Source organism: Brevibacillus sp. BD137, assembly GCF_041644655.1.
Classification (GTDB): Bacteria; Bacillota; Bacilli; order Brevibacillales; family Brevibacillaceae; genus Brevibacillus; species Brevibacillus brevis_D.
On sequence record NZ_JAOTNO010000011.1, the window covers coordinates 1 to 112,759 of the forward strand.

121 protein-coding genes, 3 pseudogenes and 2 riboswitches (1 of these 126 cut by a window edge) are annotated in these 112,759 nt (G+C 46.8%); of the genes and pseudogenes, 66 read left to right on the forward strand and 58 right to left on the reverse strand.

The genetic code is table 11. The annotated features are described in order from the left end of the window. Positions 1-535: 535 nt before the first annotated feature. Complete coding sequence (locus ODZ53_RS21085; RefSeq protein WP_372679798.1) at positions 536-919, reverse strand: winged helix-turn-helix transcriptional regulator; 384 nt, start codon at positions 917-919, stop codon at positions 536-538. Between the two features lie 202 nt (positions 920-1,121). Here ODZ53_RS21085 and ODZ53_RS21090 point away from each other — a divergent pair, with 202 nt between their 5' ends. Continuing rightward, positions 1,122-1,940, forward strand: a complete 819-nt coding sequence (locus ODZ53_RS21090) for an alpha/beta hydrolase family protein (RefSeq protein WP_372679800.1) — start codon at positions 1,122-1,124, stop codon at positions 1,938-1,940. 26 nt (positions 1,941-1,966) lie between these two features. Here the strand turns inward: ODZ53_RS21090 and ODZ53_RS21095 are convergent, their stop codons facing one another. After that, entirely contained in the window at positions 1,967-2,437 is a 471-nt protein-coding gene (locus tag ODZ53_RS21095) for a low molecular weight protein-tyrosine-phosphatase (RefSeq protein ID WP_064202359.1), read from the reverse strand. Between the two features lie 68 nt (positions 2,438-2,505). Here ODZ53_RS21095 and atoS point away from each other — a divergent pair, with 68 nt between their 5' ends. The 6 genes from atoS to ODZ53_RS21125 all read left to right on the forward strand — a co-directional run bounded on the left by atoS (position 2,506) and on the right by ODZ53_RS21125 (position 9,340). Further along, positions 2,506-4,329, forward strand: coding sequence for a two-component system sensor histidine kinase AtoS (atoS, locus tag ODZ53_RS21100; protein ID WP_372679803.1), 1,824 nt, complete (start codon positions 2,506-2,508; stop codon positions 4,327-4,329). Continuing rightward, positions 4,329-5,732, forward strand: a complete 1,404-nt coding sequence (locus ODZ53_RS21105) for a sigma-54-dependent transcriptional regulator (RefSeq protein ID WP_372679805.1) — start codon at positions 4,329-4,331, stop codon at positions 5,730-5,732. Before atoS ends, ODZ53_RS21105 begins: the two co-directional genes overlap by 1 nt. A 165-nt stretch (positions 5,733-5,897) precedes the next feature. Beyond that, entirely contained in the window at positions 5,898-7,220 is a 1,323-nt protein-coding gene (locus ODZ53_RS21110) for a short-chain fatty acid transporter (RefSeq protein ID WP_372679807.1), read from the forward strand. Positions 7,221-7,300: 80 nt separating this feature from the next. Continuing rightward, a riboswitch (guanidine-I (ykkC/yxkD leader) is annotated at positions 7,301-7,404 on the forward strand. Positions 7,405-7,544: 140 nt separating this feature from the next. Next, on the forward strand, positions 7,545-7,898 hold the full coding sequence (locus tag ODZ53_RS21115; RefSeq protein ID WP_064202356.1) for a DMT family transporter: 354 nt from the start codon (positions 7,545-7,547) through the stop codon (positions 7,896-7,898). Continuing rightward, entirely contained in the window at positions 7,895-8,209 is a 315-nt protein-coding gene (locus tag ODZ53_RS21120; RefSeq protein WP_016738882.1) for a DMT family transporter, read from the forward strand. Before ODZ53_RS21115 ends, ODZ53_RS21120 begins: the two co-directional genes overlap by 4 nt. Positions 8,210-8,362: 153 nt before the next feature. After that, positions 8,363-9,340 (forward strand): cation diffusion facilitator family transporter, encoded by a 978-nt coding sequence (locus ODZ53_RS21125; protein WP_064202355.1) that lies wholly within the window; start codon positions 8,363-8,365, stop codon positions 9,338-9,340. A gap of 68 nt (positions 9,341-9,408) precedes the next feature. Here ODZ53_RS21125 and ODZ53_RS21130 read toward each other — a convergent pair whose 3' ends face one another. The 5 genes from ODZ53_RS21130 to ODZ53_RS21150 form a co-directional block, all read right to left on the reverse strand. Then, on the reverse strand, positions 9,409-10,746 hold the full coding sequence (locus ODZ53_RS21130; protein WP_372679810.1) for a hemolysin family protein: 1,338 nt from the start codon (positions 10,744-10,746) through the stop codon (positions 9,409-9,411). 216 nt (positions 10,747-10,962) lie between these two features. Next, positions 10,963-12,075, reverse strand: coding sequence for a site-2 protease family protein (locus ODZ53_RS21135; protein ID WP_372679812.1), 1,113 nt, complete (start codon positions 12,073-12,075; stop codon positions 10,963-10,965). Between the two features lie 67 nt (positions 12,076-12,142). Next, positions 12,143-12,445, reverse strand: coding sequence for an iron-sulfur cluster biosynthesis family protein (locus ODZ53_RS21140; RefSeq protein ID WP_016738886.1), 303 nt, complete (start codon positions 12,443-12,445; stop codon positions 12,143-12,145). Positions 12,446-12,588: 143 nt separating this feature from the next. Continuing rightward, positions 12,589-12,945, reverse strand: a complete 357-nt coding sequence (locus ODZ53_RS21145) for a DUF3905 domain-containing protein (protein WP_199927578.1) — start codon at positions 12,943-12,945, stop codon at positions 12,589-12,591. A gap of 111 nt (positions 12,946-13,056) precedes the next feature. Continuing rightward, positions 13,057-13,236: a hypothetical protein gene (locus ODZ53_RS21150; protein WP_106654141.1), complete on the reverse strand. Its 180-nt coding sequence runs from the start codon at positions 13,234-13,236 to the stop codon at positions 13,057-13,059. 400 nt (positions 13,237-13,636) lie between these two features. On the opposite strand from ODZ53_RS21150, the gene ODZ53_RS21155 reads away from it, so the two are divergent. Further along, on the forward strand, positions 13,637-14,095 hold the full coding sequence (locus tag ODZ53_RS21155) for a hypothetical protein (protein ID WP_372680084.1): 459 nt from the start codon (positions 13,637-13,639) through the stop codon (positions 14,093-14,095). A 313-nt stretch (positions 14,096-14,408) separates the two neighbouring features. On the opposite strand, the gene sspK is transcribed toward ODZ53_RS21155, so the two are convergent. Then, positions 14,409-14,540, reverse strand: a complete 132-nt coding sequence (gene sspK, locus ODZ53_RS21160) for a small acid-soluble spore protein K (protein WP_007724732.1) — start codon at positions 14,538-14,540, stop codon at positions 14,409-14,411. A 97-nt stretch (positions 14,541-14,637) separates the two neighbouring features. Here sspK and ODZ53_RS21165 point away from each other — a divergent pair, with 97 nt between their 5' ends. From ODZ53_RS21165 to ODZ53_RS21175, 3 genes are read left to right on the forward strand one after another with little or no spacing between them, the layout of a single operon-like run. Then, complete coding sequence (locus tag ODZ53_RS21165) at positions 14,638-14,910, forward strand: DUF3886 domain-containing protein (RefSeq protein WP_372679815.1); 273 nt, start codon at positions 14,638-14,640, stop codon at positions 14,908-14,910. Further along, entirely contained in the window at positions 14,910-15,056 is a 147-nt protein-coding gene (locus ODZ53_RS21170; RefSeq protein WP_007724729.1) for a hypothetical protein, read from the forward strand. Before ODZ53_RS21165 ends, ODZ53_RS21170 begins: the two co-directional genes overlap by 1 nt. A gap of 48 nt (positions 15,057-15,104) precedes the next feature. Continuing rightward, the gene (locus ODZ53_RS21175; RefSeq protein WP_007724726.1) at positions 15,105-15,281 is read left to right on the forward strand and encodes a hypothetical protein; all 177 of its coding nucleotides are present in this window, start codon (positions 15,105-15,107) and stop codon (positions 15,279-15,281) included. 77 nt (positions 15,282-15,358) lie between these two features. On the opposite strand, the gene ODZ53_RS21180 is transcribed toward ODZ53_RS21175, so the two are convergent. The 3 genes from ODZ53_RS21180 to ODZ53_RS21190 are packed head-to-tail and all read right to left on the reverse strand — an operon-like array spanning position 15,359 to position 18,566. Then, positions 15,359-16,546 carry an ABC transporter permease gene (locus tag ODZ53_RS21180; protein WP_016738889.1) on the reverse strand — a complete coding sequence of 396 codons (1,188 nt, stop codon included), beginning with the start codon at positions 16,544-16,546 and terminating at the stop codon, positions 15,359-15,361. Beyond that, on the reverse strand, positions 16,543-17,262 hold the full coding sequence (locus ODZ53_RS21185) for an ABC transporter ATP-binding protein (protein ID WP_007724719.1): 720 nt from the start codon (positions 17,260-17,262) through the stop codon (positions 16,543-16,545). Before ODZ53_RS21185 ends, ODZ53_RS21180 begins: the two co-directional genes overlap by 4 nt. A 26-nt stretch (positions 17,263-17,288) precedes the next feature. Then, on the reverse strand, positions 17,289-18,566 hold the full coding sequence (locus ODZ53_RS21190) for an efflux RND transporter periplasmic adaptor subunit (protein ID WP_372679819.1): 1,278 nt from the start codon (positions 18,564-18,566) through the stop codon (positions 17,289-17,291). 210 nt (positions 18,567-18,776) lie between these two features. On the opposite strand from ODZ53_RS21190, the pseudogene ODZ53_RS21195 reads away from it, so the two are divergent. The 10 genes and pseudogenes from ODZ53_RS21195 to ODZ53_RS21240 all read left to right on the forward strand — a co-directional run. Further along, a pseudogene (locus ODZ53_RS21195) lies at positions 18,777-20,126 on the forward strand (glucose-6-phosphate isomerase); the annotation flags it as partial. Between the two features lie 15 nt (positions 20,127-20,141). Continuing rightward, positions 20,142-20,366 (forward strand): excisionase family DNA-binding protein, encoded by a 225-nt coding sequence (locus ODZ53_RS21200; RefSeq protein ID WP_306299208.1) that lies wholly within the window; start codon positions 20,142-20,144, stop codon positions 20,364-20,366. A gap of 64 nt (positions 20,367-20,430) precedes the next feature. Next, positions 20,431-20,547, forward strand: a riboswitch (TPP riboswitch). A 632-nt stretch (positions 20,548-21,179) separates the two neighbouring features. Beyond that, positions 21,180-22,283: a glycine oxidase ThiO gene (thiO, locus tag ODZ53_RS21205; RefSeq protein WP_372679821.1), complete on the forward strand. Its 1,104-nt coding sequence runs from the start codon at positions 21,180-21,182 to the stop codon at positions 22,281-22,283. An 88-nt stretch (positions 22,284-22,371) separates the two neighbouring features. Then, positions 22,372-23,178 carry an LSm family protein gene (locus ODZ53_RS21210; protein WP_372679823.1) on the forward strand — a complete coding sequence of 269 codons (807 nt, stop codon included), beginning with the start codon at positions 22,372-22,374 and terminating at the stop codon, positions 23,176-23,178. A 150-nt stretch (positions 23,179-23,328) separates the two neighbouring features. Further along, positions 23,329-23,727: a YugN-like family protein gene (locus tag ODZ53_RS21215; RefSeq protein WP_012684629.1), complete on the forward strand. Its 399-nt coding sequence runs from the start codon at positions 23,329-23,331 to the stop codon at positions 23,725-23,727. A 95-nt stretch (positions 23,728-23,822) separates the two neighbouring features. Further along, positions 23,823-24,272 (forward strand): NUDIX domain-containing protein, encoded by a 450-nt coding sequence (locus ODZ53_RS21220; RefSeq protein ID WP_064202343.1) that lies wholly within the window; start codon positions 23,823-23,825, stop codon positions 24,270-24,272. Positions 24,273-24,374: 102 nt separating this feature from the next. Beyond that, entirely contained in the window at positions 24,375-25,172 is a 798-nt protein-coding gene (locus ODZ53_RS21225) for an NAD kinase (protein ID WP_016738898.1), read from the forward strand. Positions 25,173-25,197: 25 nt separating this feature from the next. Beyond that, positions 25,198-25,935, forward strand: coding sequence for an MOSC domain-containing protein (locus ODZ53_RS21230; protein WP_142498240.1), 738 nt, complete (start codon positions 25,198-25,200; stop codon positions 25,933-25,935). Further along, entirely contained in the window at positions 25,932-26,420 is a 489-nt protein-coding gene (locus ODZ53_RS21235) for a YbaK/EbsC family protein (protein WP_012684633.1), read from the forward strand. Before ODZ53_RS21230 ends, ODZ53_RS21235 begins: the two co-directional genes overlap by 4 nt. Further along, positions 26,417-26,980, forward strand: coding sequence for a hypothetical protein (locus tag ODZ53_RS21240; protein WP_372679827.1), 564 nt, complete (start codon positions 26,417-26,419; stop codon positions 26,978-26,980). The genes ODZ53_RS21235 and ODZ53_RS21240 overlap by 4 nt, the downstream gene beginning before the upstream one ends. A gap of 69 nt (positions 26,981-27,049) precedes the next feature. On the opposite strand, the gene ODZ53_RS21245 is transcribed toward ODZ53_RS21240, so the two are convergent. From ODZ53_RS21245 to ODZ53_RS21285, 9 genes are all read right to left on the reverse strand, one after another. Continuing rightward, positions 27,050-28,303, reverse strand: coding sequence for an MDR family MFS transporter (locus tag ODZ53_RS21245; RefSeq protein WP_372679829.1), 1,254 nt, complete (start codon positions 28,301-28,303; stop codon positions 27,050-27,052). 225 nt (positions 28,304-28,528) lie between these two features. After that, positions 28,529-29,020: a GNAT family N-acetyltransferase gene (locus ODZ53_RS21250; protein ID WP_372679831.1), complete on the reverse strand. Its 492-nt coding sequence runs from the start codon at positions 29,018-29,020 to the stop codon at positions 28,529-28,531. Between the two features lie 54 nt (positions 29,021-29,074). Further along, entirely contained in the window at positions 29,075-29,782 is a 708-nt protein-coding gene (locus ODZ53_RS21255) for an exonuclease domain-containing protein (RefSeq protein WP_372679833.1), read from the reverse strand. 11 nt (positions 29,783-29,793) lie between these two features. Continuing rightward, positions 29,794-30,807 carry a DUF294 nucleotidyltransferase-like domain-containing protein gene (locus ODZ53_RS21260; protein ID WP_372680087.1) on the reverse strand — a complete coding sequence of 338 codons (1,014 nt, stop codon included), beginning with the start codon at positions 30,805-30,807 and terminating at the stop codon, positions 29,794-29,796. A gap of 49 nt (positions 30,808-30,856) precedes the next feature. Continuing rightward, positions 30,857-32,191, reverse strand: coding sequence for an ammonium transporter (locus tag ODZ53_RS21265; protein WP_372679835.1), 1,335 nt, complete (start codon positions 32,189-32,191; stop codon positions 30,857-30,859). Between the two features lie 124 nt (positions 32,192-32,315). Then, positions 32,316-33,554 carry an MFS transporter gene (locus ODZ53_RS21270; RefSeq protein ID WP_372679837.1) on the reverse strand — a complete coding sequence of 413 codons (1,239 nt, stop codon included), beginning with the start codon at positions 33,552-33,554 and terminating at the stop codon, positions 32,316-32,318. Positions 33,555-33,633: 79 nt separating this feature from the next. Beyond that, positions 33,634-34,809 carry an MFS transporter gene (locus ODZ53_RS21275; protein WP_372679839.1) on the reverse strand — a complete coding sequence of 392 codons (1,176 nt, stop codon included), beginning with the start codon at positions 34,807-34,809 and terminating at the stop codon, positions 33,634-33,636. A 76-nt stretch (positions 34,810-34,885) separates the two neighbouring features. After that, positions 34,886-35,176: an ArsR/SmtB family transcription factor gene (locus tag ODZ53_RS21280; protein WP_087342861.1), complete on the reverse strand. Its 291-nt coding sequence runs from the start codon at positions 35,174-35,176 to the stop codon at positions 34,886-34,888. A gap of 49 nt (positions 35,177-35,225) precedes the next feature. After that, positions 35,226-35,384, reverse strand: a complete 159-nt coding sequence (locus ODZ53_RS21285) for a hypothetical protein (protein WP_372679841.1) — start codon at positions 35,382-35,384, stop codon at positions 35,226-35,228. 134 nt (positions 35,385-35,518) lie between these two features. On the opposite strand from ODZ53_RS21285, the gene ODZ53_RS21290 reads away from it, so the two are divergent. Together ODZ53_RS21290 and ODZ53_RS21295 are read left to right on the forward strand one after the other, a co-directional pair. Beyond that, positions 35,519-35,878 (forward strand): toprim domain-containing protein, encoded by a 360-nt coding sequence (locus ODZ53_RS21290; protein ID WP_372679843.1) that lies wholly within the window; start codon positions 35,519-35,521, stop codon positions 35,876-35,878. A 64-nt stretch (positions 35,879-35,942) separates the two neighbouring features. Next, entirely contained in the window at positions 35,943-36,149 is a 207-nt protein-coding gene (locus ODZ53_RS21295) for a hypothetical protein (protein ID WP_012684645.1), read from the forward strand. A gap of 33 nt (positions 36,150-36,182) precedes the next feature. Here the strand turns inward: ODZ53_RS21295 and ODZ53_RS21300 are convergent, their stop codons facing one another. Next, positions 36,183-36,962, reverse strand: a complete 780-nt coding sequence (locus ODZ53_RS21300) for an undecaprenyl-diphosphate phosphatase (RefSeq protein WP_064202330.1) — start codon at positions 36,960-36,962, stop codon at positions 36,183-36,185. Positions 36,963-37,152: 190 nt separating this feature from the next. Between ODZ53_RS21300 and ODZ53_RS21305 the strand changes: the two genes are divergently transcribed. Next, complete coding sequence (locus tag ODZ53_RS21305; protein WP_041749254.1) at positions 37,153-38,073, forward strand: CvfB family protein; 921 nt, start codon at positions 37,153-37,155, stop codon at positions 38,071-38,073. 75 nt (positions 38,074-38,148) lie between these two features. On the opposite strand, the gene ODZ53_RS21310 is transcribed toward ODZ53_RS21305, so the two are convergent. Genes ODZ53_RS21310 through ODZ53_RS21320 form a run of 3 tightly spaced genes read right to left on the reverse strand, consistent with a single transcriptional unit; the run spans position 38,149 to position 41,644 of the window. Continuing rightward, entirely contained in the window at positions 38,149-40,095 is a 1,947-nt protein-coding gene (locus ODZ53_RS21310; RefSeq protein ID WP_372679846.1) for a TRAP transporter permease, read from the reverse strand. Between the two features lies 1 nt (position 40,096). Next, on the reverse strand, positions 40,097-40,630 hold the full coding sequence (locus ODZ53_RS21315; RefSeq protein WP_372679848.1) for a DUF1850 domain-containing protein: 534 nt from the start codon (positions 40,628-40,630) through the stop codon (positions 40,097-40,099). A gap of 6 nt (positions 40,631-40,636) precedes the next feature. Beyond that, positions 40,637-41,644, reverse strand: a complete 1,008-nt coding sequence (locus ODZ53_RS21320; RefSeq protein WP_372679850.1) for a TAXI family TRAP transporter solute-binding subunit — start codon at positions 41,642-41,644, stop codon at positions 40,637-40,639. A gap of 166 nt (positions 41,645-41,810) precedes the next feature. Here ODZ53_RS21320 and ODZ53_RS21325 point away from each other — a divergent pair, with 166 nt between their 5' ends. The 3 genes from ODZ53_RS21325 to ODZ53_RS21335 all read left to right on the forward strand — a co-directional run bounded on the left by ODZ53_RS21325 (position 41,811) and on the right by ODZ53_RS21335 (position 45,215). Next, entirely contained in the window at positions 41,811-43,094 is a 1,284-nt protein-coding gene (locus tag ODZ53_RS21325; RefSeq protein ID WP_372679852.1) for an ATP-binding protein, read from the forward strand. Between the two features lie 4 nt (positions 43,095-43,098). Continuing rightward, positions 43,099-44,037, forward strand: a complete 939-nt coding sequence (locus tag ODZ53_RS21330; protein WP_372679854.1) for a response regulator — start codon at positions 43,099-43,101, stop codon at positions 44,035-44,037. A 122-nt stretch (positions 44,038-44,159) separates the two neighbouring features. Continuing rightward, a complete protein-coding gene (locus ODZ53_RS21335) occupies positions 44,160-45,215 on the forward strand; it encodes a tetraprenyl-beta-curcumene synthase family protein (RefSeq protein ID WP_012684653.1) in 1,056 nt (351 codons plus the stop codon). An 11-nt stretch (positions 45,216-45,226) separates the two neighbouring features. Here ODZ53_RS21335 and ODZ53_RS21340 read toward each other — a convergent pair whose 3' ends face one another. Continuing rightward, positions 45,227-45,400, reverse strand: a complete 174-nt coding sequence (locus tag ODZ53_RS21340; protein ID WP_007722723.1) for a YlaF family protein — start codon at positions 45,398-45,400, stop codon at positions 45,227-45,229. A 119-nt stretch (positions 45,401-45,519) separates the two neighbouring features. Here ODZ53_RS21340 and ODZ53_RS21345 point away from each other — a divergent pair, with 119 nt between their 5' ends. Further along, on the forward strand, positions 45,520-46,140 hold the full coding sequence (locus ODZ53_RS21345; RefSeq protein ID WP_199927459.1) for a PilZ domain-containing protein: 621 nt from the start codon (positions 45,520-45,522) through the stop codon (positions 46,138-46,140). 345 nt (positions 46,141-46,485) lie between these two features. Then, positions 46,486-47,757, forward strand: a complete 1,272-nt coding sequence (locus ODZ53_RS21350; RefSeq protein ID WP_372679857.1) for a PQQ-dependent sugar dehydrogenase — start codon at positions 46,486-46,488, stop codon at positions 47,755-47,757. Here the strand turns inward: ODZ53_RS21350 and ODZ53_RS21355 are convergent. The 3 genes from ODZ53_RS21355 to ODZ53_RS21365 are packed head-to-tail and all read right to left on the reverse strand — an operon-like array spanning position 47,729 to position 51,903. Further along, complete coding sequence (locus tag ODZ53_RS21355; RefSeq protein ID WP_372679859.1) at positions 47,729-48,985, reverse strand: MFS transporter; 1,257 nt, start codon at positions 48,983-48,985, stop codon at positions 47,729-47,731. The two genes, ODZ53_RS21350 and ODZ53_RS21355, sit on opposite strands and share 29 nt — an antisense overlap. A gap of 57 nt (positions 48,986-49,042) precedes the next feature. After that, positions 49,043-50,182 (reverse strand): winged helix-turn-helix domain-containing protein, encoded by a 1,140-nt coding sequence (locus ODZ53_RS21360; protein ID WP_372679861.1) that lies wholly within the window; start codon positions 50,180-50,182, stop codon positions 49,043-49,045. Beyond that, the gene (locus ODZ53_RS21365; protein WP_372679863.1) at positions 50,173-51,903 is read right to left on the reverse strand and encodes a sigma-54 interaction domain-containing protein; all 1,731 of its coding nucleotides are present in this window, start codon (positions 51,901-51,903) and stop codon (positions 50,173-50,175) included. The genes ODZ53_RS21360 and ODZ53_RS21365 overlap by 10 nt, the downstream gene beginning before the upstream one ends. A 200-nt stretch (positions 51,904-52,103) precedes the next feature. Here ODZ53_RS21365 and ODZ53_RS21370 point away from each other — a divergent pair, with 200 nt between their 5' ends. From ODZ53_RS21370 to ODZ53_RS21400, 7 genes are all read left to right on the forward strand, one after another. Further along, positions 52,104-53,024 carry a proline dehydrogenase family protein gene (locus ODZ53_RS21370; RefSeq protein ID WP_016738921.1) on the forward strand — a complete coding sequence of 307 codons (921 nt, stop codon included), beginning with the start codon at positions 52,104-52,106 and terminating at the stop codon, positions 53,022-53,024. Positions 53,025-53,098: 74 nt separating this feature from the next. After that, positions 53,099-54,028, forward strand: a complete 930-nt coding sequence (locus tag ODZ53_RS21375; RefSeq protein ID WP_199927464.1) for a DNA-3-methyladenine glycosylase family protein — start codon at positions 53,099-53,101, stop codon at positions 54,026-54,028. A 119-nt stretch (positions 54,029-54,147) separates the two neighbouring features. Beyond that, entirely contained in the window at positions 54,148-55,482 is a 1,335-nt protein-coding gene (gene brnQ / locus ODZ53_RS21380; RefSeq protein WP_372679866.1) for a branched-chain amino acid transport system II carrier protein, read from the forward strand. Between the two features lie 194 nt (positions 55,483-55,676). Continuing rightward, positions 55,677-56,375 carry a response regulator transcription factor gene (locus ODZ53_RS21385; protein ID WP_064202315.1) on the forward strand — a complete coding sequence of 233 codons (699 nt, stop codon included), beginning with the start codon at positions 55,677-55,679 and terminating at the stop codon, positions 56,373-56,375. Beyond that, on the forward strand, positions 56,375-57,811 hold the full coding sequence (locus ODZ53_RS21390) for a sensor histidine kinase (RefSeq protein WP_372679868.1): 1,437 nt from the start codon (positions 56,375-56,377) through the stop codon (positions 57,809-57,811). Before ODZ53_RS21385 ends, ODZ53_RS21390 begins: the two co-directional genes overlap by 1 nt. Positions 57,812-57,981: 170 nt before the next feature. After that, the gene (locus ODZ53_RS21395; protein WP_372679870.1) at positions 57,982-58,353 is read left to right on the forward strand and encodes a hypothetical protein; all 372 of its coding nucleotides are present in this window, start codon (positions 57,982-57,984) and stop codon (positions 58,351-58,353) included. 431 nt (positions 58,354-58,784) lie between these two features. Continuing rightward, a complete protein-coding gene (locus tag ODZ53_RS21400) occupies positions 58,785-59,804 on the forward strand; it encodes a S66 family peptidase (RefSeq protein ID WP_372679872.1) in 1,020 nt (339 codons plus the stop codon). A gap of 62 nt (positions 59,805-59,866) precedes the next feature. On the opposite strand, the gene ODZ53_RS21405 is transcribed toward ODZ53_RS21400, so the two are convergent. From ODZ53_RS21405 to ODZ53_RS21415, 3 genes are all read right to left on the reverse strand, one after another. After that, the gene (locus tag ODZ53_RS21405) at positions 59,867-60,814 is read right to left on the reverse strand and encodes a DMT family transporter (RefSeq protein WP_372679874.1); all 948 of its coding nucleotides are present in this window, start codon (positions 60,812-60,814) and stop codon (positions 59,867-59,869) included. A gap of 146 nt (positions 60,815-60,960) precedes the next feature. Next, positions 60,961-61,479, reverse strand: a complete 519-nt coding sequence (locus ODZ53_RS21410) for a GNAT family N-acetyltransferase (RefSeq protein WP_372679876.1) — start codon at positions 61,477-61,479, stop codon at positions 60,961-60,963. Further along, positions 61,476-61,931, reverse strand: coding sequence for a DinB family protein (locus tag ODZ53_RS21415; RefSeq protein WP_372679878.1), 456 nt, complete (start codon positions 61,929-61,931; stop codon positions 61,476-61,478). The genes ODZ53_RS21410 and ODZ53_RS21415 overlap by 4 nt, the downstream gene beginning before the upstream one ends. Before the next feature lie 140 nt (positions 61,932-62,071). Here ODZ53_RS21415 and ODZ53_RS21420 point away from each other — a divergent pair, with 140 nt between their 5' ends. Continuing rightward, positions 62,072-62,497, forward strand: a complete 426-nt coding sequence (locus tag ODZ53_RS21420; RefSeq protein ID WP_372679880.1) for an acyl-CoA thioesterase — start codon at positions 62,072-62,074, stop codon at positions 62,495-62,497. A gap of 15 nt (positions 62,498-62,512) precedes the next feature. Here the strand turns inward: ODZ53_RS21420 and ODZ53_RS21425 are convergent, their stop codons facing one another. Further along, the gene (locus ODZ53_RS21425; protein WP_372679882.1) at positions 62,513-62,713 is read right to left on the reverse strand and encodes a hypothetical protein; all 201 of its coding nucleotides are present in this window, start codon (positions 62,711-62,713) and stop codon (positions 62,513-62,515) included. Between the two features lie 92 nt (positions 62,714-62,805). On the opposite strand from ODZ53_RS21425, the gene ODZ53_RS21430 reads away from it, so the two are divergent. Beyond that, positions 62,806-63,510, forward strand: a complete 705-nt coding sequence (locus ODZ53_RS21430) for an HAD family hydrolase (RefSeq protein WP_372679884.1) — start codon at positions 62,806-62,808, stop codon at positions 63,508-63,510. 293 nt (positions 63,511-63,803) lie between these two features. Here the strand turns inward: ODZ53_RS21430 and ODZ53_RS21435 are convergent, their stop codons facing one another. The 3 genes from ODZ53_RS21435 to ODZ53_RS21445 are packed head-to-tail and all read right to left on the reverse strand — an operon-like array spanning position 63,804 to position 65,594. Next, the gene (locus ODZ53_RS21435) at positions 63,804-64,001 is read right to left on the reverse strand and encodes a hypothetical protein (RefSeq protein WP_064202308.1); all 198 of its coding nucleotides are present in this window, start codon (positions 63,999-64,001) and stop codon (positions 63,804-63,806) included. After that, positions 63,991-64,911, reverse strand: coding sequence for an ABC transporter ATP-binding protein (locus ODZ53_RS21440; protein WP_372679886.1), 921 nt, complete (start codon positions 64,909-64,911; stop codon positions 63,991-63,993). Before ODZ53_RS21440 ends, ODZ53_RS21435 begins: the two co-directional genes overlap by 11 nt. Next, positions 64,911-65,594 carry an ABC transporter permease gene (locus ODZ53_RS21445; RefSeq protein ID WP_372679888.1) on the reverse strand — a complete coding sequence of 228 codons (684 nt, stop codon included), beginning with the start codon at positions 65,592-65,594 and terminating at the stop codon, positions 64,911-64,913. The genes ODZ53_RS21440 and ODZ53_RS21445 overlap by 1 nt, the downstream gene beginning before the upstream one ends. Positions 65,595-65,732: 138 nt before the next feature. Here ODZ53_RS21445 and ODZ53_RS21450 point away from each other — a divergent pair, with 138 nt between their 5' ends. Then, positions 65,733-66,449, forward strand: coding sequence for a response regulator transcription factor (locus tag ODZ53_RS21450; protein ID WP_372679890.1), 717 nt, complete (start codon positions 65,733-65,735; stop codon positions 66,447-66,449). Then, on the forward strand, positions 66,446-68,185 hold the full coding sequence (locus tag ODZ53_RS21455; RefSeq protein WP_372679892.1) for a sensor histidine kinase: 1,740 nt from the start codon (positions 66,446-66,448) through the stop codon (positions 68,183-68,185). The genes ODZ53_RS21450 and ODZ53_RS21455 overlap by 4 nt, the downstream gene beginning before the upstream one ends. Positions 68,186-68,237: 52 nt before the next feature. On the opposite strand, the gene ODZ53_RS21460 is transcribed toward ODZ53_RS21455, so the two are convergent. Both ODZ53_RS21460 and ODZ53_RS21465 read right to left on the reverse strand, forming a co-directional pair. Then, the gene (locus ODZ53_RS21460) at positions 68,238-68,732 is read right to left on the reverse strand and encodes a GNAT family N-acetyltransferase (RefSeq protein ID WP_372679894.1); all 495 of its coding nucleotides are present in this window, start codon (positions 68,730-68,732) and stop codon (positions 68,238-68,240) included. Positions 68,733-69,082: 350 nt separating this feature from the next. Next, positions 69,083-69,964 (reverse strand): YitT family protein, encoded by an 882-nt coding sequence (locus tag ODZ53_RS21465; protein WP_372679896.1) that lies wholly within the window; start codon positions 69,962-69,964, stop codon positions 69,083-69,085. Positions 69,965-70,205: 241 nt separating this feature from the next. Between ODZ53_RS21465 and ODZ53_RS21470 the strand changes: the two genes are divergently transcribed. Next, positions 70,206-70,694, forward strand: coding sequence for an SRPBCC family protein (locus tag ODZ53_RS21470; RefSeq protein ID WP_372679898.1), 489 nt, complete (start codon positions 70,206-70,208; stop codon positions 70,692-70,694). A gap of 89 nt (positions 70,695-70,783) precedes the next feature. Further along, positions 70,784-71,428, forward strand: coding sequence for a DUF2625 domain-containing protein (locus tag ODZ53_RS21475; protein WP_372679900.1), 645 nt, complete (start codon positions 70,784-70,786; stop codon positions 71,426-71,428). Between the two features lie 37 nt (positions 71,429-71,465). Here the strand turns inward: ODZ53_RS21475 and eutH are convergent, their stop codons facing one another. The 3 genes from eutH to ODZ53_RS21490 form a co-directional block, all read right to left on the reverse strand. After that, complete coding sequence (gene eutH / locus ODZ53_RS21480; protein ID WP_012684681.1) at positions 71,466-72,737, reverse strand: ethanolamine utilization protein EutH; 1,272 nt, start codon at positions 72,735-72,737, stop codon at positions 71,466-71,468. Between the two features lie 375 nt (positions 72,738-73,112). After that, positions 73,113-73,313 carry a cold-shock protein gene (locus tag ODZ53_RS21485; protein ID WP_007725380.1) on the reverse strand — a complete coding sequence of 67 codons (201 nt, stop codon included), beginning with the start codon at positions 73,311-73,313 and terminating at the stop codon, positions 73,113-73,115. Positions 73,314-73,559: 246 nt separating this feature from the next. Further along, positions 73,560-74,159: a nitroreductase family protein gene (locus tag ODZ53_RS21490; RefSeq protein WP_016738944.1), complete on the reverse strand. Its 600-nt coding sequence runs from the start codon at positions 74,157-74,159 to the stop codon at positions 73,560-73,562. Between the two features lie 207 nt (positions 74,160-74,366). On the opposite strand from ODZ53_RS21490, the gene ODZ53_RS21495 reads away from it, so the two are divergent. Next, entirely contained in the window at positions 74,367-74,729 is a 363-nt protein-coding gene (locus ODZ53_RS21495; RefSeq protein WP_012684683.1) for a VOC family protein, read from the forward strand. A 52-nt stretch (positions 74,730-74,781) separates the two neighbouring features. Here ODZ53_RS21495 and ODZ53_RS21500 read toward each other — a convergent pair whose 3' ends face one another. Then, positions 74,782-75,567 carry a class I SAM-dependent methyltransferase gene (locus ODZ53_RS21500; protein ID WP_372679903.1) on the reverse strand — a complete coding sequence of 262 codons (786 nt, stop codon included), beginning with the start codon at positions 75,565-75,567 and terminating at the stop codon, positions 74,782-74,784. Between the two features lie 149 nt (positions 75,568-75,716). Between ODZ53_RS21500 and ODZ53_RS21505 the strand changes: the two genes are divergently transcribed. Together ODZ53_RS21505 and ODZ53_RS21510 are read left to right on the forward strand one after the other, a co-directional pair. Continuing rightward, complete coding sequence (locus ODZ53_RS21505) at positions 75,717-76,379, forward strand: futalosine hydrolase (protein WP_372679905.1); 663 nt, start codon at positions 75,717-75,719, stop codon at positions 76,377-76,379. After that, positions 76,376-77,221 (forward strand): 1,4-dihydroxy-6-naphtoate synthase, encoded by an 846-nt coding sequence (locus tag ODZ53_RS21510; RefSeq protein WP_372679907.1) that lies wholly within the window; start codon positions 76,376-76,378, stop codon positions 77,219-77,221. The genes ODZ53_RS21505 and ODZ53_RS21510 overlap by 4 nt, the downstream gene beginning before the upstream one ends. Positions 77,222-77,283: 62 nt before the next feature. Here the strand turns inward: ODZ53_RS21510 and ODZ53_RS21515 are convergent, their stop codons facing one another. After that, positions 77,284-77,820 carry a superoxide dismutase family protein gene (locus ODZ53_RS21515; protein WP_372679909.1) on the reverse strand — a complete coding sequence of 179 codons (537 nt, stop codon included), beginning with the start codon at positions 77,818-77,820 and terminating at the stop codon, positions 77,284-77,286. 63 nt (positions 77,821-77,883) lie between these two features. Further along, entirely contained in the window at positions 77,884-78,717 is an 834-nt protein-coding gene (locus ODZ53_RS21520; protein ID WP_372679911.1) for a GNAT family N-acetyltransferase, read from the reverse strand. Positions 78,718-78,875: 158 nt separating this feature from the next. Between ODZ53_RS21520 and ODZ53_RS21525 the strand changes: the two genes are divergently transcribed. The 6 genes from ODZ53_RS21525 to ODZ53_RS21550 all read left to right on the forward strand — a co-directional run bounded on the left by ODZ53_RS21525 (position 78,876) and on the right by ODZ53_RS21550 (position 85,349). Then, complete coding sequence (locus ODZ53_RS21525; protein ID WP_087342463.1) at positions 78,876-79,553, forward strand: response regulator transcription factor; 678 nt, start codon at positions 78,876-78,878, stop codon at positions 79,551-79,553. Next, a complete protein-coding gene (locus ODZ53_RS21530; RefSeq protein WP_372679913.1) occupies positions 79,550-80,953 on the forward strand; it encodes a sensor histidine kinase in 1,404 nt (467 codons plus the stop codon). The genes ODZ53_RS21525 and ODZ53_RS21530 overlap by 4 nt, the downstream gene beginning before the upstream one ends. Before the next feature lie 150 nt (positions 80,954-81,103). After that, positions 81,104-82,192 (forward strand): Fe(3+) ABC transporter substrate-binding protein, encoded by a 1,089-nt coding sequence (locus ODZ53_RS21535; protein ID WP_372679915.1) that lies wholly within the window; start codon positions 81,104-81,106, stop codon positions 82,190-82,192. A 2-nt stretch (positions 82,193-82,194) separates the two neighbouring features. Beyond that, the gene (locus ODZ53_RS21540) at positions 82,195-83,850 is read left to right on the forward strand and encodes an ABC transporter permease (protein WP_372679917.1); all 1,656 of its coding nucleotides are present in this window, start codon (positions 82,195-82,197) and stop codon (positions 83,848-83,850) included. Then, entirely contained in the window at positions 83,847-84,488 is a 642-nt protein-coding gene (locus ODZ53_RS21545; RefSeq protein ID WP_142498280.1) for an ABC transporter ATP-binding protein, read from the forward strand. The genes ODZ53_RS21540 and ODZ53_RS21545 overlap by 4 nt, the downstream gene beginning before the upstream one ends. Before the next feature lie 135 nt (positions 84,489-84,623). Next, entirely contained in the window at positions 84,624-85,349 is a 726-nt protein-coding gene (locus tag ODZ53_RS21550) for a DsbA family oxidoreductase (protein WP_142498281.1), read from the forward strand. Between the two features lie 116 nt (positions 85,350-85,465). Here the strand turns inward: ODZ53_RS21550 and ODZ53_RS21555 are convergent, their stop codons facing one another. Further along, positions 85,466-85,798 carry a hypothetical protein gene (locus ODZ53_RS21555; RefSeq protein ID WP_199927494.1) on the reverse strand — a complete coding sequence of 111 codons (333 nt, stop codon included), beginning with the start codon at positions 85,796-85,798 and terminating at the stop codon, positions 85,466-85,468. Positions 85,799-86,119: 321 nt separating this feature from the next. Between ODZ53_RS21555 and ODZ53_RS21560 the strand changes: the two genes are divergently transcribed. The 3 genes from ODZ53_RS21560 to ODZ53_RS21570 are packed head-to-tail and all read left to right on the forward strand — an operon-like array spanning position 86,120 to position 89,748. Next, the gene (locus ODZ53_RS21560; protein ID WP_372679920.1) at positions 86,120-87,646 is read left to right on the forward strand and encodes a YcdB/YcdC domain-containing protein; all 1,527 of its coding nucleotides are present in this window, start codon (positions 86,120-86,122) and stop codon (positions 87,644-87,646) included. Then, positions 87,621-88,202 carry an RNA polymerase sigma factor gene (locus ODZ53_RS21565; RefSeq protein ID WP_372679922.1) on the forward strand — a complete coding sequence of 194 codons (582 nt, stop codon included), beginning with the start codon at positions 87,621-87,623 and terminating at the stop codon, positions 88,200-88,202. The genes ODZ53_RS21560 and ODZ53_RS21565 overlap by 26 nt, the downstream gene beginning before the upstream one ends. Then, the gene (locus ODZ53_RS21570) at positions 88,186-89,748 is read left to right on the forward strand and encodes a YcdB/YcdC domain-containing protein (protein WP_372679924.1); all 1,563 of its coding nucleotides are present in this window, start codon (positions 88,186-88,188) and stop codon (positions 89,746-89,748) included. The genes ODZ53_RS21565 and ODZ53_RS21570 overlap by 17 nt, the downstream gene beginning before the upstream one ends. Positions 89,749-89,798: 50 nt before the next feature. Here ODZ53_RS21570 and ODZ53_RS21575 read toward each other — a convergent pair whose 3' ends face one another. Continuing rightward, positions 89,799-90,737: a Gfo/Idh/MocA family protein gene (locus tag ODZ53_RS21575; RefSeq protein WP_372679926.1), complete on the reverse strand. Its 939-nt coding sequence runs from the start codon at positions 90,735-90,737 to the stop codon at positions 89,799-89,801. 115 nt (positions 90,738-90,852) lie between these two features. On the opposite strand from ODZ53_RS21575, the gene ODZ53_RS21580 reads away from it, so the two are divergent. Then, positions 90,853-91,809, forward strand: a complete 957-nt coding sequence (locus ODZ53_RS21580; protein ID WP_064203009.1) for a helix-turn-helix transcriptional regulator — start codon at positions 90,853-90,855, stop codon at positions 91,807-91,809. Positions 91,810-92,461: 652 nt separating this feature from the next. Here the strand turns inward: ODZ53_RS21580 and ODZ53_RS21585 are convergent. Continuing rightward, positions 92,462-93,238: pseudogene (locus ODZ53_RS21585) on the reverse strand (aminoglycoside adenylyltransferase domain-containing protein); the annotation flags it as partial. A gap of 354 nt (positions 93,239-93,592) precedes the next feature. On the opposite strand from ODZ53_RS21585, the gene ODZ53_RS21590 reads away from it, so the two are divergent. Then, complete coding sequence (locus ODZ53_RS21590) at positions 93,593-94,519, forward strand: GNAT family N-acetyltransferase (protein WP_372679928.1); 927 nt, start codon at positions 93,593-93,595, stop codon at positions 94,517-94,519. Positions 94,520-94,685: 166 nt separating this feature from the next. Then, positions 94,686-95,429, forward strand: coding sequence for a suppressor of fused domain protein (locus tag ODZ53_RS21595; protein WP_041749266.1), 744 nt, complete (start codon positions 94,686-94,688; stop codon positions 95,427-95,429). A gap of 193 nt (positions 95,430-95,622) precedes the next feature. Here ODZ53_RS21595 and ODZ53_RS21600 read toward each other — a convergent pair whose 3' ends face one another. The 8 genes from ODZ53_RS21600 to ODZ53_RS21635 form a co-directional block, all read right to left on the reverse strand. Further along, a complete protein-coding gene (locus tag ODZ53_RS21600) occupies positions 95,623-96,702 on the reverse strand; it encodes a hypothetical protein (protein ID WP_372679931.1) in 1,080 nt (359 codons plus the stop codon). Further along, positions 96,689-97,219 (reverse strand): RNA polymerase sigma factor, encoded by a 531-nt coding sequence (locus ODZ53_RS21605; protein WP_012684706.1) that lies wholly within the window; start codon positions 97,217-97,219, stop codon positions 96,689-96,691. The genes ODZ53_RS21600 and ODZ53_RS21605 overlap by 14 nt, the downstream gene beginning before the upstream one ends. 478 nt (positions 97,220-97,697) lie before the next feature. Then, entirely contained in the window at positions 97,698-98,099 is a 402-nt protein-coding gene (locus ODZ53_RS21610) for a hypothetical protein (RefSeq protein WP_372679933.1), read from the reverse strand. 276 nt (positions 98,100-98,375) lie between these two features. Further along, positions 98,376-99,176 (reverse strand): TatD family hydrolase, encoded by an 801-nt coding sequence (locus tag ODZ53_RS21615; protein WP_372679935.1) that lies wholly within the window; start codon positions 99,174-99,176, stop codon positions 98,376-98,378. A gap of 148 nt (positions 99,177-99,324) precedes the next feature. Further along, the gene (locus ODZ53_RS21620; RefSeq protein ID WP_372679937.1) at positions 99,325-99,717 is read right to left on the reverse strand and encodes a DUF1259 domain-containing protein; all 393 of its coding nucleotides are present in this window, start codon (positions 99,715-99,717) and stop codon (positions 99,325-99,327) included. A gap of 122 nt (positions 99,718-99,839) precedes the next feature. Next, the gene (locus ODZ53_RS21625; RefSeq protein ID WP_372680089.1) at positions 99,840-102,164 is read right to left on the reverse strand and encodes an ABC transporter permease; all 2,325 of its coding nucleotides are present in this window, start codon (positions 102,162-102,164) and stop codon (positions 99,840-99,842) included. A 2-nt stretch (positions 102,165-102,166) separates the two neighbouring features. Further along, positions 102,167-102,871, reverse strand: coding sequence for an ABC transporter ATP-binding protein (locus ODZ53_RS21630; protein ID WP_372679939.1), 705 nt, complete (start codon positions 102,869-102,871; stop codon positions 102,167-102,169). A 123-nt stretch (positions 102,872-102,994) separates the two neighbouring features. Continuing rightward, positions 102,995-103,702 (reverse strand): DNA alkylation repair protein, encoded by a 708-nt coding sequence (locus ODZ53_RS21635; protein ID WP_372679941.1) that lies wholly within the window; start codon positions 103,700-103,702, stop codon positions 102,995-102,997. A gap of 152 nt (positions 103,703-103,854) precedes the next feature. Here ODZ53_RS21635 and ODZ53_RS21640 point away from each other — a divergent pair, with 152 nt between their 5' ends. The 4 genes from ODZ53_RS21640 (at position 103,855) to ODZ53_RS21655 (ending at position 106,492) form a co-directional block, all read left to right on the forward strand. After that, positions 103,855-104,664 carry a TrmB family transcriptional regulator gene (locus ODZ53_RS21640; protein WP_012684714.1) on the forward strand — a complete coding sequence of 270 codons (810 nt, stop codon included), beginning with the start codon at positions 103,855-103,857 and terminating at the stop codon, positions 104,662-104,664. An 82-nt stretch (positions 104,665-104,746) separates the two neighbouring features. Continuing rightward, entirely contained in the window at positions 104,747-105,481 is a 735-nt protein-coding gene (locus tag ODZ53_RS21645) for an AzlC family ABC transporter permease (RefSeq protein ID WP_372679943.1), read from the forward strand. Beyond that, positions 105,472-105,804, forward strand: a complete 333-nt coding sequence (locus ODZ53_RS21650) for an AzlD domain-containing protein (RefSeq protein ID WP_173605791.1) — start codon at positions 105,472-105,474, stop codon at positions 105,802-105,804. The genes ODZ53_RS21645 and ODZ53_RS21650 overlap by 10 nt, the downstream gene beginning before the upstream one ends. A 106-nt stretch (positions 105,805-105,910) precedes the next feature. Continuing rightward, complete coding sequence (locus tag ODZ53_RS21655; RefSeq protein ID WP_372679945.1) at positions 105,911-106,492, forward strand: type 1 glutamine amidotransferase family protein; 582 nt, start codon at positions 105,911-105,913, stop codon at positions 106,490-106,492. A gap of 81 nt (positions 106,493-106,573) precedes the next feature. Here ODZ53_RS21655 and ODZ53_RS21660 read toward each other — a convergent pair whose 3' ends face one another. Then, the gene (locus ODZ53_RS21660) at positions 106,574-107,143 is read right to left on the reverse strand and encodes an SF0329 family protein (RefSeq protein ID WP_372679947.1); all 570 of its coding nucleotides are present in this window, start codon (positions 107,141-107,143) and stop codon (positions 106,574-106,576) included. 56 nt (positions 107,144-107,199) lie between these two features. Continuing rightward, positions 107,200-107,481: pseudogene (locus ODZ53_RS21665) on the reverse strand (hypothetical protein); the annotation flags it as partial. A 264-nt stretch (positions 107,482-107,745) separates the two neighbouring features. Between ODZ53_RS21665 and ODZ53_RS21670 the strand changes: the two are divergent. The 4 genes from ODZ53_RS21670 (at position 107,746) to ODZ53_RS29425 (ending at position 109,726) form a co-directional block, all read left to right on the forward strand. Next, the gene (locus ODZ53_RS21670; RefSeq protein ID WP_372679949.1) at positions 107,746-108,276 is read left to right on the forward strand and encodes a GNAT family N-acetyltransferase; all 531 of its coding nucleotides are present in this window, start codon (positions 107,746-107,748) and stop codon (positions 108,274-108,276) included. Between the two features lie 499 nt (positions 108,277-108,775). Then, a complete protein-coding gene (locus ODZ53_RS21680; RefSeq protein ID WP_372679951.1) occupies positions 108,776-109,186 on the forward strand; it encodes a YjdF family protein in 411 nt (136 codons plus the stop codon). 166 nt (positions 109,187-109,352) lie between these two features. Next, a complete protein-coding gene (locus tag ODZ53_RS21685) occupies positions 109,353-109,622 on the forward strand; it encodes a hypothetical protein (RefSeq protein WP_372679953.1) in 270 nt (89 codons plus the stop codon). Continuing rightward, complete coding sequence (locus tag ODZ53_RS29425; protein WP_483862221.1) at positions 109,619-109,726, forward strand: hypothetical protein; 108 nt, start codon at positions 109,619-109,621, stop codon at positions 109,724-109,726. Before ODZ53_RS21685 ends, ODZ53_RS29425 begins: the two co-directional genes overlap by 4 nt. 152 nt (positions 109,727-109,878) lie before the next feature. Here ODZ53_RS29425 and rlmD read toward each other — a convergent pair whose 3' ends face one another. Beyond that, complete coding sequence (gene rlmD, locus ODZ53_RS21690) at positions 109,879-111,261, reverse strand: 23S rRNA (uracil(1939)-C(5))-methyltransferase RlmD (protein WP_372679955.1); 1,383 nt, start codon at positions 111,259-111,261, stop codon at positions 109,879-109,881. Positions 111,262-111,433: 172 nt separating this feature from the next. Between rlmD and ODZ53_RS21695 the strand changes: the two genes are divergently transcribed. Beyond that, entirely contained in the window at positions 111,434-111,775 is a 342-nt protein-coding gene (locus ODZ53_RS21695) for a hypothetical protein (RefSeq protein WP_007721585.1), read from the forward strand. A gap of 95 nt (positions 111,776-111,870) precedes the next feature. On the opposite strand, the gene ODZ53_RS21700 is transcribed toward ODZ53_RS21695, so the two are convergent. Next, on the reverse strand, positions 111,871-112,759 hold the 3' portion of the coding sequence (locus ODZ53_RS21700; RefSeq protein WP_372679957.1) for an eCIS core domain-containing protein. 449 nt of this gene lie beyond the right edge of the window; 889 of the gene's 1,338 nt are visible here — the last part of the coding sequence; its start codon lies off the right edge, out of view; it ends in the stop codon at positions 111,871-111,873.

Genomic DNA, 112,759 nt, shown 5'->3' on the forward strand with positions numbered 1-112,759 from the left:
TTATAGTTTATAGTAGCTGTAGTGGTAGGGAAGAAGCCCATTTCCAGTCTACGCTTCGGCCTACGCCCCGCAAGGGGTTAGGCTGTCCGCTCCGAAATAAATGTCGGGAGCGCTTCAAAAGTAGAGTTTCGAAGATGTACTCTCAGAGGTTGAAGCTGAAAACCCCCGCCATTCATTTCGGAGCTTGGTAGGGCTCCAGAGGCGCTAGGACTGGAAATGTGCTTCTTCCCAAGTAGCTAGTGTTTACTTCTTGAAAGCAGCATTCAAGAGGTCTATTTCTTTTTATTAAAAGAAGGTGGAATCCCGAACAGTTCGCAGAGGAAACAGGAGAAATAAGCGAAGATCTTTGGACACACCTACCGAGGCGCAGTGAAAAAAAGAGAAACTGCCTTTAGCGTCCACCTCTGAGAAGTCTCCTGGATCATCGACTTTGGACGCGGTTTCGCTTTTTTTCACGGAGCCGGGCACCCCCTGCTCCCGGGCAGGTGTTCCAAGAATCTGAGCGTTTTCTCCTGTTTCCTCCCCACCACAGCAGCTAGTCAGAGGACGACTCCCCCAATTCCAGCTTCAACTGCCCCATCCGCATTTCGCCCCATTCATACATCATTTCTACTATAGGCAATAAAGTCATACCCAACTCCGTCATGGAATACTCCACCCGCGGGGGAATCTCCGGGTATACTTCCCGGTGAACAATTCCGTCTTCGATTAGCTCTTTTAACTGATTCGTCAGCATTTTATGAGTGATTTTTGGGAACAGCCGTTGCAGCTCACTGAAGCGATGCGGGCCTTCTACCCCTAAATGCCACAGGATTACGACTTTCCATTTTCCGCTGAACATAGACAAGGTCAGCTCCTTGGAACAGGTGAAATCACCGTTTTTGATTTTTTCCAAGGTTTCTTTCCGCAAATCGGACATAGTTTTCTCCTCACAATTCTATCTTCGGTGCAACAGCTCTAGCAAAGCAAGCACACTTATGTTGGCCACGTTTCCCTCCATCATAAACCGTACGGGATGATTTTTCATTGAGTTTTCCGGTTCATCTTGACAGCGTTCATGAAAATGAAGATAATAAAAATAATAACTAAGTAAACAACTCGGAATACTAAAAATAAAAGAGGTGAGTTCTTTGGAACGGATTTTACAAATACCCAGCGACACGATTTCGTTGACGGCTATCCTGCATGAGCCTACATGCACAACAGGCAAGACCAGAGTGAAATACCCGTTGGTTGTCATTTGCCATGGCTTTATCGGCAGTCGGATTGGAGTGAACCGCTTGTTTGTAAAAGCTGCCAGAGAATTAGCTTCACACGGTTTTGGCGTACTGCGCTTCGATTACGGAGGCTGCGGGGAAAGCGATGGCGATTATGGGGCAGGTGGTTTGGATGTCTTGCTTGCGCAAACACGTGATGTTCTCGACCATGTTTTCACGCTGGAACAGGTAGATCAGGAGCGTGTGTGCCTGCTAGGGCATAGTTTGGGTGGTGCGGTCAGTGTGCTGACAGCGAGCCAGGATAAACGAATACACTCGCTCATTCTATGGGCACCGGTAGCACGTCCCTTCGATGATATCGTTCGGATCGTGGGGGAAAAGGAATACAAGGAAGCACTTTTATACGGCAAAACGGATCATTTGGGCTACGGATTGGAGAAGCGCTTTTTTCAGTCGCTCGGTACTGCTCTCCCGCTACGTCAAGCCAAGCAGTTTGAGGGAGATGTGTTAATCCTGCATGGCAATCGGGATGACGTCATTGCGGTGGATGCCATGTTTCACTATGAGCGAGAGCTGCATCTGCGGAGACGGGGGAGTTGCGAAACAGAAGTAGTTGTAGGGGGAGATCATACCTTTTCCTCGACGGACAGCTACAAGCGCTTGATAGCGAGTACGAAGAGCTGGTTGAATCGACTGGTTGAGAAGGAGACGGTTGCCGTATAAGAAAAAGGGATGGCCCTGGTGACGGGCTATCCCTTTTTTGCGATATTGGCTTTGATTTCGTTCAAAAGCCCGCGGCAACCCGCATTCACCAGGTCATATACATACGTGAATCGCCCCGTATAATAAGGGTCTTCCACATTTTGTTCCTGGGCAGAATCGGCAAAGTCGAGCAGGCGGTACACCTTTTTCCCTGAAGGCGCCATTTGCTTGAGTGCGGACAAATTTTCCTCATCCATGCAGACGATGTAGTCATACTCCGAGAAGTCCTGTGTGACAATTTGGCGAGCACGCAGTGTGTCATGGGCAATCCCATTCTCGGTCAACACTTTTTGTGTACCTTTGTGCGGAGGTTCACCTGCGTGCCAGCCACCGATCCCTGCTGAATCGATGGAGATTTCCCCAGCCAATCCCTCAGACTCTACGAGATGGCGAAATACGGCTTCGGCCATGGGCGAGCGGCAAATATTGCCCAGACAAACGAACAAAACGGTTGTCATATATACGTTCCTCTCTTCCTGTGTGTGATACTTCTGTATGTTAGAATACCATAAGGGGGCAATCTTCAATGAAAACATATCTGTACCGCATACGTTTTGTCATGGCTGTCATTGTTGTCACCGTTTTACCGATTATCATTACCGGAATCGTATTGGTAAAATCGGCAGAGCAGGCTTTACTGGCGGAAAAGAAACAAAAGCTAATCGCCATCACGCAGCAGCTGGATTTTGCGCTGTCGAAAGATTTTGACACCATCGTCGTAGAAGCTGGATTAGAAAAGACGGAAAAAGAGCACAAGCTTCAAGTATTAAACGAGAAAATGCAACCGCTTACAGATCGGATCGCTCTAGCCCACCCGGGAATTGGCGTCGGGTATTATTCCGCAGCTATAGATTCCATCGTGACGTATGGACCCAGCAATGAAATGAGCTTGTACATAGGACAATCGATTAGCGAAACCCATCCGGGTCGCAGTGTCATGCAGACAAGGCAGACTGATGTAGTAATCGGCGAACAAGTACGTGGCAACATCATGAACGCCATGGTTCCACTCATTCGCAATGATCAAGTGATCGGCTATGCTTGGGCAAATGAGCTCATGTCTACGATCGATATACAACTCGCGGGAATGCGACAAAGCATTTATGCGATTTTGGGCATTGGCTGTATGATCGCAGCAGCGGCCAGCGGTTTGCTCGTCCATCGCTTTGAAGTGATTTTATCAGAGATCAAGTCAGGGCTGAAGCGGCTTAGCCAAGACCTTTCCTTTCGCTTGAGGAAAATGGACGGAGAGCCTGGAGAAATTACAGGTGCGATCAACAATCTGGCTAGTGATTTGCAGGCTAGCCGTAGCCGCACGGAGACAATCATGAATAGCATGGACAGTGGGGTCCTCGCGTTGGATCAGAGCGGGCACCTGATTGCATGGAATGAGACAGCGATACATATGATTGGCTTCACGTCCGGTCGAGCAAAGGGGATGCATTACACGGAAGTTTTTACAGAGAGTGAGGCTCTCCTTCATATCCTGTTGGATACGCTGCAAAACGGTCAAGCAATCCGAGATGCGATGTGGCGTCATCAGCATCCGGACAGGGGCGTGCTCTGGCTAAAGGTCAGCTCTTCCATTTGGAAAAATACGACAGAGGAAGTGCTGGGGGCGATCGTCGTGCTGGAGGATCGCACACAATGGCGGAGGATGGAGTCAAGGCTGGCTCAAGCTGAGCGGCTGGCGGTCATAGGTGAGTGGGCGACTAGCATTGCCCATGAGGTACGCAATCCGTTGACGGCTATCAAAGCCTTCGCCCAGATCATCGAGGAGGAATGGCCAAAAGACCATGGCTCTCGGGAATACACAGGGATTATTGTGGAGGAAGTCGAACGTCTGAACCGCTTTACTGACGAGCTCTTGTTATTTTCTCGTCCCAATGAAGAGTCGAACGTACCTGTGCGCGTGCAAGAGGTAATCCAGCACACGCTTAAGCTGATGGAACATGCCGAGGGCTTCAACGGAGTGAATGTGCAGCTTGTTTATAACGAGGATATTCCTGCCGTGATGTCTTCACCAGAGTTGTTAAAGCAGGTGTTTTTAAATATATTGCACAACGCACTGCAAGCCAAGCCTATGGAAGGTCGTATCCAGATTGATATCAAAAACATAAATAATGATGTGCATGTCCAGGTGACGAATGAAGGCCCGCCTATTGCGGAGGAAAATCTGCTGGCTATATTCGAACCGTTTTTCACGACGAAGCAAACAGGTACGGGACTGGGACTGGCGATCTCCCAACGGATTGTGCAAGCGTATGGCGGACATATTTTTGCTCAAAATACCCCCGAAGGCGTTTGTTTCACTGTCGTACTGCCGATTCGGGCAAAAGGAGGATTGTGATGACGAGCAAAGTGTTGATCGTAGACGACGAGGCCAATGTGAGAAAGGCATTGTCAACTACACTACGCAAAATGGGATACGAGCTCCTGGAGGCTGGCAGTGGAGTAGAGGCTTTGGAACAGGTCGAACGCTTTTGCCCGCAAGTCATGCTTTTGGATCTGCGTATGCCTCATTTAGACGGCATGGATACGTTGCGCCAACTGAACGAGAGAAAGGGAAGGCTCCCGAGAGTCGTGATGATGACTGCCTATGGTTCCGCCAGTGACGTCATGGAGGCAATGAAGCTGGGAGCGTTTGATTATGTGCAAAAGCCATTTGACTTGGGGCAGGTCAAACAAGTCGTTGCTCATGCACTCACACAGGGAGAGCTACTTGAGCAAGGCGAAGTCGGGAAAGTTCTACAGGAAGAGCAAGCGAATCCAAACAGAACCAGCTTGATTGGCCTGAGTCCGGCTATGCAAAACGTGTACAAGCTGGTGGGAAAAGTAGCGATGTCTAAAGCCACGGTGTTGATTGAAGGGGAGAGCGGAACAGGCAAAGAGCTCATTGCAAGAGCGATCCATTCCAATAGCCCGCGGGCGGACAAGCCACTCATTCCTGTCAATTGCGGCGCGATTCCTGAAAATTTGCTGGAGAGTGAGTTGTTTGGCTATGAACGGGGTGCATTTACAGGGGCCGTTCATCGCAAGCAAGGACTGTTGGAGCTTGCGAATGGAGGTACTCTGTTCCTTGACGAAGTAGGAGAACTGAGCCTTTCTTTGCAGGTAAAACTGCTGCGGTTTTTGCAGGATCGCGTATTTATTCGGGTAGGGGGCATCGAGGCTATATCGGTTGACGTTCGCGTGATTGCTGCCACCAATCGTGATTTGCAGGAAAGAATTCGCCAGGAGCTTTTCCGCGAAGATTTATACTACCGGCTCAATGTCGTTCCGATTCGCATGCCGCCGCTTCGTGAGCGAAAAGAGGACATTCCTCTGCTAATCCGTCACTTTCTCGATAAATATGGAAAAGAGGCAGGGAAGCATGATCTCTGCTTGTCCGCTGCTGCCACGGAAGCGCTAATCGCCTATCACTGGCCAGGCAATGTGCGTCAGCTGGAGAATACGATCGAACGGGCTGTTGTTTTGACCAGAGGAGCAGTTATCGGTCACGAGCATGTTTTATCCCCCATTCAGAATAACAAGATGAGCGAACAGATCCCAGGCCATGGCAAAATCAGCTATGAAGGACGAACCATGCGGGAAATCATTGCCCAGGTCGAGCAGGAAGCAATTTCACATGCTTTGCGCAAAGAACGCGGCAACAAGCTACAGACAGCGAAAAGGCTAGGCATATCACGGCGGGCACTGCTCTACAAGCTGCAAATGTACGGATTGGATTCAGCAATAGGGGAAAGAGACTAATCGCCTGGTGTGCGCAAACAAGTGTCATACTGTGCAAAAAGTAGTCAGCATACAGAGCAAATGTTTTGAAAGCGTATTCATTTTCCTCGAAAAACAGATTGGCATCCCTCTTGCTATATCGGAAGGCATACGAACATGAATGCTTTTTGAAAAGGGGATGAAAATGTGTTTCAAGCTTTAACGAATGCTTCGGTCCGCATGGTGCAACGCTATTTGCCAGATGCCTTTTTATTTGCAATCATTTTGACCTTCCTCGTGTTTGTTGCCGGGATCGTCGTCAATGGCAAAACGCCGATGGAAATGGTCAACTACTGGGGAGGCGGCTTCTGGAGCCTGCTCAGCTTTACGATGCAAATGGTCTTGATCCTGATTACAGGTCATACGCTAGCCAGTACGAATATTTGTAAGCGTGGCTTGAATGCCTTGGGATCACTGGCAAAGACGCCAGGACAAGCGATTGTACTCGTCACAGTCGTTTCCTGTGTGGCCAACTGGATCAATTGGGGATTTGGGCTTGTCATCAGTGCGCTATTGGCACGCGTTCTTGCCAATCAAGTGGAAAAGGTTGACTATCGATTGCTCGTCGCCAGCGCATATGGCGGATTTGTCGTCTGGCATGGAGGGCTTGCTGGCTCTGTTCCTTTGACGATCGCTACGGAAAAGCATAGCCTGGAAAACATCATCGGTGTCATTCCGACCTCGGAAACGATGTTTTCACCAATGAATCTGACTATTGTAGCCGCCATTATGATTGTCCTCCCGATTGTGAACAGATTCATGATGCCTGCCGAAAAAGATACAATTGTATTCAAGGGCGAAGGGATCGCGCAACAAGAAATGGCAGCTGCGGATTCAACAATCGACAATACTCCTGCTTCCAAAATGGAAAACAGCCGTTTGATCTCGATTCTTGTTTCAGCACTCGGAATTATTTATTTGATTTACTATTTTGCTGATAAAGGCTTTAAGCTGAATTTGGATGTCGTCATCATGGGCTTCTTGTTTCTGGGTATACTCCTTCATGGGACACCGCGCAAGTTTTTGGCTGCCATGCATGAAGCGGTGAAAACCACGACAGGGATCGTCGTGCAGTTTCCGTTTTATGCGGGGATCATTGGGATGATGACGGCTTCTGGACTGGCTGCGAGTATCTCTCAATGGTTTATCAGCATCTCGACGCCTACTACCTTCCCGCTATTCACGTTTTGGAGTGCAGGCCTATTGAACATATTCATTCCTTCTGGTGGAGGGCAATGGGCAGTACAGGGACCAATCATGCTGCCTGTTGCCACTGAGCTGGGCGTTTCCCATGCAAAAGTCGCGATGGCCATTGCTTGGGGGGATGCGTGGACGAACCTGATTCAGCCATTCTGGGCATTACCTGTGCTAGCTCTAGCTGGATTAGGTGCGAGGGATATCATGGGCTACTGCTTGATGATGCTGATCGTGACAGGCGCCATTATCAGCTTGGGCTTCTTGCTTTTTTAGCGAAGCGCGCATCTTCATTGCCAATCACGGCGTTTTTTGATATGATGGTGAGAGTTACCCCAAGAAAAGAACTGCATATGTACGGAGTTTTCTAGGGTTCCGCGGTCAGTCATCTGGCCGGTCAGGACCGAGAGAAAACCCACGACCACGGTCGTGTACACGGAGGGATAAAAGCCCGGGAGGAATATCTGTGATGGTATTCACCCGAGGCTTTTTTTGCATTCGGAAAGACTGAGCCATCTTGGATGAGTATGTATTTTGGGGAACGATAAAAACGGATACGTCCGTTGCGATGAGCGAAAAAGAAAGAGGAGGGAGCCAGAAATGGGGAAATATTGGTTGATGGTTGTCGTAGCAGCAGTATTTGAAGTCATGTGGGTAGCGGGCTTGAAACATGCCGACGGCTTTTGGTCATGGGCGTTGACCATCCTAGCGATTATTATCAGCTTTGGTGTTTTGGTCTATTCAGGGAAAAAGCTGCCGACGAGTACGGTTTATGCGATCTTCGTCGGTTTGGGTACGGCTGGTACCGTTATTAGCGAAATGGTCCTGTTTGGGGAACCGTTCAGCTGGGCGAAAGTAGGCTTGATCGCACTTCTTCTGGGCGGAATCCTTGGGTTGAAGCTGGTCACACCGGATCATGAAGAGAAGCCGAAGAGGGAGGGTGAAGTGGCGTGACATGGTTATCCTTAATTTTTGCAGGGTTGTTTGAGGTCGTTGGAGTGATGGGGATTACACAAGTTAACCAAAAGCCTTCGTTCCGCTCGTTTGCGGTTCTGATCGGTGGCTTTTCTCTTAGCTTCTTCCTCTTGTCCTTCGCCATGAAAGAAATCCCTATGGGGACAGCCTATGCGGTTTGGACAGGGATTGGTACGGTAGGAAGCGCTCTGGTCGGGATGTTGTTCTATGGAGAAGCAAAAGACAAGCTGCGAATCTTGTGCATCGCCATGGTGATTATAGCTGTAGCAGGATTGAAATTAGTAGCATAAGGTAGCGGTATTAAGGAAAGGCAAAAGGCAGATATTCCCCTTCGGATGTCTGCCTTTTCTTTGTGTATATGTTCCATTTCTCATAAGGAACACTCCTTACGAATAGGGAATAGTAAAGAAAATCGTCTCGTTCAAGGAGGGAATGGCAACACCATGGGCTCTTTCTGGGCAACGCTAAAAAAGGGAAATACGTCCTCGGCGACAGCGGCCTTAGGGAACACAGGGCTTGCTATCGCAAAAGGCTTTGCGGCTGTCTATAGTGGGAGTGGAGCCATGTTTGCGTCGGCAATGCATTCGGTAGCCGATGCGGTCAACCAGTTCTTCGTTTTCTTTGGCAGCGTGCTTGCAGAGAAAAAACCGACACCGAGGTTCCCTACAGGCTTTGGTCGTGTCATTAACCTTTTCTGTATGGTCGCGGTAATCGTCGTAACCATCATGGCCTACGAAACTATTATCAAAGGCTTCCATCTCATTTCCGAGCCAGCAAAATCCAGCCACTTTTGGCTGAATTTCATCATTCTGTCTCTGGCGGTCATTGTGGATGGGTACGTACTCGTAAAAGCGATGTTCGAAATCGTTCATGAAGCGCGGGTGGAAGCGAAAGGCTTTGCTGTCATCCCAGCAGCCTTTCGGAATGTAGGACGTGCGGCTCCGCCGACACGACTTGTCTTTTATGAAGACATCGTAGCGACGCTCGGTGCGTTATTGGCGTTGATTGCCGTTATCGTCACTACGTTTACTTCCTTTGCCTTGCTGGACGGGATTGCCACGATTCTGATCGGGATTCTCATGGTGGGTGTGGCATTCAAGGTAGGGTACGACAACATGGTCGGTTTAATTGGTATTGCAGCTCCCAAAGAAATCGAGGATCGGGTAGCCAAGGTCATTTTTGCTGATCCAGATGTGACGGACATCAACAAGTTGCGGATTGTACAGGAAGGGCGTTTTTACCACGTGGAGAGCTACGTAGAGCTGCGGACTGGATTGAGCCTTGCTGTGGCGGACGATATTAAATACCGCATTCGCGACAGCTTGCTCACTGACCCGGATATTAGCGATGTGACGATGGGGATTTTGGAGGACAATGGCGAGGACGACTGGAAGCCACTTATGGGTCAGGGAACCACATAGACGAAAAAAAGCCCCGCACCAGCCATCTAAGCAGGTGTGGGGCTTTGGTTTGTGCTGAGGTGTGATGATTAGGAGACAGTCAACAGTTCCTGTTGCTCCGATTCATCTTTGTCCAAATGCGTAATCAGAACGCGTGTGACACGGTGATGATCCATCTGCTTGACGGTGAACAGGTGGTTTTCCCATTCTACTGTTGCACCAACAGCGATGTCTTCTTCGAGCTGGCTGTACAACCAACCACCAATCGTGTCTACATCTTCGGATTCGAGCTCAAACGGAAGATGGTCATTCAGATCAGCCAACACGAGCATACCGGATACGGAGAGGCCATTGTCCAGCTTCTCAATTTCTGGTCTTTCCTCGTCAAATTCGTCTTGGATGTCCCCGACGATTTCTTCCAAAATATCTTCCATCGTCACGAGACCGGCTGTTCCGCCGTACTCATCAATGACAATAGCAAGCTGCGAGCGGTTTTTTTGCATCAGACGCAACACCGTGCTGATTTCCATGGTTTCCGGTACGGTCAGGACAGGGCGGAGCAACGAATCCAGCTCTACGCTTCCCTCTTGTAAGGCAGAGAGGTAGAAGTCTGTCGCATGGACAAAACCAATGATGTTGTCCTTGTCCTCAGCTGCAACTGGAAAACGGGTGTGGCGCTGCGAGCGAATAATCTCCAGGTTTTCTTCAAAGGTATTCGTCGTATATAAGCAAACCATATCTATGCGCGGGATCATCGTTTCCCGAGCAACGGTTTCGGAGAAGTCAAAAACTTGTTCCACAAGGGCCAATTCGGTTTGGTCGATATGGCCACTTTGGTGACTTTGGTTGACCAGAAGGCGAATTTCTTCTTCTGTATGCGCCACTTCATGTTCTGAGATCGCTTCGAGTCCCAGACGTCTCATGAGAGCGTTGGCGGTTCCGTTCAAGAACCAGATTGCAGGGTAAAGCAATTTATAGAAAAACATCAATGGCGCGGCAACCCACAACGAGGTCATTTCTGCTTTTTGAATGGCCAATGATTTCGGAGCCAACTCACCCAAGACAATGTGGAGGAACGTAATAATCGCAAAGGCTACACCAAAAGAAATAGCGGAGATCGCATATTCAGGCAATCCTGAAGATCCAAGCAAAGGCTCCACAATCATATGGGCAATGGCTGGTTCCCCAACCCAACCCAGTCCCAGCGAGGCGAGAGTGATCCCGACCTGGCAGGCAGATAGGTAAGCGTCTAGCTTATGCGTTACTTTTTGGGCGTAGACTGCACGTCTGTTACCTTCATTCACCATCTGTGTCAGGCGCGTTTGCCGCACCTTCACGAGTGAGAACTCTGCGGCTACGAAAAAGCCGTTGAGAAAAACAAGAAATATAACAAGCAGTAGGTTGAGCACTATCGGGACGGTGTCCAAGTAAAAAGTCATCCTCTCTGGAATTTTATGAAAGTACTATTTTCTATTTTACTCTGATTGCGTGGAACGCACAAAAGCGATATACCACCATAGAGGGCGTTTCTGCCCTTTTGGTCGGCAAGAGCGACCCTCAGATAACCGTAGCGCACGTTTTTGCGCTCGGAGAAGGCCGCAGATAGGCATCCATTTTTGTCAAGCAACGCAGAGTGCAAGCGGTTACCTGTGCAGTATTTGTTGGGCGTAGACGAAAAACGCTGACAGTACAGCAGCGAGACCGAGATAGGCAACTAACACTTTCCACTTCGTAGAGGCAGGTGCATCGTAGTACGTAGTGAGCTGGTGCATTTGCTCATCCAATTCGGCTAACCTCTCTTGCGCCGCACGCTCTCCATCACGAAGAGTATCGGATGGGATCGGTCGGTTCGGGTCCGAATCGTAATACAGAACAGGCTCTCGTTCCCACAGTCTGAACAGTTCCCATTTTCTGTTCACATACACTTTATCGAGTCGCTTGAAGTCACGCTGAAGGCGTTGTTTGTCCTGCACAAATGGAACGTAAAATTTCTTCAAATCTTCCTGGTTGATCGCATTTACCTCGGCATTCATTTGCGTGCGAACATCCCATGTCGATTCCAGTGCGGGCCATTCGGCTATGCTTTGCTGGAAGTCTGCAATCCTATCGCGCTCGTATTGCAGGAGCTTTTGTTGATAGCTGCCACGTAGGCGGTTGTACCACGTAATCAAGCCGATGATGAAAATGATCACAGTAATCGGTCCTGGGTTGGCGAACAGCATAACCCCCAGCCCGACTAACCCGATAAACCAAATCTTCGTCGACAATACCGAAACGATGCGTCCGCCATCCAGCGGGGAGATAGGCAGCAGGTTAAATAAATTGAGCATGGCGCCCAAATAGATAACCAACCCCCAGAAAGGGTCCTGCGTATACCAATACAGTGGAAGGGCAGGCAAGAAAGCAATCATCCCCGCCAAGGGTCCGCCGTAGGCTAAGTACGCCTCTGTTTTTGCATCACGCGGCATGTCCTTCATGGCGATGAAGGCTCCCGCAAAAGGAATAAAGACAGCGGGTGAAGTCGCGATTCCTTTTCGTTTGGCGGCAATCACATGCCCCATTTCGTGGACGAAGATCAGATAGACGAGAGCTACGGCGAATTTCCATCCATAAAAAACGGCATACGCCCACAAGGTAATCCCCATGGATATAATGGTGGTTCCGAATTTCGAAAACTTCAGTAAGCTAAATATCCATTTTAAATTGGCAAGTAAGAAAGCACCGATCGCCAAAAGGACTGAACGGCTTTTTTTCATTGTTTTTCCTCCCAGAAGATATAGGCAGATATTCTTTCTTACGAATCAAAGAGAGAGAAGTTTCTGTCTAGTTGCCATCCAGACGAGGATTAGTGAAGTGAAAGCCGTACTCGCCATAGAGCGGATTGTAACTCAGTTGTCCCCCGTCGAAATACCAGAAATCAGTTGGACGAATGACAAATCGCAACCCCTCTACTTCAAACACAGCATCATCGGTGAGGGCCTCATCTTTTTCAATCGCATAAAACATGCCACCGGTTCCGGGGCCGCTTGTTCGTACATATAATCGAAGCGTATCTCCAGGTACAAACCCGGCATAACGTTGATAGGCAAGGGAAAACGCCGGCTCTATCGCAAGTGTGATACTCATGGACTAGCTCCTTTCTGCTACTTATCTTCTATTGTAACACAAGTCAGAGTAGTGTCCCGAGACTCAAGGTGCAAGCGCAATCCAAAAACACCCGTCCGGTCAGAAGTGCCTCTGCCGAACGGGCTTAAATGAAAAAGCTGGTATTAGTCCCTGCCTTTGCTCACGTCGAGGGTAGGATGCATAAAACGCGCTCTACCTGGTTCTTCTTGATCCTCAAGGAGCTCACGGTTTTCTATCGAGTTCCAGCCAATGTCATTGGTCGGATGTACCCACTCGTCTCCTGACATGATGGAGGGGTCGGTTTCTGTGCTCCAGTTGTGTAAGGGAGATTCCTTGGACTCGTACAAGCTGTCACCGATGACGACTCCGAACTCATTGACGAATGGCTTTTGAATCGTACGGGACGAGTTTTTGAAGTCAGGGGCACTGATTTGATGCGGCAGCGTCCCATCGAGGGAAATATCCTTCGTCTGATCGTTCTTTTGCTTCTCGTTATCCATCATCAGGACCTCCTTTTATCCCATAGCATGCATCAGTCACTAACCCCTTATTCGGTTTTGGAAGAGAGCTTGCGCCCAGCCAGCCTTCCAAGGGAGAGTGGGTTGCATTTTTTATTGAGGTCCGCTAATATCGTTACGTACTTCGTTTAGATAATTCTCTGTGTACACCATTTGGGAGCTGCTCAAGTTCTTGGGAGTTTTTCTCTTTTTTCTTTTGTTGATCTGGTCATAAATCACACCAAATACGATCAAGCCACCAACAATGGTTAATAAGAACGCCCACATTGGCATAAAAATCCCTCCCCCACGCGATGCTCGCTTTATATATTAGACTCATTTTTCTCCAATATGTTTCTCCTTATTTTTCCAATACCCTCGTTTTCTGAAGTATTTTACCATTTATATCCATCTGAAGATCCTTCAATTAAAGGAATCTCGGTCATTTATGCCACGACATCGAAAATCTCAGAATAGGTCAAATCTACTGGACCAAGTAATTAACATTCAAGCATAAGTAGCGAAAGACGCTTAAAAAACAAAGATATCGCGACCCACTAATGAAATGTATTTGATAATATGTGTAATTTATAGATAAATAATAATATTGAAACTGATTTACTTGGGGGAGGGAGCGACCATTTGTATTAAAGTGCGCTCTACGTTAGTAGGTCTTATTTACGGTTTGGTGACTATGTTTTTTTTGAGTTTTATCATTTCTTTTCTCGGAGATTTCGCAGCTGGAGGCATGTCGGTTGGGGGAGCATCGTTTGGGGGATGGTTATGGTTTTTCGCGACATCCCTATTTCCTGTCTCTGTTATTTCTTGTATTTCAGGTTACTTCCAGGCATTCAGGAACATTCGCGTATGGGGATATTGGGTTTTATGTGCTTTTCTAGGTTTTATAATCCCCCTTTTTATGGGGTCAGTTGGTGCTACGCTGATGCTTATATTAGAGTATGGCTTTGAGCGTGTAATGACCCCGTCACCAGAGATTACAGCGAATGATATCATGCATGACTATTTTAAATTAGCACCCCTATATGCCCTGATAGTACTACCAGTTACGACACCCTTTTTGGCTCTTTGGCTTAAAGGAATGCAAGCTTTTCTAACCTATGTTGAAAATAAGCGGAAAAAGGAGACCTTGTGAGCTGTAAGGATCGAGTCTCATTCGAATGCCTTTTATGACAGTTTTTGTGGGGGAATAACGGTGTGAATCGGCATTATTCCCTTCGTAATCAGTGAAAAAAGTGACGCAAAAGTTTCTTAGCGTAGGAAAAAGTGGCGGAGTGACCAATACGTTGATCGGGCTATTCGTATTATAAAAAATTTTAAAAAACCCTCCATTTGGGAGGGCCTAAGACTTAACTGCTTGCGAGTTCCTATTCTGAGCCCTTCGTTGTTTAATTTGTCCGCAAAAAGTAAAAATCGCCGAGCATAATGGCTGCCCGGCGGTTTTTTTGTTAGCGGTTTTCTTTTAGCCTTTCTTGTGGTTCACTATTAATGGAGCCGTCAGAGCGAACAGCCTCGGATTGGGCTTTGGGTCCTCGGATTTCAGCGGTTTTTCCAAAATCTTTTTCTTTGTTGCGAACCATGTGATGTCCTCCTCTTTGTGAAAGATGAAGATAGTATGACCCGGATGGGGCCAGAGAATGAGGACAGAATGAGGATAGGGAAAGGGTGGCAATTCAAATGGCAAAAAAACAACGAAAACCACAGCGTCAACCAGAGACAACAACTACGGCAGACGCGAAAAGCGGATTGAACAGTTTGAAGGATATGCTGAATGCAGATGCGCTCGGAGCACTCAAGCAGCTTGAAAAAGACATGAAGACAGAAGGCGAGCGTAAAGAAAGGGAAGCAGCTGAACAAAAGCGCCGGGAGCAGGAAGAGCGCGAGCGCAACAAGAGCTTTGCTGAACTTTTGAACGATTACGAGAAAAAAGGCGGAGGCAAGTACAGCTAATGCGAGATGGACGGCAAACGGACCGACCGGATACTTCCAAAAACGGTTTGATGAAAAAGCGGCAACAAGATATCAAGGACGAGTCCATAAAAGAACGGGGCCGGATGGTCCTCGGCCGATTGGGCAAAAAGGACCCGAAGAAGTGATTTTTTCTCTCTCATTCCCATATAGCTAGGAGTGAGGGGAGGGAGGTCATGGGGACAATCCTGCTCCTGTTTAGCCTCTTGTGTGTGGCAGTAGGGACCTGGAAGTTAATCGGGATCTACAAGGCAGAAAAGGCTGACAGCAAGCCGCTCTGGTGGACAGTCGCGAGCGTGGGGATTGCGCTTTTTTTTCTTTTGAAGCTGGTAACGGATACGTTGCCAACATAAACAAGCACCTGTAGCCAGAGAGCTTACAGGTGCTTGTTTTTTCTTCAAGGAAAGAAAAAATGGCTAGCCATTTTTCATTATTCGTAGCGCAGTGCTTCAATTGGATCGAGCTTGGCTGCCTTGTTGGCCGGATAGAGGCCAAAGAAAATACCGATGGCACTGGAGAAGCCGAATGCGATAAATACGCTGTTCCAGGACATAAGTGGCGGCAACTGTGCAAAATAGGCAATGATCGAAGCGATACCAAGGCCGAATAACACCCCGATCAACCCACCGATCAAGCAGACGATGACCGATTCAATCAAAAACTGAATCAAAATATCTCGTCGGCGTGCTCCTAATGCTTTGCGAATTCCGATTTCGCGAGTACGCTCTGTTACGGATACGAGCATGATGTTCATCACGCCGACGCCGCCAACCACGAGGGAGATACCTGCGATGATACTGAAGATCAGCGTCAAGGTGCCCGTCATTTGATTAAACTGATCCATCGATTCCTGCATGCTGCGAACTCTGTAATGGTCTTCCTTTTGATGCTTGCGGCTCAAGTACTGTTTGACCTGCTGCATGGCTGGGTCGACAGACGCTTTGTCGATCGCTTTTCCCATGATCATTTGGACAGATGGCTCTTCCTGCAGGCTCATTTCGTAACGGATGGGAATAATCGCTCCATAGCTCGTTGCCATATCAAACTTGAACTTCTCTTCCGTGTACGTCCCGATTACGACGAGAGATTGATTTCCCCAGCGAACGCGCTGACCAATCGGGCTCATTTGACCGAACAGCTTTTGAGCAAGAGCCTCCTCTAGAACGATGACAGCGCGTTGCTCTTTGTCATCGACCTCGTTGAAAAGTCGTCCTTTTGCCACCTTCAAGGTTGATTGCATCGAAAAATAATCAGCAGTGGAGGCGGTGAGGTTGACGCGCTCTTCTTTTTTCGGGCCCTTCAAATCAATCGTACTGGAGTTGGAAGGCACGATGTATTCAATGGCAGGACTAATCCTGCCGAGCACCTCGGTATCTTCCACGGTCATATCTTCTGAAGCTATCTCTTCTTTTGTCTCCCAATTGATGAAGACGTTAAACGTGTTTTGCCCGAACTTTTCCATCTCTTCGTTGATGGCTTTTTGTCCACCTTCACCGAGTGCCGTGACGACAATAACGGAGGTAATCCCGATGATGATCCCGAGCATGGTCAAGATCGAGCGCATTTTGTTCGCCCAAATACCTTCCACGGCGGTGTTAAAGCTTTCCATAAAATTCATGTGACAATCACCTCGTCAGACGGCTTGGAGAATATTCGCTCCGTAACCTTTTCATCGCGAATGATCACGCCATCCTTGAAAGTCACAATCCGCTCAGCGTGCTGGGCGATATCCAATTCGTGGGTAACCAGAATGATCGTAACGCCCTGCGCATGCAGCTCCTGAAACATGGCCATGATTTCGACCCCGGAGCGGCTATCCAGATTTCCCGTCGGTTCGTCTGCCAACAGGATGGCTGGTTTATTGACCAGTGCTCTGGCAATTGCTACACGCTGTTTTTGACCACCGGATAGCTGGGTTGGTTTATGATCCATGCGTTCAGCCAGTCCCACTCGCTTGAGTGCTTCTGTAGCCCGTTTGCGCCGTTCTGAGCGACTGACATTGGCGTACATCATCGGCAGCTCTACATTGTGCAAGGAGGAAGAGCGGGCGAGTAAATTAAACGATTGGAACACGAAGCCGATCTTTTGGTTGCGAACAACGGCGAGCTCCGTATCCTTCAAGCTGCTGACCTCAATGCCGTCTAACATGTACGAGCCAGAATCTGGACGATCCAGACAGCCTAGCATGTTCATAAACGTCGACTTCCCTGATCCTGATGGCCCCATGATGGCAACGAATTCGCCTTGTTCCACCAGCAGGGAGACACCTTTTAAGATGGGCAGTACGGTATCACCCGTCTTGTATGCTTTCGTCAAGCCTTCTACATGAAGCATCGTCGGCTGACCTCCTTCTTTACGTGTTACATGCCCATTGGTGCGCCGCCGCCACTCATCGGCATGACAGGTGTTCCTTCAGTCAGGGATTCGACAGGGCCAAGAATCACTTGCTCATCACCGTTAAGTCCAGACTTGACGTGAGAGAACAACTCATTTTCCATACCGGTTTGGACTTTCTGTTTTTTCGCCACACCATTAGCAGATACCCAAACAAAGGTGCTGCCGTCAGCATCTTGCTGTACAGCCTCGATTGGCACTTGCAAGGCATTATCGATTTTTTCGACGGAGATGTTGATGTCCACATGGAAGCCAGGCTTCAAAGCAGATAGATCTCCAGATGGCTTGAGGGTAACTTTGACGCGTGTTTTTTCACCTTGCCCCGACTTAGTGGCAGTAGTGATCGCGGTTGGAGAGATGCGCGCTACTTCCGCATTCAGCTTTTTCTTTCCGAGTGTCACGCCTTCAATCGTGGCAGATTGACCGATTTTGAGCTTGTTTACATCGGATTCGTTGATATCTGCTTCAACCAACAGATTGTTCAGATTGGCAAGGGTCAAGATTTCTGTTCCCTTGTTGACGTATTGACCGTTATCAGCTGCAACGCCAATGACGGTTCCATCCATAGGTGCTACGACGACGCTTTGGACACGTTCTTTATTCAACTGTGCTTTTTCTACATTCAGCTTGTTGATTTGGGCTTGCTGAGCGGCAATGTCTTCCTTGCGTGGCCCTTTTTGCTTGAGAGCGAGCTGTTGCTTGGCGACATTCAGCGTAGATAGAGTACTTTCCATTTGTGATTTCAACTTGTCCAGCTCTTGCTGGGTAGAAGCGCCAGAAGTGAATAATTGATTCATCCGGTCATATTCTCGCTTTGCCGCATCGTATTCACGCTGGGCTTGGGAGACACGTTCTCTGTCCTGTGCGACTTCTTCCGGCTCGTTGCCGATTTGTGCCTTGGCGAGGTTGGCTTTGGCCAATTCCATTTGCGCTTCCAGCTCAAGAATTCGGCTATCGACATCAGAAGTGTCGATTTTCGCGATCACTTGCCCCTTTTTCACCTTGTCGCCTTCCTTGACGACAAACTCACGTAAGGTTCCAGTGACGTTGGCGTACTGTTTGAGCTTGTCTTCTACGGTGACGAGCCCTGATGTCAAAACCTTGCTTTCCAAAGCTGATTTCGTTGGTGCGCCGATGTTGACAGGCATTCCCATAGCTTGTTGCGATCCCATCATGGAAAACGCAACGCCCCCGATGCCCAGGAGGACTACGACGGAACCGATGATCCACCATCGTTTTTTCATGTTCATTCTCCTTGCTTTGGTAAGAACCATATTATTTCATTGCTCGAAAGGGTTTTACGGTAGTGCTGGAAAAAGGTAACATAAAACGCCGAATGTTCACATTCTGGACACATTTAAACGCATTTTGATACGTTTTATCGGGAAGTTCTTTGCCGCCAATTGCCGTGATATCATAGATAAAGATGAGATGACGTTCCTCGGAGGGGAGCTATGAACAAAACGATTCGTTTTGATTACGCCAACGCTCGAGCCTTTGTCAAACAGCATGAGTGGGAGCAGCTTTCTCCAGCGATCGAAATTGCGCATCAAATGCTTCATTCAAGGACTGGACCCGGCAAGGATTATCTTGGTTGGGTCGATTGGCCGGAACAATACGACCAGGATGAGTATGAGCGAATACGCCAAGCGTCAGTTCGGATTCAATCAGATTCAGATGTGCTTCTGGTGATTGGCATCGGGGGATCGTATCTAGGGGCAAAAGCGGTGCTTGACATTTTGGGCCACAGCTTCTACAATTTGCTGCCGAAGTCCAAGCGACGCTTTCCAGAGATTTATTTTGTGGGCAACAATATTAGTCCGATTTATATCTCTCATCTGATGGACGTATTGGAAGGAAAAGATGTGTCCATCAACGTCATTTCAAAATCGGGCACGACGACTGAGCCCGCTATCGCGTTTCGACTTTTTCGGGAATGGCTGGAAAAGAAATACGGACGTGAAGAGGCCAAAAAACGAATTTACATTACGACGGATAAGCAGCGAGGAGCCCTGAAAAAGCTGGCGGATGACGAGGGCTATGCGTGCTTTGTCATTCCGGATGATATCGGTGGGCGATATTCAGTCCTGACTGCGGTTGGATTGTTGCCGATCGCTGTAAGCGGGGCGAACATGGATGCACTCATGCAAGGGGCCAGGGATGCACGCGAATGCTACATGGTCATGGATTTGCGCGATAACCCATGCTATCAGTATGCGGCGATTCGCAATGCACTCTATCGAAAAGGCAAGACAGTGGAGCTATTGGTCAGCTATGAACCGCAGTTTCGCTACTTTGCGGAGTGGTGGAAGCAGCTTTTCGGGGAATCGGAGGGCAAGGACGGCAAAGGAATTTTTCCGGCTTCTGCCGAGTTTTCAACGGACTTGCACTCGTTGGGTCAATACATACAGGACGGCATGAGGCATTTATTTGAGACCGTTCTGTCTGTGACGAAGCCCCTTGTTGATTTGACTGTCCAGGAGGATCCTGCTGACGTCGATGGATTGAATTTTTTGACTGGCAAACGAATGGGGTATGTCAATAAAAAGGCTTTCGAGGGAACAGTGCTGGCCCATGTGGACGGCGGTGTACCGAATCTGCTTGTGGAAATACCGGAGGCGACAGCTTACTATCTCGGTGGACTGATTTACTTTTTTGAAAAGGCATGCGGAATCAGCGGCTATTTGCTAGGCGTCAATCCGTTTGATCAGCCAGGGGTGGAGGCGTACAAGGCCAATATGTTTGCCTTGCTGGGCAAGCCGGGCTACGAGCGGCAGAAAGCGGAACTGGAGGCTAGATTGCGCGAGAATAAGACGTATTTGACCGTCGAGGAGACAGCCGCCTATTTGGAGCTTCCTGAGACGTTTATTATGGAAAAAATCAAGCAGGGACGCATTCGTGCTGTTCATGACGGCAATGAGTACATCATTAATAAAGAGCAATTCAATCATCATCTGGAGGAAATTCGCAAGCTCCAGGAGTTCGAGGATGCTGCACGTCATGAACCGATTCCGGAGAGCTACGATGTGAAGGATGAGGATTAACCAGCGGACGTGCTTGTCAGATGGCGGCAAACAGGACTATACTTACAAAGGAATATCATAATGAACAAGCAACTTGGGGAGTCCTTCATGCGGGGCTGAGAGGATGGAAGCAATCGACCATCGACCCATTGCACCTGATCCGGATCATGCCGGCGCAGGGATACGGTTGCCGGCAGACAGCGCTTTTTCGCTTGATTGTTACCTATGCGCATGTAGCCCACCTTTTCCTGCTCGGGAACTGGTGGGCTTTTTGTTATGAAGAAGTGGGTATGTGGCTGTAGGGGAGAGAAGAATATTTCCAGTCTAGGCTCAGGGCTCCGTCCTGCTGGGGGCTGGGACTGCCCGCTACGAAGGGATTCGCGGGGAAACGCAAAAGTGGTAGCCGCTTCGTAGCCCGGGCACGGTTGCGTTTCTGTTGCCCGCGAATCCCTTCTCCGCTCGGTAGGACTCCACAAGTCGCTACGTCTGGAAATATTCTTCTCTAGCGTAACTGATTGCGTTCTTCAACATTTTTAAAGCTTTAAAAGATCGGATAACACGAAAGGCTCGTAGAGGAAACAGGAGAAAAAAGCGAAGATCTTAGGGACACCGACCGAGACGCAATGCAAAAAGCGAAACACGCCTTTAAGCGTCCACCTCTGAAACACATCCTTGAAGATACCACTTTGGACGCGGTTTCGCTTTTTGCATGGAGTCGTGCAGAGGGTCCCCCAGGGGGTGGCCCTAGAAGCTGAGCGTTTTCTCCTGTTTCCTCCACGCCACAACAGCAACGTTCAAGACGTTCTTAATCAACAGGGTGAGGAGAGAAAAAAGATGAGTGATTGTCTGGTAGTGGGTGGAGGAATTATCGGATTGAGCTTGGCATACGAGCTGTCACGTCGCGGGGTGAGCGTGATCTTGGTTGAGCAGGGCGAATGGGGAGGGCAGGCGTCTTCTGCTGCGGCCGGAATGCTTGCTCCTTTGAAAGAATTCACAGCATCTGGACCGATGCTCGATTTGGGCATGGAGTCACTTGCGCTATACCCGGAATGGGCAGCAGAGCTGGAAGAATTGACTGGCGGAGATGTACAGCTAAGCTTGGATGGATTGCTGACCGTCGCGTTAAATGAGGAGGAAGTCCAGCAGCTCGCTGACAAGTACCGTTGGCAAAAAGAAGCGGGCCATGCTGTACATTGGCTCTCGAATACATCGCAAGTGAAGGAAATAGAGCCGCTTCTGACCGATCAAGTGCAAGCGGCCATCTACTCGCCGTACGAAGGACACATCAACAATCGAATGCTTCTTCGCGCCTTGGCTATTGCTTGCCAATTGCAAGGAGTCAAGATGTTATCTGGCTGTGTGGTAAGCGGGATTGCCGTGAAAGGCGGAAAAGTGATCGGGATCGAGACCTCTTCAGGGTCACTGCGTGCCACACAGACCGTGATTTCCTCAGGAGCGTGGGTTGGAATGATGCTGGAGATGCTTGGTGTTTCCGTACCGATTCGACCTGTACGCGGGCAGATTGCAGCCGTCTCTTCTGTGGGCATTCCGTTGCGAACGGTGATTTTCGGAACGACAGGCTACATCACCCCGAAAAAGGATGGGAAAATTGTCCTTGGTGCGACTGAGGATGAGAGTGGCTTCCAGCGAGACGTTACAATGGCAGGTTTAGCGAGTATCCTGCAAGGGACCATGCCGTATGTTCCTGCGCTTCACTCCGCTACCTTTCTGGAGGCGTGGGGTGGACTTCGACCTGCGACCCAAGATGGCAAGCCGCTCTTGGGCCCCGTTCCTGGCTGGGAAGGGCTGTCGATCGCAGGCGGACATTTTCGCAATGGCATCTTGCTTTCTCCTGTCACTGCAAAAGCGATGGCGGACTTTGTGGAAAAAGGGGAGACGGAGCGCCTTTTGCCATTTTTACCTGCCCGCTTTCTATAAATTGGGCTAGTCACGCCTAGATTCTGGTAACCTCCCCATGGGCACTTGTATATGGTAATAAAGAAACACCAGAAGGGGAGGAGTTTCCATGCAGTCTGATTCTGAAAAAAACCTGTATCAGGCTGACATTCAGTTTGTCAGCCTGTTAAAGGATATGCGAGAAAATGTGCACAACATCTGCAAGGAGCACGTGGAGAAAAAAGTGCGCATCGAAGCACTTGACGGGCAAGTGTTTGAAGGCGTCATTGTCGATTATGATGATCAAAACGTATACGTAGAAGTTGTCGACCAGGATGCGGAGGAAGAAGAAGTTTTCGAAGAGGATGATTATGAGAACTATGAGAACTATGAGGACTACAATCCTTATCAAGTAATGGAAGTGGCGCATCGGCAGCCGTATGGACGATGGGGGCAGTATCCTGATTATTACTTTCAATATGTGAGCTATAATCCGTATGCAGGTTATCCTCCCTACGGCGATCTTAGTCCTTATGGAGGCAATCCGTACTTTCCGCAGGTAAGTCCCTATGGCGATGAGTTTAATCCATACAGTCAGGTAAGCCCTTTCGGCAGTTCCAACAACTCACGGGTCAGCCCGTTTAGCAGCAGCAATCGTCCCGCCCCCCAAGTCAGCCCATATAGCAGCAGTAACCGTCCCGCTCCCCAAGTCAGTCCGTATAGCGAGCAGAAACCGCAAGTAAGTCCTTGGGAGCAAAATCTATCGCCATTTCCACCATTCTCGCCGTATCCGCCGTTTTTTTGTCCGCCGCCACCACCCCCCCCACCGCCATATGTTTTGCCAAAAGTCCAAGGGAGAAGACGTAGAAGATGCCGGAACGGACGTAGAATCATTCCATTGGCACTCTTTACACTCCTGACAATTGTCTTGATTTAATGGTGGGGAACTTACAAGCCTCTCAAGGCCATCAGGGCTTAAGAGGCTTGCTGCTTTTTGTAGATGTGAGAGTACAACCCCGCCTTTTGTCACACACTACGAACAAAAGGTGGACGTTTCTCATAGAATAAACAAAGGCAGGGATTGACGATGCAACAAATAAACAGCAGCTTGCCAGGTACTCGGGCGACATTTGGCTATTTTCGTGAAGCGCTTCAGCCGCATTTTACATTATCCAATTGGGATTATGAGCAAGGGTACTTCGACCGGGCGCTGGATGATAAAAACATGGTCTATTTGCGCCTGCCTGTAAAAGTATTGCAAGGCGAGCTCGATAGCCCGGATGCATGGCTGGAACTGGGGCGGCCGTTTGTGATCCGGCATGTGTACCAGACTGGGGTAGAAGAAGATATCGGCTACACGGAGGCGCTCGCTTCGGGTTTGATGAATCAGTTTCAAGAGCCGGTAGACAAAGACGCACAGATTGATTCGAGATGGATTCGAAAAGCAGAGGCGGTTGTCAAAGAGCTGGAGAACCGCCTCGCGTGAGACAGGCCGCCGATAGGCCTGTTTTTTCTTGTTCATGGCAGGGAAAATATAGGTGACTAAAGAATGGTAGCACATGGAAAAAGCGAGGTGGAAATATGGCCTGGTACCATGCAGTGGCGAAATGGTATTGGAAAATCCGCAAGCCTCTCACCTTGGGTGTCCGTGTCATTGTAACGGATAAAGAAAAGGGAGTTTTGTTAATTCGGCATACGTATGTCCATGGCTGGTATTTGCCGGGGGGAGGGGTAGAGCGAGGAGAGTCGTTTGGGGAAGCTGCTCGCAGGGAGTTGTGGGAGGAGTGCGGTATACGAGCAGACGTACTTACCCTCTGCCATCTGTTTTACAGTGAGCGGGAAGGAAAACGAGACCACATTGCCTTGTATCATGTCGACCTCACACCTGGCCAAGAATTGCATAAGGATGACAAAGAAGTAGCGGAATTGCGCTTTTTCGCTTGGGATGAACTTCCTCAGGAAATATCACCAGCTACAGAGAGGCGTTTATCTCAGTATCGCATGCAGTCTTTTAAGAGTGACCACTGGTGACAAGTGGGATTTTATGCAAGTCGATTTTTCCTATGGTATAGTGAAGACAAACACCAGAGCGTACATGACCGCTTGTAAGGATAAAAGTGAGGGCAGACCAGCATGAAGATTGCGACTGTACTGCGAAATGACGATTATACACGAGAAGTGGAACAAGCATTAAAAGAAAAGCTGCATGCAGCAAATAGCCCGTTTACCTTTGTGAAGGGACCAGGTGAGCAACCGGATATGGTGTTGTCCATCGGGGGAGACGGGACACTTTTGGAGGCCGTCCATCAATATGGAATCGAGCCGTCTTATGTGGGGATTCATACGGGACATCTCGGCTTCTATGCGGACTGGCGTCCCGAGGAGCTGGACGAATTTGTTGAGCGTCTGATGAACGATGAGCCTCTGATCGCGGAATACCCGACGGTCCAATGCAGGATTAGCACAAGAGATGGAAAGCAGTATGAAAAGTGGGCGTTGAATGAAATGGTTTTGCGCAACGCGAATTTGTCTACCTTGGTGACATGCGTCTATATAAATGGCGATGAGCTGGAGACGTTTCGCGGTGACGGTTTGATCGTTTCATCACCGTCAGGAAGTACAGCCTACAACAAGGCGGTGGATGGAGCGATTGTTCATCCGTCTATTGAGGCGATTCAGTTGTCCGAGATCGCTTCGATCAATAATCAAGCGTATCGGACGATCAACAGCTCGCTTGTATTGCCGAAGCATCATGAAGTAGAGCTGATCGTCATGAATCCTGAGATTATGATCGGCTTGGACCGCGAACAGGCAGTGTGGAAAGATGTGTGTTCTATTCGTTGCCGAGTGGGACCTGACAAAGTGAAATTCGCTCGATACAAGCGGCTGACGTTTTGGGGGCGGGTTCGCAATTCGTTTATATCCGGATAGAGAAAGCGTTGGGGAGGGGAACCAAATGAAAAAAGTAGGAACACTGCAGACCATTTTCCGTCATCCTGTCAAAGGGATGCGAGGGGAAGAGCTATCATCAAGTACGGTCGATGAATTTGGCTTGTATGGAGACCGTGCCTATTATTTTTTGGATAATGCTCGTCAAGGTAAGTATCTCAGTGCGGATGTTGTGCCCGCTTTAATCGGGTATCATGCCAGCATGAGCGAAGGGACAGGAAAAGAAGCGTACCCGCCGATTCGGATTGAAGCCCGAGACGGCAGTGTACATACGTGGGATGATGCTTTATTTGCCCATGTCGCGGAGACGGCGAAGCGCTCCGTTACGCCTATGATTAGTAGTCCGCATGAAGGCGGCGTGAACTGGGAAGATCACATTCTGCTGGTCACGGATGCATCTCTTCGAGAGATTGCGCGGCAGATTGACGCAGAACAGGTAGATCCACGACGCTTTCGGGGGAATTTGGTCGTTGTCCTGGAGGATGATGAGCCGTTCGCGGAAGACAAATGGCTGGGCAAGCAGATCAAAATCAATGATGTGACCTTGCAAGTCAACAAGCACTGCGAGCGCTGTGTCTATGTCAATATCGACCCGGAAACGTTGGCGATGACCCCTGCCGTATTGAAGGCATGCGTCAAGCGTCACAATAATCACTTCGGCGTTTATGCTTCAGTTGTCACGACAGGCAGTGTGTCACAAGGTGATGACGTTTTTTTAGTGGAGATGGAGAGTGACGGGGAATGATCGCTAGCCCTTTAGAAAAAGTTCGCAGCTATGTACAACGCTATGATTCGAGTATCGAGCCAATTTTGTTTGAACAGCCGTTGCCTACGTCTGAAGTGGCTGCACAGGCATTAGGTGTCGAAATAGGCCAAATCGCAAAGTCGATCTTGTTTCGGGTGGATGAGCAGTTCGCCTTGTTCGTGGCAGCAGGCGATGTACGTGTCCATCCCAAGCAAGTGAAGGCAGCTTTTGGACAAGGAAAGCCAAAGATGGCTACGCCGGAAGAGGTAGAAAAAATGACAGGCTTCCGCGTCGGAGCCGTTTGTCCGTTCGCTTTGCAGGAAGAAGTACCTGTCTATGTGGATCGCTCCTTGAAGCGTTTCCCGATGGTTTATACGGCGGCTGGTATAGCAGAATCACTTTTACCCGTCTCTTATGAAGCATTGTTGGAGATGACAGGGGCAAAGGAAATCGATGCGGCTTCTGCAGAAGGAAGCGCATCATGAAAAAGGTTGCAGTCTCCATCGCAGTAGTAGCCATTGTCGTAGTCGCTGGTCTTGCCATGCTCGGAATGTCTAACCAAACGACTGCAATTGAAACGAGCATCTCCCATTCTGCTTCCTCATTTAAACAGATGACAACAGACACGTACCTGAGTCAGTACAACAAAATCAAAGAAGATTTAGCTGTGAAAGGAATTCATACTCTTCCTTTTCAGCTTGAGTTGGACAAGCAAACGAATTACTACCGCTTTTATTATCCAAAACAAGAAAATGCGGCAAACGAAAAAGCGATATGGGTAAGTGTTATGCTGAGCGGTGATCAAAAAACAATAGACGGTATCATGTATGAAGGGGTTCCTGACGTTCATACAGTGAAGGCGATGATTCAAGCTACTGGACTTACCTGGTCTCCAGAGCTGGATCAATTCGTTGCGGTTACCAACATTGCAAAAACGCCAAAAGAAATGGTTGTTTCCGATGTGAAAGTAACGATCGAAGGAACGTCAGCATACATAAAAGTAATGGTTGACCCTGTGAAATTAGAAGCTCCGAAAAAATTATGATGCTGAAAATGAAAAAGTGGTTGGCAGGAGGTTATGGCTGCGCAACCACTTTTCGTTTTTTGTTGTCGTTTAGCTAGAATGAGAGGACTCGCGTGTCTGCACGATTTGGAATAGCTTCACATAAAGAATGGCACTCAACAGAGAGCAGAACAAGATAAACCCAAAAACACCAATCGGCATGATCCACTCTGAAAGAATGACGGTCACGGGAGCGAGGAAGCGACCAAGGGAGTACTGCAGGTTAGCGGCACCCATGTACTGTCCCCGTGCATGTTCTGGTGCGTATTTGCTGACGAAGCTCTGCTCGACCGGAGTTCGCATCACTTCCCCAACTGTAAAGACAACCACGCATCCGAACAACAGCCAGGCATTCGTCGTGAAACCCACCAAAAACATGCCCATGCCAAATAGCAAGGAGGACAAGAGGAAGATATTCCGGTCGCTCCAGTTTTCAAACCATTTGGTAACTGGCAGAGCGCACAGAACAAACAGAAGGCCACTTATTCCCAGCATCCATCCGAAAATTTCCGTACTGCTAAGCGAGAGCGACCAGGCATTCCACGAAAGAAGTGTCTGCGCTGGGACAAACTCTTTTACATAGACCGCCAAAAATAAATCGAGCTGCACGATTGCGATCGTTATTAGCATGCCTGCGAAAATATAGATAGCAAAAGCTTTGTCGCGTAGAATGACGGCGTAGCTCTGCCATTGCTCCTTCATAACGGAAGGGAAATGGATAGAGGCGACAGAGCTTTTTAAGGACTTTGGCAGTGTTTCTCTCACATTGAACCAGATCGCAATCGAATACAAAAAAGTGACAAGCGCACAAGTCCACAGCAGCTCACTGCGATATTGAAAGAAAAAGATGGCCCCCAGAGCGGGGCCCAATACGGCACCAATGTTCATGGCCGTAACGAAGGTAGCGAAGACTCTGCGTCTGTCTTTTTCGGAGGTGAGATCAGCGACCATCGCAGAACTCGCCGGGCTGTATACCGCTTTGCCAATCCCGATTCCAATAAACGCAAGATAATCGATCCAAGAAGAGAGGGAGAAGGCAAACAGGACAAACATGCCTGCCTGCAAAAACGCTCCTGACAGCATGACATATCGACGACCAAATCGATCAGCCAAATAGCCGCCAAAAAGATTGCCGATCATACTCATAATCGGGGGCACTGTCATGAGTAACCCGGCAACATTTTTGCCAAAGGTATCACTAAAGTGGAGGGTAAGAAAGGGAAAGTACATCCAAAATAATAGGTTGAAAAGGGTCTCGCCGATCAATCTGGTCTTCAGGTTCAAATCCCATGACAGCCATTGCACAGCAGGGTTACCTCCTATTTTTGATTCCCTGGCCAGGTACACCCACTTTAGTGCAAATTTTCAAAAAGATATAGACTTATAATCATCCGTCGGTTACACTAATATCATAAGGGCTAAGGGATTAGACCCTGGCTTAAGATGTGCCACTTTTAGGGATTCGCTTCTTACAAAAACAAATAAGCCGACACTTCCTTGTGGAAAGGGGTGTCGGCTTTTCGTATGTTGTTACTTGACCATCCATTGATAAAAATGAACATCGTGCCACTCTCCGAATTTAAACCCCACCTCTTGAAACTTCCCTGCCAATGTAAAATCGAATTTCTCGTGCAGCTTCACGCTGGCGTCATTGCCGCCTACGATTCCGCTCACGATCGTATGGTATTCGAGTTGTCTGGCGCGCTCCAGAATCGCACTCATCAAGGTAGTGCCGATACCTTTCCCGCTTTGATCAGGGGCGATATAAATAGACAGTTCCGTTGATTTTTGATAGGCGGGCTTCTCACGGAATACGGACAGACTGCAATATCCGATCACTTTCCCTTCGTATTCGGCGACGATGATCGGATGTCTGCCACCGTGCTTGTGAAACCACACTTCGCGCTGGGCCAAGGTCTGTGGCTCCAAGTCAAATGTCGCAACCAGATTTTCCACCGCGTAGTTGTAAATAGCGAGCATAGCGGGCAGGTCACTCCGAACTGCGTCTCTGATCTGTAGCATAATATTCTCTCCTCATGTTGGTTGGTAGGACTTATTGAACGATTCGAACGAATTCTATCGTGCGGCTTCGTAAACCTGCCGCAGGTTTGTAAATCCCTGGGATTGTGCTTTTACCAAATACTTCGCCCAGAGCGTTCCAGCGGCAACAGCGTCACAGTAAGCGTGATGCCTGCGTGAGATCGGGATGTCGTGGGCCGCACAGAGGGTGTCCAGCGAGCCGTTGCCAATCGGATTATTCAGCAATCGGATGAGCAGCATCGTATCCAGCATGCGATGGGTAAATGGACGCCGACTCGTTTTCCAAAGTCCAGATCGCAAAAATTCACGCTCATGGCGAGAATGGTGGGCAACGAGCGGCCGATCTCCAACGAATTGAAAAAAACGGGACAAAGCCTCTATTAGCTCGGGAGCATCGGCAACCATATCATCGGTAATCCCGGTGAGAGAGCGGATGTGTGGTGGAATCGTCCGGCCGGGATTGACCAACGTATAAAAAGAATCGCCGAGGAGGAGGTGTTCTCCTCTCATGGCGACTGCTCCGATCGAGATAATCGCGTCCCCGTGATCGGGATAAAAACCGGTCGTTTCCAGATCGACGACGACAACCTCCAGATCGTGTAGAGGAATATCGGCACTAGAATCAACTGGTTTATTCGCTTTGGAGATGGAGCGCAAATAGGCGATGTGTTGTTTATCATCTGCAATATCTGGCATGTCACGGTTCATATGCCAAATGTGAGCGAATAAGTCCCATTTTGCCACGTAATCTCCTCCTATCCCCCAAAAATGGACGGGAGCTTTTCTGTCATTTTTTGCAGGCGGATCGCTAGCTTCATCGATTGTCGCACCATCACTTGGGTGTCAGGAGAAAGCTCCCCTAGTTTGATATAGCTATTGCTTGTGTATTGTCCATCTTCCCAATGGAGGGGAGCGATCAGTCGCAGACCTTGGACTTGACGGAAGTACGCGGCTACCTCGTCACAAAAGCTTTTGCTCCAGACGCCTTTTTCGCCGAGTAGATCCAATCGTTCCAAGGTAGAGCTAGAAAAGATGCCATGTGCCAAGGCAAAATGCCGTACGCAATTCACTAGTGGCAAATAGATGCCGTACTTCACATTGATGGCACCGCGGAAACGTCCATAGACCTCAGGTAAAACTCTGCCGAAGATTCCGAGCGGCACCCGATAATGCAGTGTATTGCTCACCAGTCGATTCAGCAAGAAGACGTTTCCTGCAAGCAATTGACGGAAACGGTCATGGACGGGAGTAAAAATGGCCGATTCGCCCCATAGGACACGCACATCACTTGCGAGTAGTAAATAACGGGCATTTTCCCAGATGGGGTGAGAGACCCATCTGTCCATTTGGTCCAGCCAATGTTCGGTGCTGCCTCGCCATTTTGGGGAGAGGCAAGTGACGTTCCCTTGGCAGGGAGGATAGCCGGCTACCTCCAAACCAGCAACGATCGTCGCCCCTAGCAATTGAAAGTAGCCATGTATCTTCTCTTTTTCTTGTTCGCCCAGATGATCTGGCAGTTGATAGACGAGACCGTTATCCTGATCGCTGATGAGTGCTTGCTCAGATCGGCCGCCACTGCCGAATTGCAGAAAGGCAAAGGGGACGGGAGGGGTGCCCAAGCCTCTTTTGGCAAGGTCGTTCACAGCGAGGAGCACCCCTTGTCGGATGAGATTATCATGAATCAGATTGACGACGATGGAAAAGGAGGCCAATTCCCCTGCGCGATTTAATGAACGTAACGGGGAAGGGTCCAACAATTCGCGTCGCAATACGGCCAGCTCGTCAAAGGAGTCAACATTCCGTATTTTTTCCACTTGTTCAGGTGAGAAAATGAGAGGTGCTGCTTTGAGTAGATCCAGTCGGTCGTGCGCGTTCAGGCTGGAGTAGTTCGGGATAGCCGTATCCCCCGTGTTCGCTAAGGTCAAGACCAACCACCTCTTCCTCTTCAGTGACTCGCAGGCCAATGGTTACTTTTAACACATACAAAATGATGAAGGCTACTACGAAAACGTAGAGCGCAGAGCCAGCCAAGCCCAACGCCTGAACCCCTAGTTGATGCAGACCGCCACCATAAAACAGCCCAGGACTTCCTACGCCGACCTTTTCGACAAGCTCCGGGGTAGCGAATAAGCCCGTGGACAACGTTCCCCATATACCAGCCACCCCATGCACGGAAAAAGCGAAGACAGGATCATCAATCCCCATGCGGTCAAACCAAATGGATGTATAAAATGTTAGAATACCTGACACAGAACCAATCACGACAGCTGCCCATGGATCGATAAAGGCGCAGGATGCTGTAATCGCGACGAGAGCTGCGAGGACGCCGTTGAGCATGCTTGGAATATCTGCTTTTCCCATGACGATCCAGGAGATAGCAAGAGCGGCGACAGCGCCCGCTGCGGTAGCAAGATTGGTAGTGACAGCGATATAGCCGAAAAATCCAGATGTGCTGCCGAGCGTGGAGCCAGCGTTAAAGCCGAACCAGCCGATCCACAGAAACAGGACACCTAGGACAGAGTAGACTTGGTTGTGACCAGGAATCAGATTGGAGCTGCCGTCGCGATTGTATTTTCCAATGCGGGGTTTCAAAAGGATAGTGGCGACGAGTGCGACGATGGCGCCTTGGAGATGGACCACCGTAGAACCAGCGAAGTCTTGCATCCCGAGCTGTGCCAACCAACCTCCGCCCCATACCCAGTGACCGACGACAGGGTAGATGAGGACGGTAAACAATACGCTGAAAAGAAAATAAATGGACAGCTTGGCGCGTTCAGCAAAACCGCCCCAGGCGATCGCGAGTGAAACGGCTGCAAAAGCGAGCTGAAAGAGGAAGAGAATCGAGATAGGTACAGTTGCAGCGGAAAAAGCGGAGAAAGCGTCTTTTTGCATACCGTCAAAAAAGAATCCGGAAAGTCCAATGAAAGAGTTCCCGTCTCCAAAGGTCAGCCCAAAGCCGAACGCCCAAAAGGCAATCGAGCAGATGCCGAAGGTAAGGACCGTTTTGCCTGCGACGTGACCGGCGTTTTTCATACGAGTAGAACCGGCTTCCAGCAGGGCGAATCCAACCTGCATGAGAATGACCAGAATGGCTGAGACCATGACCCATGTGGCGTCAATGGCAGACGAGAGACTTGCGACAGTAGGTTCCATCCATCTTCCTCTTTTCTGTGTCAGATAACCTGACACGAATTTATTTATGTCAGATTATATGACATGAAAATTTCGGATGCAATTGTTTTTTTGCAAATAATGAGAAAACACCAATCCTTCCGTCTTAAGCGGAGGAGGATTGGTGTTGTTCGGTTGATGCTCGTTTTTCAATTAGGAAGCCAGTGAAGCTCATGGCAGCGAGGAATAGTCCACTGACGAGGAAAAGCTGCTCGACGGGCCATTTGCCGATCCAGATTGCACCGAGGCTGCTGGACAACGTCGAAAAGAAGGTGAGCACAAGCAAATTGATTGCGAATATCTTGCCTGTACTGTTGCTGGATGCTTTCATTTGAATCGCAGTCACGGTAGGAATGCCGATGAGCGGTCCCCCTATTCCTGAGACGGCAGCTCCGAGGAAAGCGGTCCAGGAAGCACTCCCTCCCATCATGAGTAAAAAGGACCCGCATGCCTGAAAAGACCACCCGATTAAAATGAGAAACAAATAGCGAGTAGAACTCGTCCGGGTCATGTACAGACTCCCCAGTAAATTTCCGATTCCATAAAAACCAAACAGGATGGCTAATATACTTCCGTTACCTTGTTGCATGCGTTCGGCTAAAAAGGGGTAGCCCACCGTATACGTGACCTGCCAAATGAGAAAGCCCATGTTGCCAAAGAGTAGGACCAACAGCAATATTCGATTTCGCTTCAATTCTTGTACCCCTGAGGTAATATCACGGATGTACTGGCGAGGTGTCATTTTGACAGGGAAATGATCAGTCTTAGAGAGGCGAAGTGCTTGAAGAAAGAATACCGAGATGAGATAACTGCCTGCGTTGATAAAAAACAAGGTGGAAAGTGGCAAGAAAGAGGCGACAAGCCCGATTGTCATTGGCGCAATAATTCGAACTGTTCGCATGGTTGTATCCAAAATGGCGTTTGCCTGTCCTAGCTGATCCACGGGAACTGCTGATTTGATCGCCACAGTCCGGGCTGGTTGGAACAGACTGGAGAACAATCCTAACCCAAATTGGGCTATAAGAAAATACGAAAACTGCTCGATTCCCATCACTGTAAGGAAGCCAACGACGATCACCACGGCAATCCGTGAGAGGACAGCCACAACCATAAGCAGGCGTGGACTGTATCGGTCCGCAAGTACGCCACTAATGAGGAAAAACAGCAGGCCGGCAACCATCTCCGGAATGGCGAGGAGACTGAGCACCGTCCCTGATTTCGTTGCTTGAAGCAAATACCAGAGCAAGGCAAAGCTGTAGCACTGATCTCCAATGTTGGCCATCAATTGTGCTAGCCATAGCTTGAGAAACGACCCATTTTTCCACAAAGATGAAGGCGAATCCATCTAACCCTCTCCGTTCTGCTAACTGCGATTAAATGAATTTGACCATAGCGTAGCAAGGCGGAGAGGGAAAGTAAAGGACTCAAGCTTGTGCGGTTACATGTAATTTACCTGTCCTCCAAACAAAGAGAAAATAGGCGATTAGAAAAGTGAAGGTGGCGAAGGTGCTGACGCCCACGAAACCAAAAACCGAATACAAACTGCCTGCGAAAGAAGAGGCAATGAAAGTTCCTATGTACATGCAAGCATTAGCCAAGCTCGATATGGTACCGCGCGAGGTGTCGGACAATGATTGCAAGTAACCCATCAGGACAGGCACGAGTACACCGCCGAAGCAGTACATGAAAAAGAGGACAACCTGCAAAAAGCCGATTCCCGGTATGTAAGGCAAAACAAGATAGAGCAGGGCGCTGCCCAGAAACCCAACGGTCAAAATCGTACTTCTCTTCCAACGCTCGAGTAACCAACCGCTGAGTAAGCTGCCAACGGTGTTGCCAAGCCCGATAACTAAAGTGATCAAGCCAATTTCAGTAACAGATTGCTGATATTGATCGGAAAGCCATACGCCATAGAATGAAAAGACTGCATAGACACCCGTCATGAAAACGAAATAGCCAATAAAGCTGCGTGAAGCTTGCGGCAGTCGCAACAGATCCTTGTAACGTGCAAAAATAGCGTTGGTGGTTATAACTCCGGCAATGGTGGTAGGAGGCAATAGATCAGGAAGTTTTCGGATGATGAGTACAAAAGCTCCGAGAGAAGCAATTCCTACAGCCAAAAAAGGAAACGACCAATGATAAGCTGACAGAAAACTGCCAATTGGGACACCAATCACTTGGGAAACCGAAAGACCTGCCATGACAACCCCCATTGCTTTTCCGATACGAGCAGAGGGAAACAAAACAGGAATGGCAGCCCACACCTGCGGACCGATAAAGGCAGAACAGATCCCGGCAAGAAAGCGAAAGAAAAGCATCGCGGTGAAACTAGGTGCAAAGGCGCATGCAAGTGTGGAAAGGGCAAATCCGAGCATACCGACTGCCATCACATGTTTCCTGTTTCGATTATCAGATAGCGGGCCGGCGATTAAAGCGGCTAAAGCAAATCCGAGTGCATAGGTTCCGATCAGCCAAGCTGCCTGATTAGTGGATACGTGATATAGCTCTCGCAAGGTTGGCAGCAGTGGGCTAATGATAAATGTATTCGTACCGATCAAAAACATGGTGAAGAAAAAGATCATCAAAAATAGGCGCTCCATAATAAAACTCTCCTCTTTGTTTTATAATTCTATAGTTGAATAACTTTTGAACTAAAGAGCAAAAAAAGGATACCAATTATAAGGTATCTAAAAAGCCAGGCAGAATTTGATCAAATGTCTCTTTATAAATGCGCATGTACCGTGTTTGCCCCTCCTTTCTGACTTTGATCAGTCCTGCCTCTCGAAGTGTCTTGAAATGATAGGAGGCATTGGACTTGGAAGTATCGCAGGTAAAGCCCACTTCTGTACAACTTAGCTCGTTGCTGGAATGATATAAGGCCTTTAAAATGGCTAGCCTTGTCTCATCTGCCAACGCTTTAAAAATCTTGATTCGTTTTTCGGTGAGTTCAAGTTGTTCAATATTCATAAAACTATCTTACTAAGGAAATGCTATCCAGGCAACCATTTCATTCCTTTTATTTTTGATTCTTCATGTTTTCGTTGTTGTGTTGGTGCTGATAGGAAGCGCCTTGGTTGTCTTCGGTATGCGTATCATCTGCAACGGTACTGCTGGTTAGCCCTGCTACGGCTAATCCTTTTTGATTCAGGTTTTTGGCGCTTTTGAATTTGGACATATGACTACCCCCTATTTGCTAATGGATGCTTACTTAAGATGTCTTGTTTCACGGGGGAGTAGTCATCCTCATTTTCCTAGACGGCAATTGCGGTATACTAAATAAAAAGGGTGCGTCAGGGAGGATGGGAGCGGATGGCAGGGTGTGTCATGATCGTGGAGGGGAAGACAGACAAAGAACGTTTGCTTCAGGTACTGGCTGAGCCTGTCACGATTCTTTGTACGTACGGTTCCTACAGCTTGGAAAAAGGCGAGAAGCTGCTCGCCCAAACGGAAGCAGCAGATGCAGATGAGGTATACCTATTTACTGATGAAGACGACAGCGGAAAAAAATTGCGAACGCATTTAAGTGAAGATTTTCCTGATGCGATCCATCTGCATACGCCGAAAATGTACAGAGAGGTTGCTGACACGCCTCTTTCGGTACTGGCAGAAATTTTGGAGCGAGCAGGCTTTGCGGTTATTGTGCCTCATCCTGATCCTGGAGAGCTGTAAGGGGATAAAACACCGTTTCATCGGCTATAACAGTAGTAAATGGAATGGTGGAGGTGCAAGGTGATTGCGTAGTTTGATGACATTTTTTAATCGAATGAACATTATGGTGTGGTTGGTGGGTATCTTTGTTGCTCATGCCGCGCTCTATCTGGTGCTGGGGACGGCGACGTGGCTGGCTACCTCGCTTTTGGCAACAGCGTTCTACGGCGTTATTTTATTGGTAGGCAAATTAATTGCCAGCCGTTATCCAGACAAGGAAGAAAGCAGATGAAAGCCGGCGAGCAAGCAGCCGGCTTTTTTTGCATTACCAACCCAAGAGCTGCATGAGTAAAATGAACCCACCCAATACCCAGACGTAGATGGCGAAGCCCTTCATCGAGCCTGTACTGATGATCGTAAGCATCCAGCGAATGGCAACATATCCAGCAAGTCCGGCAAACATGGTGCCCACGAGCATCGGGATCAATAAAGCTGTTTCAAGCGGTGTTTCTACGAGCTTGGCTGTTTGCAAGACACAAGCACCTAGAATCGCTGGCAAGGATATTAAAAACGAAAAGCGCGCAGCGTCAGCGCGGTCGATCCCGCGTAGGAGAGCGCCGGCAATCGTCAGCCCAGAGCGGGAAATAGCGGGCAGGATCGCAGCACCTTGCAGTGTCCCGATGATGAGGGCGTCCGTGTAGTTGATTTCCTCGAATCGCCGATTTCCACGGCGCATGGATTCCACCGCCCAGAGAATCGCGCCTGTCGCAAGAAATTCCCACCCGATCGTAATGCCTGTCTGTGAGATTTCTTCAAAATAATCTTCAAAGGCGAGTCCGATCACTGCTGTAGGTATCGTACCTACGACCAATAGCTTTGTCAGCTTGCTCATCGGATTCATGATGATAAAACGAACCTGTGGCCAAAATACGATAACGACAGCGATCAGCGTACCGAAATGAAGCATCGTGTCAAATAAAAGGCCGACCTCCTGCATACCAAACATTTTGCGAAACAGGACAAGATGACCCGTGCTGGATATCGGTAAAAATTCAGTCAAGCCTTGTACAATACCGAGAAAAATATGTTCAAGCAACAACAGCATAGGCAAGAGTCACTCCAGTCTGGAAAAAGTAGGGCCAAGCCAGTCTTACTGTCATATGTATGTCCGTGAATGGAAGACTTGCCTATTTCGTTGGGCATCGTTATTTTGTTAGAAAAAAGTTGTGGTATTTTCTTGCGGGAGATGGGTATAGTTAGTGTGCACAAAGGTAGAGAGCGAGGAAAAAATACATATGTACAAAAGACAAATGCGTGAAAAGCGTGAGCCCCAAATCATTCAGAACGGCAATTTGGCGGCAGGGATGACGCTTACCATGACGGTAGCGCGTAAAACGGAAATCGGCTATTTCTTGAGCGATGGCAAAGACGAAGTGTTTCTCCATGCCAATGAAGCGCACGAGCGTTTACATATCGATGATGAGGTTGAAGTGTTTTTGTACCATGATCACGAGAACCGATTGGCTGCGACCATGGATATGCCTCATGTCGGCATGGGTGAATACGGCTGGCTAGAAGTAGTGGACATTTCTCCGCGCATGGGTGTTTTCCTGGACAACGGCATTAACAAGGACCTGCTCTTATTCATCGATGACCTGCCCAAGCATAGCGATGAATGGCCGCGTCCCAAGGATCAAATGCTAGTAGCGCTGAAGCAAGACAAGCTCGGCAGACTCTTGGCAAAGCCGGTCACGGAAAACGAAATCGTCAAGATCGCAGCAATGGCAGATGAGAGTATGAAAAACAAATCTGTCGAGGGTACGGTCTACAAAGTGATTCAAGCAGGTGCATTCCTGTTGACGGAGGACGAGCATATCCTTTTCATTCATCGTGATGAAATGGTGGGGCGTCTGCGCCTGGGACAAACGGTGCGCTGCCGCATTAGCTTTGTGCGTGAGGATGGTCGTCTGAACGGTTCCATGAAAGAGCGCAAGGAAGTACAGTATGGCGAAGATGCGGACAAGCTGCTGCGCTATTTGATCAATCGTGACGGGGCTATGCCTTATACCGATTCGACGGAAGCGGATGTCATCCGAGAAAAATTCCAAATGAGCAAGTCCAGCTTCAAGCGAGCACTTGGCAAGCTGATGAAGGAACGCCGCGTGGAGCAAGTAGACGGCTGGACCAAAATCATTCAAAGCGAACAAGAAGAATAGATGAAGAAAACCCTCCTGGGCAAAAAAGCTTCCTGAAGACAGGAAACGAATGCTTGGGAGGGTTTTTGGTTTTTTTTACAGTGTCGTTTGTACAGATTGCTTTTGCTTGCGGGCTTTGTAATACGACAGGGAATATACGAGTGCGATCAAAATAATTCCGACGATATCCGTTTCAATTCCGGGGATGACCGCGAGCACGCCACCCGCAATGGCCAGGATTCGCTCCAGTAGGTTTAGCTTGGACATCCAGTACCCGATCAATCCTGCTCCCACACCGATCATCCCAATTATAGATGTCAGCATGACCCAGATCGATTCCAGCAAGGTGGTATTAATGAGCAGCAAGGCTGGTGAGATGACGAAAATATAGGGAGCCATAAAAGCCGCGATTGATAGCCGTGTTGATTCTACACCTGTCTGGATCGGCTTTGACTTGGCAATGCCTGAAGCAGCGAAGGCAGCAAGCGCAACTGGCGGAGTGATGTCTGCGACAATTCCAAAGTAGAAGGTAAACATGTGAGCCGCGATAGCAGGAACGCCCAATTGAATAAGCGCTGGAGCCGCGATGGTCGAAGTGATAATGTAGTTCGCCGTTGTTGGCGTTCCCATTCCCAAAATGAGCGATGCAATCATGGTAAAGAACAACGTAAGCAAAAGCTGGCCGCCCGCCAGATCAATCAGACCATTTGCCAGCTTCAACCCAATCCCTGTCAACGTAATCGTACCAACAATGATTCCGGCACACGCAGTTGCAGCGACGACGCCAAGAGCCATTTTGGCCCCTGAGGCAAGTGCTTCTATAATATCAGCGATAGACATGCGGGTTTCTTTTCGGAAGGCTCCTACGACAATCGTAGAGACGATACCGATAATCGCTGCCCGCTCGGCGGAGATGTTCATCATCAAGGCTGTAATAATGATCACGATGGGAAGGAGCAAGTACATTTTTTTCAATACTTCTTTTTTGTTCGGCAGTTCTTCCTTCGAGAGTCCACGCAATCCGAGTCGCTTCGCTTCAAAGTGCGTCATAATCCAGATCCCTACGAAAAATAAAATCGCAGGAAGGATCGCTGATTTGGCGATTTCCAAGTAAGGAACACCGATAAACTCCGCCATCAAAAAGGCAGCAGCTCCCATGACAGGCGGCATGATTTGTCCCCCGGTAGAGGACGAGGCTTCCACCGCAGCGGCAAATTCGGAGCGATAGCCGAGTCGTTTCATCATCGGGATGGTAAAGGCACCAGAGGTAACGACATTGGCAACAGAGCTGCCGCTAATCGTCCCTTGCAGGGCGCTGGAAAAAACGGCTACCTTCGCCGGACCGCCGATACGTCTACCTGCAATGACCAGCGACAAATCGTTAAAATACTCACCGACGCCTGTTTTTTCGAGAAACGCACCAAACAGCACAAACAAAAAGATAAAGGTAGAGGAAACGGCGAGCGGAGTACCGAGAATCCCCTCCAGCGTGTAGTAACTGTGTCCGATAATCCGCTCGACATCACTGCCGCGATGCTCCAAAAAGCCTGGCATGTAAGGTCCGAAGTAGGTGTATAAAAGAAAAATGGTGGCGATGAGAGCAATTGGAATTCCGACGACTCGTCGTGCAGCCTCGAGGACAAGCAAGACAGCAATACCGCCGACAACCATATCCAGCGTCGTATAGTTGCCTGTTCGGGTCACAAGTCCCTCGTAGTCAATGACCCAATAGAGTGAGACGAAGACACCTAACAGAGCGAGAATCATGTTCACGATCCCGATTTTGTTATGCTTGCCTTTGGATGTCCCTGCATATAGCAGATAGACAAGGGCAAGCCCGAAGGCTAAGTGGATCGGGCGGTGAATCTGGGGAGGCAGCGTGAAGAAAAGCGTGCTGGATAATTGGTACAGGGAGAAAAGGACAAGTAGACCAAAGGAGATCCACCTCATGGGACCTGCGAGCTGGCGTGTGGCTGATTCTTTGTCGTATTGCGCGATCAGCTTATCCATCTCTTGCTGGTTCATATTGGTTGTTGTACTCAATCTAGTAACCTCCTAACTCGCTCAGAATGGATCGCTTTTCTGCCTGAATCGTGATGGCTTCTCCCGGCTTGTCGATCAAGCTCAACGGAATATCCTGTCCAGCGAAAAGCAACGTATGATTAGCACGTACTTGCCCGATAAACAGCCGGAGGGCAGGAAAAGACCGCTGCATATTACGAATGTGGAATCGACCATCAGCGAGAACCAGCTTCTCGCCAGGAGCCAATTCATTTTCCATGCCGATACCGTAGTCGTGAAAGCTCATCTCCGACAAAATAATTTGACCGTCTACAATCCGGTATTGCTCCTCAATTGTGGAGCGATGAATGGAATGAGTCCAGCGAATGCCAAAGGCTGCTTCATCCTGTATGTTGGCACTCCAAACTACTTGATTTGACTGTGTATCCCGGATAACCAGAGCGGGAAACAGCGGAGTGGAGATGCCTACATAAAAGAAAGTGATGAGAAGAAAGAAGGAGAAAAGGCGGAACAACGTCCGCCCTCTTCCTTTTGTTACTGCCTGGATAAAAACCATCTGGCTTTACTTCACGCCTTTTTCGTCGAAGTACTTTTGTGCCCCCGGGTGTACAGGGATGCTGACGCCGTTCTTCACGTTCTCCAGCCTGATTTCCTTGGCTTTGGCGTGACCGAGCTTGTCGCTGTTCTCAAAGATTGCCTTTGTTACTTTGTACACGAGGTCTTCACTCAGATCGGAGCGAATCAAGAGCATCGATTTGACGGAGACGGTAGTCACTTCTTCTGGAACGGTTTGGTACGTATGGGCAGGGACAGTTGTTTTCACGTAGTAAGGGTATTTGGCGATAATTGCATCGATTTTGTCCGCGTCAATGGGAATGATTTTTACACCAGTTGTCGCTGCCAGCTCCGTGATTGCTGCGGTAGGCGTACCAGCCGTTTGGAAGGCAGCATCCAATTGCCCGTCCTGAATGGCTTTGGCAGAGTCAGCAAAGGAGAGGCGCTGGAGCTTCGTATCTTCAAAGGTCATCCCATATGCTTCCAAAATTTGCTGAGCGTTCACTTCTGTGCCGCTTCCCGGAGCGCCTACAGATACGCGCTTCTCTTTCAAATCGGCAACGCTTTTAATATTGCTGTCAGCAGAGACGACAATTTGGATGGTTTCATCGTAGAGAGCGCCCAATGCCTGGAAGGAATCAATTTTACCGTCTTGCTGGAACATGTTCGTTCCCTTTGACGCATACTCGGCAATGTCGTTTTGCGTAAAGGCGATGTCCGCCTTTTTATCGCGAATGAGGCGAATGTTTTCTGCTGAAGCGCCTGTGGCTTGGGCTGTAGCAGTGATCCCGGCGTTTTTCGTAATATGGTCAGCCATGCCGCCGCCGAGTGGGAAATAGGTGCCTCCTGTACCGCCTGTTGCAACAATTAGTTGAGAGGGATCGGCGCTTCCTCCTGAGCTGGAGCTGCCTCCACCTGCCCCTCCTTGAGCAGAGTTCCCGCCACCTCCACATGCCGTCATGAGCGACATGGACAGAAGCAGTGTGAGCGAGAGAAGAAAATGACGCTTCTTCAAGATAATTCCCCCTTAGTCTAAAAATTCTGTTTATACGGCCTTCTTCGGCATTGTAAGGGGAGGTCTATAAAAAACTACAAAATTCTATAGAAAAATATAGTAAACTAAGAAATAAACGTTAACGGTTTTTGAACAATTTCATATGAGAAAGTGCGGGCAACATTTTATGAGAGAGAACATTTCAATTCTGCTGCTTATGCTCATTGCTGTCCCGATTGCCGGAGAGCTTAAATTTCACCCGTTTCAGGATGAGTTTCGGATTAGCTTTGGTACAACGGCTTTTTTCTTTTTTTTATTGTGGCTGCGTCCTTCTTTCTTGGCAGGGGTCGTAACCGGATTAATTGTCGTTCTATTTCGAATAGTCTTGGATTTCATGTATGAGGATGTCTTTTCGCTTCTGGTTTCTTTTCAGATGCACTTCCCTGCATTTTGCTATTATGCTGCCTTTGCTTGTCTATTCTCGCTCTTTCGCGTTAATACGCTACATCATCGACCGCTTTGGGTGGGGCTGTTGGGGACAGCCGCAGAAATAGCAGCGAATTTGGTAGAGCTGTCGTTCCGTGCTGTGTCCTGGGAGGGAGTCTTTCAGTTGGAGGTTGTAGGGCCGATTGCTGTGATTGCATTGATACGCAGTTTTTTTGTCCTTAGTTTTTTCAATATGATTCAGCTGCGTCAGGCGAAATGGATGGAAAAGCAACAGCGTAATCGAAACGAGCAGATGTTGATGCTCATTTCCAATTTGTACGAGGAATCTGTTCTCCTAAAAAAGACATTGCATCAGGTTGAGGAAATCACACGCAGCTGCTATGAGCTGTATCGCGAGATGAACGAGGTGGAACAAAAGAATGGGACGAGCAAGCGTTACGCGAAGCGGTTGCTATCCCTTGCCGGACAAGTGCATGAAGTGAAAAAGGACAATCAACGCATATATGCTGGTCTTTCCAAGCTGATTTCTGACGAGAATGAACGAGACTATATGCCACTGGGAGAATTGATAGGGATCATTGTTCAGGGACAACGAAAGTACGCGAGATTATTGGAGAAGGACATCCAGTTTGAAACGAATGTAGAGGTGCCGTATCTCGCTTGCCACATTTACACGACACTTTCACTCATCAACAATCTGGTCGGTAACAGTGTCGAAGCGATCCGCGACCGGGGGATGGTATCGATCGTGGCTTCGATTGACGAGAGTCAGGGGTGGCTTCATTTTGTCGTAACCGATGATGGTCCAGGCATTGTGGTGAAGGATAAAGAGCTCTTGTTCATGCCTGGATTCACGACCAAATACGACGTATCAGGCAGACCTTCCACGGGGATCGGACTTTCATACGTAAAAGAAATGACAGACAGTCTCCAAGGAATGATTGATTTATCCGAGGACTCATGCGGACAAACGACACAATTTTGCATTCGCTTGCCAATCGCAACTCTGATTCAGAAAGGGTGACCTCATGCGCTACTTCATTGTGGACGACGATCCTGCGATTCGATTCATGCTCGGTCAAATGATTGAGGATGCTGATTTGGGAGAGGTATGTGGGGAAGCAGAGGATGGCTCACAAATTGACCACGATTTTTTGAATTGGAAGCAAGTAGACATTTTGTTGATTGATCTTTTAATGCCGAATCGAGATGGCATTGAAACGGTGCGCCATCTGAGGCGTTTTACCGGAAAAATTGTCATGATCTCGCAAATCGAAACGAAGGAGATGATCGCTGAGGCGTATGCGACAGGGATCGAATACTACGTGACCAAACCGGTGAATCGCCTAGAGGTCATCAGTGTTCTTCAAAAGGTACGGGAACGCATATTGCTACAGCAATCCATCGAGGGTATTCAACGGTCACTTTCCGTCTTGTCTGGCACGATTAACGTGACGGCAGCTCCATCAAAAGATGCATTGTATCCTGAAAAGGGCATCTTATCTTCCGCACGGTTTCTCTTGACTGAACTGGGAATGATTAGTGAAAAAGGCAGCAAAGATTTACTCGACATGATGGAGTGGCTGTATCGCTGGGAGAAGGAAAGGGATGGAGAAGTGAATCTTCCTCCTTTACGCGATATTTTTTGGGCGATTGCTGCCCGCAAGTTGGGGAAGGGAGTGACTGTCCTGATCCAAAAGGAAACGAAGGCCGCTGAGCAGCGGGTACGCAGAGCCATTTATCAGGCATTAACCCATCTGGCTTCCCTCGGGCTGACCGATTACAGTCATCCTAAATTCGAGAGCTACGCGACCACATTCTTCGATTTTACCGAGGTGCGAAAACGCATGCTGGAGCTGGAGAATCAAATGGAAGCGACGATCTCTTCTACGCGTATTAATACCAAGAAGTTTATTTTTGTACTCTACATGGAGTCAAAAAGGCGAATTGGTGTATTTCAGTGCTGATTTTTGGAGTGGGCATCCAAATGTGATAAGATATTTCTATTGGTCATGAGCGAGGGCTTCGATGTAAGCTGGTAAAAGCTTTGGAATGCCTCCGTTTTACATTTGTTTTGGGAGGGAAGAAAGTGAGCGAACTACGTAATCCATGGCAGCTACTTTACCGAGTCTATCGTCATGTGCAACCTGTTCTGGAGCGGGAGTTTGCGGCCTGGTATAAAAGAGCACAGGCGATTCCCAATCCCGAGCTGAGAAAACAGGCACAAGACAGCATGGACTCCAAAAAGTTTCACTGCCAAGGGGGATGTGTCTATGCAGCACAGGTCATCCCGCATGTAGAGACAATTGTTCCGCTGATTGTCGCCTACCAAACAATCAGCGACTACTTGGATAATCTGTGTGATCGCAGCACGTCACTAGATCCGCAAGACTTCCGTCAGCTTCATGTGTCGATGCAGGATGCATTGACACCAGGTGCGCCCTTACGAGACTATTATTTGTACCGTGAGGATAAGGATGACGGCGGCTTTTTGGCTGGGCTGGTTCAGACCTGTCAACAGCATGTCGCACAATTGCCAGCCTATGAAAAAATCCAGGCAAAGATACTCGAGTTTTCTTGTTTGTATAGCGATTTGCAAGTATATAAGCACATTGCTCCCCATTTGCGCGAGGATCACCTGTTGACGTGGTGGGATCAGTACAAAGACCGCTATCACGATTTGCACTGGCAAGAATTTGCTGCTGTCACAGGCTCGACTATCGGGATATTCGCTCTTTTTTGCTTGGCGACTGATCCTGATGTAGGGGAAGAGCAAATACAGACAGTAAGTGAGGCTTACTTTCCGTGGCTGTGCGGGTTACATATTTTATTGGACTATTTAATTGACCTGGAAGAAGATAAAATGGGTGGAGATTTAAACTTCGTGAGCTATTACGATTCGGAACGGATAGCGACTGAACGCTTGAAGCTTTTCATAAAACAAGCAAAGGCAAGCGTTAAACGCTTGCCAAATCCTGCATTTCACCGTATGATCGTGGACGGGCTAGTCGCGTTTTATCTCGCGGATCGCAAGGTAAATCGGAGCCAGCCACACATTTATACTATCGCTAGACAACTGCTGAAGCAGGCAAAGGGCTTGCCCTCTGTCCTGTTTTATGTGAACAGTTTACTTGTACGGCGATAACGGAGAAGAGGTTAGCGCATATGCTTGCGCTTGTACGAAAAGCCAAATCCCATCAACGAGAAGGCAACAACGATACAGCCAAGGATACCAAGGGGACTTTTTTCCCCAATGGCAATGCCAACTCCGATGAGACAGGCGGTTACCAAAAATGCCAAAGCCAGTGTTACCAATTGATAACGATTCATCGGTCTGTAACCTCCTATCTGTCAATGTTCCCATTATACCTTATTTTCCGCGAAAAGCATCCAGGTAAAGATTTCGGAAATCCCGGTAATATATTTGTGCGAAGTGGTGGAGAACGCAGATGGAAAGCATAATACAAATTAGAAAAGGGAATCGAGTGATAGAAGGTCATGTTACCTATGAAGAAGGGGACTTGATCGAAGCCGTATTTCCCAGCCCATTGGATGTCACAGTAGGGGATCAGCTCCCCTGTCTATTGACGGCTGACTATGAAACAATTAATACGTTTGAAGCCGTAGTCGTGGCTAAAGACAAAAATCGCTTGTTTTTGTTCCACTCTCCAACAGCTGCTGAGTTTCGGGAGCAGCGCAGACGCTATCCCCGTTTCGACATGGAGGTTAAGGGTTGGATCCAGTATCCGACGCAGGAGCCAGACTCATTTTTTTCCGTCTATAGTCAAATGGTGTACTTGGTGAACTTGAGCCTGGGAGGCTTGGCATTCCGCTCAGACAAACAGATTCCCGCGGATCAGCATATTGTCTTTTCCTTTGAATTGTATGGTCGCAATCGCCCAGACGGGGTAATAAAAACTGATTTGGTTATCATTCATGAGCGAATAGAGGGACCGAATTATTTTTACGGCTGTACGATCAAAGGAATCAATGCCCGTCATTTTCACAATTTGCGAAAGTACATTTTGCATCGACAAATCGAGGAACGAAGACAAGTGAAAATCGAGTAGTTCTTTTCGTTAATTGGTTCAATGGGGACCAATTTTTTTTTGCCTTTTTGGTGGTGGGTTTGGAGGGGCTGTAGGGAGGGGAAGAAGCGGATTTCCAGTCTACGCTTCGGCCTACGCCCTGCCGGGAGGCGGGGACTGTTCGCTACGGAATGAATGTAGGGAGCGCCTCAAAAGTAGAGGTTCGAGGATGGCGCTTGGACTGGAAATCCGCTTCTTCCTACGTGGCTTCAGTCAATATTTGAAAAGGCATCATAGAGGGAAAAGGACAAAGAATAACGGAAAAACCTCTAGAACTAACAAGCAAAAAGATCTAAAAACTGGACGCCCACCTTAGCAGTGGAAAACATGCGCCGTGCTTCGGACCCGGCACAACTGCTGGAGGACATCCAGACGGATTTTTTACGAAGCGAAGAGGAACAGAAGTATACATTAGCGAAACCTTGTCAAAAATGCTTCCTGGTTCCTATTGGACAAATCGCGCAGGGAGGAAAACGTGAGATGTGGAATAAATGGGTGGTGTGTGTGCTTACCTTGATCTTGAGTATGACGGTTATGGCCTGCGAGGCGAACCCTGCAACAAAATCGCAGCCAGCTCAACAGACTCTTCCATATCGGATGGAGGTATTGGCTGATCAGTTGGATGTGCCTTGGGCCATGGATATAGCCTCGGATGGTCGAATCTTTTTCACAGAGCGACCAGGTAGAATGCGAGTAATCCAATCAGGCAAGCTACTGCCAAAGCCGCTCATTTCATTTCCTGCCCCGTTCATAAGCGAGGGAGAAGGCGGGTTGTTGGGCCTTGTGCTCGATCCCGATTTTATGAAAAATCACTACTTGTACGTTTACCATACATACAGAGAGGGAGGCGCCACTTTCAATCGTGTCCTGCGATTGCGAGAAATAAACAACGCAGCACAGATTGACAAGGTGCTCCTTGACAAAATCCCGGGAAGCTCGATCCACAACGGAGGACGGATCAAAATCGGTCCGGATCAGCGTCTCTATATCACGACAGGTGATGCGCATGAGCCGATGCTTGCGCAAGATCAGACAAGTCTCGCAGGAAAAATTTTGCGCATCAATCTGGATGGAACCATTCCTGCCGACAATCCTTTTATCGGCTCACCTGTTTACAGCTATGGACATCGCAATTCGCAAGGCATCGCATGGTATCCGGATACAAGGATACTCTATAGCTCGGAGCATGGCCAGACTGCACACGATGAGATCAATCGGATCGAGCCAGGAGCAAATTACGGATGGCCGGTCATTTCTGGTGAACAGAAAAAAGAGGGGATGAAAACCCCCCTCCTGCAAAGCGGTGATACGACATGGGCTCCTTCTGGCATGACGTTTGTATCCAAAGGGTCGTGGAAAGGAACACTGCTCGTAGCAAACCTCAGGGGTCAGCAGCTTCAGAAAATTAGCTTAGACCCTGCTCGACCTGATACGGTGTTGGAGGCTGCTACTTTGTTCCAAGACGAGTTCGGGCGACTGCGCGATGTGGTCGAAGGAAAAGACGGCACACTCTATTTGTTGACCAACAACCGCGATGGTCGTGGAAATCCGAGAGAAGGAGACGATAAAATTATCCGACTCGTTCCGATCCAGCCGTAGCAGTAGAAATAGCCACGTCTTTTGTTCGTTTCCCCCAAATCCAGCGCTGTAAGAGGACAGCACCTCCGCCAATCGCAGCGATTAACATTCCGACCCATAAAAAAGCGGTGTTTGGACCCCAGATAGTCATAATGACGCCTCCGAGCAACGGAGCAATAATGAAAGTGGCGCTCGTCAATGAATCGATAATTCCTCTCACGCGGCCGAGTGCTTGCGGGGGGCTTTCTTTTTGTACCAGATAATTGGTGCCGACTGAAGTCAGACCCGTTCCGACTCCAGCCAATAAAGCAGCAATCAGCAGCCAATACATGCCATCACCCGGCTGGAAAAATCCAATCCACGAAAAACTAATTCCGATGAGCAAAACGCCACCGCCCAGCACCCATCCATAGGAACGAATTTCTTTTAAGCGATGGAGCCAGGTGACGGTGACAAGTGCGCCTAATCCAATGACACTGACTGTAAACCCGAGCATTTCCGGATTGTTGGGCAGCTTCTCGCGGAAGATCACGGGAAACTGTGTATCCGCCAACTGAATCGCCAACGAAGTAATGATGGCGAAGATCGTGCTGTACAACAGGACACGGTTTTGCAAAAAGATCCGCCAGCCCTCTTGCCATGCTTGACGGTAAGGGAGAGGCTGCTCTTCTACGGATGGACGAGACAACGTTTTCTCCACTTTACGAATCGTGAACAGAAATCCAGTAGAGAGAAGAAATGTCGAAGCATTAATCATCAGACAAATGGCGGGTGCAAAAACGGCCGCTACCAATCCTCCGGCAAGTGGACCGATCAATTTCCCCATCTGGTATACGGCTCCATTCAAGGCAGAGGCTTGTAACAATTGATTCTCAGGTACGATTTGACGCGTCAAGGTCTGTTGTGCTGGATCGTTGAAGACAGAGGCACCTGAACGCAGGGCAATGACTACCAGGAACCAGAACGGATTCGGCATGACAAGCAGGAGCAGAGTGAGAGCAGCCTGCATGATATTCATGGACATGATCATCCGAACCTTGTTCACGCGGTCTGCAAGTACCCCGGCAAACTGTCCGAGTAAAATGCTTGGAGCTGCATAGGCAACGGGCAGGAGGGCCATCGTCATCGGATCAACCTTCCACACAAACCCCAACAGGATGGATACCGCTATAAAGTCAAACCAATCGCCAAGCGTAGACAGTCCGTAAGAGACGAACAGCGTGCGAAACGTTCTATTTTCTTTTAACAAAAAAATCCCTCCATCGATCTGTTAACTCGATGATAAAAGGGATTTGTCAGAGGAGTATCAGATAGTGGATGAGATGATGGCACGAATTTTTTTCTGCAAGTAGTCGAACTTGTACTCTTCGGATAATTCTATCCAGATTTTCTGGTATTTGCGCTCCCATTCTCGGTCGTAGCCGAAGTCTTTCAAGAACAACAAGATCATTTTTGCGCCATAAATGAGATGGGGGACGAACTTGGTGCTTCGTAAGACCTCCAGACCTTCATCGACCAAGCGGCGCGCCTTGGCAAGTTCCTGTCGATGGTATAGACAAAGACCGCGCGTAATAGTAAAGCTGCCGAGTTCACGCTGCATAGGGAGTTCTTGCAAGATCTCCTCAGAGCGTTGAATGACCTTCTCAGCCTCTTCAACCTTACCTATGAGCAGATACAAGAGGGTTTCTTCCGTTTGAAAAAAGAGTTGAAAGCCGGGTGAATTGACTCGCTCCACAACCTCCCTGGCAGGAAGCAGCTGTTTTTTTGCTCGCTCCCATTCTTTGGCTTGGGCGTAGACACAGATTGCGGTGATTTGCATCTCATCCTGATAATTTTTAGGCATACTTTTCGCGTTTTTCAGAGCCCATTGTAAAATTTCTAATGTTTTTTGCGAGTCAATTTCTGTCATATGGTATAAATGAAACAAATAAAACAGCTTGTCGGAGAGGGAAGTTTTATCCTCGACAAACCAGCCGAAGTCACCGCTAACAAACCGCAAATAGGTAGCATAAAAAGCGTCCATCTGGAAGCCAAGCACTTGCTGATTCGCATAGAGTGTCTGTAAAGCGGCCCCCATACCCATGCCGTGGTAGGTGGTTAGCATCCTCTGGATGTTCTCTGAGAAATCACTGGTTAATACGGATGGACTAGGCGATGGCTGCTCTTTTAGTGTAAGCCGATAGCCGACTCCTCGGACCGTATCAATCGTGAGCAGATGAGACCACTTTTGCAGTTTTTTCCGCAAGCGGTATATGTGATCGTCGACAGTACGGTCAGTAGGCTCTTCCAGCGGCCAGACGCGATCTAGCAAATCATTCCTTGAAAAGGCCCGGTTTTTCCATGTATACAGATATTGAAACAAGGCGTATTCCTTTGGCAAAAGGACAATCGTTTCCCCAGCATAATGGATTTGATACGTATCATCCGACCATGTTATCAATCCCATTTGAAAGACTCCTCATTTATATTGAACTTCTTCATTTTATTGTAAAGGGTGCCACGAGATACGCCGAGCAGCTCGGCTGCTGCTTTTTTGTTGCCGTATGTGCGCTCCAACGCTGCCACAATGCGCTCTTTTTCGTTCGCAGGCGAAGAAGGGTACGCAATCGACGGACGGATGATGGACGGCGGTGTCGTAGTCGGCGGTGCATACGTTCCCCCCATGGGGTTGTGCAAAGAGACATGTGTGGGTTCTGTGTGACTGCGAATGACAGACGGAAGATGCTCAGGCAAAATTACGCCGTTTTCTTGCAGGATCGACAGACGTTCAATGACGTTGCGAAGCTGACGGATGTTCCCAGGCCAAGTGTACTCGAACAACGCTTGCATGACTTCGGGAGAGATGCGTGGTACGGATTGGTCATGGGCCACAGAATACTCATGAATGAAAATTTGCACGAGCTCTGGCAAATCCTCACGTCGTTCGCGCAGTGGCGGGATTTCCAGAGAAAAGACGTTCAGCCGATAATACAGATCCTCGCGAAAACGACCGTCTGCAACCATTTGCTCCAGTTGTCTGTTTGTCGCCGCTACGATCCGTGTATTGACGGTGATCGGTTCTGTTCCGCCTACACGGTAAAACTGTCGTTCCTGTAAGGCACGAAGTAACTTGACCTGTAATTCTAGGGGCAGTTCTCCTATTTCATCGAGGAAAAGCGTCCCGCCATGCGCCAGCTCCAGCTTGCCAGGCTTGCCTTTTTTCTCGGCTCCGGTAAAAGCGCCGCCGTGATAACCAAACAGCTCACTTTCGAACAGTGCAGCAGGAATGGCACCGCAGTTGATCGCAATAAAAGGCTTCTCATGTCGGCGACTTGCCTGATGAATGGCTTGGGCAAACAGTTCTTTCCCAACGCCGCTTTCTCCATAAATCAGCACAGTCGCATCCGTCTGTGCCACTTTTTTAGCGGAACCAATAGCGGATTGTATCGAGGCGGAATGACCTTTGATTGCGTAAAAAGGATCGTCTGCTGCCTGAAACCGACTCATCTCTTGCTGCAAATTATGGAGATGGGCCGTCGTATGTGCTAATTCTTCATTGAGACGAACCAGCTCGGTAATATCCTGTTCGATGGAAATCGCGCCGATAATCTCACCCTCGCGGCGAATCGGTGCCGCATTAATGAGTACATGACTATCAGGACGAGGAATGTGATAGACACGTTGAACAGATGTCCCTTGGCGAAGCGCATCGAGCAGGCGAATTGATTCACTCGCGAAGTGCTCATCGAGCGAGGTTCCGACGACCCTGGCGTGATCGATTTCATAAATTGTTTCTGCTGCCCGATTCCAGTGTTGGACGACATTGCGGGAGTCTACGATTGTGACAGCCTCACTCATCGTATCCATCAAGGTACGGAGCAGGGCAGACTGGTTTTGGGTCAACACGACAAAGGCAGTCATGAGCTGGTAGGGCTCGACCATTTCCGTCGGAGTCCCTTGTTCATCCACGATGACGAGTGTCGGCAGATCAGAAACGCCCAGGCCAGCGAGAATGTGGCAGATAGATTGTTCGAGCGTAGTTGTAGAAGCGACGACGACTACTCTGCCCTTTCGTTCTTTATCCACCCATTCACCCACAGTTTCTCCTGTGCGTATTTTGACAATATCAGGTGGAATCGGAATCGCAAAGGAAGAGAGCGTACTGTCCAACGAAAATAACGGTTTCAAATTGTCACCTCTTATCCAAACTAACAGGGAAGGAATGGTTCCTGTTGTACATCTAATCAGAAGTGTACAAGAATAGACACGTAATGTACATATGTGTTAAATGCGTCAGATAGACATCACGATAGCGCTTACGTGAAATAGTTGGCACGATTCATGCTTGTAGAAGTGGACAGAGTACGTTGAGGAGGAGACAGTCAACGATGGAACAAGCGATGAAGGATTTCTTTCTATTTTTATCCAAAAACAAAACCTTAAATTCTGCCGCAAAAAAGTGGGGCCTGCGCTTTGGAGCGAGCCGCTTTGTATCTGGTCAAACAATCGCGGAGGCAATCAACGCCGTACGCAAGCTGAACCAGCAAGGTCTGGTATGCACGCTGGATCACTTGGGCGAATTCGTGTTCAGCGTAGAGGAAGCAAACGAATCTGCTGACTATTGCATCAAGACGCTGGAAGCGATCCACCAATCTGGTGTCGATTGCAATCTTTCGTTGAAAATGACTTCGCTTGGTCTGGATATCAGCCGCGAGCTTTGCATGGACAACATGAGACGCATTTTGGATTCGGCAAAGAAAAACGGAAACATTTTCGTTCGTATCGATATGGAGGACTACGCACACAATCAGGTGACCATGGAGATTTTGAACGAATTACTGCAAGAATACGACAACGTCGGAACCGTTATTCAGGCGTATCTCTACAAAGCATCGGACGATATCGACAGCTTGAAGGACAAAAAAGTGAACTTCCGTCTTGTAAAAGGAGCATACAAGGAGTCTCCTGAAGTCGCTTACCCGAACAAGCCAGATGTAGATGAGAACTACAAAAAAATCATCAAGCAGCATCTGTTGAACGGCGGGTACGCTGCTGTGGCAACTCATGATGACAACATCATTGATTTTGTGAAAAAGCTGGAAAAGGAACACAGCATCCCGCGTACACAGTTTGAATTCCAAATGTTGTATGGTATTCGTACGCAGTCCCAAATTGACTTGGCTCGCGAAGGCTATAAAATGCGTGTTTATGTACCGTACGGAAACGACTGGTACGGATATTTCATGCGCCGTTTGGCAGAAAGTCCGGCAAACGTGAAATTTGTTCTCAAAGGGATGTTTACGAAATAAGTTTTGCGAAGTATACTTGACACCTTCGGAGATTCTCCGGAGGTTTTTATTTTATCTGGAAAGGTGATAGTCTTGTGAATTGTTGGATTATTTCGCTTACTCCTCCATATTCTTTTGACCGGTTGCTTCGGCGTCTAGAGACACATCCAGATACGCAGATACGTGTGAATAAAGAAAAAAATAGCCTACAGCGCGTCTTTCGTATCGGCTTACGGCCTGTTCTGGTCCATATGCAATTTATAGGTAGCTTGGAAGAACCGGCATTGCGCTACGAGACACAGGCGATTTTGTCCACGTCAGACCAGCAGTTGCTAGAAAAAATGATCCGCCGTACTTTTAGTGCCGATTTGGAGCTATCCGTTATTTACGAGCAGATGAGGGAGGAGAGTGAGCTCGCCATCTTGACTGAGCGGTTTCGCGGTCTTCGTCCTATGCTGGATACTGATTTGTTTCAATGTATGGTCAAGACGATCATCGGGCAGCAGATCAATCTGACCTTTGCAGCCAATTTGACGGAGAGGCTGGTTACACTTGCAGGCGACCCAGTAGAAAACCAAAACGGCGAGGGCATCATTGCTTTTCCGACACCTGACTCGGTAGCGAGATTAACTGTGGAGGATTTGCGCTCTCTGCAATTTAGTCAGCGAAAAGCAGAGTATATCATCGATTTCGCGCGTGCCATTGTGAATGAAACGGTAGATTTGGAAAGACTATGGACAATGAAGGACGAGGAAATCATTACGTACCTCACTTCGCTACGAGGAATTGGACGGTGGACAGTAGAGTGTCTACTCATGTTTGGAATGGGGCGTCCAGACTTGTTGCCTGCTGCTGACATCGGTTTGCGAAATGGAATTGTGCACCTTTATGGAATGAAATCGAAGCCAAATGAAAACGATATTCGCAAGCTAGGGGAAAAGTGGGCTCCATGGCGCAGTATCTATTGTCTGTACGTATGGGAAGCTGTGGGGGCGATCAAGAGAAAAGAGATGTTTGAAATGTAAAAACTTTCATTTTTAACAAAAGTTCAATAATTTTAAAAAATTAAAGGTTGAATAGTGAGTTAATTTTAAGTTATACTAATGAAAATTTTATTTTATTAAACAATATTGAGAGGATTCATATGAAAGAACTTACTACGAAAGAAACAATTACAATTGGTTTAATGCTGTTTGCCCTATTCTTTGGAGCAGGGAACATGATTTTTCCGCCAGCGCTAGGACAAGCTGCAGGAGATAATGTTTGGATCGCGATGGGCGGCTTTTTGATTACTGGTGTAGGTCTGCCTTTACTAGGAATCATCGCGGTAGGCTTGGCTGGAGGTAACTTGCAAACGCTGGCGTCAAGAGTCCATCCGATGTTTGCAGTCGTGTTCACGTTTATTGTTTATCTGTCGATTGGTCCATTCATGGCGATTCCGCGGACAGGTACAGTAACCTTTGAAATGGGCGTGTTGCCGTTTTTGCCAGAATCGATGAAAGGCAGTTGGGTACCGCTTTTTGTGACCACGGTCGTCTATTTTGCCATCACCTTCTGGTTAAGTCTGAATCCGAGCAAGCTGGTGGATCGAATTGGTAAAATCTTGACACCTGCTCTTTTGATCATCATTGGCCTGATGTTTGTCAAATCACTCATTTCTCCAATGGGTGAGGTGGGACAACCGATAGGCGCCTATCAGGATACAGCATTCTTCAAAGGCTTTGTCGAAGGCTATCTGACGCTGGATGCATTAGCTGCGATGGTATTTGGTCTGGTGGTAACAACGGCTGTTCGGGATAGAGGCATCACTGATCGTAAAAAAGTGATGTGGTCCACGATCAAAGCAGCAATTCTCGCCGCTACCGGACTTGGACTTGTCTATCTTGCCCTCAGCTATTTGGGAGCGACGAGTGTTTCGATTGCGAAATCGGAAAATGGTGGACAAATTTTGACCGGGGTCGTTCATCAACTGTTCGGTCCATTAGGCTCGCTACTGCTGGGAGCAGCTGTTACGCTTGCTTGCCTCACGACTTCTGTCGGGCTTGTCACTGCGTGCAGTCAATTTTTCTCCAGTCGGATTCCTAGCATCTCTTACAAGAACATGGCGGTAATTCTGTCTGTGTTCAGTGCTGCCGTAGCAAACGTAGGCTTGACACAGTTGATTACCTTCTCCGTTCCTGTCTTGATGGCGATTTATCCGCTGGCGATTGTTTTGATGCTGCTGACGTTTTTTGATCGATTGTTCAACGGACATCGTTCCGTCTATGTCGGTGCAATCACAGCAACGGCTGTCATCAGTCTTTTGGATGGAGCTTCCCAGCTTGGGGTGTCAATCGACTCGCTGACGCCGATCCTGGAACAATTGCCGCTGTACAAAGTGGGAATTGGATGGCTGGTCCCAGCTATTGCAGGCGCACTGATAGGGTTATTGTGGGCTAGTCTCACGCGAAGTGTTCCGATTGTAAGAGAAACGAAGTAAAGAATGAAGAGCGGGTGGGCTTTAGGTCCACTCGCTTTTTTATTGATCCAAACCATTTTGTCCTGCTATTACCAGCTGGATAGGACTTCTACCCGTCCACAACATGGGTGATCTATGTTACCATGGAAAAACGTAAATTGTCTGAACGGCATGTTTCATTTTATGTCGTTTTGAAAGAAGGGAGGTTATTGGCTATGTCCACGATGAAAGTCTTGGTTGCCGATGACGATCCAAACGTACGCGAAATTATTCGCCTTTATTTTGAAAAACAACAAATCGAGCTCATCGCAGCAACAGATGGACGAGAAGCTCTTGAGATGATGGAAAAGGAACAGCCGGATGTGGTCATTCTGGATGTCATGATGCCGCAGTTGGATGGCTTTGAAGCTTGCCGGGAAATCCGCAAGAAGTGGGATACGCCGATCATTATGCTGACGGCAAAGGATGAGGAGTTTGACCGTGTTCTCGGCTTGGAGCTCGGAGCGGATGATTACGTGACGAAGCCGTTTAGTCCACGTGAAATCGTTGCTCGTATCCGCGCGATTATGCGAAGATTGCAGCCAAAACCAAAAGTAGAAGACGAGGCAGCGCTTCGAACCTTTGTTTTTGAGCAATTGACGATTGATCTGGATAAACGGGAAGTGATCGTTGCCGGGGAAAAAGTGAGCTTTCGCCCGAAGGAGTTTGATCTGCTCGTTCAACTTGTCAAATCGCCGGGAAGTGTATGGTCGCGGGAGCAATTGCTGGAACAGGTGTGGGGATTTGATTATTTTGGCGATGTTCGAACGATCGATGTTCACATTAAAAAGATCAGACAGCGTTTAGATAAGCTCCCGTATGATTGCATTCAAACGGTTTGGGGGATCGGCTACAAGTTTGGGGTGGATAACTGATGCTTGGCATGTCGAAAAGTATCTACCGCAGACTGCTGGTCAGCTTTTTGGCTACCGTTTTGGTAGGGTTGGGGATTACAGGGATTGTTCTCTCCTTTTTTACGAAGGAGTATATTTACAACGCCAAAGAAGAAGAGCTTTTGCGAATGGCCAAAAAAGTAAATACCGCTATCCATAACAGCAATGAAGTAAACAAACGGCTCTTGGACAAGCTGGCAATGCTGGACGAGTCATTTGATACCCGCATCTGGTTATTTGATACAAAAGGAAAAATTGTCGCGACTTCGATGAAGGATGAGATGTTTACGGGCAAGTCCGTGGCAGTTTCCATCGCGGATAACGTGCTGAAGGGAAAAAGCGCGGTAACCGAGCTGCAAATCGAAGGTCTGGATGACCCGATGTTGTCGGTCTCCGTCCCATGGGGCGAGGGCGAAAATGTCTACGGCGGAATTATTTTGCACGCGCCGATTGAAGGAATTGAGAAAACCTTTGGTCAAATGCGCGAGTCGATTCTGTGGGCGACCTTGTTCGGGGTGCTTCTTTCTACGATCATGGTTTCGTATTTGTCATGGTCAATCTCCCGCCCGTTGCGAACCATTGAGAGAACAGCGGCTGAAATTGGTCGAGGGAATTATGCAGAGCGCGTCCAGGTCGATACGTCTGACGAGATCAGCGACTTGGCGCAAACGATTAATACAATGGCACAGAAGCTGGAGAAGGTAGAGCAGGAGCGTCATCATTTGGAGCAAGTCCGCAATGATTTTTTGGCGAATGTTTCTCATGAATTGCGCACGCCTCTCACGGCGATCCAAGGTTTCCTCGAGGCGTTGCAGGATGGCTTGGTAGAGGAGGAAGAGGCGCGACAGAAGTATTACGCTGTGATGTACACCGAAACGATGCAAGTGAATCGCTTGGTGGATGACCTGATGGACTTGATGAAGCTGGAGAACAATGAAGTAAATCTGGTTAAGTTCCCTGTCGATGTGGCAGATGTCATGAATCGGGTTGCTTTTTCCTTCCATCAAGAAGCAGAGGAAAAAGGGCTTCGCATGGGAGTAGAGGTAGAGGACGAGCTTCCGCGAATTTATGCCGATAAAGACAGGATCGCGCAAATTCTGAAAAATTTGGTGAAGAATGCACTCAAGTTTACGTCTGCTGGTGAAATCCGCATGCGTGCTTCGCTGGATGGAGAATACGTACAGATTCAAGTGATCGATACTGGGATGGGAATTGCAGCAGATGACCTGGACCGCATCTGGGAACGTTTTTTCAAAGTAGATCGGGGACGTTCCAAGAACAATAAAGGAACAGGACTTGGACTCGCTATTGTAAAAGAGCTGGTAGAGCTGCATGATGGCAAATGCAGAGTGGAAAGCTCGCCTGGGAAGGGCAGTACTTTTACGATATGGCTTCCTAGGATTAAGTCGGAGAACTAAATCATGATCCACTCAAAATGAATCCGTTCAAAATGATCATGGTCATACTTTTTTCATATTTTGATCATCGTTTTTTCCTACTTTCCTTACAGAATGGTTATCTTTGCCCGTTACGATATAGGTGTGACAGCGAGAAGGTCACGAAGCCAAGGAATGAAAGGGGAATGAACATGAACAAAAAGTGGTTCTCCATTGCGACTGTCGCATTACTCCTGTCTGGCAGCTTGGTTGCCTGCTCTAACACAACAGGAACACCTGAACCGGCGACACAACCAGAGGGCACGACAAGCGAAACCGCTCCGGGCTCCTCCACTTCTGATAGCGGACAATCGACCAATAGCTCGGTTTCGCAAGATCAGTCTACTCCGGATGCTTCAGCAAACAGCTCTGATGCATCGACGGACACAGGTTCGTCTACGGAAGCACCTGCGACAGATGCCAAATCTGATGCAGCGACCAGCACTGGATCGCCTGGTGCTGTGGGAACCGACAACAGCAGTTCCGCTGGACAGTCTACAACGACTGACGCCAGCAAAAAGTAATCATTCACGAACAGGAAACACGTTCGTCTGAACTCCTCTACTTCCCTCCCGTTTTATATACTTTGATGACGACTATTGGTCGTCTTTTTTTTGTCTAAGAAAAGTAGCTGTAGTGATGGGAAGTGCATTTCCAGTCTACGCTTCGGCTTACGCCCTACTGAGGGTGTGGACTGTCCGCTCCGAAATAAATGGCGGGAGCGCTTCAAACGTAGAAGTTTCATGAAGGATTTCATAAGTGAAGCTGAAATTCCCCGCCATTTATTTCAGAGCTGGGTGGGCTCCAGAGGCGCTAGGACTGGAAATGTACTTCTCCATTCGTAGCTTTTTAAAACCAGTATGTTCTTAATCAATAGTGACACAGAAAGCCTGAAAAATACTTTGGTGGTATGTGTTATCATTATCCAAAATCATACATAGCGGGAGGGAGAAGCATGATCACGTATCCATCGTTGAAAAAGGGCGCTACTATAGGGGTAACTGCACCATCATCAGGTGTACCAGAGTATTTGCATGAATTAATCAGGCTGGCATGCAGTCGTATGGAGAGCAGGGGGTATTCCATCGTTTGCAAAGATACAGTCTGGACACAGGAAAAAGCCAAGTCAGCTCCTGCCATAAACCGCGCAGCCGAATTCAACTCCCTGATGCAAGAGGAAGACGTCGATATCATCATCCCTCCTTGGGGTGGCGAGTTGCTGATTGAGATTTTAGACAAGCTTGATTTTGATGCCATGCAACCAAAATGGGTGTTAGGCTATTCGGATGTGAGTGCGCTGTTGCTCGCGATTACATTAAAAACGGGGATGGCTACGGCCCATGGGACGAATCTGATAGATTTGCGTGGAGCAGATATGGATGAGACGACGGCTATGTGGGAAACAGTTCTGTCAACGAAAAAGGGCGAGTCAGTCTTGCAGTACTCTTCTCCGATGTATCAAAAGGAATGGCAGCATACGAATCCTTCGCCGCATATCTTTCACCTGACGGAACCGACTGTATGGAAAACTACAGAGACTACTCCCCACGTAAATATGCAGGGACGGCTACTTGGCGGCTGTATTGATATCATTCGGCATGTGATCGGCACACCGTATGGGGACGTGCAAACGTTTCAAAAAGAACAGATCGGGAATGAAGCGATCATCTGGTATTTGGAAAACTGTGAGCTTTCAACGACTGATCTGCGCAGATCATTGGTACAAATGAAGCTGGCCGGATGGTTCGATCATTGTGCGGGGATCATGTTTGGGCGCAGTCCAGCGAATCAGACGGTCGATGGCTACACTGTGGAAGACGTCTATCAGGAACTGGCTGAAGAGCTGCAAGTCCCTGTCCTCTACGACATAGATTGTGGGCATATGCCGCCACAAATCACTTTTATAAATGGGGCATTTGCTGAAGTGGAGCTGTCTTTCGAAAAAGGAAGTGTACGGCAATATTTTCGTCCATAGCTTAAAAAACGAGGGCTTCCCAACGATTGGGAAGTCCTCGTAGCATGTAAGCAAACATGATTTTAGCTTTGCTTCTCGTTGGAATGGGGGAGAGGATGTTCCTCCAGCGATTCACGTTTATTTTTGGTACGCAAAGTGGACAAGGCGACACCGAGGAAAATAAATGAGCCACCAGCGAAAAAGCAAATACCCAAATGTTCATGCAGCAACAGCCAGCCTAAAAATGCACCGACAATGGGCTGAACAAAAAAGAACCCGGCCCCACTCCCTGCGGGCATCAGCTCGAAGCCTTTGTTCCACAAATAAAAAGCACCTGCGGTAGAAATCATCCCGATATAGAGGACGCCTGCCCAGATGTCCCAGCCAAATTGCCAGGAGATGGGTGTGACAGACAGCTCCCAAAACATGAGCGGACTCGTAAAGATGATGCCAAACAATGCTACGTAGGTAGTGACGAGCAGGGATGAATAGCGCTGCGTTGCCTTTTTGCTGAGAACGGTATACAATCCCCAGCTAATCGCTGCTAGGAACAAAATCAGGTTGCCTACGAGGGAAGACTGAGCGTCAGCTTGATCAGGAACACCAATGACGATGATGACACCAATCGTCGCTAACAAAATACCCGCTGCCTGCTTCAGATGGATGCGCTCCTTTAATAGCCAGACCGCAAAAATGGCAATAAAGGCAGGCGATGCGGAGGTAATCAAAGCACCCATATGGGCAGTAGACAGCTTGGTACCGAGAAATTGTGCGGCGATTGAGATCGTGACCCCGACAAAGGAGATGGCCATCAGCAGAGGATAATCTCTTTTCGCGACACGCTCCTTGCGAGCAACGATAAATGCCGCCAGCACGACTAAAGCAATGCAAAAGCGCAAAATCAATAGCGTGAACGGTGGAATCACTTCCAACACGACCTTGCTGACGACATAAACACCGCCCCAGATCGCTGCGGCGAGAGTCAGGCAGACAGCCCCTAAAAACATTTGCTTCCATTGTGATTGTGACATAACAAGTCCCTCCCGGAATCATGAATCTATCGTTCGAGCGTTATTCCGTAGCCGGGAGGCAGTAAGAGAACCACTTCCTCACCGACTAGGAGAGGAGGGAGGGCACATCATTTTCAAAAAGGCGACGGTTCATATCTTTCACCTCCTTAATTTGTACGGGGTAGCCACTTGGCTACCAGCAGCACCGGTTGTGTCAGACGACCGACTGGTGCCTCCACCTGACGATACTGCTCATAGCCAAGCTTCCCCCAGAAAAGAAGAGCAGGTTCGTTATGTGCAATGACACCGTGATGAACATGCTGACTGCCATGGTGGATGCAGTAGGCTTCCATGAGTGTCACTGCCTCTTTTCCAAAGCCCTGCTGCTGATAATCGGCATGCAAAAGCAAAAGACTAATCCAGCTTTTGGGATCGTTTTCACTGGAGAGGACGATATGGATGACTCCAATGATCGCACCTTCACGAGTAATAGCGAGCCAATGCCCGGAAGGTATGCTTATGGTAGCGTCATACTCGGCTTCCAGTTCAGCAAGACTTACTGCACTCGTGCCGTTTTGAAGCTGATTATACTTTGGATTACTGTTGTAGGTGGCGAGTAAATCGGGTAAATCCTCGCGCAGCAATTCGCGAATGATGAGCCGCTCACCTGTCAAAATGAGACTCATTGAGGTCCTCCGTACTTGCGGATAAGTCCAATCTGCCCGCCGTGGTAGCCCATATGATAGATCAGTCGGCCAAGTGCCTGACGGGGAGTCAATGTGGCAATCGGTGCTTCACAGGGGATGTCCCACGCGTCTTTTGGAAGGCCAGCCAAAGAATCCAGCAAGTGATGGTAGGCAGCATCTTTGAAAGCAAGCAAGGCAGACAAGTCGGTAAAGTTTCCTTCATCCTTCACAGGTCCAATGGTAGTGAGAGTGATGTCGGACGGGATTGCTCTTCCGAAAAACATCATACAGAATCGATATTCGACTTCCGCGATGTGATGAATCAAAAATCCGATGGAATTGGAGCCCGGAGCCAGCTTCCAGCCAAGCTCGGCTTCAACCAATTGGACGAGTGCATCCTGATACCGGGAGCGAGCAGTTTGCAAGGTCGGCAAAAGTTCTTGTTCGAACATCGAATCTTCCTTTCTAGTGTTTATTTATATTATAGGAAAAAGATCAGGAAAGAACAGCATGACCATTCGGAATATTTTGAATGAATGTTCACTCAGCAACCTGAATTCGTTATACTAAAGAAAAACAAGGAGTGAGAAAGATGGCTCATCGCTATCATCTAACTGTGCGTTCAACTGATATTGACGTAATCGGACATGTGAACAATGCCAAATATTTAGAGTACATGGAGTGGGCTCGTTTTGAGTGGATATGGGAGCAAGGATTTACGCTGGATGAATTGAGGCGACGGGCCATCATGCCGGTAGTGGCCAATATAAACATTAACTACCGCAAAGAATTGAAAATGCGTGAAGAGGTAACGGCGATTACTACGGTGGTCAAGGTGGGTGAAAAAAGCTTCGTCATCCGCCAGGAGCTGTACAACGCTGCAGATGTATTAGTGGCGGACGCCGATGTGACAATGGTCATGATCGATGCGAATACACGCCAATCTATTTCTTTACCAGTTGAGTTGAAAGAGACCTTACTTGTGGAGTTGGAGACGGTCAACCAAAGTACGGAGTGAAAATAAAGTGGACGGTTAAGATGCTACAAGCTTGCTATTTTTGAGCTCAACTAGGTCCTGTCTTAGTACAGCAATATCAGTTTTTATCTGCCGTACCTCCATTATTAGCACATCTAATTTGACAATCATCTTATCCTTACGATCCAAAATTTCACGAGTAACTAAGAGAAGTTCATTAATCCCTTCCAACAAAATATCGAGTTTCTGTTCAGACATGTCCCAACCTCCTTTTCATCCATTACAATGATCATATCAAAAGACAGAATCTCATGCAGATAGATTTTCGCAAAAGAAAGGAAGGGATAGCCATGCCCAAATTTACGACAATCCTATTTGATCTCGACGACACTCTCTTCGATTTTTCAGCTTGCTGGGAGAAAGGGATGAAGCAGACGATTGCGACCCATGCACTTACAGCAAAACTCGACCAAGAGAAATTCCTTGAGGCTCTGAGGCGCCACGGAGATGATTTGTGGATCGATGTTATTGCCAAGCGCTACGATTTTACGCAATACAGGAGGTTGCGTTTTCAGCGAGCTATGGCTGATTGTAACCGACAGATTGAAGTGGAGCAGGTCGACGATTTTCAACGCGCCTATCAGGTGGCATGTATGGACGCAGTCCAGCCAGATACCACTGTTCAGTCTACCATTGCGAGGCTGGCAGAAGAGCATACACTAGGGATTGTTACGAATGGTCCTGTCGATATGGCATTTATCAAGCTGGAGAGGTTGGGATTGTCTGCTTATTTTCCGCGGGAGCGGGTGTTTCTCTCCGAAATGATCGGACACCATAAGCCTGATCTACGCATATATGAACATGTTCGTGAAAAACTCGGAGTTGAGAGCAAACAGGTGCTGTTCGTCGGAGATACGTGGGAGGCAGATGTAGCAGGCGCGATGGACGCAGGCTTCTCAGCTGTCTGGATCAATCCACGAGGGAAAAAGCCTACTTCAGAGCATCAGCCACTCGCTGTCATTGAACGACTGGATCAGCTTTTGGCAATCTTGTAGAAAAAAGCAGCTTATTGCTCCATAGCCGCATAGCTTGCAGGCTGTTTTCGGTGGCAATCAAGCTGCTTTTTTTTCTACATATTTTCTTGCTCTTTTTGCTCCTAGCGTTTTGCGTACTGCTTTCTCATGAAAAGGATGAGAGAAACAATAATTAGCCCAATTAAAATCCCGATAACTTCTGGTTTAAGGCTATCTCCCCAAAAGATTCTATACAGCAAAACCCCTGTCAGGATAACGGCAAAATCCAGAAACCTACTTGTCATACGAATCTTCCCCCATTTACATGAACCTGATTATCGTTCGTATCGACTAACCTGATCTTCCATTTTTTCATGCTGACTCTTCCTGTACTTTGTGATGAAAAAGATGAGATTGAGGACAATCAGGCCAATCGTAATTGACATACTTCCGGTAGTCATGCTTTTTCCTATCGAGATGTTGAAAAGCAGCATCCCGGATAGGAGCAGGACAAAAACGAGATTAAGCATCATGAGACTCTTCCCCCATAAAAATTCGTTCGAGCGAAGGGACTTCAACGTTCACGCCATAAATATCCACGCGTGCCTGAACAAGAGCACGAACGAGGGTTGCCACTTTTTGATCGTCATCAACCTGAATGGAAAGACGACCATCTTCCCAAATCGTATTGCGCCCGAGGGACTCGATAAATGTGCGCAGGTTTACAGAATCCTCTGTAATAAAAGCCGAGTGACGTACGTTCACAGATCGCCATGCCTGATGGGCAGCTTGCAGCTCATCGAGAGTGCCGAGTGAACTGATCTTTCCGCTTTTCATGATGGCGATGCGGGTACAGATTTTCTCAACTTCATTCAAATTGTGCGAGGTCATGAAGATCGTTTTTCCTTGTTGATGGAGCTTGCGTAGCAAATTTTGAATATGCAGGGCTGATTCGACGTCTACGCCAGAAGTAGGTTCATCAAGGAAGATGAGCTCCGGGTCACCGACTAAGGCTTGGGCAATGCCCAGCTTCTTTTTCATCCCGAAGGAAAACGTTTTGGCTTTGCGGGATGCATGCTCTTCAAGCTCAACGGCTGTCAGGATGCGCATACAGTCTTCCTTTGTGAGTGTGACGCCTTTTACTCGAGCGAAATAGTGCAGGTGCTCCGCGGGAGATAAATGGTCGTAGAAGGTGGAGTAATCTGGCAGTACGCCAATTCGTTTTTTCCATCCTTCTGTATGGACATCTTCTCCGAACATACGAATGGTACCCGCTGTCGGAATCAGGATCCCTGTCAGCATATTGATAAAGGTCGATTTTCCTGCGCCGTTTCGACCGAGGAATCCGAAAATCTCCCCACTGTGCACAGTAAGACTGACGTCATTCACGACCGTGCGATTGCCAAAGCGCTTGTTCAACTGTATGGTCTCGATCATTGCCATTAACAATCCCTCCGTCGGAATAAGTACATAGAAGCGATCAGGAAAGCTGCTGCATAGAGCCAAATGAAGCCGGTCCAAGCGCCGCCTTTTTCCATAAATGAAAAGGGTGTCAAATATTTAATCCATGGTGCTGCCGGGTGACTAGAGAAGGTGCTCCATAGTCCGAGACCTGGCAAAATCAGTGCAATCACGATTCCTAAAAACATCGTGTAGCTGGGGCGAGGTATCACTAGCGAGAGCAGCAGTGCCAGCGAGATGCAGTAAATAAGAAGAGATACGCATAGATAAAAGGTCTTCGCGTCAAACGTTTGCACGGTGGCGAAAACTACGCCAAACGTAATAATCATGCAGGTTAGCCAGAAGAACACCACTCCAAGAAATTTCCCCAAAATAATCTGATTGCGTGAAGTCCGGGTGACGAGAAAGCGAATCGTCCTGCCTGCTAGCTCACGATTTATGACATCATGAGACAGGCTGAATACAAACAAGGGCCCAAACAGCATGATGAGTGCAAAAATACCAAGCGCATGTCCCTGCGCCAGGTCCTTTTCTGGGAGAAGACTTGCTGCCTGATTGACGAGGTCAGAAACCAAGTACGAGATGCCGACGATAAAGGCAACGGTAATTAACGATTTGATACTTTTAAACAACCGAAAAAATTCGTGTTGGCAAATAGCCCACATAGGTGAATCCGCTCCTTTCTCCTTCATCATAATAGCCAGACCTTTCCCCTACTAAAACACTACCTTACCATTTCCTTATCTTTTTTATTGGCGCCGTTTCTCATGGTAGAATGTATGACAGCAAGGGAGGGAACGGATATGGAGAAAGAAGCAAGAATCTTGCTGGTAGATGATGAAGAAGCGATTTTGCAGATGCTCCAAACAGTGCTGAAAAAGGAAGGCTTTGTCCAGATTGATACATGCACGACAGCAGCAGAGGCGATTCGTCTCGTGGAAGAGAAGACATACGACTTGTTGATTCTGGATGTCATGCTGCCTGATAAAAATGGATTTGAGCTGTGCGGAGCAGTCCGCCAGCGAACGAAGGCACCGATCTTTTTTCTGACAGCAAAAGGTACCGATTTTGATAAATTAAGCGGATTTGCCTACGGAGCGGATGATTACATAACGAAGCCATTTCATCCATTAGAGGTCGTTGCCCGGATGAAGGCTCATCTGCGCAGAACCTTGGGGGGCTCTGCTCCATCGCAGGAAGAAAAGCGCTATGATTTTGGACGTTTTCAAGTAAAGGTGGAGGCAGCCGAGCTGTTCGTGAACGGAGAGCGAGTGGACTGCCCGGCGCAAGTATTTTCATTGCTCGTCTTTTTCTGCCAGAATCCGAACCGGGTATTTACGAAAGAACAAATTTACGATCATGTATGGAAAGACGAGTACGGGATGTTTGACGAAAATACAGTCATGGTGCATATTCACAAGCTGCGTCAACGCATAGAAGAAAACCCGGGACAGCCAAAGCTCTTGGTCACGGTGAGAGGGCTGGGCTACAAGCTGGTTAGTCCGGCAAGACAGCCATGAATTTGCGGAACAAGCTGATTTTTCAATATGTCCGGCAACTGTTCGGCTTTCTCCTCGTCTTGCTGCTATTTCTGATTTTCGCGATGCTGGGGTTAGGCTGGCGCATTATGAACGAGCAGTTGTCCAGCGATTTGTCCCGGCTGGATGCATCCGATTTGACATTGAAGATAGAGTATGAGGGGAAGCGAATCCGCGTCGATCCGGAAATTGAGAAGAGCGTGGCGAGACATCAAGGCTGGTTGCAGATTATCGATAAGCACGGAAAAATACTGTACAACTATCGGACACCTGCTGACGTTCCCAGTCAATTCAGGCCAGGAGAGTGGATTAGTTATGTAGAAGACCGTGATGCTTCTCGCTATCACGTCACGCACTGGGTTATAAACCAATCTGACGAAAACATGATCATCCTCTATGGAACACCCGCTCCGGAAAAAGAAATGATGCAGCGCCTGATCGCAAAAAAAACGGGAACGAGCAAGGAGACATGGGACGAGTTGAACAAAAGCTTTTCCCAAGAAAAGGCATGGTACTTGGTATACGATCGTACGGGGCAACTTATCCATCAATGGAATCACCCGAACGCTTCTGCCCAGTTAGACATGACGGAGGCTCTTCAGAACGGCGAGACCACCAAAAATGTGCCTGTCCGCATCACCAGTCGATATGACACGAAGAGCGACTTGACCTACGTAGTGGGCACACCGAATCCAACCTATCAGTCTGGTGTCCAAGAAACGTCTGAGGATGCCATGGTCAAGGAAACGTTCCTTCAGATTGGTATTCTTTTGATCCTGGTCGTTTTATTTGCAGGTAGCTGGTATGCGTGGCGGGTAGGCAAGCCGCTCTTGCATATGGTGAATTGGCTGGAAAGACTGGCCCAAGGCCGCTATGAGGAGCCGATCGGAAAAAAGGGGAAACCAATCGGAAGGAATTGGCGAGGGAAGGAAAAGAAGTCATTTCGTGTTTTCAAGGATGTATTTGACGCTCTCCGGCATCTGAGTGAAACCTTGCGCTCCAACGAAAAGCTTCAGCAAGAGATCGAGCAGACGCGAGAGGAATGGATTACAGGGCTATCCCATGATCTCAAGACACCGCTTAGCTCGATTTACGGTTATGCTACCTTTTTAGAGTCGGAACAGTATGAGTGGGATAGAAAAGAAGTCAGCGAATTTGGGAAAACGATTCGGGAAAAGTCAGACTACATGAACGGGCTGATTGAAGATTTGAATTTGACCTATCGACTCAAGAATCAAGCTTTGCCGATGGTCAAACAACCTGTCGCGATCGTAGAAACCATTCGCAGGATTGTGGTGGATATGGTAAACGATCCGAGCTCGTCTTTGCATGATATCGAATTTTCGGCGAATGTCCCATCGATAACGGCCGAGGTCGATCTAATCTGGTTTCGCCGCATCATCGTCAACATTTTGACAAACGCAATCAAGTATACCCCGGCAGGTACACACGTGCTTGTAGAGGTACAATCGATTGCAGCCGATCAGTTTGTGGTCAAAATCGCGGATAATGGTCCAGGTATGGATGAGACGACACTGGCCAATCTGTTTGAAAGATACTACCGAGGTGGGCATACAGGAGAGAATACCAGTGGGACGGGGCTGGGTATGGCGATAGCCAAGCAGCTCGTTTTGGCGCACGGGGGAGAGATTACGGTGGACAGTAAGCTGGGTAGCGGAACGGCTGTCGTGATGACCTTTCCTGCGGTTATCAGCTAGTTAGTTTTCATAAAAAAGCCAAGGGATTTGCGCTGTCCCTTGGCTTTTTCTACTATGGGCTCGAAATGAACGTTTGTATGACTTTGCCATCCGCTTGACGCTCTTCATAGTGATTGGCTGTGTAATCGCAGATGCTCGCCCTCCAAAAGCCGATGGCAGGCATGTTGTTTTCCAATTGAAAGACTTCCCAGGCACCCGGGAACATTTTGAAGATTTGATGGGAGACCGCTTTTCCGATCCCTAGCCGACGGTAGCGTTTCATGATAAAAAATTCAGCAATGGAGTGGATCGATGGCAAATTTGCATCAGGGCTTGTGAGCATGCGGACGAGGACAAAACCAGCGAGCTTACCATTAACCTTGATGAAAAAGGGATGGCGCTCTGGTTCAACCCAATACTTCTCAAAGTAGTCGTAGCCAAACAAGCCGTCGTCATCTACTTCGAAAGGCTCAAACTCAGTGAAGTCGTACGTATACAGCTCCAACAGTTGCTTGAGAGCGTGTTTCTGTTCAAAAGGAACTCGTTCTATCGAGAATGATTGATTCACTGAGAAAATCTCCTTTTTCTTGAGATATAGGAGTATCGTACTTTATTTTGAATTCTGGCATTATTGAAAGAGAAGGTGTTTGATGCATGCAAGAAAAAACAATAAATTATGGTTCAGAATGGTGGCGGAGATAAACAAGATTTGTTTATTAGTTTCAACGGAAATCAAACATCGATTTTTGTAAAAAATACGTAATCTTACCCATGCTGAGATGTTAACTTTAAAAAACAATAATTCAGATAGAAAAAAGAAAGTCTTCGAAAATATTACCATATATTATTAACATACAAAAAATACCCTATAGACAGACGTTCCCAAACGCCCACTCTATAGGGTACACTTTTTTCCCTTTAATGAATCGCGTTCTTCTTAAATTGCCCACCGCGCACATCGTGAATATTGCCGACAGCCAGGAAGGCACTCGGGTCCACTTCTTCCACGATCAGCTTCAGCTTGGCTTCTTCCAAACGCGTAATGATGCAGAAAATCACTTTCTTGTCGTCTCCGGTATAGCCGCCCTCACCATTCAAATAGGTAACGCCACGGCCCAGACGAGCAACAATCGCATCTCCCAAATCCTTGTGATTGTCGCTAATAATCCATACGGCTTTGGACTCCTGGAAGCCTTCGATGGTCAGATCGATCATTTTGAATGCAATGTAATAGGCGATCAGCGAGTACATCGCGCGATCCCAACCGAATACAAATCCGGCACTGCTCAAAATGAATAAGTTCATGAACATTACGATCTCACCAACGGAGAATGGAGATTTCTTGTTAAGCAGTACAGCGACGATCTCTGTACCGTCCAGAGAGCCTCCATAACGGAGAACGAGTCCTACCCCAATCCCGAGAAGTATGCCGCCAAAAACAGCCGCAAGCAAGGGATCATCCGTTAGCCCTTTTACTTCGTGTAGGAATGTCGTTCCAACTGACATGATCGTAACCCCGAAGAGGGTTGATAGTGCAAACGTTTTTCCGATTTGCTTGTACCCTATGATCAAGAAGGGCAGGTTAAGCACAAACAGGAAAACGCCAAGAGGGATTCCAGACAGATGCGAGGTAATAATCGAGATACCTACGATTCCACCGTCGATAATATTGTTCGGTACGAGAAAAATCTCGAGCGCTACCGAAAACAGGGAAGCACCAATCAGGATACCGAAGACCCTCTTGAGCAATTTTCCAATGGGTAATTTCTGATGAGCCGATTTAGCAAGTGGTTGTTCCATCGTTCCTCTCCCCATTGTGAAATTTTTTACTTACTCAACTATTATAGCATTCATTCTTATGCGATTACTGCATAATTACACTTTTTAGTAAAAAATAATCCATTCAGACTTGTTCAGACTCATTTATACGCTTGAAATCTCGTTCGGGCGTGAATGTTGAGGATACGAGTGTTCTGTATTGACTGGTTATACAGAAATTGCTATTTTCAAACTGTTAGGAAAACAGTTAGGGGGATGTTCCATGGGTTTCTTGAAAGCGGAGATAGAAGTATCATCATCTATAGAGCTGGTTTGGTGGGCATGGACACGAAAGGAACGGCTAGTTCAGTGGTTTGCGCCTGATGCAACGATTGAGCCGTACCTGGGCGGAGCCTATGAATTGTACTTCAACCCAGCCAATCGCGACCAGATGGGGACGAAAGGTTGCATCATTACCCATTTTGAACCGAAGGAGCGCCTGGGCTTCACATGGAAGGGACCGGATGAATTCGCAGATACCATGAATCACGAGGATGCTTTGACATATGTGCTTGTCACCTTGTCTGAAACAGCGGGGAAAACGCAAGTATTGGTCGAGCATTTCGGTTGGAAAGAGGGAGAGGAGTGGGAAAAGGCTCGGGGCTGGCACGAAATGGCTTGGTCTCATGTGTTGGGTAGCCTGAAGTCTGCACTTGAATCGGGCAAAAGGGATCTGTGCTGCTCTCCACAGGCTGCTGCCCATCAAGGGTAGATGTTGAGGATTCATCCGTCACGGCAAACAGCATCCATACTATTGTTTGTTTTGGCGAGATTGGCGGAAATCGGTGGTGGAGACTGAAAATGAAAAGCTTCGAGGAATTGTACTGCGAAAAGGATTCAGCAATGGATGAAATAAAAAAATGGCAGTCAGCATCAGAGCGGAAAATTACTCTTCTTCCAGCTGAACTGGAGAAAGGGAAAAAACAGCTTGTTGATTTACAAGTGACGACGAGGTCAACGCTAGGTGCTGTTGCTTTTGAAACAGGCGGGATTCTGATTCACCAAGGCTGGCTAAGGATTCTAGGGTCTGGCCATCCTCATTTGCCGCGTTCCATCACTTCTTGGAACCAGCAATGTGCCTTGAACGGGATGCTGCTGGTAGCAGACGATGTCATAGGGGGATTCTTTGCGATCAATGGTGGAATGTTTCCGGATTCGGTAGGCGGTATATGGTATTTCGCTCCGGACAGTCTTGCGTGGGAGGATCTTGAAATTGGCTTTACCGACTTTTTGCACTGGGCAATGACCGGGGATATCCATACGTTTTATAAGACATTTTTCTGGACGGATTGGGACAAGGACGTTTCCGAGCTGAAAGGCGATGGAATGTTCGCAATATATCCTTTTTTGTGGTCAAAAGAAGCTCGTGAATTAACGATGGATGGGTGCTCCAAAAAGCCGGTACCTGCATTGGAAATTTGGGAGATGAGCAAGAACGGTGTGTAAAGGAAAGAGCGGCCCACGAAGGACCGCTCTTTTACTTTTATTGTTTGGTTGCTGCAACTTCAGCTTGAGCGTTGTGTGTATCCAGATACTCATCTGGTCCGATAATTCCAGCAGCACGATCTTGTTTTTCCAGTTCAAGGGCTTTCGGTACGGAGAGCCAGTAAGCAAAAGCAATCCCGATAATACCTGCACCCAATTTGCCGAGCATGACCGGCAAGATAATGTTTGGTTGGAAGTTTGCCGAGAAGGACAAGTGGTCACCTAGCAAGAAAGCGGAACAAACCCCGAAGGAAATGTTGATAACCTTGTCTTTAGGCGGCATGGAACGAATGAGACGAAACATCGCCAGGATGTTTGCGCTCGTTGCGAGCAAGCCTGCACTACCAGAAGGGCTCATGCCAAGCTTATTACCCAATACTTCCAGTGGCTTCGCTGCATATTTACGCAGCATGTAAACCATTGGGAACGCACCTGCGAGCATGATACCGATGTAACCAGCGGTCTCCAACGCACGGTATTGGTCAGTTGGATCGGCGATGATCGGATCAAAGCCCCATGCTCCGAAAATCTTTGTGAAGATGCCAGTAAAGTGTTGCACGATCGAGAAAACGAGTACGAGCTTGATAGCTGCATCCATTGTTTTTCCGAAAATCATAAAGCCTTTAATCATCAAGTCTGGCAGGAAGCGCAGACCAGCAGCAATCGCTAATACGAAGAACAAAATTGGTGAAAGGTTCAACAGTACCTGTCCGAAGCCAATGGCAAAAGCATAAGTCGATTCAGCGTTCGTCGAAATTTCATTGCGAACCTCTGCATTTGTCAAAACGAGAATGGCACTGGAGATAAAAGCACCGATCGGAACTGTCAAAATACCGGACATTACGCCAAGCGCCATGTATTTATGATCGCGCTTGTCCAACATAGCAAGTCCCATAGGGATGGAGAACACGATCGTAGCACCAGCCATTAGACCGACGATCATCGCCATAATCCAACCTTCTGTGGAGGTCTTCAGGAGGTTTGCCAACTGATAGCCACCCATGTCAGATGCGAGAATCGCAGTTGCCGCAATCGCAGGATCTGCTCCAATTTTGTTAAAGATGGGTGATACCGCTTTTTCTACGAACCAAGAGATGTACGGGAGGGACGCCATAATACCGGCGGCAGGAACGAAGATGTAACCTGTTGAGTGAATCCCTTCCATGAACTCCTTACCGAGACCCTCATCGCTGTTGCGGATCGCGGCAATGGCACCAATTACTGCACATAACATGATGATGTAAATAATGACGCTTCCAATGTGCTCCATGGATATCCCACCTTTTTGCGGATGTAAACAATAAAAGCACTTAGGATCTCATTAAATAAATGAGTGATACCCTAAGCGCCTTTGCTTACTTTTATGAACTTGTTTACAGGTAATGGTAATAACAGTCAACTGGAACCGCTTTCATAGCTCGCTAAAAATAAACGGAAAATACATGTCGCGTTTATTCCCTTGTGTACATTCTGAATATTTTATGCTAGAAAGCGCCGTTGCTTTACTCTGCATTATAAAGAGATTATATGGGGAGGCATGGCTAATGTCAACTGCCCTTTAGGAACAAAGAACGAATTATGTGAGGAAAAAGGTATGGAAAAAAAAGCCACCCTTGTTATTCGCAAGGGCAGCTTTATGTGTAATTTACAGTTTTGTTACGTTCTCAGCTTGTGGACCACGGTTGCCTTCAACTACGTTGAATTCTACGCGTTGGCCTTCTTCGAGGGTTTTGAAACCGTCGCCTTGGATTGCGCTGAAGTGAACGAATACATCGTTTCCGCCTTCAACTGCGATGAAGCCATAACCTTTTTCTGCGTTGAACCATTTAACTGTACCTGTTTGCATGGGTGTTACCTCCAACAAAATAAAATGAATATGTAACTTTTATTTATATAAAATAAAATTCACACATTGTAAAAGGTTCGAACATAAGTGTAAACCCTTTACAATATGTGAACGCTTTAAATAAGAATCTTTTGTTTAAACTAATACTATCACAGACGACAGAGGAAAGCAATCGCTCAATACACAAAAGGACGGCCCGAATAGGAAATTTTGAGCCGTCCATTACAGACATGGAACAAAAATTACTTAGGAAAAGAACTTCACTCTCTCATCCAACGGCTGGAATTGTTTTTCGCCTGGTTGAGCGGTTGGTTTGCCAAAAGGCATTTGTGCTCTCAGCTTCCATTCGCTAGGGATCTTCCACGTTTGTTGGACTGCTTCATCGATGAGTGGATTGTAATGCTGCAAGGAAGCACCGAAGCCCTCGGTTTCCAACGCAGTCCACACAACATACTGAAGCATTCCGGAAGATTGCTCGGACCAAATCGGGAAATTATCTTTGTACGCTTCGAATTGCTGCATGAGGTTTTGGACGACGCTTTGGTCTTCAAAGAAAAGAACAGTGCCGTAGCCGCTACCGAAGGAATTCATTTTTTCTTCCGTGGCTCCGAAATTTTCAGCGGGAACGATTTTACGCAGCGTTTCCTTGGTAATGTTCCACAGCTTATCGTGCTCCGCACCCAAGAGGACAACAACGCGAGCGCTTTGGGAGTTGAATGCCGATGGGGTGTACTTTACTGCTTCCTGCACGATCTCTTTAATACGTTCATCAGATACAACGTTTTCCTTGCTGATTCCATAGTACGTTCTTCTATCTTTTACGGCTGCAATAAAATCCTTACCCACTTTGCATTCCTCCTGCAACTTGTTTTTACACTAACATGATGCATTGAAAGGGAGAAGCTTATTCAATGCTTTGTTTCTTACATTTCGTAATTAAATATAAAATTGCGCGCAACTGTTGTCAACATTTGGGTTTGCTGATAGCGATAAGTAAACTTTTTTTCGGTTAAAATGGGATGATAAATGCTCGAATTAGTTAAGGAGGATATTATGATTACAAAAATGGCAACGGTAGCTGTTTACGTAGAAGATCAGCAACGTGCAAAAGTGTTCTGGACAGAGAAGGTTGGATTTGAGGTCAAGCAAGAGCACCCGATGGGACCAAACAGCAGTTGGCTGGAGGTAGGACCAGCAGGTGCCCAGACTGCTTTGGTGCTCTATCCGAAAAGTATGATGAGCAACTGGCAGGAACAAAAGGCCTCGATCGTTTTTGAATGTACAGAAGTTGAAAAGACGTACGAAACGATGCGGGCGAACGGCGTTGTTTTTCAAGGAGAACTGAACAAGATGCAATGGGGGACCTATGCGACTTTTCAGGATGAAGACGGCAACAGCTTTTTGCTAAAAGGATAAGAGTAGTGACGACCTCTGGCCAAATACGGCTGGAGGTTTTTAATAAGACGAATCAAACAATCGCGCGAACAAGGTAATACATATGCGTAGTGGGCAGACCGTTAGAAGTCGCATAATGGTCAAAAATCGGCAGAACACTGTCCATGTGTTGTTCGATGGCGGACGTGAGAATAGTGGGACTTTGCCCGAAGCAACGCATACGAATGACATCAAGTGGGGTCTGAAAATACTCGGTGGCAATCACCGTCTGAATATCCACTCGCTGGAAAGTAGCTTGTCTGAGTCTCTCCTGTAGATTTTTCAGGATCGGAGTGTCTGCTGGACGTGAACCAAATAAATGAGGAAACCATTCGAATAATTCGGCGGACAACTGATCGCCCGGATGTAATCCGATGAACGAGCCTCCTCTTTTGACGACACGTGCTATATCTGGATAGGCGGAGGTAGGTCCCTTGCGATTGTAGGCGCAATCGAACGTATCGTCATGGAAGGGGAGGGTATATTTCGTATTGGTAACAACGAAGGAGACGTTTTCGGGTGTTTGCATACGGGCCTTTTGCACAAAGTCTTCTGTCACATCCAAGCCGACGATTTCTTTGGCAGAACGGCTCCAGTGCAGTGTGAATGCACCGTGCCCGCAGCCGATGTCGAGAACGGATTGATTCGGAACCAGACGACTAATTTCTTCCATAAAAAGCGACTCGCCATTCGGTTCCGTAATGGTAGAGCGCCATGGGTATACGTATTCACCAGTCATTTTGCTCAACTGCGTGTACCAGGCCAAAGAGTGGGGGGAGAGCCAGTCAGGATGGGTGTTCGGATTCGGTGGATGAAGCATGATCGGTCACCTCTCATCTAGTGAAAATGCACAACAGGATTCATTGTAAGTATTTTCCTGTCTTTTGACAAACTCTTTAAACGGCTTTACACGAACGAAAAGTAGCGATAACGTGGAAGGTGGAAAGCGGTTGAAAGGAGACAGGGCAAATGATTTTGTCACAACAATATAGAAGCATTCTGGTCGTGACCTCCGTTGACGCAGAACGGGATGCAGTGATGCGCGGCATTCAAGGAGATGAGCGATTCACTGTCATCGCTGGGGGAGTAGGGCCCGCAGCAGCCGCAGCGAGTACAGCTAGAGAGCTTGCTTGCGCGGATTACGATCTGGTCATTTGTGCAGGAATATGCGGTGGATTCGTAGGGCAAGCAGAGATTGGGTCACTGGTTGTCGCGACAGAGATTATTTGTGCAGATTTGGGGGCAGAAACCCCTGAGGGCTTTTGCAGTGTGGACGAGCTCGGATTTGGATCAGCGAAAGTAAGTGTTGACCAGGAGTTGGTGGAACAGCTGACCAATTCGATGAAAGCGGCAGGCTTGGTTGCCAAAAAAGGCATTGTCCTTACACTATCCACCGTGACGGGAACAGCGGAAACAGCGGCGGCTTTGGCGCAGCGGATGCCAGACGCGCTAGCTGAAGCGATGGAGGGGTATGGCGTTGCAACTGCTGCCCAGGCTACCAGACGACCTGTTCTGGAAATTCGCACGGTATCGAATGCAATTGGACCGCGGGATAAATCTGCTTGGCGGATAAAAGATGCGTTGGAATCTCTGGAAAAGGGAAGCTCTGTACTACGGGAGGTACTATCATGAAAATTGCATTTTCACCATGTCCGAATGACACTTTTGTTTTTCATGCCTGGGCACATGATTTGATTCCGGGAGCGCCAAAGCTCGATATTATGTACGCAGATATCGATATTACGAATACACTTGCTGCACAGGGAGAAGGCCCTGAAGTAATGAAAATCTCCTATGCGGCATTGCCATGGGTGATGGACAATTACTCGTTGCTCCCTTGCGGCGGTGCACTGGGCAGAGGATGCGGGCCACTCGTTTTGACCCAAGGAAATTCTGGCGAGAGTGCGAACGATCCAGCACGCCTGTCCAACAAACGTGTAGCGGTTCCAAGTGAGCGCTCCACAGCATATTTACTGTTCCGGCTCTGGGCTGCACAAAATGTCCATGGTGGTGTAGGGGAAATCGTCGTCATGCCGTTTCATGAGATTATGCCTTCTGTACGTGACGGCAAGATCGATGCAGGACTCGTGATCCACGAGGCGCGTTTTACGTATCAAAACTACGGGCTGTCGCTTATGACTGACTTGGGCAACTGGTGGGAATCTGATACCAGTTTGCCAATTCCGCTAGGTGCCATCATCGCGAAAAAATCAATGGATATCGAGGCTCTGACGAATTGGACGCGCTCCTCTGTGGAATATGCATGGGCGAATCCGACCGCATCACAAGAATATGTTATGTCCCATGCCCAAGAGCTATCGCTGGAGGTAGCGCAAGCGCATATTAACTTGTACGTGAATGAGTTTACGAGAAATTTGGGAAATGATGGTTATGCAGCTGTAGAGGCGTTGCTCGGTCGTGCAGCCGAGGAAGGGCTTGTCCCAGCATTTGATTTGTCGACATTACGGCGCTAGCTAATTCAATAATGCGAGGGGGCAGCTTTCAGGGTTGCCCCCTTTTCCTGTTCGAGTGAAGCTTATCCAGCGTAGATCAATCCACATGCCAGGCGTTTTCCGCTATTTCCTGCCGGCTGTGAATGGAAATCATCTGGACTTTGATGGATGATCACGCTTCTGCCGACCACATCGGCTGCACTGATTTTGTTTGTGAAAAAAGTCATTCGTGCATAGCCGTCATTGGAAAACAGCACGGGGAAGTCGCCGACGTGGTTGCCATGTGGTTGTTGTGTAGGGTTCCAATGACTGCCTGCTGCCGTAAAGGGATCATTCGGATTTCCTACCGTGCAGACGCCATGCTCATGCAAATGAAAACCAAATGGCCCGATTTGCGGCTGATTGCCAGTGGCCGGCTGGAAAGCGGGGAGGCCACTGACTTCCACGAACACGTCGGTGCCGTAGGGGACATCGGTAAACACAATGTAGCCGTGCAGATCCGGTGCCAGCGGACCACCCTGAATTTCAGCAAAAGATTGTCCTGTTCTCCGTCCATGTTGTGAGGACACGGCTTGCAAGTCATATTCATATGGGTATTCATAAGGCTGATATCCGTGCATGTTATACACCACCTTACTTCATGAACCAGTTTGACATATCTTATGTAAGTGGTGGGCGTATGGTTACTGGGCTGGGTAGGAAAACCAAGCGATTTCATAACGATGCGAGAGATGCAGTCCAGCCTTTTCAGCCGTTTTTTGCGAGGCAATATTTGAATCCATACAGTCCCACCACACAGTGGCTGCTTCCTGATGAAGCCGATTTTTCAATTGATAAGCCAGTGTACTAGACAAGCCTTTTTGACGATAAGGCTCTAGTGTTTCTACGCCGATGGCATGAGTCGACTGATAGACCGCTGTGGACATACAAATGCTCGCCACTTCGTGATCAGTCGTAAGGGCAGCATATCCGTAGCCCTTTTCCAAAAATTCATCGATGGAGTACCAATACTCATGGAGGTAGTCGGTCACAAAATCGAGGTTGCGAGGAATTACGGTATCGCGCCCGCGTAAAAGGCTTTCCCCCAGTTCAATAGAATAGTAGGGGGCAGGAATAACAAGAGAAGGTTCTTCTCCCTGATCACGAGAAGACAGATAGACGAATTGGGTACTCGTCTCCCAGCTGCTACTGTCCATAATAGGCGTGAGAAGTGAGTCCCACTCTTTTGATTCCCGTGAGAATTCAAAATAGCTAAGGTCCTTTTGCAATAAAATAGGGCCAATTTGTGTTTGAAAAAAAGTAGTGAAAGCAGCGGGGTGAATGCTTTTGCTCGGTACTCCGAGGAAAGCGAAGCCACTTAGACCGGTTGACCATACGAGTGCACAGGTAGGCTTGTCGGGATGATCTACCCAAAGCAACCCGGGATGATTGCCTGCGACCACACCTGCAAACATCACATCGCTTTTATCATGGAGAAGCTGCCCTGCCAACTGTTGGTTTCCTTTTACGAGGTACAAGTGAATCCACTTCCTTTTAAAAAGTTCTATATGATCATAAGTAAGTATTTACCAAGCGAAGAGGAAGTTCCTTTTCCTGCGTGAACATTGACGCTGATAATTATTTTCATCTACAATCAGGTGGAATTCCCCAGCATGGGAAAAAGGGTGGGCAAAACGTGAAAAGAGTGCTGCTGATAGAAGATGAGATCAATATGGCCCGATTTATTGAACTGGAGCTTAGCTACGAATCGTTTGCGATTACAGTCGCGCATGATGGACATAAAGGACTCAAGCTCGCTTTACAGGAAGAATGGGATGTCATATTATTGGACGTCATGCTTCCGGGGCTTGATGGTATTGCGGTTTGTCAAAAAATACGCAGCGTGAAAAAAACGCCGATTATTATGCTGACAGCCAGAGACAGTATTACGGACCGCGTCTTTGGCTTGGACAGTGGGGCCGATGATTATATTCCGAAGCCCTTCGCGATCGAGGAGCTATTGGCACGCATTCGCGTTGTGTTTCGCCGTCAGGAAGAACAGGAGAATGTCCCCCGAACCATGCTCGCGCACAGAGGGCTGGTGGTCCAAATAGAGGGACGTATCGTAACCAAAAATAATCAACCTGTTGAGTTGACCAAAAGAGAGTATGATTTGCTCGTGACGTTCATGAAAAACATCAATCGAGTCCTGCCTCGTGACGTGCTGCTCGATACCGTGTGGGGATTCGAGGCGGCTGTCGAGACCAATGTTGTCGATGTGTACGTTCGATATTTGCGCAATAAAATCGATTCCCCCAATGAGGACAGCTATATCTCGACTGTACGCGGGATTGGCTATGTGATGCGAAAATGAGAGGACCATCGAGATTTTTACAGCTCCCGATCAAATGGAAGCTGACACTCTGGTCGTCGCTTCTGCTTTTTGTTGTATTCATTGGCTATAATAGCTTTCAATATTTTTTTGTAGAGAAGTGGATGTTTAATCAGGAACAGCAGGTTGTGCAACAGACAATGAGAGAATTCCTCAACTACGCGCTGGAAAAAGAGCAATCTTTTGAGGGCGAGGACCTCACAGAGCTGCGCAGCTTCTTGGAGAAAATTAATCAACGAAACCAGATGATTCGCATTTTGGACGAAGAGGGTAAACCGATTGTTGTCGTATCGGAAAATTTTCAAGATATCACACTGCCATCGCTTCCACCTGTTCAGTCGATTCGGACCCAGACCCAAGAAGTGCGTGGTGACCTGTTGATCATGAGCAGTCCGCTTACGATCTTTCAATTTAACGGGATAGTGATGATTCTAAAGAATATGAAAGAGTTTGAGCAGCTGAGTGGTGCGCTCTTTCAGGTCATGGCAATCGGGTGTTTGACCGCTGTTATCATAAGCGGTCTGGGTGGAAGATTGCTCGCGAGGCAGTTACTTAGGCCCCTGCAATCGATGAATGAAACGATGAGCAACGTCCGGCAAAAAGGATTCCATGAACGTGTGCAGTTTCACGATAATCAGGATGAGATTGCGACCCTGATGAAAATGTTCAATAAAATGATGGATCAGGTGGAGCGTTCCTTTTTGCAGCAGAGACAATTCGTCGAAGATGCCTCACATGAGCTGCGGACGCCGATCGCGATTATCGAAGGGCATCTGGGAATGCTCCGGCGCTGGGGCAAAAATGATCCGGCTGTTTTGGAGGAATCCTTGCAGACATCGATTCAAGAGCTCGCCAGACTAAAAGGACTGGTGCAGGAGCTGCTCGCTTTGACGAGAGCGGAGCATGTGGAGGTAGAAGAGGATGTTGCGCTAAATGATCCGGATCGAGCCGTCTGTCACATGGTCAAGAAATTTGCTATGATTCAGCCGACATTTACAATTGAGCAAGAGCTTGGTCCTTTGGGCGGAGAAACCTTAGCCATATCGGAAGAACACCTGGAGCAAGTGCTACTGATCCTATTGGATAATGCGGTTAAGTATTCCGGGGAGAGCAGGAGAATCTGCGTGAGGGCCAAGGTGCAAGAAAAGGTTGCCTGTATGGAAATCATTGATGAAGGAATCGGCATACCCGAGCGGGACTTGCCGTATGTCTTGGACCGATTGTATCGGGTAGACAAAGCAAGAAATAGCGGGGAGAGCGGGTATGGACTCGGGCTTGCCATCGCCAAACGATTGCTGGCACGTTACAACGGAAGTATAACGATTCAGAGTGTGGAGCAGAAAGGCACGACTGTGACTGTTTTTGTGCCGCTTCGTCAGTGAATTTGAACCGATCCACATCTCGCTAAAAATAATTGGGGATGTTTTTTTATTTTCACAGCATTTTCTCATTTTTGTTCGTTACAATAAGCCTTGTCAATTGGCAATGATATTCATTATCAATAATCAGTGCGATAGAGAGGGAGAATCAAAATGAGAAAAAAATCGATGCTGGCGGTCATGCTGAGTACGATGCTGACGCTGCCAATACTTGCTGCATGCGGAAACGGTGCGAGTACTGCCCAGCCGCAAACAGAAGCGCCAAAGGCACAAGAACCGGCTGCTACAGAGCAAGTCGTCAACGTATTTACTGCTCGCCATTACGATATTGATAGCAAACTGTTCGCAGAATTCACGAAGCAAACAGGCATCAAGGTAAACGAAGTGAAGGGTACAGCAGAAGAGCTGGTTGAGCGTTTGAAGCGTGAAGGAGAGAGCTCCGAAGCGGATTTGTTCATCACGGTTGACGGTGGAGTTCTGAACTACGCGAAGCAAAATGGCGTTCTGCAGCCGATTCAATCTGCTGAAGTAGAGAAAAACGTACCGAAAGAGCTGCGCGATCCTGACAATCAATGGATCGGTATGGCTACCCGTGCGCGTGTAATCGTCTATGCAAAGGATCGCGTGAAGCCAGAGCAGCTGTCTACGTATGAAGATTTGGCTACAGATAAATGGAAAGGCAAAGTATTGGTGCGCTCTTCTTCCAATCTGTACAACCAGTCACTCGTTGCTTCTTTTATAGAGCTGAATGGCGAGCAGGCTGCTTTGGATTGGGCAAAGGGTCTGGTAAACAACTTCGCGCGCAAGCCTGAAGGTGGAGACCGTGATCAGGCAAAAGATGTCGTTGCCAAAGTCGGTGACGTTGCGATCATGAACACCTATTATGTTGGACAAATGCTGAATTCTAAAGATACAGAGGAAGTAAAAGTCGCGCAAAACATCGGCGTTTTCTTCCCGAACCAAGAAACGACAGGCACACACTTGAACATCAGTGGTATTGGTTTGACCAAGCACGCGAAAAACAAGGACAATGCCGTGAAATTGATTGAGTTTGTCACAGGGAAAGAGGCTCAAACGATGCTGACAAACGGAAGCTACGAGTTCCCTGTCAATGCAGAGGCTGACAAGCCTGCTCTTTTGAAAGAGTGGGGAGAATTCAAAACGCAAAAGCTCGACTTTGCTAAGCTCGGCGAGTATAACAAAAAAGCGGTAGAACTGCTAAATCAAGCAGGTTGGAAATAAGCATGACGGGAGCACTTTTGCGTAGAAGCCTGAGACGAAAACTGAACGGGTGGGTAACGCTGAGCGTGATAGGGGCCTTTTTGGCCCTTCTCCCGTCTCTTTATATTTTTTTCGGACTCTTTCAAAAACAGAATGAAAACTGGCAGCATATTCAAGAGTACATGCTGCTGGATTACGCGCTGCAATCGTTATGGCTCGTGCTTGGTACCGGAGCCTGTACGATCATCGTAGGTGTGACGCTGGCCTGGCTGGTCGCTGCTTACGATTTTCCATTGCGTCGCTTTTTTTCATTTGCTTTTGTACTACCGCTGGCGATTCCTCCGTATATCGCAGCATACACGTACGGCTCCATGCTCAGCTACACGGGGAGCATTCAGACGACTTTGCGTGAAACATTCGGGTTGACGCTCGATCAACGCTACTTTGACATCATGTCGATGAAGGGCGCTATTTTTATATTTACGCTGTTTTTGTTCCCATACGTCTATTTGATTACGAAAACCTTTCTTGAAAAACAGAGTGCGGTGTTCATTGAAAATGCCAGATTGCTCGGAAAAAACCAAGCGCATATCTTTTTTCGCATCGTCCTGCCTATGTCACAGGCAGCTATTGTGGGTGGCGCGAGTCTGGTGGCATTTGAAGTGCTCAATGATTTTGGAGTGACGAAGCATTTTGGGATTCAGTCTTTTACAGCGGCGATTTTCAAGACGTGGTTTGGCATGTATGACGTAGAATCGGCCATCCGTTTGTCCGCTTGGCTTATGACCTTGATTATTGGGATCTTTATCGTCGAACGACTCGTGCGTAAGCGGAAAAAATACAGCTCGCCTACGAACAGGAGCACGCCGCTCACACGCAGAAAATTGCGCGGAATCTCGATGTTCGCTGCCGTCATCTTCGGATTGGTTATTGTTACATTTTCATTTGTGATCCCTGTTGGGCAGTTGATTGTCTGGGCAACGTGGACGTATGGGGAAGTGTTGAATGAGACCTTTTGGAAGCTCTTGAGCAATACACTGTTCATCTCCTGTATCTCAATCACCATCTTGATGCTGCTCGCCGTAACTGTAGCGAATGTCATCCGATTCTCCCGAGGCTCGATATTCGCTGTGGCACTGACGCGCTTGATTTCCATGGGCTATTCCATTCCGGGCGCAGTCTTGTCCATCGGGGTGATGGCGGTGGTGATGTCCGTAGATAAAGAACTGGGTTCCTTCTATAGCTGGCTGGGCTTAGGCGCCAACAAGCTGGTACTCAGCATGTCCTTGTTCATGCTGACGTTTGCCTACATCATCCGCTTCCTTGCTGTCGGATTTAATGCAGTCGAAGCGGGGTTTGAGAAGACGGGAAACCGTTATTCAGAAGCGGCACGTATGCTCGGGATGAGCATGACACGAACCTTTTTCAAGGTGGATTTGCCATTAATCAAAGGGGCTGTGTTCACTGGTTTTATCTTGGTGTTCATGGAAATCGTGAAGGAATTGCCGCTTACCTTGCTCCTTCGTCCCTATAACTTCGAGACGCTGGCGACCAAAGCTTATCAATATGCGAGCGATGAACAAATTCATCAGGCCGCGATTCCTTCGCTCTGTATCATTGCAGTGGGGATCGTCTCCGTTATTTTCTATCACTGGTTAGGAGAGAGACAGGCAAAATGACTTTTTTTGAAGTGAAAAACCTGACGTTTGGCTATGCAAGCGGGAACGGAAGCGTTATCCGGGATTTTTCCTTGCAGATGGAGCAGGGGGAAGTAGTCGGGCTGCTCGGGAATAGTGGTTGCGGAAAAAGTACATTGCTTCGCTTAATAGCCGGACTGGAGTCCCCGAAGAGCGGACGCATCCAGATCGATGGAAAGGTGTTGGTCGATCAGGGGCAGTTTGTGGAGCCAGAGCAACGCGGGATCGGCATGATTTTTCAGGATTATGCACTGTTTCCGCATTTGACTGTTGAGCAAAACATCTTGTTCGGTCTGCATCGATTGTCCAAAGCAGAGCGTATAGTTCGATTGAAAGAGATGCTGGTACTCGTGCAGCTCGAAGGCTATGGCAAGCGATATCCACATGAGCTGAGCGGGGGACAGCAGCAGCGTGTCGCGTTTGCGCGTGCACTGGCACCTAGACCGGCTATCTTGTTGATGGATGAGCCGTTCAGTAATCTGGATGCCGAGCTGAAAACGAAAATACGCGATGACTTGAAGCAAATGCTGCGAGCTGCCAAGATGACTTCGATCCTTGTCACGCATGACAAAGCAGATGCGGAAACGATTTGTGATCGCATCATTCGCATGACTCGCTAAGGGAAATGTGCAGTTTTCAACCTCCAAAGTGCATAGTCGTACCGAACGTTGTTGTATAATGTTCATACGACGAATTTTGCAGTGTGCGGTCTGCTGTCTTTTGGTCAGCACCGTTCATATAGAGGAGGATGGAACATGAAAATTGAAATTTGGTCTGATTTTGCCTGCCCGTTTTGCTATATCGGAAAGCGCCGTCTGGAAGGAGCGCTGTCTCAATTTCCGCATAAGGATCAAGTAGAGGTCGTATATCGCAGCTTCCAGCTCGACCCGCAGATGGAACGCGATACCGATATGGACATGCATGAAGTACTGGCAGCCAAGTATAGCATTCCGCTCGAACAGGCGAAGGGGATGAATGACCAAGTTACCCAAATGGCAAAAGGCGTCGGTCTCGACTATCATTTTGACACGATGATTCCGACCAATACATTCGATGCACATCGCTTGACGCACTTTGCCCATGCACAAGGAAAAATGAAGGAAATGAAGGAGCGACTGCTGAAGGCGTACTTTAACGAGTCGCTCCATCTCGGAGACCACGAGGTGCTGGCACAGCTTGCTTCTGAGGTAGGCTTGGACAAGGAAGCGACGCTCGCCATGCTGGCAGGAGACGAATACAGAGAGCAAGTACAGGAGGACAAACAAAGAGGAAACGACTTGGGTGTCACGGGTGTACCGTTCTTTGTCATTAATAACAAATATGCAGTCTCTGGCGCGCAGCCAGGTGAAGTCTTTTTGGGCGCATTGAACCAGGTGTGGGAAGAAGAAAGCGCAACTCCTGCTCTGAAATTCGTACAGAACGACGAGAAAAAAGACGAGCAATCCGGCGACAATTGCGCAGATGGCTCCTGCAAAATATAAGCAACACGAAAACCTAAGAGAAAAGCCGATCCTCCTGAAATGAAGGGGAATCGGCTTTTCTCATGAAAAGTTGCTTTGAGAAGTAATAGAAGTTATTGAGTTTCGATCGCTTGAAATCACTGAATAACGAGATTATTTCCTAATACTGTGAACTGTTTACCAATAGAAGAAGCATATTGGGATGAAGCAGCGCTAACGCTTCCAATTTGCTTGCCAGAGCTGTAATCATGACTTCCTTGGAGAGTAATATTCTCGAGACCATAAAAGAAAAGTGTCAATGTGAGCATTGCCGTATTCTGCGCTTCAGTTCCCTGATGCACGGTGCGCTTCGTACTCGCGTAATTGGCTACATGGTTATTTCCATCAAACACTTTACCACCTTCATATTGCCACACACCAGCAGAGTCATCCACATTCGTCAGACTGAGTCGATTTAATGTCAGGTTCATGGTAGTTACCTCCCGTAGTCGCCTTGTGCCTTGCTTCTACTGGTCATCATATGCCCTGGGTGCCCAAAGTTGTCGGTATAACATGCCTATTTCCATATGAATCATGATTTGTTATTAAATGGATAATTATAATCCCCTTTCAGGTCTCACTATCTGCTCCGTTTCTTTGGTGGGTCCTAACAACTCGTTACAGTCTAATTTCGTTGGGAAAATTTTCTTTCCCCCTGAAACAAAAAGGGAACTCATTCGAATAATGGACAGAGCGAAAAATAGCTGGGGCCCTAGCATCACTATCCAAAAAGAGTGAGGAATGAACGAACCGTGAATAAATGGACGAAAACCGTATTGGCAATCATGACAGCGAGTCTGGCTGTTACCGCACCGATCAGTTCTATGGCGGCAAAAGAATCGAACGTAACGGTTCTGGGGGAGAGCAAAGGTGATGGCGCAATCGATGAGAAGCTGATTAAGAAAATCAAAAAGTCTGTTGAGAGACTCGTTCAAATTGTGCCTTATCTAAAGAACTATCCAATCACCGAATTGGAGATGAACGCAGAGACATCCCGGATTGAAGTGAAAAAGTATCAAACGAAGGAAAAGAAAGCTCCCTTTGTGAGCTTGCATGTCGATCAAAACACAGGTGAAGTCAAATTTTTCAGCCACATCACGGGCAAAGGAGGTTTCGCTTCCACCTACCCTCTGGAAGATGCGAAGAAAAAGGCAACGGAGTTCATGAAGCAATGGTATGGCGAGGGAATGGCGGACTATCAGCTGGACGAGGAAGCCTCCAATCGGAATTCTTCCATTTTGTTTCGCAAAACGGTAAATGGAATTCCGTTCCGCAATGACACACTGAATTTCGCCATCAATAGCGAAGGGCAAATTCAGCATCTGGCAAGAGGCGACGGGTATGCAGAGCCGGTGGAAATAGAACAGGACATCAGCAAAATTCAATTCGCTGCTCCCAATAAGGTTCATCCAAAAGAAAAGGTTGAAGCGATGTTTGCATCTGCTATGAAGCCTTACTACGGACAAAGTGCAGATGGGCAAAGCTACAGGTTCTTGTACACTCCTTCTCACGAGGGAATCAATGCGAGCCGCGGAGCTGAGCTGTCCGCCAAACAAAACGACAAAATCATCCAGTTCCAACCAAAAGCAAAGCAGACGATCATCAAGTCAAAAGAGGAGGCAGCAGCTTTCTTGGCAGCTCAGACAGGATACACTCCCACAAAAGGGCGTGGAACTTTTCAGGAAGAAAGCAATCCGAAAACCGGAATCACCAACTATTTGTGGATGACGGAGGATGAGGTCATCGCCAATATCTTCTTCGAAACCAAGACAGGAAAGGTAACGAATTATCAAGTATTGGATACAAAGCGGAAAAGTGAGGCAGACAAAAAGCTGAGCGAAGAGCAGGCGATAAAAGCAGCCGTGGAAGCCATGTCCGAGTTCCTTCCTCTCACCGATAAAGAAATGGTCGTCACTGCTAATCGATATGAGCCCGATCAAAATTTGTTCAAATTTGATTTCACCATGCTTCATCAGGGGTATCCGGTAGATGGTATGCTTCGACAGGCGCACGTAGATGCAGCCACCGGAAAAGCGACTTTACTAGATTGGAGAGTCTCTCAAACGATCAAGCTACCGGATATCAAGAACGCCATGACACAAGAAGAAGCAGCTAAGAAGTTTCTTAAGAAATATCCAATAAAGCTGTATTACTCCTTGGATGAGGAAAATAAAAACATCGCCGAGCTCGTTTATATTTCTCCACTCGTTTCTAACGAAGAAATCGATGCGCTAACCGGGGAGTTCTATACCTATGGAGAAGAGGAAGAATCCGAGTAAGAAAGGGGGAAGCCAGTTGTCTGGGGAGTTAACGGAACGAATCGGGGTTATTTACGAGGCTCACTATGATGACATCTACTACTTCTTGCTCTACTTTACTGGCAGACAAGAAGATGCAGAAGACATGGTGCAGGAAGTATTTTCACGACTATTAAAAATACTGCCGAAGTATGATGGTCGAGTCGCAATGAAGACATGGCTTTTTTCAATCGCCAAGCATGTCGCGATTGATCATTACCGAAAGCAAAAGTGGCAGCGTTTGTTCTCAGACAACTGGTTGGCCCTCATGAAGTCTACGGAGGGTCTTCCAGAAGAGGAGTTTGCCACAAAAGAAGAGATGCATAGTATTCAACGGGCTTTGCAAAAGCTAAAGCCCGATCAGCGTATTATTGTGATTTTACGATACATAAAGGAGTACAGCGTCAAGGAAACAGCCGAGATTTTGGGGATTCCGGAGACAAAAGTGAGAGTGGACTGTCACAGGGGACTAAAGGCGTTGCAGAAAATACTCGGCAACGCTTGCGAGGAGAGGATTGCCAATGAGTTTGCCAGATGAAAACCACGTGATCGAATTACTGAAGCAAGTCAGGCAGGAGAGCATCCCACCTCGTCAAGTGTGGAAGCAGATGGGCAAGGAAAGGCTCATTCGTGAGGCATATCGTAAGCAGCAGTCAGCGAGGATCAAGCGTGTTGTCGCCGGAGCAGGTTCCTTTGTAGCAGCCGTATTCATGAGTGTTTGGCTGAGCTATGATTCACCGCTGAAGCCATCTGTTGATAGGCAAACAACGATCTCACCTCCAACTGCCATATCAGCTACGCCGCCGCTTGCTACGCCTTCTCTGCCAGTTGAAAGCATGGCCAAGCCACAGCAGGAGCAGGAAGCTACTCAAAAAGTAGACAACAAAATCGTTCAGAACCAAACGGTTACACGTGATGCTCCACAGTCGCAATCCGTAGCCAAGGAGTCTGCAACGAATTCAACAGATAGGAGCCAACCCACACCAACACGTGAGAAATCACCATTGGAACATCAGGCAGAGGCTTATTTGCAAAAGAAGCTGGGAGCACAGAGCAAACAGTTTGAAGTAGATTATATTCACTCGAATTTGGCAACAGGAGAAGTAGCTTTTCGCAAAATCATCAATGGCATTCCTCTTCAGGAGAATAGCGCGACGGTCCGTATCTCCCCAAAAACAGGGGAAATGACCTTGCTTCTATACCCTGATTTCGAAGATAGTGGGGGAGCATCCCAACCTGCCAAGCGGGACGGGACCATCGACAAGAAGAAGGCCGCCCAACAGCTGGGGAGTACGCTTCGCCTCGTTTATGCAGGAAAGAAACAACCAGGGCTTCAATATGTAGTAGCATCAGATGTTTATGTGAACGCGAAAACAGGCACGCTGATCAGCCAAGCGAGAGCAGAGAAAAAGTCCGTTGCTGTTTCGGGACAAGGAAAACCACTCATGCTGAAAACTTCTAATGAGGTGGCAGAGCTGCTTGAGCGCAAGTTGGGCATAAAGGTGGAACAAAAAGCATTCATCGGTGTAAATCCGCGTGGTATTTCATACTCTTGGAACGATGGGCAGGGCAACGGCGTTTCCGTTGAGACGACAGATGACGGTGCATTCCTCGGGTTTTCACGGATGGCTGCAAATGAACGTAAGAACCAACGTGAAATGACCTACGAACAGGCACAAACACTGGCGATAGCCCACCTGGAGAAGTTCCTCCCCACCGATGTTCGTGAGCTGTCATTGGAAGCGTCGCAAGAGTCACCTAGCACCATTCAATTTACCTTTGCACCGAAGGTCAACGGGATTCCCGTCATGGAGCATCCTTATAAAGTGTCGGTCGAGCTGGATAGCGGGCTTGTTACCGAGCTTACGGGCAACTTTTCGGATTTATCATGGATACAGATTGATCAGACAGTAAAAACGCTCTCCAAGGAAGAGGCACTTGATCAATTTGTGCAACATGCTCCACTGGAACTCGTGTACTTGCCAGCAGAAAAAGGGGCGGAGCCAGTGCTTGCTTACCAAATTCGCTGGGATTCAGAACAGCCATGGGCAATAGAAGCCACGACAGGTAAGGTTATCAAATAAAGAGCAAGCAACGAACCTCCATGAAAAGACGCTTCATGGAGGTTTGTTCTTTACTGATGTACAAGCTGTTTCTGTAGTGCAAGCGCGAGCTCCAAAGACTCGACAGCATGATCAACATTGATGATCGATTGTGTATGGTCCGTAAAGCATTGAATGGCATGCCGCAAGCTCTCTTCATACGGATTGACGGGTTGGAGAACGAGCTCATTCTTGCCTGAGGATGTGTATTCCCATAAGAAAGATTCCGTTTGACCATGGCTGTCGGCTTCCTGAAAGACGAGCTTTGCCTTCTCGAAGTACGCCTCGTAACCAACAGTGAATGGGTACGAGGTCGGCATCTGCGAGGAGGCGACTATTTCAGCATACGCATCAGGGTAACAAAAACACGAGCGGACGATGGACTGTTTTTTATCCAATGATTCTGCCCCCCATGCGCTCATACTGGCATTGCGACCGAACAGCCATGTTACGAAGTCCAGCTCGTGGATCATCAGATTGGTCGTAATGGAGGACAAGCCCAGATCCCCCCATAAGGGAGCTGTTTCTCTTTTGAGCGAGAGGGAGAGGAGCTGTCCGTACTTGTTTTCTGTCTGAGCACTGCGAAGGTAGGCGTACGCCGGGTCAAATTTGATAAACTGATTCACCAACAGCTTTTTCCCTGATCGGTCCCTTGCGTGTTTCATGGCTTGTGCATCGTCTAGCGTATAACAAACCGGTGTTTCGCAGAATACATGCTTTCCGTTTTCGAGTGCTTCTACTGCGAATTGCCGATGCAGCTGCGAAGGTAAGCAAATGTCCACGACATCGATAGTAGGATCGCGCATGATCTCGTCAATATGGTCTGTAATCTCCACATGTAGCTCTTCCTGTAGCTTTTGCAGCTTCGATTCATTTCGACCGAAAACTACCACTCTATCCACACCATCGATTTTTTTCAGCAGATGTGCATGGTACGCACCAAAGCCAGTTCCTAATACTGCAATATTCATCCTGCATCCCTCCCATCATGATAGCTCTATGATATCTTTGTATTGTTGACAGCATCGTGTCATCAATTTGGCCGCGTTGAAAAATAGAGTGGTCGTTTTGTCGTGGAGGCTGGAGATGAGACTGCATCGATTGATTGCGATTTTGCTGCTGATTGAATCAAGGGGAAAAATGAAAGCAAAAGAACTCGCTATAGCGCTGGAGACGTCTGTTCGCTCGATTTATCGGGATATTGACGCACTGTCCCAAGCAGGGATTCCGATCGCGGCAACCTCGGGGCCTGGCGGTGGAATTTATTTGATGGAAGGATATACGGTCAATCTGAAACAGCTGTACGTCGATGATGTCGTGCACTTGTATTTGACCGGGATGGGGATTCATGTAGGGCAGGATACCGAGACTGGACACAAATTAACGTCTGCTTTGCTCAAATTGGAAAAGACGTTGCCGCAGATTTATCGGCCGGATATAGAAAAAGCGAAGAAGCGTTTCTATTTCGATGAGACGCCATGGTGGGAAGAGAGAGTAGTCATACCGAATCTGGAGGTTTTGCGGGCAGCGGTTTGGCGATCAAGCAAAGTCGTCATTGCCTATCGCAAAATGGATGGGAGCAGCTCGTCACGCACGGTATGTCCCTACGGTCTCGTCGTGAAAAAAACGGAGTGGTATCTCGTTGCTTACTGTGAAAACGCGCAGGAGGTTCGAACATTTAAGTGCGAGCGGATTCCTTCTGTTCATGTACGGGAGGAGGCATTCGAGATTCCAGAGAGCTTTTCGTTGGCAGGTTATTGGACGAATCAGGAGGCGGCGTTCAAGCAGGCTTGTCGTGAAGTCGAATATTTTCCTGTCGTGATCAGGTTGCATGCTGAAAAGCCGGCTGTGCGAGAGAGGCTGGAGGTGATTTCCGCTGTGCAGCAGGGAGAGTATGAGCAATTGACGGTTAATTTGTACAGCTATGAAAGAGCATGTCGCGATATTTTGGATATGATCGGACATATGGAGGTTATGGAGCCAGCGGAATTAAGAGCTTTTGCAAAAGAGAGACTGCGAGAATGGATAGCACTGTATACGTAGCGTACGCCTAAAGGCTTCGCACCAAGTCGATGCGAAGCCTTTAGCGGGAAAGAATGGGATAACTCGCGAGCACATGCTGTTTGAAGCTCTCATAGTCTGAGGCATGTATTTGAGAGTCGTGGTCGCTTATGCACACATGCTTCATGCCAAGGCGCTGAGCGAACCGATTGCCTGCTTCTGTGATAGTATCCATGATGATCGATTGAATGCGGTAGCCACTCTGTTCGACATGAGCCAGTACATCGAGATAATGATGCAGCATCATGGGCAAGGCAGGGCTTTTCCGATAAGCTTGATCGACAACGACACAGGACAAAAAATAATAGACTTGCTCGGGAGAAGTAGTTAAATCTTCGATATCCGCGGTCGTCATCAGGCTGTCGTTAAACGTCCCTTGCGCAATTTGCAGGTAAATATGCGGCTTGACGGGAAGCAGGTTCATAAAAGCGATGATGCGACCATTCTCTTCGATCGCAACGACCGAATCGGGACGAAACAAATACCAATTGTAGCTCTCTTGGTACGGTGTAATAAATTCAGCATCATAGTATTGAAGCTCGAGTTGTTCCATTTGTCTAAAATGCTCAAGTTGCAAATGCTCCATGATCTTCATAAGCAAATCTCCTTCTTTACGCAAAGCGGCTTTGCGGTAGAGCTTCGGTTCGCAAATATAGCGAATAAATCTTTGGGTTTCCTTTGCCCGCTTAATTCTGTTCGAAAATAAAGATCGATCATTTGGTTGGTAGCGTATTCGCAAGGATTCTTGCAGTAAGAGATGCCATTCGCTGGGAAGCTCTTGCAGAGCGTGCTCTACGGCTTTTCTCTTCGGAATAATGTCTTCATGGTTGAGCGCGTAATCGATTCGGCATAAGGTGAAAACGGCGAATTCTACCCACTCATCGAGCATGAATTTCATCATGCTTTTTCCTTTCGGCGACCAATAATCATGTACGTTGTATTTCATCGTTTCCCCGACATCAAACCACTGGGTAGGGATGTGTAATGCTTCAACACTTTTCCCCATAACCGTAATGCCCCGTTGCTTGAGGATCCACCACGTCACATGATTGATATCATAGTGGCCGGATGATTGGAATGTCCCACTGTCAACATAAGGATAAGGCTCCAAGGATGGATTGGTTTTTCCGATGTCATCCAGCTGGATATACATGCCGTCCATTCTTTTAGCGAATGGGTTGGTGTTATGAAGAGCCTTATGAATATTCTTGAGCATTTCTATTTCTGCATTCGTTAACCTTCTATGCAAAAGTGTCACAAAATCAATATCACTGTTATCTTCCTCGAAGCCAGACAGAGCAATAGAACCATACAAATACACACCATAGATGACATTCGGCAGTTCTGTCATAAGCCGTTGCGTATAGTCGTGTAATAAAGGTCTAACGCTTTCCGGGATTCTCGAGTCCATAAGCAAGCTCCTTTTTGGTAATCAAGATTCGCGTGATGTTCATCCTGCAACCATCACGTTTGCATGGTCGATCATGGCTTGAACACGTTGGGGGCTTCCATAATTTTCATACCCCGAGTAAATGAGATAAAGTTTACTTGGTTTTTGATTTTCTCGCAAGATAAATCCTGTACTTGATGGGAAAATGGTTTGATAGCTGATAAGGGACACGGTATGATTATTCGGATGGCAACAACTGTTAAAGGAGGCGTTTATTGTGATTGAGCACATGCTGACAAAGGGCAAAATTTTGAGGGGGAACTCGCGTAAGTAGCCCGTAAACCCGTGATCTTCCCTGATTTTGAAAGGGGTATAATGGTGAGTCAATTATCAACGGATATCATTGTTCGGAATTTTCAAAAGGGAGACTTCCCGTTACTTGGCGAGCTATATCAAGCTGTTACTGCAAAAGAAAACGCGACGTTTTGGTGGGGCGGTGAAGAAGCAAATTGGTGTAATGTCTATAGTGCATTTGAAAATGGAAAAATGATTGCGAAGGGGCAAGTCAGTATCATAAATACGATCCCTCCAGGACGTTCAGAAGAAAACAAGCATTCGATCTACGTGAATCTAAAAACGCTCCCGGAGCGAGACAATGACGCCGATTTGCTAGAAAAAGTGTATCAGCATCTTCTTCAAAGAGCTCTGGAATTAAAAGAAACGTTGCCAGGTACGCACCAAACAATGCTATGCGTCGGCAACGATTCTTCCGAAACTGGGAACAACCAATTTTTCACTCAAATGGGATACAAGCATTTGAATTGCTTGTATCAGATGAAGCGAGATTTACTGGAGCCTATTCCCGTGTTAACGCTGGACGAAGACTTTGACTTTTCGTATTGGAAAATGGAGAGCCCAGAGGAAGAAAAAGATTACTTGAATGTGGAAGCCACGATTTGGCCGGATGCTCCATTAGGACTTGAACGATTGTCCGAATACAAGAGGAAAGCGCTCTGGACATCGATGGTGATTCGTCATAACGATACGATAGTTGCCGGCTCGATGGCATGGCGAGAAGAAGACGAAGGAGTAATCGAGGATGTTTTCGTACAAGAACCTTGGAGGAAGCGTGGGTTTGCGAAGTTTTTACTGGCAAAAGCATTGGAATATCTAAAATCGCATGAGCTGAAATCCGCGCATCTCATGGTTGAAACGACGAATCTATCAGCCTTGTCTTTATACAAATCGGTTGGATTCGAGGTAGAGAAAGAAGAGATCAGATATTATACAGAACTGAAATAAGGAAGATGAAAAGAGGGAGCGCTAGAGAGGCTTCCCTCTTTTTTATGCAATTTGATTCGGAATTCTCTTGCAAGAAATGAAAAGTTAAGGTAAAAGTTGGATGTATCTCATACCGATACAATAGAGAGGACCACGCACATGAAGGATAAGAAGGGAAGGAACAGCGATGAACTTTTTCAAAAAGCTATTCGGCGGTACGAACAACGGAGAAAAGTCAAAGGACGGCACTACCATTTACACATATGACCAGCAGGCAACGTATGAACCACCAGCTCCCATGGAATATGTAGAAGAAATCGGAAACCACTTTCAAACAGTATTTGCGGGAAGAGAAAGCAGTGTTTTTCACGAAATTATTTCCGATACGATCCATATTGATGTGAATGTGATGAGCCCTACAGAAGAAGAGCCATTTTGGGTTCTGTATACGAATGGGATGAGTGATTTACCGATGACGATCCCGGATGAAATACAGGAGCAGATGGAAGAGAATATCGAGCGAGCAGAACTGATGATATTCTTGCCAGCTTCCTGGGAGCTGACACAAGAGTCGCTACAGGATGAAAATAACTACTGGCCAATCAGACTGATGAAGATGCTGGCGCGGTTTCCCCATCACTACAATACATGGTTGGGATACGGGCATACGATACCGAATTATCAGGAATATGAACCATATGCGGATGGCACGGGTTTAAATGGAGTCGTTCTGTTTCAGCTATCAGAAGAAATCAGTGTCATTCCTACCAAGGACGGAAACAAGATTCATGCCTATTTCTTACTTCCTTTGTATAAAGAAGAGATGGAATATAAATTGGAGCATGGCATGGATGCGCTATTGGATAAATTGTTTGAGCTGGAAGATGATGCGCTGATTTTGAATCCGAATAGAAGAAATACCTGCAAGTAAGCATATATGCATTTCCCACCCCTTTTAGCTAAAGGGGTTTTCTTATTGGCAAGCGACGCATGAGGGGCTAAAAATGAAGCTGTCGATCGACTAACAAAAATAAGATGGGGAAGGAAAACGGGTTCCATATACGTAATATAGAACCCGTTGCTACTCGGCTATGACCGAGCCAAGACAATGACGTTGTCTTTGCCTATTCGATTTCCATTCGATTAATATCACCAACATCCAAATTTCCAAGCTGTATGGAGAAACTTGGTTTCCCCGGACTTCTCAAAATATAGCCGCCCCAGTCCCGGCCGCCGTAAGCCGTATACCCAGAGATATCTATGCCAAAAATGTCTTGAATAAGTGGCTTAGTTACGGGTATGACTTCATTTAGTGCTTTAATTTTATAGTTATCTGTTTCATAGCTCACTTTATACACTTGACCTGTATTTGCTCCGATCATTACATCGTATTTCTTTTGTTTATTAATGAGCAGCCATTTATCTTCCCTTTCGTCTGAACGTTTTTTGGCTTGGGTAAAGGAAAGATTTTTTTCATTGGATAAACGCATCAAGGCTGTTTGTGCGATGGAGATGATCTTTTGATCGACGTCTTCTAAGTTGTAATACAATGTGAACCCAGTCACTTTATTTGTTGGGAAATCGACTTTGACGTTCTGTTTGTCTTCTGTCCAAAAGGAAAAATATGCTTCCTTCCCACCTTTGAAAAAACTGGTTTTTTGGAAGGTAACCTGCTGTTTCGTATTCTTAAATGCTTCTTGTGCAGTCTCTACATAGGTATGATAGGACTTCGGTAATTCGTTGATCCCAAACCTCGCGAAAACGGTAAGAACCTCTGTGGTACCAGGCTTAAAAGTTACGAGAGCTTCTCTGGTTTCTTGATCCATTGCCTGTACACTATAGGAGTCTGTGTCTTTCTCAATCACTCCAAATGGGAAAGTTTTCTGAATGCCACTCGCATCTTGTATGGCTTTTTGAGCAGCAGCAAAATACGTTTGTTCTTCAGGAGTCAAGGCTGCTGCACTACTCGTCGATTCTGCTGGTGCAGAAAATGGTTTCATCCAGAAAAAACCGAGCAACAGGCCGCAGGTGATCAGCCCTTTTGCCATCCATCCATAGTACATTCTTCGTTTGTTCACTTTTTGAAGTCTACCTCCTTCTTCTCGAACACCTTCTAATATTGCTTGGCTTCGTTCTCGGGAAAGGGTTTGCTCAGGGAATTGATTCAATTCTTCCAGAATGATCTGCTCATCACATGATGGCATCGTTCATCACCTCCGCAATTGAAACATGCCTTTTGTTTTGAATCGCTTTTATTGCTCTATGCAAAGTAAGATTGACCTTGGCTTCTGTCCATCCCAAAACCTCCGCAGTCTCCTTGCTCGATAATCCCTTGATCCCTCTGAGTATCAACACGTCCCGATAAGAAGACTTTAACTGATTGATCATTTCATAGAGCAGACGCTTGTTTTCGCTTAACATCAGCGACTCTTCCGGTGTTTTGTCCTGCGACACGAGATGCTGTAAGAAGATATCCGGCAACCAGCTGATTAGCTTTGCCTTGCGTCTTTCATCAATGGCTACGTTACGTGCTATGGCAAACAGCCACGTTTTGGGATTCTCAACCTCTGTTCCCTGCATAGCTTTGAGGGCACGAATAAAGGTCTCTTGAACCAGATCGTCGATATCTGTTCGTCCCGTGTAATATACGAGAAACCGATATACATCCTGGCTGTATGTAAGAAACCATTGCTCAATTCGTGCACCAGAATGATCATCCACTGTGTTCCACCTCCTTGTCACTGTATAGACGGAGTAGCTGCTGACAATCTTTCACTTTCATGAAAAAAAACGAGACACCCGGGCAGATCAGTCAGGTGTCTTTGCTCTACCTCATATCCTTCAATTTCTATGTTCCACTGCTTGTAAATTTCTTTTATTAAGCTCATTGATTGGAATTTCATCTTCGATAATTAGGATGGTTGCCACTTGGATCACCTTTCGTAAAGCATAGCATGGGGATGTAATAGAGTTGTAAATAAAAAAGCGGAACGCAGATTAATCGCGTCCCACTCCAATAGCGGTTCTAGCCCATAAAAGTGATTTCAATTCGTGTTTTAAACCGATCGGTAACAACCCCATGCTGGAATCTGTTGATTATACCTGATCCACATTATAGGGAATGTTTTAGTTATACCTGTTCGGACGATTTCTTTTTGAAGAGAAAATGATCACTGTAATTAACTCAGATCTGCTTGTTTCATTTTTCTACAGAAGAAGTATTTATTTTGCTTCCGTGTCTATCCTTAGAACCAATAAGGTAAATTACTATTCCTAAACTTAAATAAACTAGTGAATCAGTTATAACTTTTAGAAAAGGAGTATTCCATTTAATAGGAAAAAATGGAACTACTATTATAGTCATTATTGATAAAAAAAGGGTTGCTACCCGTAAATATGATAATGTGTTTCTTAATGCTTTTTTATCTGACTTTTCAACAAAATGACTAATAAAGTCGAACAGTACAAAGAAAAAACCAGCTAGCGAAAGGCTGAAAATATTTTTGAACTCTATGGTTATTAACCCTACCATTTTTAAAGCTCCTAAAATGATAAAACCTATACCAAAGAATTTTATGATTAACGAAAAAATATTCATCATGATGCTCCTTCCTTCTTAAAATACTTGAGTTAAACAGGCATCTCACTCATTTTCTTACGATGATTAAAGAATTGTATGATCCCCCAAAATTTGTCTGTAGAACACCACCTTATTATTACTAGGCTCCTTTGTTATTTTACAAAAATACCAATAAATTACATATACATTCAAACCAAAAGAGGGCACTAGTCCCTCTTGCGAATAACTAATTATGATATGTCCTTCGTGATCAACATCCGGTACATTTTCCACATGTGCTGATTAATAAAGGAAGACCTATACGCTAAAAAATTCTTTCGCAGTCTTGGTAGTAGCGCTGGCTACTTCCTCAGAGCTCAATCCCATACACCCCGCGACCGCGTGCAAAATATGCCTCAAATACATGGGCTCATTCCGACCATCCACAGGCTTTTCTTTCAAATCACGAGGAGTTAAAAATGGCGCGTCCGTTTCAATCATCAAACGGTTCAAGGGAATCTTTTTGACAAGCTCCCGAAGATGCTTCCCACGTCTTTCATCACAAATCCATCCCGTAATCCCGATATGGAAGTCCATTTCTAAATAGGCTTCCAATTCCTTGGAGGTTCCCGTAAAACAGTGTACAACCGCTCGATTGATAGTTTGACGATGCTCTTTGAGAATCGAGACAAAATCAAGATGAGCATCGCGTTCATGCAAAAACAACGGCAGTTGAAGTTCTGTGGCCAGGGAGATTTGTTCGATGAACCACTTTCTTTGAATATCACGGGGGGAGAAGTCACGGTTATAATCCAGCCCGCACTCTCCAATCGCTACCACATGGGGAAGCGATGCGAGTTCTCTTAATTTCTTGATCGTCGATTCATCACAGCTTTTTGCATCGTGAGGATGAATACCTGCCGTAGTGTACAGTTTTCCTTTGGAGCGACTCGCATATCGGGAGGCATCCATACTGTTTCTCAAGCTTGTCCCTGTCAAAATTAATGGGGATATTCCTTGTTTCTCTGCTCTGGCAACGACTTCATCGCGGTCTTGTTGAAAGGAGCGGTGCATCAGGTTTACGCCTATATCGATGATCTGTGTATCCAAGAGAATCAATCCTTCCTAGTAACACGTATGAGTGTGTGCTGATTTTTGCTAAAGTTCCCATTTTTGGTTGTTTTTCATTATAGCTGATGGAGTTGTTAAGTTCTATAGACGAAAAATCCTCCCTGCTGTAACAGAGAGGACTCGTTGCTTTCTATTCTCATGAAGGAATGGCATCCAATGCTCTCCTTACTTTTCTTGCGAAAGCCAGAGGTCGTTCGACTGCTTCCATATTTACATAAATCAAGCGGGGACGATCGAATAACCATTCATTACGGATGGACGAGACTCTTATGCCTTGCTTCCGGATGGCTGTAATGAAAGGATTGACTTCTTTCTGCAAGAACGCGGCTCTCCCTAAACAGAGTGCTTTGCCCGTTTTTGGATTCAAGGATTCGAACGAAAAAGAAGACGTCACACGAAATCTTTTCCCCAAAATGGTCGCTTTTATTTGATTGCGATTGATGGTCGCGACGCATTTTCCGCCGGCAAAGCCGGATTGCCCCCTGATAATTCTGGAGAACTGCTCACAAAGCGAGGTTTTTTTGGGCATTCCTCGTTTCCTCCCTGTTTTTGTTTATCGTATGAAGACAGGTACAGGACGGAAACGGATGATGGCCTATTCTGCTGTGGATGAAACGAGTAAGGACAGAGCGTCAGAAGAGGTCAATAGCTTTAGTCAACTCCTTTTAATGATTCAATCATATTGATGTTGGTTACTTTTCTTTGAAGTAGCAAATTGGACAGAATCGTTAGCAAGTAGGCAAGAATAACAGAAACCAACAGGATAGGAATCGTTAATTGATCCGGGATTTGTTGGTGGGTACTAGACAGTGCTTTGACAATCACGGAATAAACGTAACTGCTTATCGGTAAAGCTACAAGGATCGCAAATGTAGTGAGTATCAGGTTTTCAAAAAAGATAAGTCGGTTTATTTTATGTTTTTGATAGCCTAATACCTTAAGGGTGGCAAGCTCGCGATTCCTTTCATAAATGTTGATGGAAGAGATCGAGTATATCGCGCCAAAATAAAGGATGACGGCGCAAACAATAAACATGATAAATACGAAATTGTTTTGTTTCAAAATATATTCCCCGGTTTTCTTTAGATCAGCTCTATCTGCAAGGGCTTCTACATGCGGGTCTTGTTCAAAGAAGTTACGAACACTTATAAGATCTGCAGTGCTATTTGCTTCAACGAAAAGCGAGGTTGGGCTGTAGTCTATACCAAAGCTCTTTAAATAGTTTGGTGTGAGATAAAACGAAGGATTCGAATACTGCGTAGATATATGTAAAACCTTCATATCTACAGATTTGTTTTGAAGCTCTGGTCCTTTGAACGTGATAGGGATGTTATCTCCTACTGAAATATGATATTTGTCAGCATAGGATTTTGGTACCAGCACGCCATTATTTTCTAGCGTGATCCGATTTTTATTTTCGTCAAAGAAATGAATGAGAGTGTTTTCTTTTTCAGTAACAACGAGAGTGGCATTATCTTTTTCATCACCTTTTATGAATTCAACAGGAAAGGTGGATAAAGAATAACCATTTTTTATCCCGGAGGGGAGCTTTACTGTATCAATAGATGTTCCCGGCATATAATCTACTCGTAAATCATACGTATAAACCGCTTCCATTTGACTCGCTACCTTTTGCAGGGCAGATTGAGTACCAAAAGCAGTGATCAATAAGACGGTGCTTACAACAACACCAATGGAGCTCGCTATCGCTTTTTGTTTATGGAGGAAAATGTTTCGTAAGATGAGTTTGTAGCTATAGGAAATATGACTCCAAATACCTGGAATTCTTTCTATCAATAGCGTTTTCATCTTCTTTGGCGGTTTGGGACGCATAGCCTGAGCCGCACATTCTTTTAATATGCTTCTACCACTTAAGTAACACGCCAGGATTCCAAAAGCACTGGAGAAAATAATAGGAGGAATGAAAGTGTAAAAAGAAAGGGAGTATGTAATGCCAGGCAGAGAGTAGGCTCTTGCACTCGATGCCGTTACAAATGGAACAAATACGAGTGCGGCAATCGTACAACCAATGATTGAACCAATGATGCTGGCCAGCACAGGGTATCCCATGTAATGAAGCATGATGCTTCTGTTTTTGACACCTAAAGCCTCCATAATCCCTACTTGGTTTCTTTGAGAATCAATCATTCTCGACATGGTAAGAAACAGGATAATGGCGACAATCAAAAAGAGAACGAACGGGATAACCATACTCATCAATTTATTGTTATGGATCGTTTCATTCATTTTCGAATAGCTGAAAGTCCGTTCTTTCCTGACTTGATTTACATAAGGAAGGTGTTTGGATTGTGCTTCAATGGATTGACCTAATTTGTCTATATCGTAACCTTCTGTAGCATCGATCATGATCTCATTATAAGAAAGGCCACCTAAGATTTCAGAGAGGGTCTCTTCGGTTATATAAGCGACTCCGTAGGTTTTATGGTCTTGTATTTCGTTCTTTTTGGCATGTTCGACATTCTCACCTAGACCGCTAATGGTAAATGTAAAATTTCTTTCATTCGCACGAATGCTGATTTCATCACCGACTTGAAAAAGATGTTCTTTTGCATAACGCGAATCTACTACTATCTCATTCTTTTTGGACGGAATTTTGCCCTCAATCAGAGCAATCGTGTTAATTTCGTTTTTGACAGGGATGGAATGAATCTTCAATGTAGCTTTTTCGCCTTCAAAGGCTTGCGTGGCATCAAAGGTATAACGTGCTTCTATTTTTTTAATGCCTTCTATTTCATTTAAAATAGCGACATCATTTTGGGAGATTTGATTGTAAAATACATACAGGTCGCTTATGTTATGTTCTTGAAAATAACCTTCTGTATAAGTACTAAGATTATTGCTATAAGTTACGAGCCCTCCATAGAAAAAGGCTCCTACTGCGATAACCAAAACAAAGGCGATAAATTGCCCGATCGATTGTTTGATATCCCTTCCTAATTTTAAAAATAATTTCATGATCACCACTCAATCCCTTCCACACTTTGCTTTTCCTGATGAATGGTAACGCTTTCAATCATCCCGCTTTTTACCTTAATAACCTTGTCAGCCATTGGAGCAATCGCGGAATTATGTGTGACCAATACGACGCATTTTTTCGTTTCTTTGTTCAAATCCTGGAGAAGCTTTAAGACAGACTTACCTGTCACATAATCCAATGCTCCGGTTGGTTCATCACAAAGTAAAAGCAAAGGATTTTTGGCAACAGCTCTCGCGATTGCAACTCTTTGTTGTTCGCCACCAGAGAGCTGAGAAGGGAAGTTCTTCATGCGATTTTGTAATCCAACTTTATGTAAAATCTCTTTCGCATCCAGATGGTTTTTGCATACCTCTGTGGCAAATTCAACATTTTCGAGAGCGTTTAAATTCGGAATTAAGTTATAAAATTGAAAGACAAAGCCAACTTTCTCACCGCGGAATTGCGTTAATTTTTTTTCGTTGAATGTGGTGATTTCTTGGTCGCCAACAAATACTTGACCTGAGGTAGCCGTATCCATTCCGCCTAGCAAATTCAAAATCGTACTTTTACCAGCGCCACTTGCACCCAAAATAACGACGAATTCTCCCTCTGCTATGGAAAAATCAACACCATTAAGCGCCTTGATTGGCACTTCTCCAATTTTGTATTCTTTCGTTACTTTTTTGAATTCGATTAAAGTCTTCACGGATTACATCTCCTCGTATCTAAATTTCGAAGCTTACCTACCATAATATACCAAGGGGGAGTGGTTACATCCCGCAGTCGATGTATTTTGACCTCAGTCTCCAGAAGGAGTTTGTTCGCGCTGTTAACACCTCACATGTTTCCGTTTGAAGCCAAGCTGACCTTTACTTACTGCCTTTTGAATATGATCGAAAGCGTTTAGGAACTTGCTTTTTGCTTTGTCTTTTTGGACTTCTACTGGACCTACTTCCTTCGCGATTTCGACCGCCTTATCGTGGAGTGGCAAATAGGAGGTTCCCACGGTGTAAATAAATTGATTCATAGCGTATTTCGTGCGTTCGGGAGCATCGTGAATCGTTTTTTTTACAGTTTCAAGCATATTGCTAAGTTTGGTTTCAGAAAATTCATGATCGGGGCGATTACCCAAAAGCCAGCAGTAACAGCTCCAGCCCGCAGACATTCTGAGCTCTTCGCCGCTTGTGATCCATTGATCGGCAACTTCTTGGGCAATATCTGCTTCCGATAAGGTTACGGCAACCACATAATCGGACAGCATATAAAAATAAGCCGAATCCATCCATCGATCAAAATCTGCCTTGGTCATTGCTTTTGGATCTGCGATCACACCGGCAAAGTACATGGCGTCGTAGTTCCCGGTAGCGTAAAGCTGCTCAGCCAAGGGTTGATTGATCTTGATTTTTCTCGCCATGGGCTTCATAGCGCCTGTAGCCACGCCAAAAAGTGGTTCGTGAGCGCCATTGGATAAATAAATTTTCTTGGTTCGTTCCTTGCCGAGAGCTTCAAGCTCTTGCATGACCATCCCTACATCCATCGTATATCCCTTCTTTCGCTGTTTTCTCTCAAAGTGTCATGAAAATGATTGACGATATTATTAGTGATTATTATAATAACTACCATGAAACGTAGAGGTTATTATCATAACCACGAAAGACTAAAGGTAAGCATAAAAGGTGGTGGCTTTCTTTGGATGAAATCTATAAAGAGCTTCAGAAATTGGGATTCTCACAATATGAGTGCAAAGCATATATCGGGCTTTTAAAGCAGTCTCCTATAACTGGATATGAAATTAGTAAAAGATCGGGTGTACCGCGTTCCATGATTTATGAGGTATTGGGGAAATTGTTAGATAAAGGAGCAGTTTATACGGTACCGTCTGAACCTTTGACCTACTCTCCTTTGCCAGCAAAAGAATTAATCACGCGATTACGTAATTCCTTCGAGCAATCATTTGATTATCTTGAAAAAAATCTATCTGCATTAGAAAGTGAACAGCAAGTAGACGTAGTTCGACGCATTAGTACCGATGAGTTGGTTATCACAGAAATGGTCGATATGATAAACAAAGCCCGAGAAGAACTATGGTTATCGATTTGGCAACCACAGATTTCTTTTATTAAACAGGACGTAGATAAGCGGGTAAAAGAAGGTGTTCCTGTATTTTCTATGTTGTTTGGAGCACCCGATACGGAGTTGGGGGCAACCACTCATCATGATTACATGTCTCCGAAAGTAGCAGAGGAACGTATGAGTGGTCGTTTAACCATTGTCTCCCGGGACAATGAAGAAGTATTAATAGCAAATTTTGCTCCCAATACCGCTGCATGGGCTATAAAAACACAAGACCCAGCACTTGTATTAGTAGCAGTGGAGTACATCAGGCACGACATTATGTTTGCGCAATTAGTTAAGGAAGTTGGCCCCGAGAAAGCCGAAGCTGTCTGGATTAACCATCCTGACCTGTTCCACGTGGTTACCGGAAAACGGTTCAAGTAATTTGAACCGTATTTTCTTTCACTTTTTCATAGTAGTTATCACAATAACGCCCTAAATGTAAATAAGACGAAGGAGGGATAAAATGGGTCTGGCAAATGATCAAATCGAAACGGTGGCAGATTCAAGAGATAAGGATACTTTTCGCCAAGGTGTAAAGGATTGTGTCCCTACGTTACTCGGTTATTTAAGTATTGGATTTGCTGCTGGTGTTATCGAAAGGACAGCGGGTTTGAGTATAGCTGAAATAGCCCTGATGAGTTTAATTCTTTATGCTGGCTCCGCCCAATTTATCGCTGCCGGAATGATGGTAGCAAGCAGTTCGATTACTACCATTATTATTACCATTTTCTTTGTTAATCTTCGGCATCTTTTACTTAGTGCAGCCCTGGCACCATATTTTCGACATCTTTCTCCGCTTAGAAACATGCTGGTAGGGTCTCTACTTACCGATGAGTCGTTTGGTGTTGCGATCAACGAAGCTGCAAAAAAGAATTACATTAGTGAAAAATGGATGCACGGTCTAAATATAACGGCTTATCTAAACTGGTGCGCAGCCAATATAGCCGGAGCATTTTTGGGACAATGGATTTCAAATCCTGAAAGATTAGGTTTGGATTTTGCTTTGACAGCGATGTTTATTGGACTTCTGGTACTTTCGATGTTAAGTCGCAAAAAAATTGCACGTGATGTGGTTGTTGCGATAATCGCAGTTGTTATTGCTGTGGGAGCCAGTTCAGTGTTGTCTGGCAGTATGGGAGTTATTGTTGCTACAATTTTTGCTTCAACGATAGGGATGGTGATGGAAAAATGGAAGTAAGATGGGATGTTTTTTTGATCATTGTAGGTACAGCTATTGTTACATTCATCCCTAGAGTCCTTCCTCTTATGGTACTGAGTCGTTTTCAATTGCCAGAGTGGGCAACACGATGGTTAAGCTATGTTCCGATATCTGTTATGGCTGCTCTAGTAGCGCAAGAGATATTTAAAAATGGTGAAAATATTTCTTTTTCTACGAATCATGTTGAACTTTTAGCAGCCATACCCACCTTTTTCATTGCGATAAAAACACGTAGTTTACTGGTAACTGTTCTCGCAGGGATTATTGTCGTGATGGTATTACGTTTCTTGTTTCCGGCTTGATCGCTTCAAGATGTTCATGTGATTTCCGTTTTCTTTCCTGACCATAACTGTCAGTGAAGTTGTTTTACAATTCATTTGTACATGAAGTTACAAGGAGGGAATCACTTTGAAGGAAGTGTTAATTTTTATTACGGATGGTTTTGCTGATTGGGAGGCAAGTTACGTCAGTTCAGAGCTGAACAAGCCAGGAACAGGATATTGTGTAAAGACAATCGCCATTGATCAGGAACCTAAAGTTTCGATGGGTGGGTTAACGGTCCTTCCAGATTATAGCGTAAACGAATTCAATCCGAATGTGGATATCGCCATGTTAATCATCCCTGGCGGAACGGGATGGAGAGAAGAAAAGAATCAGCACGCAAAAGTAGTAGTTGATTATTGTGTGAAAAAGGATATTCCTGTCGCTGCCATCTGTGATGCTACGACTTTTCTGGGGAATCACGGATTTTTGGACAATCATAAACATACAGGCAATACGTTAGCTTATTTGAAGGAAGGGGCTCCGAACTACAGAGGAGATCAACATTATGTAGAGGGTCAGTCAATCTGGGACGAGAATCTCATCACTGCGAATGGAAGCGGTGCATTGGAGTTTTCAAGACATATCTTGGAGAGATTAGGCGTTTTGGAAGGCGATGCATTGAATCAATGGTACGAATTATTTAAAAAGGGCTACTTTCCCTCCTAACCGTTTGATTTGATAGGAAAGCACGAGAGCATTCACGCTTGGGTGCTTTCCTTTTTTATTCAGAAACTCATGGTCTTCGGTTCATAATGTACTAAGCCGTAATTCATAAAAATACTGCACAATTGGATGCTTTAACTTCATCTTCTCGGACATATTTAAAATCCTCTTTTTTCCAACCCTTCTGTCCACCAAGGCTAGAATATTCAATAAGATATCATTGCTCTCTATGCTTTCTTCTATAGAAGTAGATAAAAATTGATTAGCCACAACGGTAAAATTTGATTTACTTAATGATGACTGTGCTGACAAAAGCTCCTTAGCATATTCTGATATTTTTCTATTTCTTGCAATTACTTTTAGACGATCCTCTGGAACGGTCCCCTTGGTATCTTTTCTGACTGCTTCCATTTCTTCATCGTTGATAGGAATTTGGATTTCTGAATCATTCTTAATTTCCTGCTCCGTCTGATACCATCTGATTGAACTAGTCATATCACTCATAGTAAGAACGTTCTTCTTATCTACGGAAATATAACAAATTCCGGATTTATCAGGTAAATAACGGTAACCGGTTGCACGGTATTCGACCCTTCCATCTAACGCAGGACAGAGAAAGCTCTCCAGTTGTTTCTTCAATTTGCTCCAGGACATGTATCCTCCTATGTTCTCAAGGCCTTCTGCCAGTATTTACGGCAGTTACTCTTTTATTAACAATTATGCGTAACTTCTAGCTCATTATTGGCATAGATTGTTCCGTAAGTAGCACAAAGTAGCATACCACCACAAACCTCGCTGCTCACTTGGAAGTTTATGTTGTCTTCGTATGTGTCTATGCTATCAGCTCTGATTGTATCGACAAGCTTTTTCAAATGAAGGACGGGTAAGTACTTCGCTATCATATCATAGCTTGATAAATGATCTTTATTTGTATAAGGATTATATGCTTGGATGTCTTTATAAATCGGACTTGGACTATATGGATCATGTTTTTACTCATATAACCGAGATTCGTCTGGCTATTCTATACGTGATCAAGGCAGTTTCATACATAATATGATTATAACCTGATAAAAAAGCAGGGGAGGCCCTTTGCTACAATAAATCTCAATTATTTATGTCCACAAAAAGAGCCACACTTTCCACATGCGTCGTGTAGGGATAACAGATATATGATATGGTGGGGTAATGGAGATGTATGAATTTTTGGAAAATTATTCAGTTAATTGAAGGTAGCCATTCAAGGGGGGAGAACGATGTACATATATGTAGAGTTTGAAAATAACATGGTTGATGAATTAGTAGAATTTTTAACATCAGAAACATGGAATTTTCATGGACAGGAGAATCCTACTGAGGAGTCTATAAGAGAAAATGTAGCCAACGGACATTATAACGAAAACGGGAACCAAACATTTTGGATCACGGATAATCATACAAAAATTGGCTTAATAAGAGTTTTTGATTTAGAAGATCCCATATGTTTATTCGATTTGCGATTGAAAGAAAAGTTTAGAGGCAAAGGAATAGCAAAGGATGTCCTTCATTGGTTAAGTACTTATGTATTCAATAAGTACACCCATATTATTAGAATCGAAGGTCATACCAGATATGATAATTTTGCGATGAGAAAAACGTTCTTTAATAGCGGATTTGTAAAAGAATCTTATAACCGTAGATCCTGGAGACAAGGCGGACAATTATTTGATTCTGTTGGGTATGCCATGATAAGAGAAGACTGTGAGAACAATACCAAAACAATAATAGAGGATACCTTTCCATACTAACTTAAAGGAAGCATAGGTGAAGAAACTATTTTTTCGATTACCCTAATGCATTGTGAATCGGATTGGAACAACGCAAAAGTGAGCGCTGAGGGCTTACCCTTGCGCCACTTTCGAGTTAAGGGCATTTCATTATTCTGAATGTGTGTTAAAACGACCTCAATGAGTTCCTTTTCCTTTACGCTGTGCTGACTGCAAGCATGTATTTCATGTTTATAATAGTTGCTGCATACATAGCCTTTGCGATATTACACTTCCTGTCCAAATAAAGGAAAGGGTGTAACGAATGAAGACGATATGATAAGTCGTGTATTAGGGCGGCGTTCCCGTGGAAATTTTAGGGTATGAATGATACAATATGAGCCAGTAATTTTGCAACGGGAACGAAAAAACACGGTTCGGTTGGTAGTCCGAACGCATGGTCATAATTTTGTCCATGTCAGTAACCTTCCCCCCTCGGGATGTCCATCGTTACCCGTAATACTTTTGAGGGGGAATATTTATGAAGCTGACTGTCTACTTTGATGGTCAATTTTGGGTAGGTGTTGTAGAGGAAAATGATTACGGTAAGTTAAAAGCAGGCAGATATTTCTTTGGTTCTGAACCAAAGGATCATGAAATTCTGGAGTTCATCCAGAAAAATATTCATGAAGTCACAAACAAATCATCACAGGAGGTGGATATTCATACCTCTTGTGACCGAAGGGTTAATCCAAAACGTTTAGCCAGACAAGTGGCTCGCGAACTAAGCATGAAAGGAATCTCTTCTTATGCTCAAGAGGCTTTGAGATTGGAGCATGAGAAGAGAAAAAAAGAGAAAAAAGTATACACTCGTCAGCAAAGAGACGAAATGAAGGAACGAAAAAGAGAATTAAGACTTCAAAAAGCTAAAGCTAAGCATCGTGGTAAATAATTTGGATAGCTTTTTATTAAAGTACGTGGGCTATCATCATCTTTTTTAGTGGTGATAGCCCCACTTCTTTTTGTTATGTCTGTAGACTGTCTCAAAGGAGGGGGTTCACCTCCTTTGACTTAACTTCTGATGAAATGAAAAGATTATTTTAAGGAGGAAGAAAGTGGTGAATAATCAATGTAATTTAAAATGGGCTGATTTAAGCGATCCAGTTAAAACGATAATAGAACACATTGATATTAATTGTTGTGATGAAGATTTTCAAGTTGGAACTAAGCTAAATATACCGTATTTTAAGGGGAGATTCACTCAAGAAATGGCAGATGCAATTCTCGAATATCAATATTCAACTGAAAATCTAAACGAAAATTGTTATTCTGCCGAACTGAAAGATGGTGTATTGATGATAAAGTTCGTTAAGAGTTCAGAGAGATAGCTCGTTATGTCCAATTTTATAATCAGGAGCGCCCTCATCAATCTCTAAATGAAGCAAAACCCGATCAATTTTACGCCCATACTATCGAAAAAATCACATCCTAAACACTAGGAATACGAAAAGGAGGACATAACTTATTCCTCAAAAAATAATTATTTCTAAAACCTCCGAAAAGCTACAAAAAGAAACCTACTATTTCAAATGAGAAAGGCTAAGCTCCCATTGCATCAAGGGAATTTAGCCTTTTCTTTAACACCTATTTCAACGTCAAGAGCGTCACTGACTCCACATGCGCCGTATGCGGGAACATATCCACCGGCTGCACACTCACAAGCTCATACCGCTGCATCAGCTTCCCAACATCCTTCGCCAGCGTAGAAGGATTACATGACACATACACAATCTTCTTCGGTAGCACATCCAACAAGGAACGAATCAGCGCATCATCAAGCCCAGTCCGCGGCGGGTCGACTACGACAACATCTGGTCGAGTCCCTTGCTTGGCCCATTTCGGCATCAAGACCTCGGCACGCCCCACGTGAAAGCTGGCATTCGCCGCTTGGTTACGCTCTGCATTGCGATTGGCATCCTCGACAGCCTCAGGAATCAGCTCGATCCCGCGTACCTCGCGGGCATAAGGAGCGAGCCATAAGCCAATCGTCCCTGTCCCGCAATACAAATCGAGCACAAGCTCTTTTCCGGTCAGTCCAGCCGCCGTTTTCACCTGATTGTACAGCTTTTGTGTCTGCTCGGGATTCAATTGGAAGAAGGCACGAGCCGACAAGTCGAAGGATAGCTCACCTAGCTTTTCAGCGATGGAAGCCTTGCCCCATAAGGATACGGTCTTGTCGCCGAAAACGAGTGACGTTTTTTGGGTGTTTACGTTTTGTGCGATTCCTACCAGCTCAGGCAATCTCGTGCGGAGCTCCAAAAGCAGCTCTTTCACCCGTGGAATTTCTGGGGTAGCCGTTACGAGTGTTAATTGCGTTTCACCCGTAGCAAAAGCAACACGAGCTACGATCGTGCGGATGACGCCCGTCCGTTTTTTCTCGTCGTAGATCGGAATCCCGAGCTCCTCGATGATTTGCTTCGCTGTTTGGACGATTTTCGTTGTCGCTTCATGCTGCACCTGACAGCCTTCCAAGTTGACGAGCTTGTGGCTGCCTGTTTGATACAGTCCAGCGATGAGCTTGCCTTTTTCCTTGCCTACCTGAAACTGTGCTTTATTTCGATACGACCACGGGTTATCCATACCAATTGTAGGGGCAACTGGTGGCTGATTCATTCGGGCGTACTTGCGCAGTGACTCGATGACGATTTCCTGCTTGCTTGCGAGCTGTGCGGCATAATCCATGTGCTGCAAGCTGCATCCGCCACACTCGGCATAGACCGGACAGGGGGGCTGCGTGCGAGATGCTGATTTTTCAACGACTCGTAAAAGACGCGCGGTCGCGTATTTTTCTCTTGCCTCGGTCACTTCCGCATGGACGACCTCACCAGGGAGGGCACCCTCTACGAAAACGATTTTTCTTTTGAAATAGCCGATCCCTTCGCCATTAATGCCCAAGCTCTTAATCGTGAGCGTCATTTGCTGGCCGACACGGATGCTGGCGTCTTGTTCTTTTTTATGCGTTGTCATCTGTTCCGTTCTCCTCAAGCAATTCAGTATTTCCCTATTATAGAGCATTACGAGAGACGTTGCATGTATGCGAGAAGGTACCTCGAAAAACCTCACAGATAATGGAAACTTCCTGTCCAGCTATGTTTTTGTTATAATAGTGCGGAGAATAATGAGGGAGTTGTGACGCTAGATGCAAGATCTATTTGAAAAAATGAAAGAATATCTCAACATGGATACTGAGATTTCTTTTGACGAGTTTGATGGCTACTACAAAAAGGTAACTGCGTTTCTAAACGATAGCTGGGAAACGCTAAACGAGGAAGATACGATGCACATGCTGTTCATCCTCGACAACCTCAAGTCAAACGGTGAAGATCGCTCCAAACGCAAAGTGAAGGAAGCGAAAAAATACGCAAAAATGGCACAGCGCACTGAGATTTGGGCGAATGCACTGATTGGCCGTCTGCGTGAAGCTGGTTTGACTGATGAAGAAATCGGCAAGCGTTACGAAGCGATTTACGAAGCAGTATAGGATGTAGCGAAGAGAAAAACGGGTACCGTTTTGAGTGAATTAGCTCGAAAGGGAACCCGTTTTTTTTGTCGTGAGTGGAGCAGGTTTTCCGCAAGCTAGATGTAGCCATCATCCTCATCTTCTAGGTGATAGCGTTTTGCATATAATCGTTTCTTCGATTTCAGCTTTTTTTCCTCACGTTGTTCATCATCCGAACTGAAGTCATCTTCACGGACAGGAGACATATGATCGATTATCGCTTGATCGCTAGCAGTCAGATCATCGTAGTCGATTTCCTCATCGAAATAATCTTGATAACGAGCTACCTGTTTACGCCCCGCATCAGCGCTTTGTATGAATTCAAAATCTCGTAAGAAGTCATCAAAAGTGGCTTGTCCCGCTATGATTTGCGTTAAGAGTGAACGATAGATTTTGCTTGCCCCATGTTTTCGCCATTCTTCCGCCAGGTTAACGGTTGTGCTCAACATAGCGGCAGCTCGCTTCTGAAGGTCGGAATCTAATAGGCTGATATCCTCAGTGAGCAGGGCTTCCGCCAGAGTAGCATCATATTTTGATGTATTTCTCCCGTCTCGCAAGCCCCTGATAAAATCCTTGTAGGTAGTCCCAAGTTTCGCGCCTCCAAAATCCTCTTGCTTGGATGTTAGATAGGGGGCACTACGATTATGCATAGCACCTACTGGCCCAAACCCACTGTCTATGGACAGGTTGGTCGTTTGGGCAGGAGTCCAATTTTGATAAAAAGGACGGATTCTGGATGTAGTAACCGGTTCAGCATAAGGCTTAACGATCAGTTCATCACCTATTTTTGAAACTTCCTCGTATTTTTGTCCGGTTTCAGAAAGCAAGTAAAGCTGTTTGCCGGATGCGGAAAATTCTCCTGTTAATGTTTTTAGGTTGACCTTGTTCGCTATACCCGGTATCTTCGCCCATTTTCCCTGTATCGGTTTGCTGACTGGCGGTGAAACAGTTGCAACGGAAACACCT

What these genes read in the sequence shown, in the direction of transcription:
- ODZ53_RS21085 (WP_372679798.1), bottom strand. Translation starts at nt 919, where the DNA reads ATGTCCGATTTGCGGAAAGAAACCTTGGAAAAAATCAAAAACGGTGAT.
- ODZ53_RS21095 (WP_064202359.1), bottom strand. Translation starts at nt 2,437, where the DNA reads ATGACAACCGTTTTGTTCGTTTGTCTGGGCAATATTTGCCGCTCGCCC.
- atoS (WP_372679803.1), top strand. Translation starts at nt 2,506, where the DNA reads ATGAAAACATATCTGTACCGCATACGTTTTGTCATGGCTGTCATTGTT.
- ODZ53_RS21105 (WP_372679805.1), top strand. Translation starts at nt 4,329, where the DNA reads ATGACGAGCAAAGTGTTGATCGTAGACGACGAGGCCAATGTGAGAAAG.
- ODZ53_RS21115 (WP_064202356.1), top strand. Translation starts at nt 7,545, where the DNA reads ATGGGGAAATATTGGTTGATGGTTGTCGTAGCAGCAGTATTTGAAGTC.
- ODZ53_RS21125 (WP_064202355.1), top strand. Translation starts at nt 8,363, where the DNA reads ATGGGCTCTTTCTGGGCAACGCTAAAAAAGGGAAATACGTCCTCGGCG.
- ODZ53_RS21135 (WP_372679812.1), bottom strand. Translation starts at nt 12,075, where the DNA reads ATGAAAAAAAGCCGTTCAGTCCTTTTGGCGATCGGTGCTTTCTTACTT.
- ODZ53_RS21140 (WP_016738886.1), bottom strand. Translation starts at nt 12,445, where the DNA reads ATGAGTATCACACTTGCGATAGAGCCGGCGTTTTCCCTTGCCTATCAA.
- ODZ53_RS21145 (WP_199927578.1), bottom strand. Translation starts at nt 12,945, where the DNA reads ATGGATAACGAGAAGCAAAAGAACGATCAGACGAAGGATATTTCCCTC.
- ODZ53_RS21150 (WP_106654141.1), bottom strand. Translation starts at nt 13,236, where the DNA reads ATGCCAATGTGGGCGTTCTTATTAACCATTGTTGGTGGCTTGATCGTA.
- ODZ53_RS21155 (WP_372680084.1), top strand. Translation starts at nt 13,637, where the DNA reads ATGTTTTTTTTGAGTTTTATCATTTCTTTTCTCGGAGATTTCGCAGCT.
- sspK (WP_007724732.1), bottom strand. Translation starts at nt 14,540, where the DNA reads ATGGTTCGCAACAAAGAAAAAGATTTTGGAAAAACCGCTGAAATCCGA.
- ODZ53_RS21165 (WP_372679815.1), top strand. Translation starts at nt 14,638, where the DNA reads ATGGCAAAAAAACAACGAAAACCACAGCGTCAACCAGAGACAACAACT.
- ODZ53_RS21170 (WP_007724729.1), top strand. Translation starts at nt 14,910, where the DNA reads ATGCGAGATGGACGGCAAACGGACCGACCGGATACTTCCAAAAACGGT.
- ODZ53_RS21175 (WP_007724726.1), top strand. Translation starts at nt 15,105, where the DNA reads ATGGGGACAATCCTGCTCCTGTTTAGCCTCTTGTGTGTGGCAGTAGGG.
- ODZ53_RS21180 (WP_016738889.1), bottom strand. Translation starts at nt 16,546, where the DNA reads ATGAATTTTATGGAAAGCTTTAACACCGCCGTGGAAGGTATTTGGGCG.
- ODZ53_RS21185 (WP_007724719.1), bottom strand. Translation starts at nt 17,262, where the DNA reads ATGCTTCATGTAGAAGGCTTGACGAAAGCATACAAGACGGGTGATACC.
- ODZ53_RS21190 (WP_372679819.1), bottom strand. Translation starts at nt 18,566, where the DNA reads ATGAAAAAACGATGGTGGATCATCGGTTCCGTCGTAGTCCTCCTGGGC.
- thiO (WP_372679821.1), top strand. Translation starts at nt 21,180, where the DNA reads ATGAGTGATTGTCTGGTAGTGGGTGGAGGAATTATCGGATTGAGCTTG.
- ODZ53_RS21210 (WP_372679823.1), top strand. Translation starts at nt 22,372, where the DNA reads ATGCAGTCTGATTCTGAAAAAAACCTGTATCAGGCTGACATTCAGTTT.
- ODZ53_RS21215 (WP_012684629.1), top strand. Translation starts at nt 23,329, where the DNA reads ATGCAACAAATAAACAGCAGCTTGCCAGGTACTCGGGCGACATTTGGC.
- ODZ53_RS21220 (WP_064202343.1), top strand. Translation starts at nt 23,823, where the DNA reads ATGGCCTGGTACCATGCAGTGGCGAAATGGTATTGGAAAATCCGCAAG.
- ODZ53_RS21225 (WP_016738898.1), top strand. Translation starts at nt 24,375, where the DNA reads ATGAAGATTGCGACTGTACTGCGAAATGACGATTATACACGAGAAGTG.
- ODZ53_RS21230 (WP_142498240.1), top strand. Translation starts at nt 25,198, where the DNA reads ATGAAAAAAGTAGGAACACTGCAGACCATTTTCCGTCATCCTGTCAAA.
- ODZ53_RS21235 (WP_012684633.1), top strand. Translation starts at nt 25,932, where the DNA reads ATGATCGCTAGCCCTTTAGAAAAAGTTCGCAGCTATGTACAACGCTAT.
- ODZ53_RS21240 (WP_372679827.1), top strand. Translation starts at nt 26,417, where the DNA reads ATGAAAAAGGTTGCAGTCTCCATCGCAGTAGTAGCCATTGTCGTAGTC.
- ODZ53_RS21250 (WP_372679831.1), bottom strand. Translation starts at nt 29,020, where the DNA reads ATGCTACAGATCAGAGACGCAGTTCGGAGTGACCTGCCCGCTATGCTC.
- ODZ53_RS21265 (WP_372679835.1), bottom strand. Translation starts at nt 32,191, where the DNA reads ATGGAACCTACTGTCGCAAGTCTCTCGTCTGCCATTGACGCCACATGG.
- ODZ53_RS21270 (WP_372679837.1), bottom strand. Translation starts at nt 33,554, where the DNA reads ATGGATTCGCCTTCATCTTTGTGGAAAAATGGGTCGTTTCTCAAGCTA.
- ODZ53_RS21275 (WP_372679839.1), bottom strand. Translation starts at nt 34,809, where the DNA reads ATGGAGCGCCTATTTTTGATGATCTTTTTCTTCACCATGTTTTTGATC.
- ODZ53_RS21280 (WP_087342861.1), bottom strand. Translation starts at nt 35,176, where the DNA reads ATGAATATTGAACAACTTGAACTCACCGAAAAACGAATCAAGATTTTT.
- ODZ53_RS21285 (WP_372679841.1), bottom strand. Translation starts at nt 35,384, where the DNA reads ATGTCCAAATTCAAAAGCGCCAAAAACCTGAATCAAAAAGGATTAGCC.
- ODZ53_RS21290 (WP_372679843.1), top strand. Translation starts at nt 35,519, where the DNA reads ATGGCAGGGTGTGTCATGATCGTGGAGGGGAAGACAGACAAAGAACGT.
- ODZ53_RS21300 (WP_064202330.1), bottom strand. Translation starts at nt 36,962, where the DNA reads ATGCTGTTGTTGCTTGAACATATTTTTCTCGGTATTGTACAAGGCTTG.
- ODZ53_RS21305 (WP_041749254.1), top strand. Translation starts at nt 37,153, where the DNA reads ATGTACAAAAGACAAATGCGTGAAAAGCGTGAGCCCCAAATCATTCAG.
- ODZ53_RS21315 (WP_372679848.1), bottom strand. Translation starts at nt 40,630, where the DNA reads ATGGTTTTTATCCAGGCAGTAACAAAAGGAAGAGGGCGGACGTTGTTC.
- ODZ53_RS21325 (WP_372679852.1), top strand. Translation starts at nt 41,811, where the DNA reads ATGAGAGAGAACATTTCAATTCTGCTGCTTATGCTCATTGCTGTCCCG.
- ODZ53_RS21330 (WP_372679854.1), top strand. Translation starts at nt 43,099, where the DNA reads ATGCGCTACTTCATTGTGGACGACGATCCTGCGATTCGATTCATGCTC.
- ODZ53_RS21340 (WP_007722723.1), bottom strand. Translation starts at nt 45,400, where the DNA reads ATGAATCGTTATCAATTGGTAACACTGGCTTTGGCATTTTTGGTAACC.
- ODZ53_RS21345 (WP_199927459.1), top strand. Translation starts at nt 45,520, where the DNA reads ATGGAAAGCATAATACAAATTAGAAAAGGGAATCGAGTGATAGAAGGT.
- ODZ53_RS21350 (WP_372679857.1), top strand. Translation starts at nt 46,486, where the DNA reads ATGCGCCGTGCTTCGGACCCGGCACAACTGCTGGAGGACATCCAGACG.
- ODZ53_RS21360 (WP_372679861.1), bottom strand. Translation starts at nt 50,182, where the DNA reads ATGGGATTGATAACATGGTCGGATGATACGTATCAAATCCATTATGCT.
- ODZ53_RS21370 (WP_016738921.1), top strand. Translation starts at nt 52,104, where the DNA reads ATGGAACAAGCGATGAAGGATTTCTTTCTATTTTTATCCAAAAACAAA.
- brnQ (WP_372679866.1), top strand. Translation starts at nt 54,148, where the DNA reads ATGAAAGAACTTACTACGAAAGAAACAATTACAATTGGTTTAATGCTG.
- ODZ53_RS21385 (WP_064202315.1), top strand. Translation starts at nt 55,677, where the DNA reads ATGTCCACGATGAAAGTCTTGGTTGCCGATGACGATCCAAACGTACGC.
- ODZ53_RS21390 (WP_372679868.1), top strand. Translation starts at nt 56,375, where the DNA reads ATGCTTGGCATGTCGAAAAGTATCTACCGCAGACTGCTGGTCAGCTTT.
- ODZ53_RS21395 (WP_372679870.1), top strand. Translation starts at nt 57,982, where the DNA reads ATGAACAAAAAGTGGTTCTCCATTGCGACTGTCGCATTACTCCTGTCT.
- ODZ53_RS21400 (WP_372679872.1), top strand. Translation starts at nt 58,785, where the DNA reads ATGATCACGTATCCATCGTTGAAAAAGGGCGCTACTATAGGGGTAACT.
- ODZ53_RS21405 (WP_372679874.1), bottom strand. Translation starts at nt 60,814, where the DNA reads ATGTCACAATCACAATGGAAGCAAATGTTTTTAGGGGCTGTCTGCCTG.
- ODZ53_RS21410 (WP_372679876.1), bottom strand. Translation starts at nt 61,479, where the DNA reads ATGAGTCTCATTTTGACAGGTGAGCGGCTCATCATTCGCGAATTGCTG.
- ODZ53_RS21415 (WP_372679878.1), bottom strand. Translation starts at nt 61,931, where the DNA reads ATGTTCGAACAAGAACTTTTGCCGACCTTGCAAACTGCTCGCTCCCGG.
- ODZ53_RS21420 (WP_372679880.1), top strand. Translation starts at nt 62,072, where the DNA reads ATGGCTCATCGCTATCATCTAACTGTGCGTTCAACTGATATTGACGTA.
- ODZ53_RS21425 (WP_372679882.1), bottom strand. Translation starts at nt 62,713, where the DNA reads ATGTCTGAACAGAAACTCGATATTTTGTTGGAAGGGATTAATGAACTT.
- ODZ53_RS21430 (WP_372679884.1), top strand. Translation starts at nt 62,806, where the DNA reads ATGCCCAAATTTACGACAATCCTATTTGATCTCGACGACACTCTCTTC.
- ODZ53_RS21435 (WP_064202308.1), bottom strand. Translation starts at nt 64,001, where the DNA reads ATGATGCTTAATCTCGTTTTTGTCCTGCTCCTATCCGGGATGCTGCTT.
- ODZ53_RS21440 (WP_372679886.1), bottom strand. Translation starts at nt 64,911, where the DNA reads ATGGCAATGATCGAGACCATACAGTTGAACAAGCGCTTTGGCAATCGC.
- ODZ53_RS21445 (WP_372679888.1), bottom strand. Translation starts at nt 65,594, where the DNA reads ATGTGGGCTATTTGCCAACACGAATTTTTTCGGTTGTTTAAAAGTATC.
- ODZ53_RS21450 (WP_372679890.1), top strand. Translation starts at nt 65,733, where the DNA reads ATGGAGAAAGAAGCAAGAATCTTGCTGGTAGATGATGAAGAAGCGATT.
- ODZ53_RS21455 (WP_372679892.1), top strand. Translation starts at nt 66,446, where the DNA reads ATGAATTTGCGGAACAAGCTGATTTTTCAATATGTCCGGCAACTGTTC.
- ODZ53_RS21465 (WP_372679896.1), bottom strand. Translation starts at nt 69,964, where the DNA reads ATGGAACAACCACTTGCTAAATCGGCTCATCAGAAATTACCCATTGGA.
- ODZ53_RS21470 (WP_372679898.1), top strand. Translation starts at nt 70,206, where the DNA reads ATGGGTTTCTTGAAAGCGGAGATAGAAGTATCATCATCTATAGAGCTG.
- ODZ53_RS21475 (WP_372679900.1), top strand. Translation starts at nt 70,784, where the DNA reads ATGAAAAGCTTCGAGGAATTGTACTGCGAAAAGGATTCAGCAATGGAT.
- eutH (WP_012684681.1), bottom strand. Translation starts at nt 72,737, where the DNA reads ATGGAGCACATTGGAAGCGTCATTATTTACATCATCATGTTATGTGCA.
- ODZ53_RS21485 (WP_007725380.1), bottom strand. Translation starts at nt 73,313, where the DNA reads ATGCAAACAGGTACAGTTAAATGGTTCAACGCAGAAAAAGGTTATGGC.
- ODZ53_RS21495 (WP_012684683.1), top strand. Translation starts at nt 74,367, where the DNA reads ATGATTACAAAAATGGCAACGGTAGCTGTTTACGTAGAAGATCAGCAA.
- ODZ53_RS21500 (WP_372679903.1), bottom strand. Translation starts at nt 75,567, where the DNA reads ATGCTTCATCCACCGAATCCGAACACCCATCCTGACTGGCTCTCCCCC.
- ODZ53_RS21505 (WP_372679905.1), top strand. Translation starts at nt 75,717, where the DNA reads ATGATTTTGTCACAACAATATAGAAGCATTCTGGTCGTGACCTCCGTT.
- ODZ53_RS21510 (WP_372679907.1), top strand. Translation starts at nt 76,376, where the DNA reads ATGAAAATTGCATTTTCACCATGTCCGAATGACACTTTTGTTTTTCAT.
- ODZ53_RS21515 (WP_372679909.1), bottom strand. Translation starts at nt 77,820, where the DNA reads ATGCACGGATATCAGCCTTATGAATACCCATATGAATATGACTTGCAA.
- ODZ53_RS21530 (WP_372679913.1), top strand. Translation starts at nt 79,550, where the DNA reads ATGAGAGGACCATCGAGATTTTTACAGCTCCCGATCAAATGGAAGCTG.
- ODZ53_RS21535 (WP_372679915.1), top strand. Translation starts at nt 81,104, where the DNA reads ATGAGAAAAAAATCGATGCTGGCGGTCATGCTGAGTACGATGCTGACG.
- ODZ53_RS21540 (WP_372679917.1), top strand. Translation starts at nt 82,195, where the DNA reads ATGACGGGAGCACTTTTGCGTAGAAGCCTGAGACGAAAACTGAACGGG.
- ODZ53_RS21545 (WP_142498280.1), top strand. Translation starts at nt 83,847, where the DNA reads ATGACTTTTTTTGAAGTGAAAAACCTGACGTTTGGCTATGCAAGCGGG.
- ODZ53_RS21550 (WP_142498281.1), top strand. Translation starts at nt 84,624, where the DNA reads ATGAAAATTGAAATTTGGTCTGATTTTGCCTGCCCGTTTTGCTATATC.
- ODZ53_RS21555 (WP_199927494.1), bottom strand. Translation starts at nt 85,798, where the DNA reads ATGAACCTGACATTAAATCGACTCAGTCTGACGAATGTGGATGACTCT.
- ODZ53_RS21565 (WP_372679922.1), top strand. Translation starts at nt 87,621, where the DNA reads ATGGAGAAGAGGAAGAATCCGAGTAAGAAAGGGGGAAGCCAGTTGTCT.
- ODZ53_RS21570 (WP_372679924.1), top strand. Translation starts at nt 88,186, where the DNA reads ATGAGTTTGCCAGATGAAAACCACGTGATCGAATTACTGAAGCAAGTC.
- ODZ53_RS21575 (WP_372679926.1), bottom strand. Translation starts at nt 90,737, where the DNA reads ATGAATATTGCAGTATTAGGAACTGGCTTTGGTGCGTACCATGCACAT.
- ODZ53_RS21580 (WP_064203009.1), top strand. Translation starts at nt 90,853, where the DNA reads ATGAGACTGCATCGATTGATTGCGATTTTGCTGCTGATTGAATCAAGG.
- ODZ53_RS21590 (WP_372679928.1), top strand. Translation starts at nt 93,593, where the DNA reads ATGGTGAGTCAATTATCAACGGATATCATTGTTCGGAATTTTCAAAAG.
- ODZ53_RS21595 (WP_041749266.1), top strand. Translation starts at nt 94,686, where the DNA reads ATGAACTTTTTCAAAAAGCTATTCGGCGGTACGAACAACGGAGAAAAG.
- ODZ53_RS21600 (WP_372679931.1), bottom strand. Translation starts at nt 96,702, where the DNA reads ATGCCATCATGTGATGAGCAGATCATTCTGGAAGAATTGAATCAATTC.
- ODZ53_RS21610 (WP_372679933.1), bottom strand. Translation starts at nt 98,099, where the DNA reads ATGATGAATATTTTTTCGTTAATCATAAAATTCTTTGGTATAGGTTTT.
- ODZ53_RS21620 (WP_372679937.1), bottom strand. Translation starts at nt 99,717, where the DNA reads ATGCCCAAAAAAACCTCGCTTTGTGAGCAGTTCTCCAGAATTATCAGG.
- ODZ53_RS21625 (WP_372680089.1), bottom strand. Translation starts at nt 102,164, where the DNA reads ATGAAATTATTTTTAAAATTAGGAAGGGATATCAAACAATCGATCGGG.
- ODZ53_RS21635 (WP_372679941.1), bottom strand. Translation starts at nt 103,702, where the DNA reads ATGGATGTAGGGATGGTCATGCAAGAGCTTGAAGCTCTCGGCAAGGAA.
- ODZ53_RS21645 (WP_372679943.1), top strand. Translation starts at nt 104,747, where the DNA reads ATGGGTCTGGCAAATGATCAAATCGAAACGGTGGCAGATTCAAGAGAT.
- ODZ53_RS21650 (WP_173605791.1), top strand. Translation starts at nt 105,472, where the DNA reads ATGGAAGTAAGATGGGATGTTTTTTTGATCATTGTAGGTACAGCTATT.
- ODZ53_RS21660 (WP_372679947.1), bottom strand. Translation starts at nt 107,143, where the DNA reads ATGTCCTGGAGCAAATTGAAGAAACAACTGGAGAGCTTTCTCTGTCCT.
- ODZ53_RS21670 (WP_372679949.1), top strand. Translation starts at nt 107,746, where the DNA reads ATGTACATATATGTAGAGTTTGAAAATAACATGGTTGATGAATTAGTA.
- ODZ53_RS21680 (WP_372679951.1), top strand. Translation starts at nt 108,776, where the DNA reads ATGAAGCTGACTGTCTACTTTGATGGTCAATTTTGGGTAGGTGTTGTA.
- rlmD (WP_372679955.1), bottom strand. Translation starts at nt 111,261, where the DNA reads ATGACAACGCATAAAAAAGAACAAGACGCCAGCATCCGTGTCGGCCAG.
- ODZ53_RS21695 (WP_007721585.1), top strand. Translation starts at nt 111,434, where the DNA reads ATGCAAGATCTATTTGAAAAAATGAAAGAATATCTCAACATGGATACT.